Source organism: Variovorax sp. GW821-FHT09D04, from assembly GCF_059416405.1.
In genome coordinates, this window is sequence record NZ_JBWKPA010000011.1 from 108,866 (window position 1) to 223,032 (window position 114,167).

At 68.5% G+C, this 114,167-nt stretch carries 101 protein-coding genes (2 of these 101 running past the window's edge); 57 read left to right on the top strand and 44 right to left on the bottom strand.

Annotated features, from left to right (window positions below):
• Positions 1–256: the end of a DEAD/DEAH box helicase gene (locus tag AC07O4_RS26740; protein ID WP_495306109.1), read on the top strand. 1,022 nt of this gene lie to the left of the window's left edge; the window shows 256 of its 1,278 coding nt (coding positions 1,023–1,278); the start codon falls outside the window, past its left edge; its stop codon occupies positions 254–256.
• Between the two features lie 77 nt (positions 257–333).
• Here the strand turns inward: AC07O4_RS26740 and AC07O4_RS26745 are convergent, their stop codons facing one another.
• The 10 genes from AC07O4_RS26745 to argE form a co-directional block, all read right to left on the bottom strand.
• Positions 334–1,095, bottom strand: coding sequence for a slipin family protein (locus AC07O4_RS26745; protein ID WP_307636156.1), 762 nt, complete (start codon positions 1,093–1,095; stop codon positions 334–336).
• A gap of 95 nt (positions 1,096–1,190) precedes the next feature.
• On the bottom strand, positions 1,191–2,357 hold the full coding sequence (locus AC07O4_RS26750) for an acyl-CoA dehydrogenase family protein (RefSeq protein WP_495306110.1): 1,167 nt from the start codon (positions 2,355–2,357) through the stop codon (positions 1,191–1,193).
• 5 nt (positions 2,358–2,362) lie between these two features.
• On the bottom strand, positions 2,363–3,523 hold the full coding sequence (locus AC07O4_RS26755; protein WP_062472787.1) for an acyl-CoA dehydrogenase family protein: 1,161 nt from the start codon (positions 3,521–3,523) through the stop codon (positions 2,363–2,365).
• Positions 3,524–3,547: 24 nt separating this feature from the next.
• Positions 3,548–4,444: an SDR family oxidoreductase gene (locus AC07O4_RS26760; protein ID WP_495306111.1), complete on the bottom strand. Its 897-nt coding sequence runs from the start codon at positions 4,442–4,444 to the stop codon at positions 3,548–3,550.
• A gap of 31 nt (positions 4,445–4,475) precedes the next feature.
• A complete protein-coding gene (locus AC07O4_RS26765; RefSeq protein WP_495306112.1) occupies positions 4,476–6,425 on the bottom strand; it encodes an acetyl/propionyl/methylcrotonyl-CoA carboxylase subunit alpha in 1,950 nt (649 codons plus the stop codon).
• Positions 6,422–8,032, bottom strand: coding sequence for an acyl-CoA carboxylase subunit beta (locus tag AC07O4_RS26770; RefSeq protein ID WP_495306113.1), 1,611 nt, complete (start codon positions 8,030–8,032; stop codon positions 6,422–6,424). The genes AC07O4_RS26765 and AC07O4_RS26770 overlap by 4 nt, the downstream gene beginning before the upstream one ends.
• Before the next feature lie 73 nt (positions 8,033–8,105).
• The gene (locus AC07O4_RS26775) at positions 8,106–8,882 is read right to left on the bottom strand and encodes an MHYT domain-containing protein (RefSeq protein ID WP_062472795.1); all 777 of its coding nucleotides are present in this window, start codon (positions 8,880–8,882) and stop codon (positions 8,106–8,108) included.
• Positions 8,883–9,000: 118 nt separating this feature from the next.
• Positions 9,001–10,659: a Vgb family protein gene (locus tag AC07O4_RS26780; protein ID WP_495306114.1), complete on the bottom strand. Its 1,659-nt coding sequence runs from the start codon at positions 10,657–10,659 to the stop codon at positions 9,001–9,003.
• A gap of 142 nt (positions 10,660–10,801) precedes the next feature.
• On the bottom strand, positions 10,802–12,025 hold the full coding sequence (locus tag AC07O4_RS26785) for a DUF445 domain-containing protein (RefSeq protein ID WP_447740323.1): 1,224 nt from the start codon (positions 12,023–12,025) through the stop codon (positions 10,802–10,804).
• A gap of 28 nt (positions 12,026–12,053) precedes the next feature.
• The gene (gene argE, locus AC07O4_RS26790; RefSeq protein ID WP_495306115.1) at positions 12,054–13,220 is read right to left on the bottom strand and encodes an acetylornithine deacetylase; all 1,167 of its coding nucleotides are present in this window, start codon (positions 13,218–13,220) and stop codon (positions 12,054–12,056) included.
• Positions 13,221–13,330: 110 nt separating this feature from the next.
• On the opposite strand from argE, the gene AC07O4_RS26795 reads away from it, so the two are divergent.
• Genes AC07O4_RS26795 through AC07O4_RS26805 form a run of 3 tightly spaced genes read left to right on the top strand, consistent with a single transcriptional unit; the run spans position 13,331 to position 16,879 of the window.
• On the top strand, positions 13,331–14,524 hold the full coding sequence (locus AC07O4_RS26795) for a glycerophosphodiester phosphodiesterase (protein ID WP_139703937.1): 1,194 nt from the start codon (positions 13,331–13,333) through the stop codon (positions 14,522–14,524).
• Positions 14,525–14,579: 55 nt separating this feature from the next.
• Positions 14,580–15,788, top strand: a complete 1,209-nt coding sequence (locus tag AC07O4_RS26800; RefSeq protein ID WP_369645023.1) for a M20 aminoacylase family protein — start codon at positions 14,580–14,582, stop codon at positions 15,786–15,788.
• Positions 15,785–16,879 carry a M14 family metallopeptidase gene (locus AC07O4_RS26805; protein WP_495306116.1) on the top strand — a complete coding sequence of 365 codons (1,095 nt, stop codon included), beginning with the start codon at positions 15,785–15,787 and terminating at the stop codon, positions 16,877–16,879. Before AC07O4_RS26800 ends, AC07O4_RS26805 begins: the two co-directional genes overlap by 4 nt.
• 15 nt (positions 16,880–16,894) lie before the next feature.
• Here AC07O4_RS26805 and AC07O4_RS26810 read toward each other — a convergent pair whose 3' ends face one another.
• Positions 16,895–18,028, bottom strand: coding sequence for an ABC transporter substrate-binding protein (locus tag AC07O4_RS26810; RefSeq protein WP_082818036.1), 1,134 nt, complete (start codon positions 18,026–18,028; stop codon positions 16,895–16,897).
• A gap of 58 nt (positions 18,029–18,086) precedes the next feature.
• On the opposite strand from AC07O4_RS26810, the gene AC07O4_RS26815 reads away from it, so the two are divergent.
• The 3 genes from AC07O4_RS26815 to AC07O4_RS26825 are packed head-to-tail and all read left to right on the top strand — an operon-like array spanning position 18,087 to position 21,593.
• Positions 18,087–20,147 (top strand): molybdopterin-containing oxidoreductase family protein, encoded by a 2,061-nt coding sequence (locus AC07O4_RS26815; protein ID WP_495306117.1) that lies wholly within the window; start codon positions 18,087–18,089, stop codon positions 20,145–20,147.
• Positions 20,147–21,286, top strand: coding sequence for an aminopeptidase (locus tag AC07O4_RS26820; RefSeq protein WP_495273263.1), 1,140 nt, complete (start codon positions 20,147–20,149; stop codon positions 21,284–21,286). Before AC07O4_RS26815 ends, AC07O4_RS26820 begins: the two co-directional genes overlap by 1 nt.
• On the top strand, positions 21,279–21,593 hold the full coding sequence (locus AC07O4_RS26825) for a polyhydroxyalkanoic acid system family protein (RefSeq protein WP_095743253.1): 315 nt from the start codon (positions 21,279–21,281) through the stop codon (positions 21,591–21,593). Before AC07O4_RS26820 ends, AC07O4_RS26825 begins: the two co-directional genes overlap by 8 nt.
• 15 nt (positions 21,594–21,608) lie before the next feature.
• Here AC07O4_RS26825 and AC07O4_RS26830 read toward each other — a convergent pair whose 3' ends face one another.
• From AC07O4_RS26830 to AC07O4_RS26860, 7 genes are all read right to left on the bottom strand, one after another.
• Positions 21,609–22,346, bottom strand: coding sequence for an SDR family oxidoreductase (locus AC07O4_RS26830; RefSeq protein ID WP_495306118.1), 738 nt, complete (start codon positions 22,344–22,346; stop codon positions 21,609–21,611).
• A 296-nt stretch (positions 22,347–22,642) separates the two neighbouring features.
• The gene (locus AC07O4_RS26835) at positions 22,643–24,169 is read right to left on the bottom strand and encodes an FGGY-family carbohydrate kinase (protein WP_495306119.1); all 1,527 of its coding nucleotides are present in this window, start codon (positions 24,167–24,169) and stop codon (positions 22,643–22,645) included.
• Positions 24,166–25,311, bottom strand: a complete 1,146-nt coding sequence (locus tag AC07O4_RS26840) for an alcohol dehydrogenase catalytic domain-containing protein (RefSeq protein ID WP_390347212.1) — start codon at positions 25,309–25,311, stop codon at positions 24,166–24,168. The genes AC07O4_RS26835 and AC07O4_RS26840 overlap by 4 nt, the downstream gene beginning before the upstream one ends.
• A gap of 43 nt (positions 25,312–25,354) precedes the next feature.
• Positions 25,355–26,335, bottom strand: coding sequence for an ABC transporter permease (locus AC07O4_RS26845; protein ID WP_495306120.1), 981 nt, complete (start codon positions 26,333–26,335; stop codon positions 25,355–25,357).
• Positions 26,332–27,849 (bottom strand): sugar ABC transporter ATP-binding protein, encoded by a 1,518-nt coding sequence (locus tag AC07O4_RS26850; RefSeq protein WP_495306152.1) that lies wholly within the window; start codon positions 27,847–27,849, stop codon positions 26,332–26,334. Before AC07O4_RS26850 ends, AC07O4_RS26845 begins: the two co-directional genes overlap by 4 nt.
• Before the next feature lie 48 nt (positions 27,850–27,897).
• Complete coding sequence (locus tag AC07O4_RS26855) at positions 27,898–28,818, bottom strand: ABC transporter substrate-binding protein (protein ID WP_495306121.1); 921 nt, start codon at positions 28,816–28,818, stop codon at positions 27,898–27,900.
• Between the two features lie 121 nt (positions 28,819–28,939).
• On the bottom strand, positions 28,940–29,833 hold the full coding sequence (locus tag AC07O4_RS26860) for a helix-turn-helix domain-containing protein (RefSeq protein WP_062476111.1): 894 nt from the start codon (positions 29,831–29,833) through the stop codon (positions 28,940–28,942).
• 307 nt (positions 29,834–30,140) lie between these two features.
• Here AC07O4_RS26860 and AC07O4_RS26865 point away from each other — a divergent pair, with 307 nt between their 5' ends.
• Positions 30,141–31,379: a CaiB/BaiF CoA transferase family protein gene (locus AC07O4_RS26865; protein ID WP_492743134.1), complete on the top strand. Its 1,239-nt coding sequence runs from the start codon at positions 30,141–30,143 to the stop codon at positions 31,377–31,379.
• A gap of 13 nt (positions 31,380–31,392) precedes the next feature.
• Here the strand turns inward: AC07O4_RS26865 and AC07O4_RS26870 are convergent, their stop codons facing one another.
• A complete protein-coding gene (locus AC07O4_RS26870) occupies positions 31,393–31,650 on the bottom strand; it encodes an acyl-CoA-binding protein (RefSeq protein WP_070063442.1) in 258 nt (85 codons plus the stop codon).
• A 274-nt stretch (positions 31,651–31,924) separates the two neighbouring features.
• Here AC07O4_RS26870 and vgrG point away from each other — a divergent pair, with 274 nt between their 5' ends.
• Entirely contained in the window at positions 31,925–36,268 is a 4,344-nt protein-coding gene (gene vgrG / locus AC07O4_RS26875; protein WP_495306122.1) for a type VI secretion system tip protein VgrG, read from the top strand.
• A gap of 9 nt (positions 36,269–36,277) precedes the next feature.
• Positions 36,278–36,559, top strand: a complete 282-nt coding sequence (locus AC07O4_RS26880; RefSeq protein ID WP_495306123.1) for a hypothetical protein — start codon at positions 36,278–36,280, stop codon at positions 36,557–36,559.
• A 186-nt stretch (positions 36,560–36,745) separates the two neighbouring features.
• On the opposite strand, the gene AC07O4_RS26885 is transcribed toward AC07O4_RS26880, so the two are convergent.
• The 5 genes from AC07O4_RS26885 to AC07O4_RS26905 form a co-directional block, all read right to left on the bottom strand.
• Positions 36,746–37,594 (bottom strand): tetratricopeptide repeat protein, encoded by an 849-nt coding sequence (locus tag AC07O4_RS26885; RefSeq protein WP_307589798.1) that lies wholly within the window; start codon positions 37,592–37,594, stop codon positions 36,746–36,748.
• Positions 37,595–37,601: 7 nt separating this feature from the next.
• Positions 37,602–38,312, bottom strand: a complete 711-nt coding sequence (locus AC07O4_RS26890) for a TetR/AcrR family transcriptional regulator (protein WP_062476101.1) — start codon at positions 38,310–38,312, stop codon at positions 37,602–37,604.
• A 126-nt stretch (positions 38,313–38,438) separates the two neighbouring features.
• Complete coding sequence (locus AC07O4_RS26895) at positions 38,439–38,915, bottom strand: phasin family protein (protein WP_487848804.1); 477 nt, start codon at positions 38,913–38,915, stop codon at positions 38,439–38,441.
• Positions 38,916–39,003: 88 nt separating this feature from the next.
• On the bottom strand, positions 39,004–39,453 hold the full coding sequence (locus AC07O4_RS26900) for an acyl-CoA thioesterase (RefSeq protein ID WP_062476095.1): 450 nt from the start codon (positions 39,451–39,453) through the stop codon (positions 39,004–39,006).
• A gap of 74 nt (positions 39,454–39,527) precedes the next feature.
• A complete protein-coding gene (locus tag AC07O4_RS26905; protein ID WP_062476092.1) occupies positions 39,528–40,424 on the bottom strand; it encodes a LysR family transcriptional regulator in 897 nt (298 codons plus the stop codon).
• Between the two features lie 137 nt (positions 40,425–40,561).
• Here AC07O4_RS26905 and gtdA point away from each other — a divergent pair, with 137 nt between their 5' ends.
• The 12 genes from gtdA (at position 40,562) to AC07O4_RS26965 (ending at position 51,689) form a co-directional block, all read left to right on the top strand.
• Positions 40,562–41,644 carry a gentisate 1,2-dioxygenase gene (gene gtdA, locus AC07O4_RS26910; RefSeq protein WP_495306124.1) on the top strand — a complete coding sequence of 361 codons (1,083 nt, stop codon included), beginning with the start codon at positions 40,562–40,564 and terminating at the stop codon, positions 41,642–41,644.
• Positions 41,645–41,713: 69 nt separating this feature from the next.
• The gene (locus AC07O4_RS26915; RefSeq protein ID WP_492743139.1) at positions 41,714–42,418 is read left to right on the top strand and encodes a fumarylacetoacetate hydrolase family protein; all 705 of its coding nucleotides are present in this window, start codon (positions 41,714–41,716) and stop codon (positions 42,416–42,418) included.
• Positions 42,419–42,434: 16 nt separating this feature from the next.
• Positions 42,435–43,649, top strand: a complete 1,215-nt coding sequence (locus AC07O4_RS26920) for a 3-hydroxybenzoate 6-monooxygenase (RefSeq protein WP_495306125.1) — start codon at positions 42,435–42,437, stop codon at positions 43,647–43,649.
• A 55-nt stretch (positions 43,650–43,704) separates the two neighbouring features.
• A complete protein-coding gene (locus AC07O4_RS26925) occupies positions 43,705–44,685 on the top strand; it encodes a Bug family tripartite tricarboxylate transporter substrate binding protein (RefSeq protein WP_095743264.1) in 981 nt (326 codons plus the stop codon).
• Between the two features lie 85 nt (positions 44,686–44,770).
• Positions 44,771–45,748: a Bug family tripartite tricarboxylate transporter substrate binding protein gene (locus AC07O4_RS26930; RefSeq protein ID WP_095743265.1), complete on the top strand. Its 978-nt coding sequence runs from the start codon at positions 44,771–44,773 to the stop codon at positions 45,746–45,748.
• Positions 45,748–47,109: an FAD-dependent oxidoreductase gene (locus AC07O4_RS26935; RefSeq protein ID WP_495306126.1), complete on the top strand. Its 1,362-nt coding sequence runs from the start codon at positions 45,748–45,750 to the stop codon at positions 47,107–47,109. The genes AC07O4_RS26930 and AC07O4_RS26935 overlap by 1 nt, the downstream gene beginning before the upstream one ends.
• Before the next feature lie 215 nt (positions 47,110–47,324).
• Positions 47,325–48,020, top strand: a complete 696-nt coding sequence (locus tag AC07O4_RS26940; RefSeq protein WP_495306127.1) for a hypothetical protein — start codon at positions 47,325–47,327, stop codon at positions 48,018–48,020.
• 96 nt (positions 48,021–48,116) lie between these two features.
• Positions 48,117–49,031, top strand: coding sequence for an acyl-CoA thioesterase (locus AC07O4_RS26945; RefSeq protein ID WP_062476073.1), 915 nt, complete (start codon positions 48,117–48,119; stop codon positions 49,029–49,031).
• 43 nt (positions 49,032–49,074) lie between these two features.
• Entirely contained in the window at positions 49,075–49,683 is a 609-nt protein-coding gene (locus AC07O4_RS26950; protein WP_495306128.1) for a glutathione S-transferase, read from the top strand.
• Positions 49,684–49,686: 3 nt separating this feature from the next.
• Positions 49,687–50,325 carry an SMI1/KNR4 family protein gene (locus AC07O4_RS26955; protein WP_495306129.1) on the top strand — a complete coding sequence of 213 codons (639 nt, stop codon included), beginning with the start codon at positions 49,687–49,689 and terminating at the stop codon, positions 50,323–50,325.
• A gap of 33 nt (positions 50,326–50,358) precedes the next feature.
• Complete coding sequence (locus tag AC07O4_RS26960; protein WP_159278816.1) at positions 50,359–51,063, top strand: SDR family oxidoreductase; 705 nt, start codon at positions 50,359–50,361, stop codon at positions 51,061–51,063.
• 17 nt (positions 51,064–51,080) lie between these two features.
• Complete coding sequence (locus AC07O4_RS26965; protein WP_495306130.1) at positions 51,081–51,689, top strand: methyltransferase domain-containing protein; 609 nt, start codon at positions 51,081–51,083, stop codon at positions 51,687–51,689.
• Positions 51,690–51,711: 22 nt separating this feature from the next.
• Here AC07O4_RS26965 and AC07O4_RS26970 read toward each other — a convergent pair whose 3' ends face one another.
• From AC07O4_RS26970 to AC07O4_RS27025, 12 genes are all read right to left on the bottom strand, one after another.
• Positions 51,712–52,440 carry an ABC transporter ATP-binding protein gene (locus tag AC07O4_RS26970; RefSeq protein ID WP_062476058.1) on the bottom strand — a complete coding sequence of 243 codons (729 nt, stop codon included), beginning with the start codon at positions 52,438–52,440 and terminating at the stop codon, positions 51,712–51,714.
• Positions 52,437–53,192 (bottom strand): ABC transporter ATP-binding protein, encoded by a 756-nt coding sequence (locus AC07O4_RS26975; protein WP_062476055.1) that lies wholly within the window; start codon positions 53,190–53,192, stop codon positions 52,437–52,439. Before AC07O4_RS26975 ends, AC07O4_RS26970 begins: the two co-directional genes overlap by 4 nt.
• Positions 53,189–54,178 (bottom strand): branched-chain amino acid ABC transporter permease, encoded by a 990-nt coding sequence (locus AC07O4_RS26980; protein WP_495306131.1) that lies wholly within the window; start codon positions 54,176–54,178, stop codon positions 53,189–53,191. The genes AC07O4_RS26975 and AC07O4_RS26980 overlap by 4 nt, the downstream gene beginning before the upstream one ends.
• The gene (locus tag AC07O4_RS26985) at positions 54,175–55,095 is read right to left on the bottom strand and encodes a branched-chain amino acid ABC transporter permease (RefSeq protein ID WP_495306132.1); all 921 of its coding nucleotides are present in this window, start codon (positions 55,093–55,095) and stop codon (positions 54,175–54,177) included. Before AC07O4_RS26985 ends, AC07O4_RS26980 begins: the two co-directional genes overlap by 4 nt.
• A 16-nt stretch (positions 55,096–55,111) precedes the next feature.
• On the bottom strand, positions 55,112–56,317 hold the full coding sequence (locus AC07O4_RS26990) for an ABC transporter substrate-binding protein (RefSeq protein WP_307589826.1): 1,206 nt from the start codon (positions 56,315–56,317) through the stop codon (positions 55,112–55,114).
• 157 nt (positions 56,318–56,474) lie between these two features.
• A complete protein-coding gene (gene atpE / locus AC07O4_RS26995; protein ID WP_062476044.1) occupies positions 56,475–56,714 on the bottom strand; it encodes a F0F1 ATP synthase subunit C in 240 nt (79 codons plus the stop codon).
• A gap of 145 nt (positions 56,715–56,859) precedes the next feature.
• Positions 56,860–61,581, bottom strand: coding sequence for an Ig-like domain-containing protein (locus AC07O4_RS27000; RefSeq protein WP_495306133.1), 4,722 nt, complete (start codon positions 61,579–61,581; stop codon positions 56,860–56,862).
• 211 nt (positions 61,582–61,792) lie between these two features.
• Entirely contained in the window at positions 61,793–62,644 is an 852-nt protein-coding gene (locus tag AC07O4_RS27005; RefSeq protein WP_095950695.1) for a class I fructose-bisphosphate aldolase, read from the bottom strand.
• 50 nt (positions 62,645–62,694) lie between these two features.
• Complete coding sequence (locus AC07O4_RS27010) at positions 62,695–63,693, bottom strand: aldo/keto reductase (RefSeq protein ID WP_495306134.1); 999 nt, start codon at positions 63,691–63,693, stop codon at positions 62,695–62,697.
• Positions 63,690–64,730 (bottom strand): ABC transporter permease, encoded by a 1,041-nt coding sequence (locus AC07O4_RS27015; protein WP_070063424.1) that lies wholly within the window; start codon positions 64,728–64,730, stop codon positions 63,690–63,692. Before AC07O4_RS27015 ends, AC07O4_RS27010 begins: the two co-directional genes overlap by 4 nt.
• The gene (locus AC07O4_RS27020; protein WP_495306135.1) at positions 64,727–66,262 is read right to left on the bottom strand and encodes a sugar ABC transporter ATP-binding protein; all 1,536 of its coding nucleotides are present in this window, start codon (positions 66,260–66,262) and stop codon (positions 64,727–64,729) included. The genes AC07O4_RS27015 and AC07O4_RS27020 overlap by 4 nt, the downstream gene beginning before the upstream one ends.
• Entirely contained in the window at positions 66,259–67,305 is a 1,047-nt protein-coding gene (locus AC07O4_RS27025) for a substrate-binding domain-containing protein (protein ID WP_056584185.1), read from the bottom strand. Before AC07O4_RS27025 ends, AC07O4_RS27020 begins: the two co-directional genes overlap by 4 nt.
• 180 nt (positions 67,306–67,485) lie before the next feature.
• Between AC07O4_RS27025 and AC07O4_RS27030 the strand changes: the two genes are divergently transcribed.
• Genes AC07O4_RS27030 through AC07O4_RS27040 form a run of 3 tightly spaced genes read left to right on the top strand, consistent with a single transcriptional unit; the run spans position 67,486 to position 71,508 of the window.
• Positions 67,486–68,973 (top strand): FGGY family carbohydrate kinase, encoded by a 1,488-nt coding sequence (locus tag AC07O4_RS27030; protein ID WP_495306136.1) that lies wholly within the window; start codon positions 67,486–67,488, stop codon positions 68,971–68,973.
• A complete protein-coding gene (locus tag AC07O4_RS27035) occupies positions 68,970–70,739 on the top strand; it encodes a glycerol-3-phosphate dehydrogenase/oxidase (RefSeq protein WP_495306137.1) in 1,770 nt (589 codons plus the stop codon). Before AC07O4_RS27030 ends, AC07O4_RS27035 begins: the two co-directional genes overlap by 4 nt.
• A 1-nt stretch (position 70,740) precedes the next feature.
• The gene (locus AC07O4_RS27040; RefSeq protein ID WP_172438465.1) at positions 70,741–71,508 is read left to right on the top strand and encodes a GntR family transcriptional regulator; all 768 of its coding nucleotides are present in this window, start codon (positions 70,741–70,743) and stop codon (positions 71,506–71,508) included.
• Positions 71,509–71,510: 2 nt separating this feature from the next.
• Here the strand turns inward: AC07O4_RS27040 and AC07O4_RS27045 are convergent, their stop codons facing one another.
• Together AC07O4_RS27045 and uvrA are read right to left on the bottom strand one after the other, a co-directional pair.
• A complete protein-coding gene (locus AC07O4_RS27045) occupies positions 71,511–72,404 on the bottom strand; it encodes a DMT family transporter (RefSeq protein ID WP_369630973.1) in 894 nt (297 codons plus the stop codon).
• Positions 72,405–72,450: 46 nt separating this feature from the next.
• Positions 72,451–75,534 (bottom strand): excinuclease ABC subunit UvrA, encoded by a 3,084-nt coding sequence (uvrA, locus tag AC07O4_RS27050; protein ID WP_495262123.1) that lies wholly within the window; start codon positions 75,532–75,534, stop codon positions 72,451–72,453.
• 184 nt (positions 75,535–75,718) lie between these two features.
• Here uvrA and ssb point away from each other — a divergent pair, with 184 nt between their 5' ends.
• The 16 genes from ssb to AC07O4_RS27130 all read left to right on the top strand — a co-directional run bounded on the left by ssb (position 75,719) and on the right by AC07O4_RS27130 (position 91,581).
• A complete protein-coding gene (gene ssb / locus AC07O4_RS27055) occupies positions 75,719–76,273 on the top strand; it encodes a single-stranded DNA-binding protein (protein WP_139704285.1) in 555 nt (184 codons plus the stop codon).
• Positions 76,274–76,669: 396 nt separating this feature from the next.
• Complete coding sequence (locus AC07O4_RS27060) at positions 76,670–77,869, top strand: pyridoxal phosphate-dependent aminotransferase (protein WP_495306138.1); 1,200 nt, start codon at positions 76,670–76,672, stop codon at positions 77,867–77,869.
• A 7-nt stretch (positions 77,870–77,876) separates the two neighbouring features.
• The gene (locus AC07O4_RS27065; protein WP_307696898.1) at positions 77,877–78,647 is read left to right on the top strand and encodes a 2-keto-4-pentenoate hydratase; all 771 of its coding nucleotides are present in this window, start codon (positions 77,877–77,879) and stop codon (positions 78,645–78,647) included.
• 14 nt (positions 78,648–78,661) lie between these two features.
• On the top strand, positions 78,662–79,441 hold the full coding sequence (locus tag AC07O4_RS27070) for an SDR family oxidoreductase (protein WP_492698922.1): 780 nt from the start codon (positions 78,662–78,664) through the stop codon (positions 79,439–79,441).
• Between the two features lie 33 nt (positions 79,442–79,474).
• Positions 79,475–80,263 carry an ABC transporter ATP-binding protein gene (locus AC07O4_RS27075; protein WP_062480462.1) on the top strand — a complete coding sequence of 263 codons (789 nt, stop codon included), beginning with the start codon at positions 79,475–79,477 and terminating at the stop codon, positions 80,261–80,263.
• A 33-nt stretch (positions 80,264–80,296) separates the two neighbouring features.
• Positions 80,297–81,085: a transporter substrate-binding domain-containing protein gene (locus AC07O4_RS27080; protein ID WP_495273076.1), complete on the top strand. Its 789-nt coding sequence runs from the start codon at positions 80,297–80,299 to the stop codon at positions 81,083–81,085.
• A gap of 29 nt (positions 81,086–81,114) precedes the next feature.
• Complete coding sequence (locus AC07O4_RS27085; RefSeq protein ID WP_495306139.1) at positions 81,115–81,822, top strand: ABC transporter permease; 708 nt, start codon at positions 81,115–81,117, stop codon at positions 81,820–81,822.
• Positions 81,823–81,824: 2 nt separating this feature from the next.
• A complete protein-coding gene (locus AC07O4_RS27090) occupies positions 81,825–82,544 on the top strand; it encodes an ABC transporter permease (protein WP_495306140.1) in 720 nt (239 codons plus the stop codon).
• A 13-nt stretch (positions 82,545–82,557) separates the two neighbouring features.
• The gene (locus AC07O4_RS27095) at positions 82,558–83,358 is read left to right on the top strand and encodes an inositol monophosphatase family protein (RefSeq protein WP_206167823.1); all 801 of its coding nucleotides are present in this window, start codon (positions 82,558–82,560) and stop codon (positions 83,356–83,358) included.
• A 71-nt stretch (positions 83,359–83,429) separates the two neighbouring features.
• On the top strand, positions 83,430–84,914 hold the full coding sequence (gene pdxR / locus AC07O4_RS27100; protein ID WP_070063410.1) for a MocR-like pyridoxine biosynthesis transcription factor PdxR: 1,485 nt from the start codon (positions 83,430–83,432) through the stop codon (positions 84,912–84,914).
• A 246-nt stretch (positions 84,915–85,160) separates the two neighbouring features.
• Complete coding sequence (locus tag AC07O4_RS27105; RefSeq protein WP_062480474.1) at positions 85,161–85,541, top strand: hypothetical protein; 381 nt, start codon at positions 85,161–85,163, stop codon at positions 85,539–85,541.
• Between the two features lie 300 nt (positions 85,542–85,841).
• A complete protein-coding gene (locus AC07O4_RS27110; protein ID WP_495269832.1) occupies positions 85,842–86,447 on the top strand; it encodes a DUF6891 domain-containing protein in 606 nt (201 codons plus the stop codon).
• Positions 86,444–88,240, top strand: coding sequence for a VanW family protein (locus AC07O4_RS27115; protein ID WP_495306141.1), 1,797 nt, complete (start codon positions 86,444–86,446; stop codon positions 88,238–88,240). The genes AC07O4_RS27110 and AC07O4_RS27115 overlap by 4 nt, the downstream gene beginning before the upstream one ends.
• 16 nt (positions 88,241–88,256) lie before the next feature.
• Complete coding sequence (locus tag AC07O4_RS27120) at positions 88,257–88,862, top strand: hypothetical protein (protein ID WP_447740413.1); 606 nt, start codon at positions 88,257–88,259, stop codon at positions 88,860–88,862.
• Between the two features lie 17 nt (positions 88,863–88,879).
• Positions 88,880–90,544 (top strand): FxLYD domain-containing protein, encoded by a 1,665-nt coding sequence (locus tag AC07O4_RS27125; RefSeq protein WP_495306142.1) that lies wholly within the window; start codon positions 88,880–88,882, stop codon positions 90,542–90,544.
• A 44-nt stretch (positions 90,545–90,588) separates the two neighbouring features.
• Positions 90,589–91,581 carry an LLM class flavin-dependent oxidoreductase gene (locus AC07O4_RS27130; protein WP_159273577.1) on the top strand — a complete coding sequence of 331 codons (993 nt, stop codon included), beginning with the start codon at positions 90,589–90,591 and terminating at the stop codon, positions 91,579–91,581.
• Positions 91,582–91,584: 3 nt separating this feature from the next.
• On the opposite strand, the gene AC07O4_RS27135 is transcribed toward AC07O4_RS27130, so the two are convergent.
• On the bottom strand, positions 91,585–93,303 hold the full coding sequence (locus AC07O4_RS27135) for a long-chain-fatty-acid--CoA ligase (RefSeq protein ID WP_495306143.1): 1,719 nt from the start codon (positions 93,301–93,303) through the stop codon (positions 91,585–91,587).
• Positions 93,304–93,448: 145 nt separating this feature from the next.
• On the opposite strand from AC07O4_RS27135, the gene mnmA reads away from it, so the two are divergent.
• The gene (gene mnmA, locus AC07O4_RS27140) at positions 93,449–94,549 is read left to right on the top strand and encodes a tRNA 2-thiouridine(34) synthase MnmA (RefSeq protein ID WP_095949751.1); all 1,101 of its coding nucleotides are present in this window, start codon (positions 93,449–93,451) and stop codon (positions 94,547–94,549) included.
• 7 nt (positions 94,550–94,556) lie between these two features.
• Here the strand turns inward: mnmA and AC07O4_RS27145 are convergent, their stop codons facing one another.
• The 3 genes from AC07O4_RS27145 to AC07O4_RS27155 all read right to left on the bottom strand — a co-directional run bounded on the left by AC07O4_RS27145 (position 94,557) and on the right by AC07O4_RS27155 (position 96,293).
• Complete coding sequence (locus AC07O4_RS27145) at positions 94,557–95,030, bottom strand: NUDIX hydrolase (RefSeq protein ID WP_062481500.1); 474 nt, start codon at positions 95,028–95,030, stop codon at positions 94,557–94,559.
• 28 nt (positions 95,031–95,058) lie between these two features.
• Positions 95,059–95,487, bottom strand: coding sequence for a DUF4019 domain-containing protein (locus AC07O4_RS27150; protein ID WP_492698944.1), 429 nt, complete (start codon positions 95,485–95,487; stop codon positions 95,059–95,061).
• 83 nt (positions 95,488–95,570) lie between these two features.
• Positions 95,571–96,293, bottom strand: a complete 723-nt coding sequence (locus tag AC07O4_RS27155) for a response regulator transcription factor (protein ID WP_062481504.1) — start codon at positions 96,291–96,293, stop codon at positions 95,571–95,573.
• A gap of 402 nt (positions 96,294–96,695) precedes the next feature.
• On the opposite strand from AC07O4_RS27155, the gene AC07O4_RS27160 reads away from it, so the two are divergent.
• From AC07O4_RS27160 to AC07O4_RS27210, 11 genes are all read left to right on the top strand, one after another.
• Positions 96,696–97,826, top strand: a complete 1,131-nt coding sequence (locus AC07O4_RS27160; RefSeq protein WP_139702225.1) for a Re/Si-specific NAD(P)(+) transhydrogenase subunit alpha — start codon at positions 96,696–96,698, stop codon at positions 97,824–97,826.
• A 16-nt stretch (positions 97,827–97,842) separates the two neighbouring features.
• Positions 97,843–98,205 (top strand): aspartate 1-decarboxylase, encoded by a 363-nt coding sequence (panD, locus tag AC07O4_RS27165; protein WP_062481508.1) that lies wholly within the window; start codon positions 97,843–97,845, stop codon positions 98,203–98,205.
• A 37-nt stretch (positions 98,206–98,242) separates the two neighbouring features.
• Complete coding sequence (locus AC07O4_RS27170) at positions 98,243–98,572, top strand: NAD(P) transhydrogenase subunit alpha part 2 (protein WP_062481510.1); 330 nt, start codon at positions 98,243–98,245, stop codon at positions 98,570–98,572.
• The gene (locus tag AC07O4_RS27175) at positions 98,569–100,068 is read left to right on the top strand and encodes an NAD(P)(+) transhydrogenase (Re/Si-specific) subunit beta (protein WP_095949748.1); all 1,500 of its coding nucleotides are present in this window, start codon (positions 98,569–98,571) and stop codon (positions 100,066–100,068) included. The genes AC07O4_RS27170 and AC07O4_RS27175 overlap by 4 nt, the downstream gene beginning before the upstream one ends.
• 100 nt (positions 100,069–100,168) lie before the next feature.
• The gene (locus tag AC07O4_RS27180; RefSeq protein ID WP_070063399.1) at positions 100,169–101,848 is read left to right on the top strand and encodes a long-chain-fatty-acid--CoA ligase; all 1,680 of its coding nucleotides are present in this window, start codon (positions 100,169–100,171) and stop codon (positions 101,846–101,848) included.
• Between the two features lie 54 nt (positions 101,849–101,902).
• Positions 101,903–102,907, top strand: a complete 1,005-nt coding sequence (locus tag AC07O4_RS27185) for an ABC transporter permease subunit (protein ID WP_095743299.1) — start codon at positions 101,903–101,905, stop codon at positions 102,905–102,907.
• 4 nt (positions 102,908–102,911) lie between these two features.
• Complete coding sequence (locus AC07O4_RS27190) at positions 102,912–103,820, top strand: ABC transporter permease subunit (RefSeq protein WP_095949747.1); 909 nt, start codon at positions 102,912–102,914, stop codon at positions 103,818–103,820.
• Between the two features lie 17 nt (positions 103,821–103,837).
• Entirely contained in the window at positions 103,838–104,863 is a 1,026-nt protein-coding gene (locus AC07O4_RS27195; RefSeq protein ID WP_492733508.1) for an ABC transporter ATP-binding protein, read from the top strand.
• The gene (locus tag AC07O4_RS27200) at positions 104,860–105,882 is read left to right on the top strand and encodes a peptide ABC transporter ATP-binding protein (RefSeq protein WP_495306144.1); all 1,023 of its coding nucleotides are present in this window, start codon (positions 104,860–104,862) and stop codon (positions 105,880–105,882) included. The genes AC07O4_RS27195 and AC07O4_RS27200 overlap by 4 nt, the downstream gene beginning before the upstream one ends.
• 47 nt (positions 105,883–105,929) lie before the next feature.
• Positions 105,930–107,561, top strand: coding sequence for an ABC transporter substrate-binding protein (locus AC07O4_RS27205; protein WP_495306145.1), 1,632 nt, complete (start codon positions 105,930–105,932; stop codon positions 107,559–107,561).
• A 36-nt stretch (positions 107,562–107,597) separates the two neighbouring features.
• Positions 107,598–108,338, top strand: a complete 741-nt coding sequence (locus tag AC07O4_RS27210; protein ID WP_495306153.1) for a 5'-methylthioadenosine/adenosylhomocysteine nucleosidase — start codon at positions 107,598–107,600, stop codon at positions 108,336–108,338.
• A 9-nt stretch (positions 108,339–108,347) separates the two neighbouring features.
• Here AC07O4_RS27210 and AC07O4_RS27215 read toward each other — a convergent pair whose 3' ends face one another.
• A complete protein-coding gene (locus AC07O4_RS27215; protein ID WP_062481040.1) occupies positions 108,348–109,100 on the bottom strand; it encodes a YoaK family protein in 753 nt (250 codons plus the stop codon).
• Positions 109,101–109,156: 56 nt separating this feature from the next.
• Entirely contained in the window at positions 109,157–110,143 is a 987-nt protein-coding gene (gene corA / locus AC07O4_RS27220; RefSeq protein WP_056584267.1) for a magnesium/cobalt transporter CorA, read from the bottom strand.
• Between the two features lie 225 nt (positions 110,144–110,368).
• Here corA and AC07O4_RS27225 point away from each other — a divergent pair, with 225 nt between their 5' ends.
• From AC07O4_RS27225 to hprK, 4 genes are all read left to right on the top strand, one after another.
• A complete protein-coding gene (locus AC07O4_RS27225) occupies positions 110,369–112,486 on the top strand; it encodes an ATP-dependent helicase (protein ID WP_495306146.1) in 2,118 nt (705 codons plus the stop codon).
• Positions 112,487–112,808: 322 nt separating this feature from the next.
• Positions 112,809–113,138 (top strand): ribosome hibernation-promoting factor, HPF/YfiA family, encoded by a 330-nt coding sequence (gene hpf, locus AC07O4_RS27230; RefSeq protein ID WP_013538898.1) that lies wholly within the window; start codon positions 112,809–112,811, stop codon positions 113,136–113,138.
• A 191-nt stretch (positions 113,139–113,329) separates the two neighbouring features.
• The gene (locus tag AC07O4_RS27235; protein WP_042581318.1) at positions 113,330–113,797 is read left to right on the top strand and encodes a PTS sugar transporter subunit IIA; all 468 of its coding nucleotides are present in this window, start codon (positions 113,330–113,332) and stop codon (positions 113,795–113,797) included.
• 101 nt (positions 113,798–113,898) lie between these two features.
• Positions 113,899–114,167 carry the 5' end (the start) of an HPr(Ser) kinase/phosphatase gene (gene hprK / locus AC07O4_RS27240; RefSeq protein ID WP_062481041.1) on the top strand. The gene runs 691 nt beyond the window's last position, so only the first 269 of its 960 coding nucleotides appear in the window; its start codon is at positions 113,899–113,901; the stop codon falls past the right edge of the window.

Below are 114,167 nucleotides of genomic sequence, written 5' to 3' on the forward strand. Positions count from 1 at the left end.
CGCGGGCGCGAGCGGGCTGGCGATCAGCTTCGTGAGCCCCACCACCGAGGCGCACTTCCGCCTGATCGAGAAGCGCCAGGGCCAGCGCGTGCCGCGCGAGCGCATCGCGGGCTTCGAGCCGACCGAGGCGGCACCGGTGGTGGTCGACACCTCGGGCAATGGCGGCATCAAGGGCGCGCGACCGAGCAAGAAGGACAAGCTGCGCGCGGCGGCGGCGCTGGCCGCACAGGCGGGCGGTGGGGAAGACGCGGACTGACGCGCGTCAGGCGTCAGCCGGCATGCAAGGAGGCCGGCGGGTGCTTCGAACGGTTTTCCGCTTTCGTGCGTTGCGCGCTATGCGTGCTGCTTGCCGAGCAAGCTCGCCATCAGGTCCACCGGCAGCGGAAACACGATGGTCGTGTTCTTGTCCGCGCCGATCACCGTGAGCGTTTCCAGGTAGCGCAACTGGATGGCCTGCGGCTCCTGCGCCAGCACGCGCGCGGCCTGGAACAGCTTCTCGGACGCCTGCAGCTCGCCTTCGGCATGGATCACCTTGGCGCGGCGTTCGCGTTCCGCCTCGGCCTGCCGTGCGATGGCACGGATCATGGATTCGGTGAGGTCGATCTGCTTGATCTCGACGTTCGACACCTTGATGCCCCATGACGCCGTCTGCACGTCCAGCGATTCGCGCACATCCAGGTTGAGCTTTTCGCGCTCGGCCAGCATGTCGTCCAGCTGGTGCTTGCCGAGCACCGAGCGCAGCGTGGTCTGGGCCAGCTGGCTGGTGGCGTTGAAGAAGTCCTTGACCTCGATGATGGCCTTGGCCGCATCGACGATGCGGAAGTAGACGACCGCGCTGACCTTCACCGACACGTTGTCGCGCGAGATCACATCCTGCGTCGGCACTTCGAGCACCACGGTGCGCAGGTCGACGCGCACCACCTGCTGGATGGCCGGGATCACGAACACCAGTCCCGGCCCCGCTACCTTCGAGAAGCGCCCCAGGGTGAACACGATGCCGCGCTCGTACTCCCGGAAGATCCATATCGCCGAAAAGAGCAGCGCCGCCAGCAGGACCAGAACGACGGCGCCGATGCCATAAGTGAAAGAGAGCATGGTGATCTCCCGCGACTCAGCAAAGGTGCTGAACGGTTGGACACCCGCTGCGCAGCGGCGTTCCGGCCGGGCCGGAAGAAAGGTCGGCGCCGCCGCTACACCCACCCGAGTTGGCGCGCCGCCAGCTCCTTCATGATCTCCTCGGCCCCGCCGCCGATCATCATCACCTTGACCTCGCGGTAGACGCGCTCGCTCACCGTGCCACGCATGAAGCCCATGCCGCCGAGGATCTGCACCGCCTGGTCGGCGCAGAACTGCATGGTCTGCGTGGCGTGGTTCTTGAGCAGGCAGACTTGCGCCACCCACTCGGGCGCGTTGATGCGGCCCGCCGCCTCGTGCGCGTCGCCCTCGGCAGACACGGCCTCGAGCCAGGCCTCGGTCGAGGCGATGCGCATCTGCATGTCGACCAGCTTGTGGCGCACGGCCTGGTGTTCGATGAGCGCGGCGCCGAAGGTCTTGCGCTCGCGCGACCAGGCCCGCGCCTCGTCGAGACAGGCCTGCGCGAAGCCCAGCGCACCGGCCGCCAGCCCGACGCGCTCGCCGTTGAAGTTGCCCATGACCATGCGAAAACCCGCGCCCTCGTCGCCGAGCAGGTAGCGCGCGGGCACGCGCACGTTGTCGAAGTGCAGCGTGGCGGTGTCGGAGCACAGCCAGCCCATCTTCGCGAGCCGGATGCGCGAAAGGCCGGGCGCGTCGCCCGGCACCAGCAGCATCGAGAGCCCGCCCGCGCCGCGGCCTTCGCCGGTGCGCACGGCCACAGTGATCCAGTCGGCGCGCATGCCCGAGGTGATGAAGGTCTTCTCGCCGTTGAGCACGTAGTGGTCGCCGTCGCGCTTGGCCGTCGTGCGCACCGCGGCCACGTCGGAGCCGCCGCCGGGTTCGGTGATCGCGAGCGCGGCAATCTTTTCGCCGCGCAGCACGGCGGGCACGACCTCGTGGCGCACCGCGTCACTCGCGTGCAGCACCACGGGCGGCAGGCCGATGTTGTGCGAGAACAGACTCGCGAGCACGCCGCCGCTCTGGCCGTGGCGCGCGAGCGCGACCCACGCCGGCAGCTTCAGCGCATACGAGGCGGGCGTGCCGCCGAGTGCTTCCGGGTAGCCCAGGCCCAGCAGGCCCAGTTCGGCCGCGCGGGCGTACAGCGCGCGCGGGAATTCGCCGGCCTCGTCCCAGGCCTGCACGTTCGGTGCGATCTCGGTCTGGGCGAAGCGGCGCACCGTGTCGGCGAGCGCCGCACGGTCGGCCTGCAGTTCCGCGTCCATGTCGCTCAGCCGCGCGGCGGGCGCTTGGCGATGCCCATGGTCTTGGCGAGGATGCCGAGCATCACCTCGTCGGCGCCGCCGCCGATGGAGCCCAGGCGGCCGTCGCGGTACAGGCGCGAGACGCGGTTCTCCAGCGTGAAGCCCATGCCGCCCCAGAACTGCAGGCAGGTGTCGGCCACCTGGCGCGTGAGGCGGCCGGTCTTGAGCTTGGCCATCGAGGCGAGTTCGAGCACGTCCTCGCCCTTCACATGCAGGTCGCAGGCGCGGTAGGTGAGGGCGCGCAGCGCTTCCACCTCGGTCTTGAGCTCGGCCAGCTTGAACTGCACCCACTGCTGGTCGGCCAGCGTGGCGCCGAACATCTGGCGCTGCTGCGCCCATTCGATGGTCTGCGTGATGCAGTCGTCCATCGGCGCGAGCGAACTGGCCGCGCACCACAGGCGCTCTTCCTGGAACTGCTGCATCTGGTAGACGAAGCCCTGGCCTTCCTCGCCGATGCGGTAGCGCTGCGGCACGCGCACGTTGTCGAAGTAGATGAGGCCGGTGTCGCTCGAGTCCATGCCGATCTTGCGGATCTTCTTGGCCTTCTCGATGCCGGGCAGGTTCATCGGCACCATCACGAGCGACTTGTTGCGGTGCACCGGGCCTTCGCTGGTGTTGACCAGCATGCACATCCAGTCGGCCTGCAGGCTGTTGGTGATCCACATCTTCTGGCCGGTGATGAGGTAGTCGTCGCCGTCCTTCTTCGCGTAGGTCTTCAGGCCCGCCACGTCGCTGCCCGCGCCGGGTTCGCTCACGCCGATGCAGCCGACCGTGTCGCCCGCGATGGCGGGCACCAGGAACTCGCGGCGCAGTTCGTCGCTGCCGAAGCGCGCGAGCGCGGGCGTGCACATGTCGGTCTGCACGCCGATGGCCATCGGCACGCCGCCGCAGCTGATGTGGCCCAGCCCCTCGGCGAAGGCCATCGCAAACGAGTAGTCGAGCCCGGCGCCGCCGAAGGCCTCGGGCTTGTTCAGGCCCAGCAGGCCGAGGTTGCCGAGCTTCTTGAAGACCTCGTGCGCGGGAAAGATCTCGGCCTCTTCCCATTCGTCGACGCGGGGGTTGATCTCCTCGTCGATGAACCGGCGCAGGGTGTTCTGCATCTCGAGGTGTTCATGGGTGTACTGCATCACTGGTCTCCGTTCGTTCGCTCGTTACTTGTCCTGGAACACGCGCGGTGTCTGCGCGAGGTGAAAGCCGTCGTAGGGCCGCACCGCGGGGCGCTGCTGCGCCTGCGCGTCGGGCAGCGCCATCGGCCAGCCCATGCGCGCCTGCGGGCGCGCGCCGTCCACGCGCAGCACGGTGCCGCTGATGAAGGCGGCGGCCGGGCCCAGCAGGAAGGCGATGGCGGCGGAGGTCTCGGCCTCGTTGCCGAAGCGGCCGGCCGGCACGGTCTTGCGCATGGCGCGCAGCATGTCGCCGGCCTCGGGCGGGTAGTGGTCCATGCCGCTGGAGGCGATGTAGCCCGGCGCCACGGCGTTCACGCGCACGCCGCTCACGGCCCATTCGGCGGCGGCGGTCTCGGTGAAGCTCACCATGCCGGCGCGCGCGGCGCCGCTGTGGCCCATGTTCGGCATCGACCCCCAGATGTCGGCCACGATGTTGACGATGGCGCCGCCGTTCGCCAGCATGCTCTGCAGGTAGCACTCGCGCGCCACGAGGAAGCCGCCCGTGAGGTTGGTGTGGATCACCGCCTCCCAGCCCTTGGCCGAGATGGCGGACAGCGGCGTGATGTACTGGCCGCCCGCGTTGTTGACTAGCCCGTCGATGCGCCCGTGCGCCGCGACGATGGCCTTCACGGCCTCGCGCACGGCGTCTTCCTGGCGGATGTCGAAGGCCTGCGTGCTGGCGTTGCCGCCGGCGGCCTCGATCTCGGCGCGCACTGCGTCGAGCTTCTCGGGCTTGCGGCCGACCAGCACCACGTGGGCGCCGAGCGAGGCCAGTTCGTGCGCGGTGCAGCGGCCGATGCCCGAGCCGCCGCCGGTGACGACGATGCATTGCCCGGCGAACAGGCCGGGCGCGAAGACGGAGCGGTAGTGGGATGCGTTCATTCGACAGGTTCTCGAAAAAGGGGAGGGGCCTTCAGGCCTCGGCGATCTCGGCCACGATGTGGCGCGCGGCCACCTGCGTGCCCACGGCCACATGCAGCGCCGCGACGCGGCCCGCGCGCGGTGCGCAGTGCACGTGTTCCATCTTCATGGCTTCGAGCGTGACCAGTGGCTGGCCTGCCGAGACGGTGTCGCCCTCGGCGGCCAGCAGCGCGACCACGCGGCCGTTCATCGACGCGCGCAGCAGGCCGTCGCCGCCGCCCGCGTCGGCGCGCGGAACGGCCACGTGCGTGAGGTCGTCGAGGCGGTGGGCGCGGCCGTCGAAGTGGACGTCCGTGCGTTCGCCGCGCCGCACGACCCATGCCTGCGCGGCCACGCCGTTGCAGGCGAAGCGCACCGGGCCGTTGTCCGGCAACGCCAGCAGCGCGAGCGTGGCCGGCGCGGCGTCGTCCAGCACGACCTCGAAGTGCGCGGCGCCGCGCGGCGTCACGCGCGCCGTGTGCACGGCTCCGTCGAGCGCAAAGCGCAAGGCGTTGGGCAGCGTGTGCGCCAGCGGCGAGGGCCAGCCGCGCGCGCCGGTCTGCAGCAGCAGGGCCGCGAGCAGGGCGGTGCGTGTGTCGCTCGCGGTGTCGGCGGCCAGCAGCGCGTCGAGGTGGTCGCCGATGAAGGCGGTGGTCGCACCGCCGCCCGCGAACACCGGGTGCGCGAGCGCGCGCTGCAGCAATGCCTGGTTGGTCGGCAGGCCCAGTGCGACCGTGTCGCGCAGGCCCGCCAGCAGCCGCTGCCGAGCTTCGTCGCGCGTGCGGCCCGAGGCGATGAGCTTGGCGATCATCGAGTCGTAGAAGGGCGGCACTTCGGCGCCGTCGCGCAATGCGTGTTCGGTGCGCAGCGCGGGCGATGGGCGCCACGCCGTGAGCGTGCCGCTTTGCGGGAGGAATCCCTGCTGCGGGTCTTCGGCGCACAGGCGCACTTCGATCGCATGGCCGGTGATGCGCACGTCGTCCTGCGTCAGCGGCAGCGGCTCACCGGCCGCCACGCGCAGCTGCAACTCGACGAGGTCCAGGCCCGTCACCGCTTCGGTCACAGGGTGCTCCACCTGCAGCCGCGTGTTCATTTCCATGAACCAGTACTGGCCCTGCGCGTCGAGCAGAAACTCGAGCGTGCCCGCGCCTTCATAGGCGATGGCCTTGGCGGCGGCCACGGCGGTGGCGCCCATGCGCGCGCGCAGCGCGGCATCGACGGCGGGCGAGGGCGCTTCCTCGATCACCTTCTGGTGGCGCCGCTGCACCGAGCAGTCGCGCTCGCCGAGGTGGATCGCGTGGCCGTGGCGGTCGGCAAACACCTGGATCTCGATGTGGCGCGGCGCGACGATGGCGCGCTCCAGGATCACGGTGGCGTCGCCGAAGGCATGCAGCGCCTCGGACTGCGCGCTCTGCAATTGCTCGGCAAAGGCGCCGGCCGAGGCCACGAGCCGCATGCCGCGCCCGCCGCCGCCGGCCGTGGCCTTGATCATCACGGGCCAGCCGATGCGTTCGGCCTCGGCGGCCAGCATGGCGGTGCTTTGATCGTCGCCCTGGTAGCCGGGAATGCACGGCACGCCGGCCGCCTGCATCAGCCGCTTGGCGCCGGCCTTGTCGCCCATCGCGACGATGGCCTCGGGCGACGGACCGATGAAGACCAGCCCTGCGTCGCGGCAGGCCTGCGCGAAGGCCGCGTTCTCGGCCAGGAAGCCGTAGCCCGGATGCACCGCGTCGGCGCCGCTGGCGCGGGCCGCGGCAACGATCGCGTTGATGTTCAGATAGCTCTGCGCGGGCAGCGGCTCGCCGATGCACACGGCCTCGTCGGCCTGGCGCACGTGCTCGGCGTCTGCGTCGGCGCGCGAGTACACCGCGACCGTGCGGTAGCCCATGGCGCGCGCGGTGCGCATCACGCGCACGGCGATCTCGCCGCGGTTGGCGATCAGGATCTTGTGAAAGGTGCTCATGGCCGTGCCACCGAAAACTGCATGGGTTGCGGGGCGCGTGCCTCGGCGTCGCGGCAGATCGACAGCGCCTCGGCGAGCACAGCGCGCGTGTCGCGCGGGTCGATCACGCCGTCGTCCAGCAGCAGCGCGCTGGTGGTGAAGACGCTCATCTGGCGCTCGAAGCGCTCGACGATCTGGCGCTGCATCGCGTCGATCTTGTCGCGGTCGACAGCGCCCTTGCGGGCCATGCCGGCCTCCATCACGATGGCCATGGTCTGCGCGGCCTGCTCGCCGCCCATCACGGCGGTGCGTGCGTTGGGCCAGCTGAAGCAGAAGCGCGGCGCGAAGCCGCGCCCGCACATGCCGTAGTTGCCCGCGCCGTACGAGGCGCCGCAGTGCAGCGTGATCTGCGGCACGTTGGCGCTGGTCACGGCCTGGATCATCTTGGCGCCGTGCTTGATGATGCCGGCCTCCTCGTGCGCGCGGCCCACCATGTAGCCCGTGATGTTCTGCAGGTAGACGATGGGCGTGCGCGACTGGCAGCAGGCCTGGATGAAGTGCGTGGCCTTGGTGGCGCCGTCGGAATCGATGGGGCCGTTGTTGGTGATGATGCCCACCGCATGGCCTTCCAGGCGGATGTGGCCGCAGACGGTGGCGCTGCCGTAGTGCTCGCTGAAGGCCAGGAACTCGGAGCCGTCGGCGATGCGCGCGATGACCTCGCGCATGTCCACCGGCCGGCGGCCGTCGGCGGGCATCAGGCCCATCAGCTCCTCGGCGTCGTGGCGCGGCGGTGCGAAGGTGCGCGGCGCCTCGTCGCGCGCCCAGTCGATGCCGCCGAGGATGGCGCGCGCGATGCGCAGTGCGTCGCGGTCGTCCTCGGCCAGGTAGTCGCCCAGGCCCGAGATGTGGGTGTGCATGACGGCGCCGCCCAGTTCTTCCTCGGTGGCGATCTCTCCGGTGGCGGCCTTCAGCAGCGGCGGCCCGGCCAGGAAGGCCCGGGTGCGGTCGCGCACCATCACGATGTAGTCCGACAGGCCCGTCTGGTAGGCGCCGCCCGCGGTCGAGGAGCCGTGCGTCACCGTCACCACCGGCAGGCCCGCGGCCGAGAGCCGCGCGAGGTTGCGGAAGATGTTGCCGCCGCGCACGAAGTCCTGCACGCGGTACTGCATGAGGTTGGCGCCGGCGCTTTCCACCAACTGGATGAAGGGCAGCTTGTTCTCCAGCGCGATCTCGTGCAGGCGCAGCTGCTTGTCCAGGCCCATGGGCTGCAGCGCGCCGGCGTCGATGCCGGAGTCGGAGGCGCTGATCATGCAGCGCACGCCGGCCACGCGCCCGATGCCGGCGATCAGACCGCCGCCGGGCACGCTTTTCGAAAGGTCGGGGTTGTCCTGGCCCAGGCCCGCCAGCGTGGCCAGCGGCAGGAAGGGCGCGCCGGTGTCCAGCAGCAGCGCGAGGCGTTCGCGCGGCAGCAGCTGGCCGCGCTTGGCGAAGCGCTCGGCCGAGGCGCTGGAGGCGGCCACGGCGCGGGCTTCGTGGGACCGGACCTGCTCCAGCAGCGAGAGCATGCTGGCGCGGTTGGCCTGGTAGGCGTCTCCGGCGGTGTGCAGCCGGGATTCGAGGAAGGGCATGGGGGTCTGTGCGGTGCGCGCGTGTCGTTTCGCACAGACTTTAGGAGGCGGGCCCCCGGCCCGCTTGCGCCAACTAGCTGGGGCGCACGCGCCGTTGTGCGGCGGGGGCGGCGTCGAGGCTGCTGCCCGTGACCACCCAATAGATGAAGATCAGCACCGCGCCGGCCGTGCCGAACACCGTGAGGCCCATGTAGCTGCCGCCCAGCGAGAGCGCGTCGACCGGGGCGGCCGCCGTGCAGATCATGCTGGCCGCGCTCATGCCCACGTAGTGCATGGTGCACACGGCCACGCCCATCACGGCGGCGGCGGCCACCTGGTGGCTCAGCTTGCGCAGGTTGAAGGCCAGCCACAGCGCCGCGGCGGCGGCCGTGATGGCGATGACCACCGACAGCGCGACCATGCTGAAGTCGAAGCTCATCGTGGCCCGCATGTTCATCGCGAACATGCCCATGTAGTGCATCACGCACACGCCCAGGCCCGCCAGCAGGCTGCCGGCCAGCCAGCCCGAGCGGCTGAACTTGGCGCGCCCGCCCGCCAGGTACAGCGCAATGCCCGAGATCAGGATGGCCGCCACCAGCGACACGATGGTCAGCGGCATGTTGTACGCGATGCCGAAGGGCAGCCGGTAGGCCAGCATGCCGATGAAGTGCATCGACCAGATGCCGATGCCCCCCAGCGCCACCGCGGCGCAGGCCACGATGGCCAGGTTGGGTTTGCCGTCGGCACCGACCATGCGCCCGGCACAGATCAGGGCCACCAGCGAGCCGAAGAAGGAAATGACGAACGAAAGCGCGACCAGCCCCAGGGAGTATTCGGGCGATAGCACTTGGCCTACGACGAGTGGAGTCATGCGATGTCCCTTCGGAAAGAGCGCTTCGCAGACCCCGACTGCCCTATGCGATCGGAACGCTGCGACGCGTCCCGACCAGTTTGTAATATGTGTTTATAAAAGTAAACAGAAACTTGTACTAATTGTTACCTTGAATGACAGGCCGAATTCGATAGATCGAATTGTTCCTGTCGGCCGCCACGTAGACCGTGCCGTCGCGCCCCACGGCCACGCCCGTCACCACGTACGGCGGGGGCAGGCCGGGCCCGGCGGCCAGGCCGATGGGCAGGTTCTCGGCGACGGTGCGGCGGGTGCCGGTGGCCGGGTCGATCTCGACCAGCCGGCGCGCCGCGCTCTCGGCCACGATGAAGCTGCCCCACGGCGTCTGGGCCAGGCCCTCGGGCAGCGCCAGCCCGTCGGCCACGGTGCGCAGCGGCGCGCTGGCGTCCAGCGGAATGCGCAGCAGCTTGCCGGCCGCCTCGGTCACGTAGAGCGCACCGTCCTGGCCGACCACCAGTTGCACCGGGCCGTTCAGCCCGCTAGCCAGCACTGACTTCTCTGCAAACTTCGGTCCGCTGGCGCGCGTGATGCTGCCGGTGGCGAGTTCGGCGTAGATCACGCTGCCGTCGGGCATGGGCAGCGCGTCGAACGGGGCCTTCAGGCCGTGGATCGTTTCGACCGTCTTCAGGGTCTGTCGGTCGACCAGCTGCACCGAGCCCGTGAACCACGAGGTGAGCGCGAACAGCCTGGGCGACAGCCCGACCGCGAAGGGGTAGTCGAGCTCGGGGTCGCGCTGCATGCGGAACACGTCGCGCACCTCGCCGGTGCGCACGTCGACCTGCCGGAAGCCGAAGACGTCGGCCACCCACAGGTCGTTGCCGTCGATCTTCAGGCCCGCGGGCACCGCCACCTTGCCGCTGGTGAGCGTGCGCAGCTCGCCGGTGGCGGGGTTGAAGGCCTGCACCTCGTTGTTGGCCATGTTCGAGACGTAGATGGTCCCGTCCGGAGCGATGGCCAGGTTGTCGAGCGACGGGCGCAGCTGCTTGGCCACGGTCTTCTTGCCGCTCGCAAGATCGACCTTCACCAGTTCGCCGCTGCGCGCATCGACCACCCACAGGTTGCCCTTGCCGTCGAGGTTGGCGGCGGCGGGGATCTTGAAGCCGTCGGCGATCACGGTCAGATTGCCGTTCGCCGGGTCGATCTTCACGACCTGGCCCTTGAACCACAGCGGGCCGTAGAGCAGGCCGTCGGGCCCGACTTCGAAGCCGTTGAAACCGCCCATGTCCTTCTTGATGAGCCGGGGCGGCTGCTTGCCGTCGCGGTCGATTTCCCACAGCGCATCGCCCAGGAACACCTGCGAGGCGTAGAGCTTGCCGTTCTTGCGATCGAAATCGAGCGAGTTCAGGCCGGGCAGGTCCTTGGCGAGCACGCGCAGCGGCGCGCTGTCGTTCTCGCGGTAGCGCAGCATGCCCATGAGGTAGTTGGTCCAGGCCAGCTCGCCCTTCGGGCCGACCGCGATGTCGTCGGCCTGGCCTTCGGGCGCGTCGATCAGCACCTTGGCGGCGCCGGTCTGGCGGTCGACCTCCCACAGCGTGTTGCCGAGCACGGAGCCCGCCAGCAGCCGGCCCTTTGCATCGATGGCCAGGCCGTGCACGCCCGCGAAGGCCGACGGGGCCACGAGCACTTCGGGCGCGGCCCAGGCGGCGGGGCGCTTGGGCGGTGGCGACAGCGAACTGCAGGCGGCGAGCAGGGCGAGGGCGGCGGTCAGCGCGGCAGCGCGGATCGAGCGACGGGGCATAGCGATCTCCTCTGGGGTTGGCGTTGTGACGGATGCGGCAGTGCGCCCGCAGTCTAGGAGCCGGAGGAGGCCGCGCAGTCGCTCGCGGGACAAGACGCGGACTTTCGTCCGCTGCGGATAACCCGCAGCACCCGGTGATTGTTCAGCCGCGCAGCAGCTGCGTCGCCGTGTGGATCAGCAGCCCCACCAGCCCGCCTACCAGCGTGCCGTTGATGCGGATGAACTGCAGGTCGCGCCCGATGTGGCGCTCGAGCTCGTCGGTCATCTCGTGCGCGTTCCACTCGCCCACGCGCTCCTCGATGTAACGGCGGATGTCTTCCCGGTAGCGTTCGATGGCCGCCGGCGCGGCGGCTTCGAGCTGCTCGTTGATCCAGGCGCGGATGGCCGCGTCGTTCTGCAGCCGCTGACCCAGCGCGCCGGCCATGGTGGCGATGCGCTGGCGGATGGTCGAGTCGGGGCGCCCGAGGTCGTCGTGCAGCCAGCCCAGCAGCTCGCCCCACAGGCCGTGCAGGTAGTCGCCCAGCGCCGGGTGGGCGATGAGCTCGGCGCGGATCTGTTCGCCGCGCTGCTGGAACTCGGGGTCGAGCTTCAGGCGCACCACGAAGTCGTCCACGAAATGGTCGAAGCGCCGGCGCATCGGATGGTCGGGCTCGGCCGCCAGCTCGGCCAGCGTGCGCGCGATGGCGGCCACGATCTTGCGCGTGGCGAGCTTGGCCGCCACCTGGTCCAGGCCGACATAGCGCAGCGTCTTGATCTCGCGCGCGATGGCCTCGGTGATGTGCGCCTGCACCTCGTCGCCGTCGAGCAGCTCGGCCACCTGCTGTAGCACGTCGTCGAGCAGCGCCTGATGGCGCCCGTCGGCTGTGAGCGCATCGAGCGCCTGGCCGGTGAGGCGCGAGAGGTCGATCTTGGCCAGCCCGGCCGCCGCGGCGCGGCCCATGAAGTCGCGCACCCGTTCGTCGTCGAAGGCGGCCAGTCCGTAGCGCGTGGCGGCCACGCCCCATTCGCCGAGCCGCTCGCCGCTGGCGGGCCGGGCCAGCCATTCGGCGATGCGCCCCGCCGCATCGAACTGGCGCAGCTTGGCCAGCACCTGGGCGGTGCTCAGGAAGTTGTCGCAGATGAAGCCCGCGAGCTTGGCGCCGATGCGGTCCTTGTTGCTCGGGATGATCGCCGTGTGCGGGATCGGCAGGCCCAGCGGGTGGCGAAACAGCGCCACCACCGCGAACCAGTCGGCAATGGCGCCGACCATCGCGGCCTCGGCGAAGGCCGCCACGTAGCCCCAGGCCGGGTGCTGACCGTGCAGCGCGCTGGCCAGCGCATACAGCGCCGCCGCCGCGCACAGCAGGCCGAGCGCGACGCGTTTCATGCGTTGCAGTGCGCCGCTGCCGTGGTCTTCAGCCAATGGTGTGCGAGGTCGCGAGGCGCTCCATGAACAGCTCGCAGCGCGCGAGCTGCTCAAGACTCACGAACTCGTCGGGCTGGTGCGCCTGCTCGATGCTGCCGGGGCCGCACACCACGGTGGGGATGCCGGCGTTCTTGAACAGGCCCGCTTCGGTGCCGAAGGCCACCAGCGTGGTGCGGTCTTCGCTGGCCAGGCGCTGTGCGAGCAGCGTGACCGGGTCGCCGGCCGCGCCCAGGAAGCTCGGGATCTCGCAGATCGTTTCGAACTTGAAGCCGGCGTCGGGCGCCACCTTCTTCATGGCGGGCTCGATGCTCGCGGCGTACGCCAGCACGTCGGACTGCATGCGCCTGGCGTCGGCCGTGGGCAGGTCGCGGAATTCGTAGCGGAACTCGGCGTCGCGCGGCACCACGTTGTCGGCGATGCCGCCGTGGAACTGGCCCACGCTGGCGGTGCTGAAGGGCACGTCGAAGCCGTCGTAGCGCGGCTCGCTGCGCTCGAAGTCTTCGGCCATGTCGCGCACCTTGCCGATCACGCGCGCGGCCATCTCGATGGCGTTGACCGACTTCGGCGTGAGCGACGAATGCGCCTCCTTGCCGCGCACGCAGCACTTGTAGCGGTACACGCCCTTGTGCGCGATGGCCGGCACCATGCTGGTGGGCTCGCCCACGATGCAGGCCAGCGGCTTGATGCCGGCGTCGCGCATGTCGGCAATGAGTTCGCGCACGCCGAAGCAGCCGATCTCTTCTTCGTACGTGAAGGCGAAGTGCACGGCGAAGGGCGCGTCGCCCTCGAGTAAGCGCTGGGCATTGGCCAGCGCGATCGCGATGTAGCTCTTCATGTCGGCCGAGCCGCGGCCGTACAGGCGCTCGTTCTGCACCACGGCCGACAGCGGGTCGACGCTCCAGGCCTGGCCGTCCCAGGGCACCGTGTCGGTGTGGCCCGAGAGGATCACGCCGGCCGGCTTGCCCTCGCCCAGCGTGGCGAACAGGTTCGCCTTGGTGCGCTCGGCGTTGTAGGTGATGCGGCTCTTCACGCCGAGGGCCGCGAGGTGCGCCTGGGCGAAGTCGATCAGCTCGAGGTTGCTGTTTGCGCTCACCGTGTTCATGCGAACCAAGGTTTGCGCCATCAAGAGGCTCTGGGGAGAAAGCGTGTGCTGCATGCAACAGATTGTCCGGGAAGTTGAACGCCCGCGCAGATGGGTATCGGCGTTGTCACGCGCAGCGGGTAGCCTGCCTCCTCTTTTTTCTTTGTTTGGATGGAGAAGACAACATGCGCATGTCCCTGCAGATCACCCTGACCGCCGCGGCCGCCCTGAGCCTGGCCGCCTGTGGCACCACCGGCCCGGCGGCGAACAAGCTGCTCACGCTGGACGGCAACCCGCCGCTGGTCATCGCCCACCGCGGCGCCTCGGGCTACCTGCCGGAACAGACGCTGGAGTCGTACGCGCGCGCCATCGAACTGGGCGCCGACGTCATCGAGATGGACCTGGTCTCCACCAAGGACGGCGTGCTCATCGCCCGCCACGACCCCAACCTGGCGATCAGCACCGACGTGGCCAAGCACGCGCGTTTTGCCTCGCGCAAGAAGACCATTCAGGTCGACGGCGAGACCCAGACCGGCTGGTTCAGCAACGACTTCACGCTGGCCGAGATCAAGACCCTGGGCGGCATCTCGACCGACGCCGAGCGGCCGCAGGAATTCAACGGCAAGTTCAAGGTCGTGACCTTCCAGGAGATCATCGATTTCGCCAAGGCCAAGACGAAGGAAACCGGCCGCACCATCGCGATCTACCCGGAAACCAAGAACCCGACCTACTTCCGTGACCTGGGCATGCCCATGGAAGACAAGGTCATCGCCGCCATCAACGCCGCCGGCTGGAACAGCAAGACCGCGCCCATCTACGTGCAGTCGTTCGAGCCCGGCAGCCTCAAGTACATGAAGAGCAAGGGCCTGAACACCCGGCTCATCCAGCTGATCGACGGCGACGGCATCGACATGAAGACCGGCGCCATGACCTACGCCGTGCCGGTCGACCGCCCCTACGAGTGGACCAAGGCCGGCGACAAGCGCAACTTCGACGTCATGGTCACGCCCGCCGGGCTGGCCGAGATCAAGACCTACGCCGACGGCATCGGCCCCTGGAAGCGCTACATCGTGAGCGTCAAGGGCACCGTGGGCGCCGACGGCAAGGTGGTGGACGTCAACAAGGACGGCAAGATCAACGACGCCGACGCCACCTCGATGGCCCCCACCACGCTGATCGCCGACGCCCACAAGGCGGGCCTGTTCGTGCACCCCTTCACGTTCCGTAACGAGTCGCGCCGGCTCGCGTCCGACTACAACAAGGACGGCAAGAACGAATACGCGGTCTATTACAAGCTCGGCGTCGATGGCGTGTTCACCGACTTCACCGACACCGCGCTGGCCGCGCGCGCCGAGTACCTGAAGAGCATCGGCCGCTGAGGGTTTGCCCGGCACGGTCTTTGCGGCGCATTCCGCAAAGCCTAGACTGTGTCTTATGAAACTCATCGACTCGCTCGTCACGCAGGCGGCCGGCATCGCGGCCGTCCGGCGTGACCTTCATGCCCACCCTGAACTCTGTTTCGAAGAAGTCCGCACCGCCGACGTGGTGGCAGGCAAGCTCACCGAATGGGGCATTCCCATCCACCGCGGCCTGGGCACCACCGGCGTGGTCGGCATCGTCAAGAACGGCACCAGCAACCGCGCCGTCGGCCTGCGCGCCGACATGGACGCGCTGCCCGTCACCGAGCTCAACACCTTCGCCCATGCCAGCCAGCACCACGGCAAGATGCACGCCTGCGGCCACGACGGCCACACGGCGATGCTGCTCGCGGCGGCCCAGCACCTGGCCAAGCACCGCAACTTCGACGGCACCGTCTACCTGATCTTTCAGCCGGCCGAAGAGGGCGGCGGCGGCGCGCGCGAGATGATCAAGGAGGGCCTCTTCGAGCAGTTCCCCATGGACGCCGTCTTCGGCATGCACAACTGGCCCGGCATGAAGGCCGGCCAGTTCGCCGTGAGCCCCGGCCCGGTGATGGCCTCGGGCAACAAGTTCCATGTGAACGTGGTCGGCAAGGGCGGCCACGCGGCGCTGCCGCAGACCGGCATCGACCCGGTGCCGATCGCCTGCGAGATCGTGCAGGCCTTCCAGACCATCCTCACGCGCAAGATGAAGCCGACCGACTCGGCGGTGATCTCGGTCACCACCATCCACGCCGGCGAGACCAACAACGTGATCCCCGACAACTGCGAGCTGTCGGGCACCGTGCGCACCTTCTCGCTCGAGGTGCTCGACATGATCGAAGCCAAGATGAAGCAGATCAGCGAGCACATCTGCGCCGCGCACGACGCCACCTGCGAGTTCCGCTTCGAGCGCTACTACCCGCCGACCATCAACACCGAAGCCGAGGCCGACTTCGCGCGCCGCGTCATGGGTGGGATCGTCGGCCCCGAGAACGTGCTCAAGCAGGAGGCCGCCATGACCTCGGAAGACTTCGCCTTCATGCTGCAGGCCAAGCCCGGCGCCTACGCCTTCATCGGCAACGGCGACGGCTCGCACCGCGACGTGCACCACGGCGAAGGCCCGTGCACGCTGCACAACGCCAGCTACGACTTCAACGATGACCTCATTCCGCTGGGCGCGACCTGCTGGGTGCAGATCGCCGAGCAGTTCCTGAAGCCCGGCACCGGCGGCGCAGCGGCATGATCGGCATCGGCGAGGCCTTTTCGCCGCGCTACGCCCAGGCGCGCCAGAAGTTCCTGCAGGGCTGCGTCAGCGCCGGCCTCACGGTCGAGCCGCATGCGCACCCGCTCAAGGGCCGCGACGGCGAAGAGCTGTCGATGGACGTGGCGCTCGACGGCGACGCCAACGCCGAGCGGCTGCTGGTCGTCACCAGCGCCTGCCACGGCGTCGAAGGCCACTGCGGCAGCGGCGTGCAGGTGTTCGCGCTGCACGACGCCGAATGGCGCGAGAAGGCCAAGGCGCAGGGCGTGGCGGTGCTGTACGTGCATGCGCTGAACCCGCACGGCTTTTCGTACGGCCGCCGCGTGACGCACGAGAACGTCGACCTGAACCGCAACTTCCTCGACTTCTCGAAGCCCGTGCCGGTGAACGAGCCCTACGCGAAGCTGCACCCACTGCTGCTGCCCGACACCTGGCCGCCGACGCCGGACAACCAGGCCGCGATCGAGAAGTGGATCGACAAGCACGGCGCCACGGCCTATCAGGCGGCCGTGACCAGCGGCCAGTACCAGTTCGACGACGGCCTGTTCTTCGGCGGCAAGGCGCCCACCTGGAGCAACAAGACCATCCGCAGCGTGTTGCGCCGCCATGCGGGCCAAGCGAAGCGCCTGGCCTGGATCGACCTGCACACGGGCCTCGGCCCCAACGGCCTGGGCGAGCGCATCTTTGCCTGCCGCGACGACAAGGTCGCCTATGCCCGCGCCAACGCCTGGTGGGGCACGCCGGCGGCGCCCGTCACCTCGATCTACGACGGTTCCTCGACCTCGGCGCTGCTGCGCGGCCTGATGTGGGACGCCGTGTACGAAGAGTGCCCGCAGGCCGAGTACACCGGCATCGCGCTTGAATACGGCACGCTGCCGATGCTCGAAGTGACCGGTGCCCTGCGCGCCGACCACTGGCTGCACAAGCACCCGGACGCGCCGGCCGACCTGGCCGATGGCATCCGCGCGCGCATGGTGGAGGCGTTCTATACGGACTCCGACGCCTGGCGCGGCCAGATCGTGAGCCAGGCGCGGCAGGCGATGTTCCAGGCTGTGGACGGCCTTTCGGCCTGACAGCACCTCGGAAAACTACGTCCGCACCCGCCCATCCGCCGTCAGCATCGACAGCTCTACAAACTTCGAAGCCACGTGGCTCTTCGAAGAGAACGACACCTCGAAGCCGCCGAACTGCTGCCGCTCGATGCTTTCCAGCCCCGCGATCAGCCCGTCGCGCGTGCCCTTGCCGCCCGGTGCGCGGCGCAGGCCCTCGGTCAGCACCTTGGCGGCCAGGTAGCCTTCCATGCTCGAGAAATTGGCGCTCGCGCCGCCGCCCGCCTTACGCACCGCTTCGGTGAATTCACGGGCCAGCGCATTCGCCTGGTTGTAGGGCGAGGGCACCACCTGCGTGACCATCACGCCCGCCGCCTCCTTGCCCAGCTCGTCCGCCAGCGCCTGCGTGCCCACGAACGAGAGATTGAAGAACACGCCGCCGTAGCCCGCCTTGCGCATCTCGCGGATGAACGCCGCGCAGGCCTTGTAGGCACCGACCTGCACCACCGCCGCCGGCTGGCTCGCCATGATCGTCTTCACCGCCGCGGCCACGTCGGCCGAGTTGCGCTCCACCGTGGCCAGCGCCACGGGCTTGAGTTCCTGCTGGGCCAGCGCCAGCGTCACGCCGTCGAGGCCGGCCTTGCCGTAGGCGTCGTTCTGGTAGAAGACCGCGATCTTCTTCATGCCCAGGTGGGTGAGCTGTTTCACCATCAATGCCGTCTCGTCGTTGTACGAAGCGCGCAGATGAAACACGTTGCGGTGAAAAGGCTCGCGCAGCGACATCGCGCCCGTGAACGGCGCGATGAATGGCACCTTGTCCTTCACCGCCAGCGGCAGCGCGGCCAGGCTGGTCGGCGTGCCGATGTAGCCGAACAGCGCGAACACGTCCTCGCCGATCAGCTTCTGCGTGTTGGCCGCGCAGCGGTCGGGCTCGTAGCCGTCGTCCAGGTTCTTGATGACCACGTCGCGCTGGCCCGGCTGGGCGTTGTACTGGTCCAGGAACAGCTTGGCGCCCTGGTGGAACTGGATGCCCAGCTGCGCGGCCGGCCCCGTGAACGGCGCCGACTGGCCCAGCACCAGCGGCGTGTCGCCCTGCGCCCGGGCGATGCCGAAGCCGCCCAGCGTGGCGGCGGCCGCCGTGGCGATCGAAAAATGCCTGCGATTCAATTGCATCGTCATGGTGAAATCCTCCCTCTGCCCTGTGTGTTGATACTCAAATTAGACTTGTCCGATGGCCCACGCAACGGATTCCCTCCTCGACACGCCCGACGCCACCGCACCCTCCACGGTGCTGGGCGCCTGCCCGCACGATTGCCCCGACACCTGTGCGCTCGTCACCACCGTCAAGGACGGTGTGGCGGTGAAGCTGCAAGGCAACCCCGCCCACTCGCACACCGGCGGCGTGCTGTGCACCAAGGTGTCCCGGTACATCGAACGCAATGACCATGCCGAGCGGCTCGTGCAGCCCCTGAAACGCGTCGGTCCCAAGGGCAGCGGCCGCTTCGAGCCCGTCTCGTGGGAGACGGCATTGGACGATATCGCCGCGCATCTTCGGGGATTGCAGACTGAACCGGAAGCAATTCTCCCCTACAGCTATGCGGGCACCATGGGCTTGGTGCAGGGCGAATCGATGGACCGGCGCTTCTTCCACAAGCTGGGCGCCGCGCTGCTGGACCGCACCATCTGCTCCATGGCGGGCGGCGAAGCCATGGTCTACACGCTGGGCGCCAAGGTCGGCATGCGCATCGAGTTCTTTGCCGAGGCCAAGCTCATCCTCATCTGGGGCAGCAACTCCATCGCCAGCAACCTGCACTTCTGGCGCCACGCCCAGGCCGCCAAGCGCGCCGGCGCGCGGCTGGTGTGCATCGACCCGCGCAAGACCGAAACCGCCGACAAGTGCGACGAGCACATCGCGCTGCTGCCTGGCACCGACGCCGCCCTGGCGCTGGCGCTCATGCACGAACTCATCGTGCACGACTGGCTCGACCACGACTACATCGCCCACCACACGCTGGGCTGGGAGCAGCTGCGCGAGCGCGCGCTGCAGTGGCCGCCGTCGCGCGCGGCCGAGGTCTGCGGCATTCCCGAAGCACAGATCGTGGCGCTGGCCCAGGCCTACGGCACCACGAAGCCGGCCGCGATCCGCCTGAACTACGGCATGCAGCGCGTGCGCGGCGGCGGCAACGCGGCGCGCGCCATCGCCTGCCTGCCGTCGCTGGTCGGCGCCTGGCGCGACCGCGCGGGCGGCCTGCTGCTCAGCAGTTCGGGCCACTACCCGGTCGACCGCGCCGCGCTGCAGCGCCCCGACCTGCTGGCCGGGCGCAAGCCGCGCACCATCAACATGAGCACCATCGGCGACGCGCTGCTCGATACCGCCAAGCCCGTGAAAGCCGTCGTGGTCTACAACAGCAACCCGGTGGCGGTGGCGCCCGAGTCGGCCAAGGTGGTGGCGGGCTTCGCGCGCGAAGACCTCTTCACCGTGGTGCTGGAGCAGTTCCGCACCGACACCGCCGACTACGCCGATTACCTGCTGCCCGCCACCACGCAGCTCGAACACTGGGACATCCACTGCAGCTACGGTCACACCGACGTGCTGCTGAACCGCCCGGCCGTCGCGCCGCGCGGCGAGGCCCGCAGCAACGCCTGGGTGTTCCGCGAACTGGCGCACCGCCTGGGTTTCGACGAGCCCTGCTTTTCGGAGAGCGACGAGTCGCTGTGCCGCACCGCCTTCGCCGAGAAAGCGATCGACTTCGAGCAACTGCGCGCCCAAGGCTTCACCAGCCTGAAGCTGGCCGAGGCGCCGTTCGCCGAAGGCAGGTTCCCCACGCCTTCGGGCCGCTGCGAGTTCTTCAGCGAGCGCCTGCAGGCCATGGGCATGGACGGCCTGCCCAACCACGTGCCCAACTGGGAGCCGGCCGGCAGCTCGACCGAATTCCCGCTGGCCATGATCTCGCCGCCGGCGCGCAACTTCCTCAATTCGACTTTCGTCAACGTGACCAGCCTGCGCGCCATCGAGGTCGAGCCGCTGCTCGAGATCCACGCCGACGACGCCGCCGCGCGCGGCATCGAGGACGGCGCCACGGTGCGCGTGTTCAACCAGCGCGGCGAGCACCGCTGCCGCGCCGAGGTGTCGCGCCGCGCGCGCCAGGGCGTGGTGCACGGCATGGGCATCTGGTGGCGCAAGCTCGGCATGGACGGCACCAACGTCAACGAACTGACCAGCCAGCGCCTGACCGACATCGGCCGGGGCCCGACCTTCTACGACTGCCTGGTGCAGGTCGAAAAGGCGTGATGCGACGGCTGCGCGCGCCCGCGCTGGCATTGGCCGGCGCGCTTTTCCTAAGTGGCTGCGCCGACCTCGGCTACTACTGGCAATCGGCCAACGGCCACCTCGACATCCTGCGCGCGGCCAAGCCCGTGCCCGAATGGCTGGCCGATCCGGCCGTGGGGGCGCCGCTCAAGGCCAAGCTCGAGCTCGCCCAGCGCATCCGCCGTTTCGCGTCGAGCGAACTCGGCCTGCCCGACAACGCCAGCTACACCTCGTACGCCGACCTGCACCGTCCCGCCGCCGTGTGGAACGTGGTGGCCGCGCCGCCGTACTCGCTCACGCTCAAGAGTTGGTGCTTCCCGGTCGCGGGCTGCGTGGGCTACCGCGGCTACTACGACGAAGCCGCCGCGAAAACCGAGGCCGAGGCGCAGAAGACGAATGGCCTCGAAGTGGCCGTGTACCCCGTGCCGGCCTACTCCACACTGGGCTGGATGAACTGGGCCGGCGGCGATCCGCTGCTGTCCACCTTCATCGGCTACCCCGAGGGCGAGCTGGCGCGCCTCGTGTTCCACGAGCTGGCGCACCAGGTGCTCTATGTGCCGGGCGACACGGTGTTCAACGAGTCGTACGCCACGGCCGTCGAGCGCATCGGCGGCGCGATGTGGCTGCAGCGCGAGGCCGGTGAGGCGGCGCGCGCCGAGTACGCGCAGTTCAATGCACAGCGGCAGGACTTCCGTGCGCTGGCGCTCAACACGCGCCGCACGCTCACGCAGGTGTACGAGTCGCCCGAAGCCAAGGCGAAGGACTGGGCGAAGGTCGAGGCGCAGAAGCAGGCCGCCATGGCCGACTTCCGCGAGCGCTACACCGCGCTGAAGGCGGCATGGACCGGTCCGCGCCAGAACGCGTATGACGGCTGGGTGGCGCGCGCCAACAACGCGGCCTTCGGTGCGCAGGGCGCCTACGACGACCTGGTGCCGGGCTTCGAAGCGCTGTTCGAGCGCGAGGGCCGCGACTGGCCGCGCTTTTACACTGCGGTGCGGCGCATTGCCGCGCTGCCCACGACGGAAGAGCGCCGCAATGCGTTGCAGGCCGCCACGGGTATCCTGCACACCCACGCGCGCCAAGGCCGCACACACGACGACAACGGAGACCACGGTGCCTGACATCCAAATCGAACGCAACCACACGCTGGGCATTGCCGGCGCCCGCGAAGTCGCGCGCCAATGGGTGCATCAGGTCGAGCAGGACTACGGTCTCGAATGCACCTACACCGAGGGCACCGACTGCGACCGGGCCCAGTTCAGCCGCGCGGGCATCGACGGCACGGTGGAGGTCACGGCCGACACCTTCCGGCTCGAGGCGACGCTGGGTTTCCTGTTCAGCAGCTTCAGCGACCAGATCGAGCAGAAGATCTCGCGCAACCTCGACGCGCTGCTCGCCGAACCGCAGGGCGGCACCCGCTTCGCCTGAGGCGAAGGTTTTTCTTCAGGCGATGGTGTAGCCGCCATCGACCGGCAGCGCCACGCCGCTGACCATCGCCGCGCCGTCGGACAGCAGGAACAAGATTGGCGCGACCACTTCCTCGACCTGCGCGAAACGTCCCAGTGGAATGCTTTGGAGCGCCGCCGCGCTCTTGGCCGGGTCGGACCACGCCTGCTCGGCCATGGGCGTGAGCGTGACGGTCGGGTTCACGCTGTTCACGCGGATGCCGTGCGGCCCGAACTCGAGGCACAGCGCACGCGTGACGGCGTCCATCGCCGCCTTCGAGGCGCTGTAGCAAAGGTGCGCGTCGAGCGCGACCAGCGAGGCCTGGCTCGACACGTTGACGATGCTGCCGCGCACGCCGGCCGCGATCATGGCCCGGCCGCAGCGCGCGGCCACGAGCGCGGCGGCGCGTGCGTTGACGGCCATCACGGCGTCGAAGCTCCTGGCCTGCAGGTCGATGGCGCGCTCGATGCGTGTGGTGCCGGCGCAGTTCACTACGAGGTCGAACGCGGGCAGCGGGGCGAGCGCCTTTTCCAGTGCGGCGACGTCGGCCACGTCGAGTGCCAAGGGCGAGCAGCCGGACTCGGCCTGTAATGCTTCCAGCGCGTCGGCGTTGCGACCTACGGCTGTGACTTGTGCGCCTGAGTGGGCGAGCTGCGCTGCGACTGCGCGGCCGATGCCGCTGCTGGCGCCGGTCACGAGGGCGCGCTTGCCTGAAAAGTCGAAGGTAGGTGTCATGGTGTTCTGCTCATCAAAGGTTGTGGTTCAGGGCGCGTGCACAGGCCTCCGGGTACTTCCCTCCGCGAATGTCCCCCGGCCTGCGGCCTCCTCCTTGATTTCGCTGCGGGAAGCACCCAGTGTCCTGCGCACGGGAAGCGGCGCTGGTGTGCAGCTGCTCAACGACCGCACTGCCCACGCTCACGTCGATGCGGTGCCTTGCGCAGCGAAATCAAGGAGGAGGGGCGAAGCCCCGGGGGACATTCGCGGAGCAAGGTACCGCGTCGGCGGGAGCGTCGCCCTGAACGGCGAATGCGTCATCCCAACCGATGCATCGCATCACGCAACGCCGGGTACAGCGAGGTGTAGATCTCGAAGCGCTCCCGGTAGACCGCTTGTGCCGCAGGCTCGGGCCGCGCGCGTTCCACCAGCGTGACCCAGCCGCGTTCGGCGGTGGCCGCATCGACCAGCCCGGCGCCGAGCGCCGCGAGCATCGCCGCGCCGAGGGCGGCCTCGACCTCCTCCTCGATCGTGAACACGCGGTAGCCCGTGACGTCCGCCACGATCTGCATCCACAGATCGGAATGCGCGGCGCCGCCGACCACGATCAGGCGGTCGTCCAGCGGCTGGCCGCTGCGCCGGCCGGCCTCGATGTTGTGCTGCAGCGCGAAGCTCACGCCTTCGAGTACGGCGCGGTACAGGTGGGCGCGGCTGTGCGCGAGCGAGAGGCCGAGGAAGGCGCCCTTGGCCTGCGCGTCCCAGATCGGGCTGCGCTCGCCCATCAGGTAGGGCAGGAAGACGAGGCCGTCGGCGCCGGGCGGCACGTCGACCGCGCGGCGTTCGATGAGGGCGTGCGCGTCTTCGCCGGTGCGCGCGGCCTCGGCCATCTCGGCCTGGCAGAAGGTTTCGCGAAACCAGGTGACGGCCGCGCCGGCCGTGATCGCGCCGCCGAACACGTAGCTGCGGTCCGCGCCGCGGTACACGTGCGGCATGGTGATGAGCTGGTGGCGCGCGTCCACTGTCGGGCTCACGAAGCCCCAGCACATGCTGGTGCCGATCATCGCGACGTGGTCGCCGCTGCCGGTGACGCCCGCGCAGAAGGTGGCCACCGCCGCATCGACACCGCCAGCCATCAGCGGCATGCCTTCGCGCAAGCCCAGTTGCGCGGCCCACTCTGCAGTCAATGTGCCCACGACCTCGCTCGATTCGACGAGCCGCGGCGGCATCATGCGCGCCGGAATGCCGAGCATGTCGAGCGCCTGCGCCGACCAGCGCCGCCGCGCCGCGTCGTACACGCCGCCGATGTTGCCGGCCGAGCTGTGGTCGACCGCGAGCTGGCCCGTCAGCCGCCAGTTGATGTAGCTGTTGGGCGGCAGGAAGTGGTGCGTCTTCGCCCACACCTCGGGCCGGTGCTCGCGCAGCCACAGCATCTTGGTGAAGCCGTAGTAGCTGTCGACGCCGTTGCCCGTGATGGCCTGCAGCCGCGCCACGTCGACCGTTGCGTTCACCGCGTCGACCTCGGCGGTGGCGCGGCGGTCCATCCAGATGAGGCAGGGGTGCAGCGGGCGCATGGCCTCGTCGACCGGGATGCCCGCGCCGCCGTAGAGGCTGCTCACGCACATCGCGGCGATGTCTGTCGCGGCGATGCCGCTTTGCGCCACGCAGGCACGCACGCTCTCGCACACGGCGTCGAACCAGACCTCGCAGTCCTGCTGCGCCCACAGCGGCTTCGGCGTCTCGGGCTGGTAGGCCACGCTCGCCTGCGCGAGCACCTTGCCGTCGATGCCGACCAGCAGGCACTTGGTGCTCTGCGTGCCGATGTCGACGCCGATCACGTACGTCATGCCGCGCTGCCCGACGCCTGCGGTGCAGGCTTGAGCAGCACCTTGATCGAGTCGAGCGAGTTGGCCAGTGCGAAGGCGCGCTCCCATTCGGTCAGCGGGAAGTCGTGCGTCACGATGCCCTTCGAGGTGACGAGGCCGCGCGCCAGCAGGTCGATGGCGACCGGGTAGCAGTAGGGCCCCAGGTGCGCGCCGCGCACGTCGAGTTCCTTGCGGTCGCCGATGATCGACCAGTCGGCGCTCGTCTCCGAACCGAACACACTGAACTCGACGAAGCGGCCGAGCTTGCGGATCATGTCCAGGCCTTGCGTCACGCCGATGGGCGCGCCGGTGGTCTCGATGTACACGTCGCAGCCGTAGCCTTCGGTGAGGCCCTTGACGATGGCATCGGCGTTTTCGGTCTTCGGGTTGATGACGACGTCGGCGCCGTACTGCTTCGCGAGTGCCAGGCGCTCGGGCACGAGGTCGATCACGATCAGCTTCTTGGGCGTCTTGAGTGCTGCCACCTGCGTCATCATCAGGCCGAGTGGGCCGGCGCCGGCGATCACCACCACGTCGTCGAGCTGGAGTTCGCCGCGGTTCACCGTGTGGATCGCGCACGCCAGCGGCTCGATGATGGCCGCGTCTTCCAGTGAGATGCCGTCGGGGATCTTGTGCACGCGCGAGGTCGGCGGCAGGCGCATGTAGTCGGCCATGCCGCCATCGGCCACGACGCGCTGGAAGCCGAAGATGTGGTGCACTTCGCACATCCAGTACTTGCCGCTGGTGCAGAAGCGGCACTTGCCGCAGGGCACGATCTGCTCGGCGATCACGCGGTCGCCTTTCTCCACGCCGAAGTGCTCCGCCGCGCCTTCGCCCAGTGCCTCGACGTAGCCGAAGAATTCGTGGCCGGGAATGACCGGCGCCTTGACCCACGAGGGCTGGCCGTCGCCGCCCCAGAACATCTTCGCGCCCGAGTGGCACTTGCAGTCGGAGGCGCAGATGCCGCAGGCCGCGATGGAAATGAGCAGTTCGTTCGGGCCGATGGTGGGCATCGCGACGGTTTCGAGCCGGTAGTCCTTCGGGCCGTGGCACACGACGGCCTGCATGGCGGCGAGTTCGCCGATGGCGCCCGTGGCGCCGGGTTGGAGCTTTTGATACGACATGGATTCCTTGAGTCGAGGGAGGTACGGAGAAGTGGGGAAGAGATCAGCGACGGGCCTCACGGCTGATGAAGATGGCGAGCAAGACGATGCCGCCCTTGATGATCAGTTGCAGGTACGGCGACACGCCGATCATGTTGAGACCGTTGTTGAGCACGGCCAGCAGCAGCGCGCCGACCAGCGTGCCCACGATGGCGCCGCGGCCACCGGCGATGGACGTGCCGCCCATCACCACCGCCGCGATGGCGTCGAGCTCGAAGCCCACGCCCACGCCGGGCTGGCCGCTGGTGACGCGCGCGGCCTGCACGATGCCTGCGATGGCGGCCGTGAGGCCGCTGAGCACATACACCAGCAGCTTGTAGCGCGACACGCGCACGCCCGACAGCCGCGTGGCTTCCTCGTTGCCGCCGATGGCGTACACATAGCGGCCGAAGGGCGCCATGTTGAGCAGCACGTAGGCCACGAGGTAGGTCGCCAGCATGATGAGGATCGGCACCTTCAGGCCCGCGAGCGTGCCGCTGCCGAGGAAGGCGAACGACTCGGGCAGCCCGTCGATCGGGTAGCCGCCGGTGTAGATCAGGGCGATGCCGCGCGCGATGCCCATGGTGGCCAGCGTCACGATGATCGGCGGCATGCGCAGGTAGGCCACGCAGTAGCCGTTGAACAGGCCGATCACCGCACCCACGCCGAGCCCGAGCGGCACGGCGAGCACGGGCGGCAGGCCGAAGTGCACCATCAGCCCCGAGGCCAGCGTGCCCGACAGCGCCACCACCGCGCCCACCGAGAGGTCGATGCCGCCCGTGAGGATCGCGGCCGTCATGCCCACCGCGATGATCGCGTTGATGGACGACTGCAGCGCGATGTTCTGCAGGTTGCTCACCGAGAGAAAGTTGTCGGTCGCCACGATCATGAAGACCGAGATCGCGACCAGGCCGACCAGCGGCAGGAAGGCCGTCGAGCGGCGCAGCTGCGTGCAGAACCCGCCCGCGGGCACGGGCGGCGTGGGATGGGTGGTGGTGGCGGTCATGAGGGGCTCCCGGAGGAAGAGGGAAGGGAGGGAGAAGACGATGTCGCGTGGCGCATGATTTCGCCCGCGTTGATCGCGTCGCCCGTGAGCGTGGCCACGATGGCGCCGCCCGAGAACACCGCGACGCGGTCGCACAGGCCGACGATCTCGGGCAGCTCGCTGGAGATCATCAGGATCGACTTGCCCTGGCGCGTGAGTTCGCGCATCAGCTGGTAGATCTCGGCCTTGGCGCCCACGTCGATGCCGCGCGTGGGCTCGTCGAAGATCAGCACCTCGCAGTCGTGGCCGAGCCAGCGCGCGATCACCACCTTCTGCTGGTTGCCGCCCGACAGCGTGGCCACGCGGGTGTCGATGCCCGGTGCCTTCACGCCCACGCGGCGCGAGAGTTCGCCGGCTGTGCGCTTTTCAGAGGCCGTGTCGACCACGCCCGCGCGGCGGTGCCGCCCGAGGTTGTTCAACGAGATGTTGAAGCGGATCGTGAAGTCGGTGATCAGCCCTTCGACCTTGCGGCTTTCGGGCAGCAGGCCGATGCCGTGCGCGAGCGCCTGCGTCGGGTCGTCCAGGCGCACGCGCTGGCCGTTGCGCAGCACCGTCTTGCGGTGCGCGCGGTCGGCGCCCATCATGCCCAGCGCGAGTTCGGTGCGGCCCGACCCCACCAGCCCCGCGAAGCCGAGGATCTCGCCCGCGTGCAGGTCGAAGCGATTGACCGGGCCGTCCTTCACGAGCTGGATCTCGGGCACCTCGAGCACCTTGCGGCCGTTCGGTGCGGGCTGCGGCTTGGGCGGAAAGCTCTGTTCGATGCGCCGGCCCACCATCATCTCGACCAGCGCGTCCACGGTCGTGGCGGCCACGTCGGCGTGCCCGGCGTTGGCGCCGTCGCGCAGCACGCTGATGCGGTCGCAGACCTCGAAGATTTCATCGAGGTGGTGCGAGATGAAGATCATCGCCACGCCCTTGGCACGCAGCGCGCGCATCACCTTGAACAGGTGCTCGGCCTCGTTGGGCGTGAGCGTGGCGGTGGGTTCGTCGAGCACCAGCAGCCGTGCCTTCAGCGACAGCGCCTTGCCGATCTCGACGAACTGCTGCTGGGCCACCGAGAGCTGGCAGATCGGCACGCCGAGGTCGATCTGCACGCCCAGTTCGTCGAACACCGCGCGGGCCTCGCGCTGCATCGCCGCCTGGTCCATGAGGCCGAAGCGGTTCGTGCGGTAGCGGCCCAGGAAGATGTTCTCCACCGCGTTCAAGTACGGCACCAGGCTGAACTCCTGGAAGATGATGCCGATGCCCGCCGCGATGGCGTCGCCGTAGCCGGCGAAGTGGCACTCGGTGCCGTCGATGACGATGCGGCCCTCGTCGGCCTGGTGGATGCCGCCGAGGATCTTCATCAGCGTCGACTTGCCCGCGCCGTTCTCGCCGAGCAGCGCGTGCACCTCGCCCTGGCGCACCGAGAGGTCGATGTTCGACAGGGCCTTCACGCCCGGGAAGCGCTTGGACACGCCTTCCAGCCGCAGCATCTCCCGGGGTGGTTCGTACGTGACGGTCACGGGCGGTGCCTGTGGGGCTTACCAGCTGAAGGTCTTGGCGCCTTCGGCGTCGATGAGCTTCACGTCGACCGGCACGGCCGCGGGCACGTTGGCGCCCCACTTCTTCGCCAGTGCGATGCCGATGGCCAGGCGGATCTGGTCGCGCGGGTACTGCGCGGTGGTCGCGATGAACTTCGAGCCCGCCTTCTGCATCGCCTTGATGGCTTCGGGCGCGCCGTCCACGCTGGTGAGCTTCACGTCCTTGCCGCTGGCTTCGATGGCGGCGAGGGCGCCCATCGAGCCGCCGTCGTTCACGCTGAACACGCCCTTGAGGTTCTTGTTGGCCTGCAGGATGTTCTCGGTCACGGTGAGCGCGGTGGCGCGCTCCTGCTTGCCGTTCTGCGTGCTCACGACCTTGATGCCGGGGTACTTGGCCAGCGCTTCGCGGCAGCCCTTCACGCGCTCCAGGATCGGCACGACCGGGATGCCGTCGAGGATGGCCACGTCGCCTTTCTCGCCGATGTTCTTCGCGAGGTACTCGCAGGCCAGGCGGCCGGCGTCGAGGTTCTTGGAGCCCACGAAGGAATCGACCGGGCCCTGCGCGTTGGCATCGACCGCCACAACGATCACGCCGGCCTTCTTGGCCGAGCGCACCGCCGACTGCACGCCGGCCGAGTCGGTCGGGTTCAGCAGCAGGATGTCGATCTTCTTCTGGATCATGTCTTCCACGTCGCCGATCTGCTTGGCCACGTCGTGGCGCGCATCGGTGGTGACCACGGTGGCGCCGATGCTGGCGGCGGCTTCTTCCAGTGCCTGCTTCATCGTCACGAAGTAGGGGTTGTTCAGTTCCTGGAAGGTCATGCCGATGCGCAGCGGCTGCTTGGGCGCTTGTGCCAGTGCGGCGGTGGTGCTGCAGGCGAGGGCGGCGACGAGGGCGGTGGCTTTGAGAAGGCTCTTCATTGGGTTGTCTCCTTGAGGTTGGTTGTGTGACGGTCTGCAAAAAACGCGGGCAAAGGGGCGCCCTGCGCGGCGCGGAGTGCGCCGCGCCAGGAACGACGCGGGGAACACGGGGGGCGGCGCGCTACGGCGGGCTGTTGGCGGCGCGCGATGCAGCGAGCTGCATGCGATGGAAATGGCGGAACTTGGTCGGCGGCATGCGCTTGTGCAGCAGGAACTGCCGGTTGAAGTTCGACACGTTGTTGAAGCCCACGTCCATGCAGACGTCGAGCACGGGCTTGTCGCTGTTGGCGAGCAGTTCGCAGGCCCGGCCGATGCGCAGCCGGTTCACGTAGCGCACGAACGACTGGCCCGTGTGCTTGCGAAACGAGCGCGAGAACGCGCTCGGGCTCTGGCCCACCAGCTCGGCCAGCATCGGCTCGCGCAGCTCGTCGCCCAGGTTGGCGGCGATGTGGGCCAGCACGTTGTTGATCGCGTGCGACATGAAGGCCTTGGGGTCGGGCGTGAACGCGGGGCTGGCCAGCCGCTGGCGGTCGTCGCTGGCCACCAGCAGCTCGAACAGCGACAGCAGCAGCACCACGCGGCGCAGCCCGCGCGCCTCGAGCAGCGCTTCCATGATCGGCTTGGCCGCGGCGGCGGTGGCGGCCGAGAAGAGCAGGCCCGAGGCCGACTCGGCCAGCAGCGGCTCGATGCGGCGGAACTCGGGGAAGGTGGCCGCCATGTTGCGCACCAGTGCGGCGGGGAACTGGATCACGATGCCGCGGCGCTCGACGCTCTGGCCGGCGGGCACGTCGCTGATCCAGTTGTGCGGCAGGTCGGGGCCCATGAACACGAGGTTGCCCGGCTCGAAATGGCCGACGTGGTCGCCCACGAAGTACACGCCCTGGGTCTCGACGATCAGCTGGATCTCGTACTCGGGGTGGAAGTGCCAGCGCACCGTGCGATACGGATAGCCGTGCGCCCAGGCGGTGAACGATTCGTCACCTTGGACTTCGACGATTTCCAGATCGGGTTGCATGGCCGGCGGTCTTTCCTCTGTGTATGGCCCCCGGGTTGGGGGTGAGGCGGACTGTACGAATCGCTCCGGATGCCAACAACCAGCGTTGGCGCTCGCAACTGATACTTTTTTGAGTCTCGGTCCTGCCCGGTGGCGAGGGGTACGGCGACGCGCTGCGCTGCAGCAAACCCCTTTCTCCTCGGGGCGTGGCGCGTGCGGGAGTGCAATTGCTGCGGTGCAAAAGAGCCGCTTCGCGCCGTGTCAAGATTTCATAGGTGTTTTCCCGGCCCGATCCGGCATCCGGGGCGGCACGGCACACTCGCAAGCCATGACGCAAAGCTCTCTTTCCCCTCCGGCCGCGGGTCCGCTGGCCGGCCTCAAGGTCGTCGAACTCGGGCAACTGATCGCCGGCCCCTTCGCGGCGCGCACGCTGGCCGACTTCGGCGCCGACGTGGTCAAGATCGAGCCGCCCGGCGCGGGCGACCCGCTGCGCACCTGGCGGCTGCTGAAGGACGGCACTTCCGTCTGGTGGCAGGTGCAGTCGCGCAACAAGCGCTCGCTGGCGCTGGACCTGCGCCAGCCCGAGGCGCAGGCCATCGTGCGCCAGCTCGCGGCCGAGGCCGACGTGCTGGTCGAGAACTTCCGCCCCGGCGCGATGGAAGGCTGGGGCCTGGGGCCCGACGAGCTGCTGGCCGCCAACCCCGCGCTCGTCATGCTGCGCATCAGCGGCTACGGCCAGACCGGCCCCTACCGCGACCGCCCCGGCTTCGGCGTGGTGGCCGAGGCCATGGGCGGGCTGCGCCACCTCACGGGCGAACCGGGCCGCGTGCCGGTGCGCGTGGGCGTGTCGATCGGCGACACGCTGGCCTCGCTGCACGGCGTGATCGGCGTGCTGATGGCGATGCAGCACCGCCACGCCACTGTGAGCGCCGAATTTCCGAAGGGCCGGGGCCAGGTGGTCGACGTCGCGCTGTACGAGGCGGTCTTCAACTGCATGGAAAGCCTGCTGCCCGAGTACGCCGAATTCGGCGCGGTGCGCGAGGCCGCCGGCAGTGCGCTGCCGGGCATTGCGCCCACCAACGCCTACCGCTGCGCGGACGGCGGCTACGCCATCGTCGCGGGCAACGGCGACAGCATCTTCAAGCGGCTCATGGCCTGCATCGGCCGGCCGGACCTCGCGGCCGACCCGGCGCTGGCCGGCAACACGGGGCGCGTGGCGCAGGTCGGGATGCTCGACGCCGCCATCGGCGACTGGGCCGCGCAGCGCACGGTGACCGAGGTGCTGGCGGCGCTCGATGCGGCGCACGTGCCGGCCGGGCGCATCTACACCATCGCCGACATCGCAGCCGACCCGCACTACGCCGCGCGCGGCATGCTGCAGCAGGTGAAGATGCCGGACGGCAGCGCGCTCGCGGTGCCCGGCTTCGTGCCCAAGCTGTCGCTCACGCCGGCCGGCCACCGGCGCAATGCGCCGGCGCTGGGGGCGGACACGCAGGCGGTGCTGGAGGAGATCGGGCTGAGTGCCGAGCAGATCACCGCGCTGCAGGAACGCGGGATCGTCGGCTAGCCGGCGCGGCGGGTCAGGCCCGGAGGGATTCGATCAGGTCGATGTACTTCTGCTTCGCCTCGTCAGCCGTGGCGCCCTTCTGGGCGGTCCACGCGTCCCACTTGGCGCGCGCGACGATGTCGCTGAAGCTGGGCTTCTTGGCGGTGTTGTCGCCTTCGGTCGCCTGCTTGAACAGGGCGTAGATCTTCAGCAGCGTCGGGTTGTCGGGGCGCTCGGCCAGCAGCTTGGAGTTGGCCTGGGCGGCTTCGAATTGGGCGTTGAGGTCGGACATGGCAGTCGGGAAGAAGGTCGGAAACCGCGCATCTTAAATGGATTGGTACCAAGTGGTACCAATCGCGAGCATCCAAGCCCTTCAGTCCGTCAGGCCGGCGCGCGCCAGCTCCACGTCCAGTTGCTCGCGAGCGTCTTTCGCTTCGGCGTCGTGAATTTTTCGCGCTCCTTTGAGTTGCTTGGTGTGTCGACGTCGGATTGACCATTGTTTGCAACGGTGCGGCGCGGGTGTGCCACAGACTTTTTGGATCCCTGTTTTGCCAGAGGTCCACCACGTGTCTCACACCCTTGCGGTCACAAGCCCTGCACTGCCCGATGCCCTCGAACCCGTGCGCCTGTCGGGCCACGAAGGCCTCAATGCCTTGTTCGAATACGAGCTGCTGCTCAAGACTCCCGATGCGCTCAACTTCGGTTTCAGCCAGGCGGCAGACATCGACCTGGACGCCCTCATCGGCTGCGAGATCAGTTGCTCGATCGAGCTCGATGGCGCAGGAGAGTTTGCGGCAGGCGCCGTGGGCGGCAATGCAGGTGGGCTGGGCGCCGGCACACGGCAGATCAATGCGCTCATTGCCGGCGCGCAGCTGTGGGGCGAAGAAGGCCGCCACATTCAATACAAGCTCACGTTGCGTCCCTGGCTGCATCTGGCGACCCTGAGCACCGACTGCAAGATCTATCAGAACAAGACCGTCGTCGACATCCTGGACGAACTGTTCGCCGACTACTCCTTTCTCGTCGACAAGCACTTCGTCGAGACCTACCCGGCTCGGGACTACCAGACGCAGTTCAACGAGAGCGACTTCGCATTCTTCGAGCGCTTGTGTCAAGAGTGGGGAATTTCTTATCACTTCCGCCACAGCGACGGCAAGCACCGCCTCGTACTCACCGACAACATGGGCGCGCACCCGCCCATGGACAGCGCTGCCTATCAGCAGGTGGAATACCACCCCCCGGGCTGGAAGGTCGATGCCGAATACATCAGCAGCTTCGTTCCGCACCACCAGCTCACCAGCGGCCGCTACGTCAGCCGCGACTACGACTACACCCGGCCCAAGGCCGACCTGAGCACCGAGCAGGCCGCACCCCGCCCGACCGGACAGGCAGACCTGGAGGTCTACCAGTGGCACCACAGCCAGGCTGGCATCGTCAGCGGCCAGACGCATGTCAGCACCGCCCTTGATGAACAAGGCCGTATCCAGAGCCTGTGGCTGGTGCAGGAGGCCCAGGTCGTGCGCCAACTGGCCACCTACGTCTACCAGGACCACGCCGACGGCAGCAGCGACCTCGTCGTCGCGCACGACGAGAACCAGGACAGCTGGAATTACGACTATCTGCGCCACGCGGACAACAGCAGCACCCACCTCATCAGCCGCTACACCGATCGCACCGGTCGCGGCACGCACCTGCAGTGGATGCATGAAGACGGCTTTGCGGTTGCCCTTGACAGCACCAACAGCGAGCGAGCCAAGGCCTGGCACGAGCGCGCCGACGATGGCAGCTTCGACACCACCCTCATCTGGAACAAGCATGTCCGCCTGACCACCGCCGTTGACGCGCTGGGGGGAGAAACCCTCTACCACTACGACGAGCTCGGCTACATCTACCGCATCGTCTACCCCGGCATCACAGGCGCCGACGGCAAGATCATCGAGCACGAGGAGTGGTTCTTCCGCGATGCGCGCCGCAACATCACCTCCCACCTGCATCCTGACGGCACCCAGGACAACTACAGCTTCGACGCACACGGCAACCTCGCAAGCCACACCCAGGCCGACGGTAGCGTCATCCACTTCGCCTATGGCGAGATGGACAACCTCACCGGCATCCGGGATGCCGAAGGGCATGCATGGAAGCGCACCTACGACGGCACCCATCTGGTCGAAGAGATCGATCCGCTGGGTCACAAGACCGCGTACGCCTACAACGAGGCCGGTCTGCCGGTGGAAATCACCGACGCCAAGGGCGGCAAGAAGCAACTGGCCTATGACGCGGCCGGCCAGCTGACGGCCTACACCGATTGCTCCGGCAAGACCAGCAGTTGGACTTATGACGAGCGCGGCCGCCTGGTCAAAGAGAGCAATGCGGCAGGCGAGGCCACCCAGTACCACTATGCGCGCGGCCAGCTGGCAGGTGTCACCCATCCCGATGGCGCCCAGGAGCATTTCGATCACGATGCCGAAGGCCGCTTGCTCGCGCACCGCGATGCCTTGCAACGCGAGACCCGCTACCAGTACACCGTGGCCGGCCAGATCGCCCAGCGCATCGACGCCAACCACCACACGCTCGACTACCAGTGGGATCGCCTGGGCCGGCTGGTCACGCTGCGCAACGAGAACGGCAGAACCCACAGCCTGCGCTATGACCCCCTGGGCAAGCTGTTGGCCGAAGTTCACTTCGACAACGTCAAGACCAGCTACGGCTACACGGCATCGACGGGCGTGCTGCACCAGGTCAATGAAGGCGATGCGGTCACGCAGCTCGAATTCGACCCGATGGGGCGGCTCCTGCGGCGCAGCGCGGCGCTGTACATCGAGCCCATGGACAGCCAGGGCCAGCCGACCGGGCGCACCCTGGACCGCGAGCATGCCCAGGCCGACCACTACGCCTACGACGGCAACGGCCGGCTCGTCGATGCGAGGAACGCCGGCATCCAGTTGCAGTGGTTCTACGATGCCGCCGGCAACACGAGGACCGAACACCATCACTACCTGATCGACGACCAGGGCAAGCCGAGCAGCCAGCCGATGACGGCCGTCTGGCAGCACCGCTATGACGAACTGGGCAACCGCATCCAGACCACGCGCCCCGACGGGCACACCACCACCTGGTTGACCTACGGCTCAGGCCATGTGCACGGCCTGATGCTCGACGACATGGAGGCCCTGCAGATCGAGCGGGACGACCTGCACCGCGAGGTCAAGCGCACGCAAGCCAACGAGGTGGCACAGGAGCAGCAATACGACCCCGTGGGGCGGCTGAAGGCCCAGATTCTCAGCCGCGCCGAGCGGTTGGGCCAAAGTCGTGGTGCGCTGGCCTCCAACACCTCGGCGCTCGGCATCCGGCGCCAGTACACCTACGACCGGGCTGGCCAGCTCACCGACATCGGTGACAGCCGCCGCGATGGCCTGAGCTATCGCTACGACCCGGTGGGGCGGTTGCTGCAGGCGCAAAGCCGACTGGGCACCGAGACCTTCGCCTTCGATCCGGCCAGCAACATCCTGGACCCGATGACGCCGGTGGCCAAGGAGGCCGGGACGATCCACAACATCCCCGCCATCCTGAACAACCTGGTGAAGGACTACGCCGGCACGCACTTCACGTACGACGTCAGGGGCAACATGGTCGAGCGCCTGTACCAAGGCCAGCGCACGCGCTTCGCATGGGATGCCCTGGGACGCCTGAGAGAGGCGCGCACCCAGGACACCCGCACCTCATTCCTGTACGACCCGCTGGGTCGGCGCATTGCCAAGCGCAGTGAGCCGATCGTCATGAGCTCCGGGATGGACGGCAGCAACTACCACGCAGCCGAATACCAGCGCCAGATGCACGAACGTAAGCTGGGCACGGTGCTCTTCGGGTGGGATGGCAATCAGATGGCTTGGGAGTCGGACTCGGCACGGAACCGGACAGTGCACTACGTCTTCGAGCCCGATAGCTTCGTACCGGTGTTGCAGGCCAGCGCGCCGGGGGCGATCACGCAGAGCTTCCTGAAGCGACCCGCCAAGGCGACGAGCGCGTACACCAACCAGGAAGGCAACTACGACCTGGACCTGGACCCGCTCTACAACGGCGACTACGCGCCGGGCATTGGTGACGATGGGGAGCCGTCGAAGTCGCTGGAGAACATCCACTACTACCAGTGTGACCACCTCGGCACGCCGATGGAGCTGACAGATGAGGGCGGCAACATCGCGTGGGAGGCGAACTACAAGGCGTGGGGTGAGGCGAGGTTCACGATCAGTGAGGCGGGCAGGAAGGCGGGGCTGAAGAACCCGATTCGGTTCCAGGGGCAGTATTTGGATGAGGAAACCGGGCTGCACTACAACCGGTTCAGGTATTACGACCCCATGGTGGGGCGGTTTGTGTCGAAAGATCCTATTGGATTGCTGGGAGGAAGCAATACACATGCATTTGCACCGAATCCCGTGCAGTGGATCGATCCACTCGGACTTTCGAATAAAAAGACATCTGCGGCGCCCAGTTGCCCGCGATGCGATCCATGCGTCGGAAAGAACCCCGCAGCAGAGGCACAACTTTGGCAAGGGCCTAAGAATGCGCCATATACAGGGGTTGATGGGTATACCAATGGAGTTTTAAAAAAGGGGGCTGTAATTTATTCTCTTTTTCCAGGAAATGTGCCTGGGTTTGCAGTTCCGATTGGAACGCTGAATAAACATCGGACAAATCCAGACTCCTACCACGAAGCCCTCCAAGTAGAAAAGGACTCCTCCAGAGGTCCTATGCGCACTCAGGTACAAACTTATCGTGTAACAGAAGATATTTGCGTCGCAAAAGGCCGTGCTACAGCCAATGGAAAATTTGGGGGTGGTGGAGGCATGCAGTATTACATCCCCACGGCGGATCGAGGAAAATTAACGATTGGGAAGACATTGCCGATATAGGATTTATAAATGAAAAAGAGCATTGGTATTTGCAATGATTTGCAATATATAATAGAAAAAGAAATGGAATTGGGCAATGAGATTCTGAGTGGCCCGGAAATTATCGACTGGCCAGCAAGAGGGTCGGTATTTGCTGCGTTGAAAAACGATCTAAATCTATCGGCCTATGATTTGCCGGCAACGGTACGTCATGAGATTTGCACTGATCCACGTTTTGGTTGGCATGATGAGTGCAAAAGTGTTGGACATGCAGACTTGTTGGTCGCAGGCAATACTCATTTCCCAAAATGAGTATTGCCTCGCCGTCCAATCGTGTGGCCTCTGGCGCAAGGCAACCGGTGGTGTGGATGTGGAGCTCGTCGGCATGGCCGATAGCTACGCCCACGCGGGTGTGAATCTGAATTCCGGCCAGTCGCCACCTTCAGATTCAGGGGACTGCTCGACGCGATGAATCGAGAGCTGCCTGACGGCAACGCGTCAGTCCGTCAGGCCCGCCCGCGCCAGCTCCACATCCAGCCGCTCTCGCGCATCTGCTGGCGTCAGCGCCGCCGCCTTCTCGTACAGCCCGTTCGCCTCGCCAAGGCGCGACTCGCCGTGCAGCATCAGCAGCGCACGCGCGTACTCCATCATCCCGGCCGCCGACTGCGGGTGCAGCGTCAGCCCGCGCTCGAACAGTTCGATCGAGGTTTCGGCGCGCACGCCGTACGTCATGCGCCCGACCAGCGCGCCGACCTTGTCGATCACCTCGGCGTGGAAGGCTGCCAGCGCGAGGTGCGCGTCGCCGTGTTCCGGCTGCAGTTCGATCACGTGCTCCAGCGCGCCCTTGAGCTTGGTGCCCAGGCCCTGCGCCAGGGCGCGCGCCACGCTGATGCCCTGGCTATAGCGGCCCAGCGCGTAGGCCTGCCAGTACAGCGCCTGGCAGTTGTCGGGTTCGGCCGCGACCTGCGCGCCGGCGCGTTCGATCACCTGGCGGAACATGGCGAGCCGCACGGCCTCGCGCGGCTCCAGGTAGTTGGCGTAGATGGCGGTCGCCTGGTTGGCGAGCGCCAGGCCGTCGGGGCCGTGGCGCAGGCCGAGGGCGGCGGCGCGTTCGAACTCGCCGCTGTGGTACAGCGCCCAGCCTTCGGCCAGCGGCGCGTCGGGCGCGGGCGGCGGCAGTGCGTGGCCGGCGTGCAGGCGCTGCCAGTGGGCGAGCAGGCTGCGCGCGTCGTAGCGGGGCACGTCGGGGTAGGGAAGGGGCGTCCAGGGTTCGGTGCCGGCGGTGGCCGTGGCCGCGGCAGGGCCGGCGGACAGCAGCGAGAGCGGTTTGAAATCGGAGTGGGGCATGGATGTTCTAGGCCGCCATATCGACAGTCGGTGGCACGGGGCTGGGGTTGCTGTTGGCGGCGCTTTCGCCGTTGTAGGCATTGCTCAGCGCCAGCAGGTGGCGGCGCTGGTCGCGTGCGAGGTAGGGCGCGAGCAGGTGCAGCGTGTGGTGGCCGCCGCGCATCAGCGCGCCCTGCGCGTGCGCGGGCTCGAGCGCCTGGCGCGGGTTGCGCACGTACTCGTAGCTGAGCCAGTAGGTCAGCACCACGACCATGCTCTGGGCCAGCGTGTCGACCTCGTGCGCGTCGATGTCCAGGTGGCCGGCGCGGCTCAGGCCGGCGATCAGCTGGCGGATGGCGCGCGCCTTGTTCTTGAGCACGAGCTGGAACTGGGTCTCCAGGTGCCGGTTCTTGCTCAGCAGGTCGTTGAGGTCGCGGTACAGGAAGCGGTAGCGCCAGATCAGCTCGAAGAGGCTGTGCATGAAGAACCAGGCGTCCTCCACGTCGTGCACGCCTTCGCTGGCGTGCAGCAGCTCGTTGAGCTCGGCTTCGTAGCCTTCGTAGAGCTTGTTGATCAGCTCTTCCTTGGCGGGGTAGTGGTAGTAGAGATTGCCGGGGCTGATGTTCAGCTCGCCGGCCACCAGCGTGGTCGACACGTTCGGTTCCCCGAAGCGGTTGAACAAATCCAATGCAGCTTCGAGGATGCGTTGCGCAGTGCGGCGTGGCGCCTTCTTTGCCATGTCGGTGCCCCCGTGGTTTCTCTTGGTCTTGGGGGCACTCTAGCGCATGTGCGCTGCACCATGAACGGTGCGGGACATGTTTTGCGGCGCTGAATTTTTGTGCAGTGCCGCAATTACAGAACGATGTCAGCCGGCCTTGGTGCGGCGCAGGGTCTTCTTGGCGGCGGGGGCCGGCGCGGTCTTGCGCGAGGCGCGCACGGGCGAGGTCTTGGCATCGCGCTGCTTGAGTTGGGCCTCGAGCGCCTCGACGCGCGCCTGCAGTGCGGCCACGTCGGCGGCCGAGGGCACGCCGAGCTTTTCGAGCGCGCGCGCCACGCGGTCTTCGAAGATGTTCTCGAGCTTGCCCCACTGGCCGGCGGCCTTGGTGCCGAACTCGCTGGCGAAACCGGCCATGCGCTGCTGGGCCTGGGCCAGGGTTTCCTCGGCGGCCTGCTGGGTCTTCTTCTGCATGCCGGCGCCGTCCTTGACCAGCGCCTCGAAGGCCTTGCTGCCTTCCTGCTGCATCTTGGCGAAGGCGCCGAGGCCGGCCAGCCAGATCTGCTGGGCCGAGTCCTTGATGCGGTCGGTCTTGTCGTTGCTGTCGTCGTCTCGGGAGGTGGCCATGCGATGTGTTCCTTGGGATGCAATCGCACGACTCTAGCCGCCCGGGCGCCCCGTGGTTAGGGCGCGCCGCCTATCCCCGCGCCCGGGATCAGGGCGTGCCGCCGGCGGCGCGGCTGGCGTCCAGGTGCGCCTTGGCGCGCTCGGCCAGTGCCATTTCGCCGGGCGTGCCGGGAACGAAGGCTTCCACCGGCAGCGGCCGGCCGTGCGAGTCGACCGAGACGAACACGATCAGGCATTCGGTGGTCTTTTCCATCACGCCGCCCTTCATGTCGCCGCTGCGCACCTCGACCGAGATGTTCATGCTGGTCTTGCCGGTGTAGGCCAGGCGGGCCTCGACCTCGACCAGGTCGCCGATCATGATCGGCCGGTGAAAGCGGATGCTGCCGATGAAGGCGGTGACGCAGTAGCGCTTGGCCCAGCTGGTGGCGCAGGCGTAGCCGGCCTCGTCGATCCACTTCATGACCGTGCCGCCGTGGACCTTGCCGCCGAAGTTGACGGTGCTGGGTTCGGCCAGGAATCGGAGGGTGATGGAAGACATGGGGCGCCTTTTTTCTGTGGGCTGTGGGTGGGGAGCCGCGATTATGCGAGCGCCCGGGCGCCCTTTGGTGCCGTTCAGCTGCCGCTGAACAGCTGGGCCAGCGTGCGGCGCAGCCAGGCGTTGCCCGGGTCGGCATGAAAGCGCTCGTGCCAGTGCTGCTTGACCGCATAGGCCGGCAGCGTGAAGGGCGGCGCCAGCACCTTCACCGGCTCCTGCGTGGCCAGCACGTTGCCCAGGATGCGCGGCACCACCACGATCAGCTCGGTGTGGGCCACGATGCGCGCCACGCTCAGAAAGCTCGACAGCCGCACCACCACGTTGCGCTTGAGGCCCAGGCGCGCGATGGTGGTGTCGACGATGGCGTGCCCCGTGCCCGAGCTGGACACCACCGCGTGCGCCTCTTCCTCGAAGCGCTTGCGCGTGAGCTTGGCGCCGATGCGCGGATGGTTCTGCGCCGCCAGGCAGACGAAGTTCTGCATGAACAGCACCTGCTGGTAGAAGCCCGCGTCCAGCTGCGGCATGAAGCCCACGGCCAGGTCGACGTCGCCGTCCTGCAGCCGGCGGCCGCTGTGGGTGGAGATGATCTCGGTCTCGATGTGCACGCCCGGCGCCGCATGGCGCAGGTGGTCGAGCAGGCCGGGCAGCAGCACCACCTCGCTGATGTCGGTCATGCAGATGCGAAAGCGCCGCTGCGCGCGCGCCGGCTCGAAGCTGCTGCGGTTGCCCTGGGCCTGCGCCAGCTGCGCCAGCGCCTCGCGCAGGTTCGGGTAGATGCGCTCGGCGTGCGGCGTGGGCTGCATGCCCTGTGCGGTGCGGGTGAACAGGCGGTCGTCGAAGTGCGCGCGCAGCTTGTTCAGCGCCGTGCTGGCGGCCGCCTGCGCCATGCCCAGGCGCTCGGCGGCCTTGGTGACGTTGCCGGTCTTGTAGACCTCGTCGAACACGGCGAGCCATTCGAGATCGAGCTTGGACATGGGATGAGGCGGGGTGGAGCCCTGAAGGCGAAAGCGAAAGGCACCATTATCGAAATTTCGAATTCCGTGTATTGGCACGCGGTCTTGAGGAAATAGTGGTGCGGGTCAACAATGCCGCCAACGGAGACACCGACCCCATGAACCCCGCTTCTTCCCATGCCGCCAGCGCACCGGCCAACGCCGCCGAGCGCCGCGACTACTACGCCCGCATCCGCCCGCTGAACCTCTCGCCGCTGTGGGAGTCGCTGCACGCGCTGGTGCCGCGCGAGCCCAAAAGCCCCTGCGTGCCCGCGCTGTGGCGCTACGACGAGATCCGCCCGCTGCTCATGGAGTCGGCCGACCTCATCACCGCCGAAGAGGCCGTGCGCCGCGTGCTGGTGCTCGAGAACCCGGCGCTGCCCGGCAACGCGTCGATCACGCAGTCGATCTACGCCGGCCTGCAGCTCATCATGCCGGGCGAGGTGGCGCCGTCGCACCGCCATGTGCAGTCGGCGCTGCGCTTCATCGTGGACGGCAAGGGCGCCTACACCACCGTGGGCGGCGAGCGCACGACCATGCACCCCGGCGACTTCATCATCACGCCCTCGTGGGCCTGGCACGACCATGGCAACGAAGGCATCGAAGGCGTGACCGAGCCGGTGGTCTGGCTCGACGGCCTCGACATTCCGATGCTGCGTTTCTTCGACGCCGGCTTTGCCGAGAACGACGACGCCAAGGTGCAGCACGTGGCGCGCCCCGAAGGCCACAGCCTGGCGCGCTTCGGCCACAACATGGTGCCGGTGCGGCACGACCACACCTCGGCCACCTCGCCGATCTTCAACTACCCCTACCTGCGCAGCCGCGAGGCGCTGGCCCAGTTGCAGAAGCAGGAGGCGCCCGACGCCTGGCTGGGCCACAAGCTGCGCTACATCAACCCGCTGACGGGCGGCTCGCCGATGCCGACCATCTCGACCCAGCTGCAGCTGCTGCCCAAGGGCTTCGCAGGCCAGGCGCACCGCGCCACCGACGGCACCGTCTACAGCGTGGTCGAAGGCCACGGCACGGCCGAAATCGCCGGCCAGCGCTTCGACTTCGGCCCGCGCGACACCTTCGTCGTGCCCTCGTGGGCTCCGCTGCGCCTGTCGTCACCGAACGAAGACACCGTGCTCTTCAGTTTTTCCGACCGCCCCGTGCAGCAGGCCATGGGCATCCTGCGCGAAGCCTTTCTCGAAGACGCCTGAAAGCGCGACGACCTTCTTTCCTTCTCTTCTTGTTTGTCTGATGTGCCGTCCCACGCGGCAGGAGCTTCCATGTCCTTCGTCTTCACACCCCCTTCCATCGTCGGCTTGCCCATCGTCGGCTCCGACCGGCAGTTCCCCGTGCGCCGCGTCTACTGCGTGGGCCGCAACTACGCGGCGCATGCGCGCGAGATGGGCTTCGACCCCGACCGCGAACCGCCGTTCTTCTTCTGCAAGCCCAACGACGACGCCTCGGTCGTGCCCGTGGCCGAAGGTGCCACCGGCGCCGTGCCGTACCCCTCGCTCACGAGCAACTACCACTACGAAGCCGAGCTGGTGGTCGCCATCGGCAAGGGCGGCAAGGACATTCCTGTCGACCAGGCCGCCAGCCACATCCACAGCTACGCCGTGGGCCTGGACATGACGCGCCGCGACCTGCAGATGAAGATGCGCGAAGCTGGCCGCCCCTGGGAGATCGGCAAGGCCTTCGACTTCTCGGCCCCCATCGCGCCGCTGCGCACGCTGGCCGACGTGGGCGAGATCAACGCCGGCGCCATCACGCTCGAAGTGGACGGCCAGGTGCGCCAGAACAGCGACATCACGCACCTGATCTGGTCGGTGAACGAAGTCATCGCCAACCTCTCGACCTTGTTCGCGCTGCAGCCTGGCGACCTGATCTTCACGGGCACGCCCGAAGGCGTGGGCGCGGTGAAGCCGGGCCAGACGATCAAGGTCAGCATCGAACGCCTGCCGTCCCTGACTGTTCGCATCGACTGAGCGTCCCGGCCCGCGCATGACCCTCTCGAAGCATCCTCCCTCCGTGCTGCTCGTCGGCGGCGGCATCGGCGGCATGGCCGCTGCGCTGGCGCTCGCACGCCTGGGCGTGGCCATCGACCTGCTCGAACAGAGCGCCGTCATCGGCGAGATCGGCGCCGGCCTGCAGCTCGGCCCCAACGCCTTCGCGGCGCTCGACGCGCTGGGCGTGGGCGAGGCCGTGCGCCGCAGCTCGGTGTTCACCGACCGGCTCGTGATGATGGACGCGGTCGACTGCAGCGAAGTCGCCTCGGTGCCCGTCGGCGAGGCCTTCCGCGCACGCTTCGGCAATCCGTATGCCGTGAGCCACCGCGCCGACCTGCACGGCGCGATCCACGAGGCCGTGAAGCAGCATCCGCTGATCCGCTTCCACACCTCGGCGCAGGTCGAGGCGATCGACACCGGCGCGCATGGCGTCACGGCCGTCACGCGCGACGGCCGCCGCTTCCAGGCCGATGCCATCGTCGGTTGCGACGGCGTGAAGTCGGTGGTGCGCGCCAAGCTCATCGGCGACGCGCCGCGCGTGTCGGGCCACGTGGTCTACCGCGCCGTCGTGCCTGCGGCCGACATGCCCGCCGACCTGCAATGGAACGCGCCCGTGGTCTGGGCCGGCCCCAACTGCCACCTCGTGCACTACCCGCTGCGCCACGGCGAGCAGTACAACCTGGTCGTCACCTTCCACAGCCGCGATGCCGAAGAATGGGGCGTCACCGACGGCAGCAAAGAAGAGGTGCTGTCGTACTTCGAAGGCGTGCACGCCCGCCCGCGCCAGCTGCTCGACCGCCCGACCTCGTGGCGCCGCTGGAGCACTGCCGACCGCGACCCCGTCGAATGCTGGAGCGACGGCCCGGCCACGCTGCTGGGCGACGCGGCGCATCCCATGATGCAGTACCTCGCGCAGGGCGCCTGCATGGCACTCGAAGACGCCGTGACGCTCGGCGAGGCCGTGAAGGCCTGCGACTTCGACATGACCGCCGCCTTCCAGCGCTACGAACAGGCCCGCATCGCACGCTGCGCGCGCGTCGTGCTGTCGGTGCGCGAGATGGGGCGGCTGTACCACGCCCAGGGCGTGGAGCGCCTCGTGCGCAACAGCCTGTGGACCGGGCGCACGCCCGAACGCTTCTACGATGCGGTCGAATGGCTGTACGCCTGGCGGCCCGAGCATTGCCTGGGCGAGACGCCCGCGCCGCGCTGACACGGTTTTTTCACCCGATCCCTACCAACGAGGCCGAAGGCCCAGGAGACAACCCATGAACTTTCCGCGCGCATTGCTGACGACCGCCGTCCTGGCCCTGACCGCCGCCTCCGGCGCCTGGGCGCAGGGCAGCGACTACCCGAGCAAGCCAGTGACGCTGATCACCCCGTTCGCGGCCGGCAGCGGCCCCGACGCGGTGCTGCGCCTCGTGTCCGACAAGCTCTCGCGGCTGTGGAACCAGCGCGTGGTGGTCGACAACCGGCCCGGCGGCGGCGGCTTCATCGCCATCGACCAGGCGCGCCGCGCCGCGCCCGACGGCTACACGCTGCTGCAGCTGGACAGCGAGCACATCGCCGCGCTACCGCACCTGTACAAGTCGCGCAACTTCGTGACCTTGCAGCACTTCGACCCGGTCGCCTCGCTGTTCCGCACGCCCTTCTTCGTGGCCGTGGGCACCGAGTCGAAGTGGAAGACCATGGGCGACCTGATCGCCGCCGCCAAGGCCAACCCCGAAGGCATCGTCTACGGCTCGTGGGGCGTCGGCAGCCCGGGCCACCTGGGCGCGCAGCAGCTCGAGGCGCTCACGGGCATCCGCATGCGGCACGCGCCGTACCGCGAGGTGTCGCAGCTGTATTCCAACGTGGGCACCGGCGAGGTGCCGTGGGCCTTCGCGAGCATCCCGTCGAGCCAGGGCATCTACAAGGCCGGCAAGCTGCGCTACATCGCCGTGGCCGCGCCCAAGCGCATCCCGCAGATGCCCGATGTGCCCACCATGGCCGAGGCCGGCGGCCCGGCTTCGCTGGAGGTCAACTCCTTCGTGTCGCTGCTGGCACCCAAGGGCGTGTCGGCGGCCGTCAAGGCCAAGATCAACGCCGACGTGGCCAAGGTCATCGCCGACCCGGACATCCGCGCCCGCTTCGACACCTTCGCCTTCGAGCCGCTGGCCTGGTCGCCCGAGGAAATCGAGCGCAACGCCGAGGCCAAGTCGAAGGTGTATGGGGAGCTGGTGCGCCGGGGCAACATCAGCCTCGACTGACGAGGGTGCGCCTTGCCCAGGGCTCGGCGCGCCAGTTAAGCTGGCTCTCTTTGCATTTTTGTTTACCTTTTAACTGTCTTTTCCCATGCAAGCCACCAAGAGAGCCCTCCTGATCGCCTGCGGCCTGGCCGCCACCGCGGCGCTGCCGCTGTCCGCCAGCGCCGACACCCCCGCGTGGCCGACCAAGCCGATCCGCCTGCTGGTGGGTTTCCCGGGCGGCTCCACGCCCGACATCGCGGCGCGCACCATTGCCGAGCCGCTGTCCCGCGCGCTGGGCCAGCCGGTCGTGGTGGACAACAAGGCCGGCGCCTCGGGCAACATCGCGGCCGACCAGGTGGCCAAGGCCACCGACGACCACACGCTGGGCATCGTCATCAACGGCAACCTCACGTCGTCGAAGATGCTGTACCCCAAGCTGCCGTACGACCCGGCGAAGGACTTCACCTACCTCTCGCTCATCGCCACCGCGCCGCTGGTGCTCGTGGCGCAGAACAGCCTGCCCTCGGGCACCGCGTTCTTCGATGCCGCGCGCCAGGCCGGCGACAAGTGGAACTACGGCTCGGTGGGCGTGGGCTCGGTCGGCCACCTGGGCATGGAACTGCTCAAGAGCCGCGTGAACGGCTTCAAGCCCGAGCACGTGCCCTACCAGGGCAACCCGCAGGTCGTCACCGGCATGCTGGGCGACCAGGTGCAGATGGGCCTGATTCCGCCGGGCGTGGCCATGCCGCAGATCCGCGCCGGCAAGCTCAAGGCCGTCGGCCTCACGGGCGGGCGCAGCGCGCTGGTGCCCGAGATCGCCCCGCTGGCCGAAGCCGGCGTGAAAGACTTCAACCTCGAGGTGTGGGTGGCGCTGCTCGGCCCGGCCAGCCTGTCGAAGCCCGCGCAGGCGCGCATCAGCCGCGAGATCGAGATCGTCATGAAAGACCCCGACGTGCGCCGCAAGCTCTTCGAGCAAGGCTGGCAGGCCGTGGGGACCTCGCCCGACGGCATGCGCACGCGCGTGAAGGAAGAGGCGGCGATCATGAGCAAGATCATTTCGACCCGCGGCATCAAGCTCCAGTGATGGCGGCGACGCAGCAACCACACACCCTGACCGAACCGGCGCGCGCGCTGCCGGTGTTCGGCGACTTCGACGTGGTCGTGGTCGGCGGCGGCCCCGCCGGCATCGCTGCCGCGGTGAGCGCCGCGCGCCACGGCGCGCACACGCTGCTGGTGGAGCGCTACGGTTTTCTCGGCGGCATGGGCACCGCGGGCGGCGTGACCAACTTCGCGGGCCTGTACGGCAAGCGCCGCGGCGAGATGACGCAGCTGGTGCGCGGCGTGGTCGACGACCTCATCGACCGCATCGCCGGCTTCAACGGCATGAACGCGCCGCAGAACGGCATGGGCGGGCGCATCTGCGTGCGCTCGTACGACACCTCGGCCTACAAGCTGGCCGCCGACCAGCTGCTCGAAGCGGCCGGCGTGCAGATGCTGTTCCACGCGTATGCCGCTGCGGTGCTGCACGACGGCGCGCGCATCGGCGCGCTGGTGGTCGAAACGAAATCGGGCCGCCAGGCGATCCGCGCCAACGCCTTCATCGACGCCAGCGGCGACGCCGACGTGGCGGCCTTCGCGGGCGTGCCCTTCGAAGTGGGCGACGGCCACGGCAGCGGGCTGTTCCCGACCACCATGTTCCGCATCGGCCAGGTCGACGCACCGGCCGCGCTGGAAGCGGTGGGCGAGTTCTCGGCCATCAACGGCTTCATGGCGCGCGCCGAGCAGCAGCATCCGGGCAAGTACAGCTTTCCGCGCGAAGGCGCGATCCTGCGGCCCAACAAGGACCCGCGCGAGTGGCGCGCCAACGTCACGCAGATCCGCAACGCCGAAGGCCGCGCGATGAACGGCGTCGATGCGCGCGAACTCAGCGACGGCGAGCTCGAAGGCCGGCGCCAGATCGCGGCGTACTTCAAGTTCCTGCAAGCCGAGGTGCCGGGCTTCGCGCCGTCGGCCATCGTGGAGATCGCGCCGCAGGTCGGCATCCGCGAGACGCGGCGCATCCAGGGCCTGTACGCGCTGGGCCGCGAAGACATCCTCGGCTCGGCCACCTTCGACGACACCATCGGCCTGAACGCCTGGCCGATGGAAATGCACGCCGACGGCCGCATCGAGTGGGCCTTCCCGCGCGACGAAGCCAACGCCTACAACCACCTGCCGTGGCGCATGCTGGTGCCGCAGACGCTCGACAACCTGCTGGTGGCCGGGCGCTGCGCCTCGATGACGCACGAAGGCCAGTCGGCCGCGCGTGCCAGCGGCGGCTGCTTCGTCATGGGGCAGGCGGCGGGCACGGCGGCGGCCTCGCTGGGCAGCGGGCGCTTCGCGGCGATCGACGTGGCGGCGCTGCAGAAAAAGCTGGTGGCCGACGGCGTCGACCTGGACCATTGAGAAGGTGTGAACGAATCCGCCATGCCCGCTCATCCCGCCCAGACACGCCCCCTCTGCGTTGCAAATGCTCGCCATAGCCCGGCTATGGCTGCGCTTTGCGCCTTGAGGGGGCGCGCCTGGGCAGGCTGCTCGGCCACGCCGGATTCATTCACACCTTCTGAGCGCGGCGCGGCGCTAGAGTCCGGGGCTGGATGAACTCGAACCCCGGACACACCGTGCCTCTTTCTTCTTCGCTGTCGACCCCCGCGCGTCGCTTCTTCCTGGCGCTGGCCTGCGCCGCCTTCGGCCTGCTGCAGGTGGGCTGCGCCAGCACCCCCGAGGGCGACCCCGTCCACGGCAAGGACCGCGTGCTGAGCTTCGTCGCGGCCAAGGACGGCCGCAAGGTCGCCATCGCCGGCGACAAGTACCACTACGTGTTCGACGGCGACCCGTCCGTGGCCGCGCTGCTGCGCTGGGACGGCCGCACCAAGGTCACGCCCGCGCTCATCGGCGAACTGAAGGTGGCGCGCAACCAGAGCTTCGAAGGCCAGTACGTGCTGATGGCCTTCGACGCCGACCTGACGCCCGAAGACCGCAACTTCCTCGTCCAGACCGGCTTCGCGAAGGCCGAGGTGAAGTACGGCGACCGCACCGGGCCGGTGCTGCGCTACTTCGGCACGGTCTACGGCAAGCGCTACGCGGCGGTGGCGCTGAAGTCGGCCGACACGGTCGATTTCTCGCGGCGCCAGTACCTGAAGTACGTCGAGCAGGAAACGCTCAGCGGCCCCTTCAGCCAGGCCGCGCGTTCGCCGCTGGCGTACGGCGCCGACGGTGCGATGCTGCTGGGCGGCGTGCCGGTGCGCATGGTGGACGGCGGCACCGACCACGGCTGCAGCGTGCGCCTGATGCTGGACATCTGCTTCTTCAAGTAGGCGCCGCTGGGCGCTGCTGACCGGGCCGCGACAGCGCGCGGGCTCGGCCTTTGCTATCGTCGTGGATTGCTTTTCTGCGCCGAATCCCTTCCCCCGATGACCCCCGAACCCGTCCTTGCCGCCCGCCTCGTTGCCGACCTCGTCGCCCTCATGCAGCTCGAACCGCTGGGCGGCGACCGCTTCCTGGCCCAGAGCGAGGACATCGGCACGCCCGCCGTCTTCGGCGGCCAGGTGCTCGGCCAGTCGCTCATGGCTGCCAGCCTCACGGTGGGCGCCGAGCGCCCGGTGCATTCGATGCACGCCTACTTCCTGTTGCCCGGCGAGCACGCGCCCATCGAGTACAGCGTCGACCGCGTGCGCGACGGCCGCAGCTTCACCACGCGCCATGTGGTGGCGCGCCAGCAGGACCGCATCATTTTCGAGATGTCGGCCTCGTTCCAGACCGTGGACGAGGGCGTCGAGCACCAGTTCCCCATGCCCGCGGTCGAAGGCCCCGAGGGCCTGACCAGCGAACTCGACCAGCGCATCGCGCTCGGCGACCGCCTGCCCGAACCCTGGCGCTCCAAGGCCATCCAGCCGCACGGCATCGAGTACCGGCGCGTCGACCCCGAAGACCTGCTGCGGCCCGAGGTGCGCCCCACCGAGAACCAGAGCGCCATCTGGATGCGCGCCATCGCGCCGCTGCCCGACGACCTGACGGTGCACCGTGCGCTGCTGGCCTACGCCTCCGACCACGGCCTGCTGCGCGCCGCCATGCTGCCGCACGGCCTGAGCTTCATGAGCGGCCAGGTGCGTCCCGCCAGCCTGGACCACGCGATGTGGTTCCACCGCGATTTCCGTTTCGACGACTGGCTGCTCTACGTGGTCGACTCGCCCAGCGCGGGCGGCGCGCGCGGCCTGTGCCGCGGCAGCCTCTACACGCGCGACGGCCGCCTCGTGGCCTCGGCGGCGCAAGAGGGCATGCTGCGCATCCGCAAGCCGGGATCGCCGCGCACGCCGATCACGGGCTGAAAGTCCTGCCTCTTTTTTCAACATCCACTCGTTCACCCTGGCCATGAAGATCTTCTTCTCTCCCGCGTCTCCCTTCGTGCGCAAGTGCATGGTCGTGGCCCACGAGCTGGGCGTGGCCGACCGCATCGAGAAGCTGCCCAGCGCGGCTGGCCCGGTGAAGCGTGACGCCCGCATCCTGCCGACCAACCCGCTGGGCCAGGTGCCGACCTTCCTCACCGACGACGGCCAGGCGCTGTTCGACAGCCGCGTGATCTGCGAGTACCTCGACACCGCGTACGCCGGCGGTCTGTTCCCGGCCACCGGGCCCGCGCGCTGGGCGCGCCTGACCGAGCTGTCGCTGGCCGACGGCATGACCGGCGCCGCGCTGCTCGCGCGCTACGAGACCATGCTGCGCCCCGAGGCGCTGCGCTGGAGCGACTGGACCGACGGCCAGCTCGACAAGGTGCGCACCGGCCTCGAATGGCTCGAGGCGGCGGCGCCGTCGTTCGGCGATCGCGTCGACATCGGCACCATCGCCTTCGGCTGCGCGCTGGGCTACATGGACTTCCGCTTTCCCTCGGTGGACTGGCGCGCCCAGGCGCCGAACAGCGCGAAGTGGTTCGCTGCGTTCAACCATCGGCCGTCGATGCAGGCCACGTTGCCGACGGCCTGAACGATGACGTTCGACGATCTCTCGCGCCGCACCGGCATCGAAATTCCCCCGCTGCTGCAACAGCTCCTCGCCAGCGGGCCGCCCGATCTGGTCGGCTTCCCCGACTTCGAGTGGCTGGACGCCGAACAGGCGGCCAACGACCTCGATGAGTGGCTCGACGCCAAGTGGCAGGACGGCCGCCGCTTCCTGCCCTTTGCGCAATCGGGCGCGGGCGACGCCTACTGCCTCGTGCCGCTGGACGGCGGCGCCGTGGGCGTGGCCTTCGTGTGGCACGACGACGAGGAAAGCAGCGTCGGCCACGGCTCGTTCGCCGATTTCGTCTGCGCGAGGTTCCTGGAAGCCTTTGTCGACCTGAGCTACCTCGGCGACTGGGACCTGTCCGAGCCCGAGATGGCCGAGCGCATCGCGGCCGACGTGGCCACCGTCACGGCCTTCATGGACGACACGGAAACCGCCGCCTACCTGCGGGCGCTGAGCCGGCAGCCGCTGGTGTCGCGGCCTTTCAAGACGGGCCCGCGCGCCAGGCCCGAGCAGGTGCCCTCGCTGATGCCGCAGGCCGAGTTCGAGGAAGACCTGAAGCGCTTCACCCTGCAGGACAGCGCGCCTTTCCCCGTGAAAGCGCGCTGGGACATCGAGGGGTAGGCTACGGGGTTTCATCCGAAGGAGGAACCCACCATGTCAGATCAGAAAGTAGCCATCGTCACCGCCGGCGGCAGCGGCATGGGCGCCGCCGCGGCCCGCAAGCTCGCGGACGACGGTTTTCGCGTGGCCATCCTGTCCTCGTCGGGCAAGGGCGAAGCGCTGGCGCAGGAACTCGGCGGCATCGGCGTGACCGGCTCCAACCAGTCGAACGACGACATCCAGCGCCTCGTGGACAAGGTCATGGCCGAATGGGGCCGCATCGACGTGCTCGTGAACAGCGCCGGCCACGGCCCCCGCGCGCCGATCCTGGAGATCAGCGACGACGACTGGCACCGCGGCATGGACGTCTACTTCCTGAGCGCCGTGCGCCCCGCGCGCCTCGTGGCGCCGCACATGGTGAAGCAGGGCGGCGGCGCGATCATCAACATCTCGACCTTTGCCGCCTTCGAGCCCGACCCGGTGTTCCCGACCTCGGGCGTGTTCCGCGCCGGCCTCGCCGCCTTCACCAAGCTCTTCGCCGACCAGTACGCCAAGCACAACGTGCGCATGAACAACGTGCTGCCCGGCTTCATCGACAGCCTGCCCGAGAAAGAAGTGTTCCGCGAGCGCATCCCGATGGGCCGCTACGGCCGCAGCGCCGAGATCGCCGCCACCATCGGCTTCCTGGCCTCCGAGGGCGCGGGCTACATCACGGGGCAGAACCTGCGCGTGGACGGCGGCATCACGCGCTCGGTCTGAACCCGGCAAAGGCGCCCATGACCGTCCCCACCCCGGTGCACGAGCACATGGACCGCACCCTTGCGTCCTACGAAGCGTCCGCGCGCGACTACAACGCGATCGTCGCGGGCCACCGGCCGCCCGAGATCGAGGACGCGGTGCGCCGCATGATGCAGCGCGTGCCCGCCGGTGGCAGCGTGCTCGAGATCGGTTCCGGGTCGGGGCAGGACGCCGATCTCGTCGAATCCCTGGGCGGCGTCGTGAGGCGCACCGATGCGGTCCAGGCGTTTCTCGACCTGCAGGCCGAGCGCGGCAAGAAGGGCGAACTGCTCAATGTCGTCACGGATGCGCTGGGCGGTCCCTGCGACGCGGTCCTTGCGATGTGCGTGCTGATCCATGTCGATCGCGCGCAGATCGCGCCGGTGCTGCGCAAGGTGTTCGATGCGCTCGCGCCCGGCGGGGTCTTCCTCGCGGCCATGCGCATCGGCGAAGGCGAGACCCTCGGTGACTACCAGACCGTGTACTGGTCGAAAGACGCATTCGCCGACGCGCTGGCGACGGCGGGCCTTGACCTGCAATGGGACAGCCAGTGGATCGGCCGCGACGACGTGACGTGGGCCAACTTCCTGGCGTGCCGTCCGCGCTAGCAGCGAACGGACGAACGCCGACTCACACGCCCAGGTAGCGCGTCCACAGCGACCGGTCGGCGTCGAGCGCGGCCGAGTCGCCCTGCCACACCACGCGCCCGCGTTCGAGGATCACGTGGCGGTCGGCCAGCGGCAGCAGGCGCTGCACGTACTTGTCGACCACCAGGATCGCCTCGCCCTCCGACTTCAGCGTGGCGATGCAGTGCCAGATCTCCTCGCGGATCACCGGCGCCAGGCCTTCGGTGGCTTCGTCCAGGATCAGCAGGCGCGGGTGCGTCGACAGCGCGCGCGCAATGGCCAGCATCTGCTGCTCGCCACCCGAGAGCTGGTTGCCCGCGTTGGCCTTGCGCTCCGACAGGCGCGGAAAGAGCTTGTACAGCGCCTCCACGGTCCAGCGCGGCGCGCTGCCGGGCCGGGGCCGTGCGAAGGCGCGCAGGTGCTCGTCCACGCTGAGGTTGGGGAACACGTGGCGCCCCTCGGGCACGATGGCCATGCCGCGCCGCGCGATGGCGTCGGGCCGGTGGCCACCGATGGCCGCGCCGCAGAACTGCACGCCGCCGCGCATCGGCGCGATGGTGCCGGTCAGCACCTTCAGCAGCGTGCTCTTGCCCATGCCGTTGCGGCCCAGCAGCGCCATCACTTCGCCCGCACCGACGCGCACGTCGATGCCGAACAGCACCTGGCTGGCGCCGTAGCCGGCTTCGATGGCGGTGGCCTCGAGCAGGGTGGATGTCGTGGTCGTCGTGCTCATGCGTGTCCTTCCGCTTCGGTGCCGAGGTACACGGCTTGCACATCGGGGTGGCCCCGCACTTCGTCGGCCGTGCCGCTCATCAGCACCTTGCCCTGCACCAGCACCGTGAGCCGGTTGGCGAGGCGGAACACGGCGTCCATGTCGTGCTCGATGAGCAGGATGGCCATCGATTCGCGCAGCGATTCGATCAGATCGACCATGCGCGCCGACTCGTCGGGGCCCATGCCGGCCATCGGCTCGTCGAGCAGCAGCAGCTTGGGCTCGGCGGCCAGTGCCAGCGCCACGTCGAGCGCGCGCTGCGCGCCGTGCGGCAGCGTGCCCGCGATGCGGTGGCGTTCGCTGCCCAGGCCCACGCGGTCGGCCAGCGCGTGGGCGCGGTCGACCAGGTCGCGTTCGTTCGCACGCGGTGCCAGGAAACGCAGGCTGCTCCCTGCATGGGCCTGCGCCGCGAGCATCAGGTTGTCGTGCACCGTTTCCTTGGCGAACACGCGCGTCACCTGGAAGCAGCGCGACATGCCGGCGGCCACGCGCTGGTGGTCCTTGTAGGCCGTGATGTCCTGCCCGTCGAGCATCAGCCGGCCCGCGTCGGCCTCCAGCAGGCCGGTGATGAGGTTCACCAGCGTGGTCTTGCCCGCGCCGTTGGGACCGATCAGCGCATGCACTTCGCCGCGCTCCACCGTGAGGCTCACATGGTCGGTCGCCAGCAGGCCGCCGAAGCGCTTGACCAACCCTTCGATTCTGAAAAGGCTCATGGCTTGGCGCTCCCTGCGGCCGTTGCAGCGGAAGCCGCTGCTGCTGCGACCGTGCGGCGTTTCGTCGACAGCGCGGCCAGGCCGCGCGGGGCCCAGAGGGCGACGGCGATCAGCAGCAGGCCCAGCGGCATGTGCCAGTGCTCGGTGTGCTGCTTGAGCGCTTCCTCCAGCACCAGCCAGACCACGGCGCCCACCGGCCCGCCCCAGCTGCGACCTAGGCCACCGATGACGACCATCACCACCAGCGTGGCCGACTGCGTCCAGTGCATGGTCGCCGGGCTCACGAAGCCGTTGCCGCCGGCCAGCAGCGCGCCGGCCAGCCCGGCGATCGCGCCGGCGATGGCAAAGGCCACGAGCTGCAGCCGGAACACCGGGTAGCCCAGCGCGCGCATGCGCGTCTCGTTGTCGCGGATGCCCATCAGCGCGTGGCCGAAGCGCGCCTGCGTGGCGCGATGCAGCCACCACAGCGCGAGCGCCACCACCACGAGCACCACCCAGTAGAAGGTCGACTCGTTGCCCAGGTCCAGGCCCGGCAGCAGCGTGGGGCGCGACATCAGCGTGTAGCCGTCGTCGCCGCCGTACTTGCGCAGCGACACGACGACGAAGTACAGCATCTGCGCGAAGGCCAGCGTGGTCATGATGAAGTACACGCCGCGCGTGCGCAGCGCCACCGTGCCGATCAGCGCGGCCACCAGGCCCGCCACCAGCGCGGCCAGCGGCCACAGGAGCCAGGCCGACATCACGCCGGCGTCGCTGAGCGCCACCACCGTGTAGGCGCCCATGCCGATGAAACCTGCGTGCCCGAGCGCCACCATGCCGCCGAAGCCGAGGATGAAGTTCAGGCTCGCGGCGGCCAGCGCGACGATGAGCACGCGCCGCACGAAGCCGATGTAGAAGTCGAGCCCGAACAGCGGCGCGACCAGCGGAAAGGCCGCGAGCGCCACGAGGAGCAGCCCGAGACCGAAGGTGCGTGACGAGGGTTTCATGCGCGGGCCGAGAAAAGGCCGGAAGGCCGGAAGATCAGAACGACGACCATGAGCGCGTACATCGCCACCTCGGCGAACAGCGGCCCCAGGTCGGCCGCCGTGGCGGGCGGCAGCGTGGCGCGCAGCAACATCGGCACGAAGGCGCGGCCGATGGTGTCGACCACGCCGACCAGCAGCGCGGCCACGAAGGCGCCGCGCACCGAGCCGATGCCGCCGATCACCAGCACCACCAGCGCCGGGATCAGGATGGCTTCGCCCATGCCCACCTGCACCGCGACGATCGGGCCCATGAGCGCGCCGGCCAGTGCGGCCAGCGCCGCGCCGAGCAGGAACACGCCGTTGAAGATGCGGCCCACGCGCACGCCCATCAGCTCGGCCATCGGCCGGTCGGACGCCCCCGCGCGCACCCGCATGCCGATGCGCGTGTGGTTCACCAGCACGTACAGCGCCAGCGCCATCAGCAGGCCGCCCGCGAGCACCACGAGGCGGTACGAGGGGTAGGGCAGGCCGTCCATCAGCTCGACCGGGCCCGAGAGCGCGGCCGGCGTGGGCGCCATGATGGGCGAGGGGCCCCAGATCATCTTGACGATGTCGTCGGCCACCAGGATCACGCCGAAGGTGGCGAGCACCTGCGCCAGGTGGTCGCGCTTGTAGAGGCGGCGCATCAGCAGCACCTCGATGAGCAGCGCCACCACCACGGTGACGAGCACCGCGACGACGATGGCGGCGGCGAACGAGCCGGTGCGCGTGTGCGCCTCGGCCGCCACGTAGGCGCCGGCCATGAACAGCGAGCCGTGCGCCAGGTTCAGCACGTCCATGATGCCGAACACCAGCGTGAGGCCCGCCGCCAGAAGAAAGAGCATCAGGCCGTAGCCGATGCCGTTGAGCAATTGCTCGAGGACGAGGATGCCGCTCATGAAAAGACGAGCCGCATCACTTCATGTTGCACTTGGCGGCGTAGCTGTCTCCGTAGTTCGTGAGAACCGTGTTGATCAGCTTGTTCGTCACCTTGCCTTGCGCGTCCTTGCCGATCACGCGCAGGTAAAAGTTCTCGATGGGGAAGTGGTTATTCGCGTACTTGAAGGTGCCGCGCGTCGAGGCGTAGTTGGCCTTCTTCAGCGCGGCGACCACGGCTTCGCGGTTCTGCGCGTTGCCGCCCGATTGCTTCACGGCGGCGTCCATCGCGAGGATCGCGTCGTAGGCCTGCGCGGCGTACACCGACGGGTAGCGGCCGTTGTATTCCTTGCGGAACGCGGCCACGAAGGCCTTGTTGGCGGCGTTGTCCAGGTCGTGCGCCCAGTGCGAGGTGTTGAACAGGCCGAGCATCGGCTCGCCCACGGCACCGATCACGTCCTCGTCGGCCGAGAAGCCGCTGGTGACCAGCGTGATGTCCTTGGACAGGCCCGCGCCCACGAACTGCTTGATGAAGTTGATGCCCATCGCGCCGGGCAGGAAGAAGTAGATCGAGTCGGGCTTGGCCGCGCGCAGCTGCGCGAGTTCGGCGGCGTAGTCGATCTGGCCCAGCTTGGTGTACAGCTCGTCGGCCACCTGGCCCTTGAACTGGCGCTTGAAGCCGCCCAGCGCATCCTTGCCGGCCGGGTAGTTGGGGGCGATGAGCACGATCTTCTTGAACGCGCGGTCTTGTGCGAACTTGCCGGCGGCCTCGTGGAACTGGTCGTTCTGGTAGGCGGTGCCGAAGAAGTAGGGGCTGCACTGCGCACCGGCGAACTGGCTCGGGCCGGCGTTGGCCGACAGGTAGGGCACCTTGGCGTTGAACAGCGTCGGGCCCACGGCCAGCGCCACGTTGGAGCCGATGGGGCCGCTGAAGATGTCGATCTTGTCGCGCTGAATCATGCGGTCGACCAGCTGCTTGGCCTGGTCGGGGCTGCCGGCCATGTCGGCCTGCACGAACTCCACGTCCTGCCCGCCGAGCTTGCCGTTCAGCTGCTTGATGCCCAGCGCGAAGCCGTCACGCGCCTCGGCGCCCAGGGCCGCGAAAGGCCCCGAGATGTCAAGGGCCAAACCCACCTTGACCGGCGCGGCCACGGCCGACACCGAGGCCCCGAGGGCGGCGCCGCACAGCAGCAGCGAGATCAGGGTGCGCGGCAGCGCGGGCGATTTCAGGAACGTGGGGCGCATCGGGTTCTCCGGCTAGGGAAGGGTTGAGACAACTGAACTGTTGATAGTTAAATACTTTAGCCGTAAACAATTCGGTGTCAACGGTACTAGCACGAATGGTGCCAGTGAACCCCGTGACTTCCGGCACGCCGACCCCTCGCCAAAGGTTACGCAAACGTCAACCGAAGGGGCTGGCCGTCGCGAACCAGAGGCCGATGCCCGTTGCGATGATGAAGGCCCCGTCGGTCACGCCCGCGACCAGGAAGAACTTGGTCTGCAGCGTGTCGACCAGCTCGGGCTGGCGCGTCGTCCCTTCGAGGAACTTCTGGCCCACCAGCGCGATGCCGATGCACGAACCCAGTGCGGCAATGCCGATCAGCAGGGCGACGGCGAGCGGGAGGATGTTGAAGCCGGTCATGGTTTTTTCTCCTGGTTGATGAATCGATGGCCCCACTGTTCCAGAGCGGGTGCATCGAATCCATGACGCGGGAGGTCATGCGCCAGACGAAAAAAAGGCCGGCCGTCGAAACGGCCGGCCTGGGCTCAGGCGCGAAGCGAGGTGCTTACGGCAGCTGTGTCCAGTTCTGGTTGTTGCCGCCGTTGCAGGTCCAGGTGATCAGCGCCGTGTCCTGCGTGGTCGAGCCGTTCGGCACGTCCAGGCACGAGCCCGAGGCGCGGTTGCGCACCGTGCCGCCCACCAGGCTCCACTGCGCCGTGTTGCCCGTCGAGCAGGCCACCTGCACGACAGCCGCGTTCGTGGTCGCCGTGCCGTTCTGCGCCAGGCACAGGCCGCTGTGCTCGGCGATGAACTGCACGTAGCCGCCGGTGACGGGCGTCATCGTGAACTTCTCGTTGCCCGCGTTGCCGCACGGCCATTGCACCGCCGTCGCGCCGCTGGTCGTCGAGGCGCCCTTGATGTTCACGCACATCGTCGGGTTGAGGTCGGAGCGCAGCCGCGTGACCACCGCCGGGGCGGTGTCCTGCGAGCGCACGTACTCGCGCAGCGCCACCACGTCGTTCGCCGGCAGGCTGGAGGCGTTGCCGTGGCCGCCCGCGAGCAGGTCCTGCAGCGTGGCCGCCTGGCCGTTGTGGAAGAACGCGGTGGTGTTCCAGGTACCCGACAGGGTCGGCGTGTCGAAGCCCACGCCCGCCAGCGGCTGGTTGCTGCCCTTGCCCGACGAGGCCTGGATGGTCCCCACGTCGTGCCGCAGGCCGTCGCGGAAGGTGGCGCCCGTGTGGCAGGTGGCGCACTGGGCCGTGTTGAACACGGTCTGTCCGCGCACCGCGTCCACGCTCAGGCTGCCGTCCGCGGCGCGCGCCGGGCTGCGCATGTACTTGTTGAGCGAACCCAGGTACACGGCCAGGTCGTCCAGCTGCGCGCTCTTGCCGGCCTTCGGGGCGCCCAGCGGGGCCTGCGTGGCGGTCCAGTCGGCATTGCTCAGGAAGCCGGTGCCGCCGAACTCGTTGCGGATGTCGTTCTCGAAGTCCTGCACCTCGTCGAAGTTGGCCGTCCAGTGCAGCTTGCCGTGGCTGGTGCCGCGCCGCCCCTGCAGGCTGATGGTGCGGCGCAGGCCTTCGCCGCGCTGGGTGAAGTCCCACACCATGCCGTCGTCGCCGCCGTCCGCGTGGCAGCTGGCGCAGGAGATGTAGTTGTCCTTGCTCATGCGCCGGTCGGCCGCGTTGTAGAACACCTGCTTGCCGCGCAGCGCCGCGGCCGCCATCGGCTCCTGCGCCACGGTGGCCACGTTCTGCAGGAAGATCGCCGCGTTGGTCTCGGCCGACAGCACCTTCGCCACGTCGTGCACCGACACCGAGCGCGCCAGGAAGTTGTTCACGAACAACCGCTTGCGCGCCGCGTCCAGGTACAGGCCGTGCGGGGCGCTGCTGGCGTTGATCTCGCCGCGAATCGCGCGGGTGTAGCTGTCGACGATGGCGACACGGTTGCCTTCCATCTGCGCCACGAACAGGTAGTCGCCGGCGGGCGAGTACAGCGCGGCGCGCGCGGGGGCGCGGTCGTCGAAGTCGATCTGCTCGGAGAACACCTCGGCGGCGCTTTGCAGGTTCACCTGCGACAGGATGGAGCGCACCGTCTGGTCGTGCGGCAGGTCCTTGCCGTCGCGGAAGCGGCCGCGCACGATGTTGTCCTTCTTCGAAGGCAGCACGGCGCGCGAGCCGTCGGGCGAGATCACCACCTGGCTCAGGTAGTTGGCCACGCCGCGCGCGCGGCTCTCGGTGTCGACGGTCGTGGTGTCCACCGGCAGCGGGATGGTCTGCAGCGCGGTCAGCGACTGCAGGTTGACCTTGTGCAGCTGGCCGCCCGTCATCTTCGACTTGAAGCGCGTGACGTAGGCCACCTGCGAGTCGGCGCTCACGGCGATGCCGCGCACGCCGCCCTCGAGCGCCAGCGCACCGGTGGTGGCGCCGTTGCTGGGGTCGAAGCTCATGAGCACCGACTTGCTTTCCAGCGTGAGCAGGCCCTTGGCGCCGTTGGGCGTGAAGGCCACGCCGTAGGGGCCGCTGCCGTAGGCCAGCGGGATCGACACCGACTGCGAGCCGTCGGCGGCGTTGAGCGCCACCAGCTTGTCCTCGCCCTGCACCGCGACCCAGATGCGGCCGTCGGGGCCCACGGCCAGCGTCTTGGCCTCGTCGCCCACGCGCACTTCCCACAGCTTGGCGAGGGTCTGCGCGTCGATGGCGGCCACCGTGCCGCTGTCGGGGTTCACCGAGTACACCCGGCTGGCATCGCCCGCGATGTTGGTCGTGTGCGTGGGCGCGGTCGCGGTGACCGGCGCGATGACGGTCACGTTGTAGGTGTAGTAGGTCTCGCGGCCGCTGCTGTCCTTCACCGTCAGGGTCACCGTGTAGTGGCCGGGGGTGGTGTAGGTGTAGCTCGTGTTCGGCTGGTTCGAGAACGCCGTCTGCGTGCCGTTGCCGAAGTTCCAGCGGAACTGCACGCCGCTGGCGCCGAGCGTCGCGGGGTTGAAGCTCAGCTGGCCGTTGACCAGCTTGGGCCCGCCGCCCAGGCCCGGGTCGCCGATGATGGCCTGGCCGCGCAGCGTGTCCACCTCGGCCTGGCCGAGCACGCGGCCGTACACGCGCACCTCGGCCAGCGTGCCCTTGAAGAGCGCGGTGTTGCCCTGGATCTGGCCCATGACCTGGAACTTGGTCGACAGGCCCTTGGTGCCGGTCGGCCCGGTCGACGTGGTCTTCACGCCGTCGACGTACACCGCCTGCGCGCCCGAGGCCGCGTCGCGCGTGAGCACGACGTGGTGCCAGTTGCCGTCGTTCACGGCCGCGGTGGAGGTGGTGCCGCCGTCGTTGCCCACCGAGAGCTTGATGCGACCGCCGGTGTCCAGCCAGCCCCAGAACACGTCGTCGGTGCCGCCCGACTGGTCGCGACCGAAAATGCCGGGCGCGGTCCACGAGTTGGCAGCGCCGGCCTGCGTGGTCTTCATGTAGAAGCTCAGCGAGGCGGTGCCACCCAGCGCGCTGGCCACGGTGTCGTTCTTCAGCGGCACGCCGGCGGTGCGGTTCGCGAAGTTCAGGCCGATGCTCTCGAACGCGTCGCCGGTGGCGGGCGTGCCATTGTTGGCGCCGATCTGGTCGCCCAGGTTGCCCGTCAGCGGCCAGTGGTGCATCAGGTTGATGTCGCTGGCATTGCCGGTGTTGAAGGTGGAGCGGTAGTCGGCGCCGATGGCGTTGCCCGCATAGTCCTTCACGCCGTTGGCCGGCAGGAACACCTCATAGCTGGTGCCCGGCAGCAGCGGCTGCGCGGGATGGAAGTTGACGATGCCCAGCTGCACGCTGTAGGTGCCCGCCAGCGTGTTGCCGCCCACCGGACGCACGATGAAGGTGTTGCTGTTCACGCTCTCCGGCAGGATGTTGTCGGTCATGCCCAGGCCGATGCGCGAGCTGAGGGCCTGCTGCTTCGCACCGTTGGCGGGCGAGACCTGCTTCACTTCGGGCTTGGTGGTGTCGGGGTCTACCGCGTGCACGACGAAGCCGCTGCCCGAGCCGTGGTCGTTGCCCACGAAGACGAGGTTGCCGAACATCGCGACCTGGCCGTTGTCCGAGTGCGAGAAGTTCGGGTCGTCCTCGCGCAGGATGCTGCCGCGGCCCACCTCCACGTGGTTGAGCGGGTTGCTCACGTCCACCTTGTGGATGCGGGTCTGCGCGCCTTGAATGACGTAGTTGTCCTGCGTGGCGCAGTAGAGCTGCTCGTCGATGACGAGCCGGTTGTCCTCGGCCACGAAGCGCGAGCGGTCGCTCAGGTCGTAGCTGTACATCTTGGCGCCGCTGCCGCGCGCGGAGGCGTGCACGCTCTTGCCGTCGAAGCAGGTCGCGTAATAGAACGGCGTGGCGCCGGCGATCGAATCGAGCACCTTGGGGTTGAGCGGGTCGGAGATGTCCAGGCTCGCGAAACCGCCGTTGCTTTCCATCGCGGTCAGCACCATGTGGTTGCCCATCGTGAAGATCGGGCCGAGCCGGAAACCGCCGAGTTCGCCCGTGGGCACCGGGTTGGGCTTGCCGGCGCCGCGGTTGGCGACCACCGCGTTCGCGGGGTCCGTCGCGTCGACGATGAACATGCCCCGGCCGGCCGAGGCCACGTACAGGTAGGGCGCCTGCCACCACAGCTGCCAGGACACGTTCTCGTAGTCGCCCGAGTTGACGCCGGGCAACACCAGCTTCTTCACCTGCTTGATGTCGTTGATGTCGGTGAAGTCCCAGAACTCGACGCCATTGATGCTGGGCAGCACGACGTAGGTCTTGCCGCCGATCTTCGCGGTGCCGAAGGAGTGCGTTTCGCGGAATTCCTTGGTGCGGCCGCCTGTCGCGTCATCGGGCTCGTAGATCTTCTTGACGAGCCTGATCTGGCGCGGGTTCGACACGTCGTACAGCAGGAAGCCGCCGGGGCCGAGGCCGCTGTCCGGCGCGAAGGAGGTGAGGAAGTAGCCGTTGACCATGATGCCGGCGTTCATGCCGTAGTCCTTGCGGCCCGGGTACGTGGCGGGCACGTCGCGCGCCTCGTAGGCGTCGCTGTGCGCCGGGTCGAGCGGGTGCGCGGCGCTGGTGATCATCGACACCGGCTTGAACAGTTCCGCCGAGGTGTAGGTGAGGTTGCCCAGGCCCGGCCCCTGCAGCGGGAGCGGGTCGGCCACGACAGCGGCAGCCGCCGTGGCCATCTTGTTGAGGGTCGTCATCGGACTGACCCCGGTGATTGCCGCATGCGTCAGCAATGTGACGCACGGCACCAGGAACGCCATCAGGAAATACCGGATCTTCATCGTCGCCTCCAGGTTGTTTGAAGTTCGCAGGGAACCCTCTTGTCCTTGGTTCTCTCGAGTCACTCGGTCGCTTGCAGGGAAAGCGCACGCGCAGGCGCGCCCCCGGCGGGCAACGCATGCGTTGTCCGCCGTCCACTTCTTCTTCTGTCTTGCTCTCCCGCTGGTTGGCGCCGGCGCCTTCCGGGTGGAAGGCGTCAGCGCCTGGGCGCTGTTACTTCACGCCGCCCGATTCGTAGATAGCCCAGGCCGCTTCGGCGCTGGCACCGTCGTGGATCATGGCCATCAGTGCGCTCACCACCGCCGAGGGGTTGGCGTGCTGGTAGACGTTGCGGCCGTACACCATGCCGACGGCGCCCTGGTCCAGGAGCACGCGCGAACGCGCGAACACCTGCTGCAGGTCTTCGCGTCCGCCGCCGCGCACGAGCACGGGGCAGCGCGCGGCCTGCACCACGCGGTGGAAGTCGGTGGCGTCGGTGGTGGGATCGGCCTTGACGATGTCGGCGCCCATCTCGCGCGCCAGGCGCGTGAGCGTGACGATCTTCTCGGCGTCGCCATCGACCATGTAGCGGCTGGTGGCGGTGGGCGCCTGCATCACCAGCGGCTCGATCATGAGCGGCATGCCGTAGCGGTCGCAGTCGGCGCGCACGCGGGCGATGTTCTGCACGCACTGGCGGAACAGGTCGGGCTCGTCGGGCAGCATGAACAGGTTGACGACCACGCAGGCCGCGTCCCGCTGCACGGCAGGCAGCACCGGGTCGTCCTGGTTCTGCAGCACGGCCCACATCACGCGGTGGTGCACGGCGTTGTAGGGGTTGCCCATGTCCAGGCGCATCACCAGCGCGGGGCGATCGCGCCCGGGCCGGTCCTGCAGCAGGTCGGACTGCCCGTAGTTCAGCTGGATCGCGTCGGGCTTCGCAGCCACGAGCTTGTCGATCACGCCGGGCATGTCCTCCAGGCCGTCCAGGAAGGTGGGTTCGTTGCACACGCCGTGGTCCAGGGCGATGTCCAGGCAGCGGCCGTTGTGCAGCAGGCGGTTGAGCCGCGCGGTCTTGTCTTTCGACATGAAGGAAGAACTCCGTGTTGAGGAAAAAGGAAGGGAGGAAAAAGGCGCGCTCAGGCGAGCGCGTCCAGGTGGCGCTTGGCCGCAGCGTCGATGAGCTGCAGGGCTTCGCTGTCGAGCACGACCGCACCGGCGCCGGCGTTTTCAATGGCCTGCTGGCGCACGCGCGCGCCGCACAGCGCCACCGAGACGGTGCCGCGGGCCACGGTCCAGGCGATCATCATCTGGCCGAAGGAGCAGCCCAGGTGCGTGCGCAGCGGCTCCAGCGTGTCGAAGAAGGCCTTGAGCTTCGCGCGGTTGGCTTCGCTGAAACGCGGGTTGGTGGCGCGCTGGTCGTCGCCCTTGAACTCGCGCGCGGGGTCGATGGGGCCGGCCAGCAGGCCCAGCGCCAGCGACGAATAGCCCAGCACCGCCACGTTGTGCTCGGCGCACAGCGGCGCCAGCGTGGTCTCGATGCCGCGGTCGATGAGGCTGTAGAGCTCCTGCGCCGCATCGACCGGGCCGTGCTTCAGGTACTCCGAAAGAATCTCGGGCGTCGCGTTGCTCACGCCGATGGCGCGGATCTTTCCCTGCTTCTTGAGCGCCAGCAGCGCGTCCATGGTCTCGGCCACGGGCGTCGTGTGGTCCTGCCAGTGCGTGATGTACAGGTCGATGTAGTCGGTCTGCAGGCGCTTCAGGCTCTCTTCGCATTCGTGGAAGATCGAGTCGCGCCCGAGGTAGCGGTACACCGGGTGGCCGTCTTCCTCGAAGAAGTGCGTGCCCTGCTGCGTGTGCCACACCAGGCCGCACTTGGTGGCGATCACGGCCTCGTGGCGACGGCCCTTGAGCGCGGTGCCGACGATGCTCTCGGAGCGGCCCAGGCCGTAGGCCGGTGCGGTGTCGATCAGGTTCACGCCCGCATCGAGCGAGGCCTGGATGGCGATCACGGCGGCTGCGTTGTCGCCGCCGCCCCACATCCATCCGCCCATGGCCCAGGTGCCCAGGCCGATGGCCGAGCTTTCGATGCCCGAGGGGCCCAGGGTGGTCATCTTCATCTGCGTTGCGCTGCTCATCGCTTGGTCTTTCTCGTGTTCAGGATGTGGTCGATGGTCACGGCCGCGAGCAGGATCAAGCCCTTGATCACGTCCTGCCAGTAAGGCGATACGTCGAGCAGGATCAGCGAGCTGGTCACCACCGACAGCAGGGCCAGGCCGAGCACGGCGCCGAGCACGGTGCCCGAGCCGCCCTTGAGGCTGGCGCCGCCGATCACGGCCGCGGCAATCACGTTGAGTTCCATGCCCATGCCGAAGGTCGGCGTGGCGGCGCCGAAGCGCGCCGTGTAGATCACGCCGGCCAGGCCCGCCGAGGCGGAGCACAGCACCGTGACCCAGAACTTCACGCGGCCCACGCGGATGCCGGCGTACAGCGCGGCCTTCTCGTTGCTGCCGGTGTAGAACACGCGGCGCAGCAGGGTGGAGCGGCGCAGCACGAAGTCGCTCACGATCACGATGGCCAGGAAGATCAAGATGACAGCCGGCACGCCGAACAGCGTGCCCTGGCCGATGAACTTGAACTCGGCCGGCAGCGAGAACAGCGACTGCGGCGTGCCCTGCGTGAGCGCCAGGCACAGGCCGCGCACGATCACCATGAAGGCCAGCGAGGCGATGAAGTGGTTCAGCCCGATGCGCGTGACGCAGCCGCCGATCATGGCGCCGATGAGGCCGCTGGCGCCGATGGCCACCAGGCTCGCGAGCCATGGGTCCATGCCCATGAGAAAGAGCTTGCCGGTCACCACCATCGCGAAGCACACCACCGAGCCCACCGACAGGTCGATGCCGCCGACGATGAGCAGGATGGTCATGCCCACCACCACGATGCCTTCGATGGAGAAGGACAGCAGCATCGCGCGCACGTTGTCCCAGGTGAGGAAGTAGGGCGATGCGAAGCTCATCGCGACGCACAGCGCCACGATGATCAGCACCAGCCCGGCCTCGCGCATGCTCGTGAGCTTGTTGGCCTGCTTCACGGGGTCTCCTGTTCGGCGGGGTTGCAGGGAGCCGGCCGTGGCCGTGGCCGCGGCGCCTGCGTCGATTCTGGTCGGAAAGTTCATGCCATTGCCTCTTCGGGTTCGCAAAGTCCGGAGGCCAGCCGTAGCAGGGCTTCCTCCGTCATCTCGTCATGGGCCAGTTCGCCCGCCAATCGCCCTTCGCGGATCACCAGTGCGCGGTCGCACAGGCCGATGATCTCGGGCAGTTCGGAAGAGATCACCACCACGCCCACGCCCTGGTCGGCCAGGTCGCGCAGGATGTGGTGGATCTCGGATTTCGCGCCCACGTCCACGCCGCGCGTGGGCTCGTCCATCAGCAGCACCGCGGGCTGCGTGGCCAGCAGCTTGGCGATCGCCACCTTCTGCTGGTTGCCGCCCGACAGGCTGGACACCTCGATCGCCACGCCGTCCGACTTCAGGTTGAGCTTGGCGCCCAGCTGCACCGCGAGCCGGTGTTCGCTGGCGCGCTGCAGCAGGCCCAGGGCCGAGCTCACGCGGCGCAGCGCCATCGACGAGATGTTCTGCGCGATCGGCAGGTCGAGGAACACGCCGGCCGCCTTGCGGTCTTCGCTGAGGTAGGCAATGCCTTCGCGCAGCGCGTCGCTGTACTTGCGGATCGACAGCGTCTTGCCGTTCAGGCGCACGGCGCCGCGCCGCGCGGGGCGCAGGCCGCACACGGTCTCGGCCAGCTCGCTGCGCCCGGCGCCCATGAGCCCGGCGATGCCCAGGATCTCGCCGCGCTGGAGCGTGAAGGAGATGCCGTGCACGCGCTCGTCGTCGGCGATGCCGTCGACTTCGAGCACGGGGCCGGCGTTCGCATCGGTGGCAGCGGCGGATTGCTTGGGCGGGTAGTAGTTGCCCAGGTCGCGCCCGACCATGCGGCGCACCAGCTCGTCGGGCGTCATGCCTTCGAGCGGGCCGCTGTGCACGTTGCGCCCGTCGCGCAGCACGGTGGCGCGGTCGCAGTGTGTGAAGATCTCGGCCATGCGATGGCTGATGTAGATGATGCCGATGCCCTGCGCCTTGAGGTCGTGCAGCACCCGGAAGAGCGCGGCCGATTCGTTGTCGGTGAGGGCGGCGGTGGGCTCGTCGAGGATGAGCACCTTGCAGTCGAGCGTGAGCGCCTTGGCGATCTCCACCAGCTGCTGGCTCGAAATGCTCAGGTCGCGCACCAGCGCGGCCGGGTCGATGTCCTGGCCCAGGCGCGCCAGCACTGTCGCGGCGCGCGTGTTCAGCGCGGAGAAGTTCATCCACGCCTGTTTGCCGGCGTTGATTTCCGGCATGAAGATGTTCTCGGCCACGGTGGCGTCGGCGCACAGGGCGATCTCCTGGTGCACCAGGCCGATGCCCAGGCGCATGGCGTGGGCGGGGCCGTCGATGACGACCTTCTGGCCGCACAGCACGATCTCGCCTTCGTCGGGCTGGTGGATGCCGTCGATGATGTTCATCAGCGTCGACTTCCCCGCGCCGTTCTCGCCGCACAGGGCGTGGATCTCGCCGGCCTGCAGCGAGAAGTCCACGCCCGAGAGCGCGCGCGAAGCGCCGAAGCGCTTCGCGATGCCGCGCAGTTCAAGCAATGCGGCAGGGGTGCTCACTCGCCGATTCCCTTGGTGCCGCGGCGGGCAAGGTACTTGTCCCAGTAGAAGTCGTCGGCGTTGGCCTTGCTGACCACGGCCAGGCCGTTGTCCAGGAAGGGCACCGACATCGGGTTGGTGCCGTTGCGCTTGGCGTCGTTCATCGGGTCGATGAGGCCGGGGTTCTTGGCCAGGAACAGCATCATCATGCCCATGTAGCCCTGCATGCCCTGGTTCGGGTTGATGGCACCGAACACGTCGCCCGACTTGATCATGTCCAGGATCTTGGCGTTGACGTCGCAGCACATCACCTTGATGTTCTTCTTGGTCTCGACCTTGGCCTGCGCCGCGCCGAGCGCCGAGTTGGCCTCGGGCATGAACAGCGCGCCCAGGTTCGGGTTGGCCTGCGCCAGGCTCAGCACGGCCTGGTAGGCCTTGTTCGGGTCCTGGTTGCTGGCGGCGCGGCCGACCAGCTTCATGCCCGGGTGCTTGGCCTTCATGCGGTTGACGAAGGCGGCGATGCGGCGGTCGTGGTTGTCCTGGCCCGGGTTCTCGAGCACGGCGTACTCGCCCTTGCCGTTCAGCGAGGCGGCGATGGCGTCGGCGGCCTGGTTGCCTTCGCGGTCGTTGTCGGAGGTGATGAACGAGGTGCGCTTGGAGTTGGGCGAGTCGGCCGCGAAGGTCACGACCGGGATGCCCATCGCGGCGGCGCGGTTGATGGGTTCGATGAACGGGTCGGGGTTCATCGGGTGCAGCAGGATGCCGGCGGGCTTGCGCGCCAGTTCCTGTTCGAACGATGCGAGCTGCTTGTTCACGTCGTACTCCGGCGTGCCGGTGTAGCGGGTGCGAACGCCCAGCGTGCGGCCGAGCTGCTTCATCATTTCGTAGACCGGGAACCAGTACTCGACGCCCGAGACCATCACGTTCATCACGTAGACGTCGCTGGCATTGCCGCGCAGGCCGGCACCTGCCGCGGGGGCTGCGGCTTGCTGTTGCGCGAACGCGCTCGCACCGGCCAGGCCGATACCGGCAGCGGCCGCGGACTTCAGGAAATTACGCCTCATTCTTTGTCTCCTCACGTTGACTGGCAGAGCTTTCGGCCCGCCGTTGCGTGGCGGACCTGTGGACCGTGGTGTCACGACAGTTGTTATGACAGGATAGAATGTAATGGCGGGCCGTTTCTCCCGATAACTAGGGGAAACGCTACTGGTGACAGCCTTTTTTTCCGCCGAAGCTGTTATGACATGAAGACCAAAATACTGATCGGCATCGACATGGGCTCGAGCAGCCTGAAGGCGCTGGCCCTGGACGCGGGGAGCGGGCGCAGCCTGGCCGTGTCGCGCCTGCCCCTGCGGCATGCGCGGCTGCCCGGCGGCGGGTGCGAGGTGGGCGCGGCGGCGATCCGCGCGGGGCTGACCCACGTGCTCGGCGACGTGGCGCGCCAGCTCGGCCCGCGCGCGGCGGACGTGTGCGCCATCGGCTGCACCGGCCACGGGGCGGGCCTGTACGCGCTCGATGCACACAACGAACTCGTCGGCGGCCGCGCCGTCGCCTCCACCGACCAGCGCGCCGATGCGCGCGCACTCGCCCTCTCGGCACGCCACGGCGACCGGCTGTTCGCGGACGTGGGCTGCCGCCCCTGGCCCGGGCAGCCCACCGTGATCGCGGCCGAGCTGCTCGGCGCCGACGCCGTGCAGCGCGGCGAACTGCACCGCCTGCTGTTCGCCAAGGACTACCTCGGCTTCCTGCTGACCGGCGAGATCGCCACCGACGCGAGCGATGCCAGCACCGCCGGCCTGCTCTCACTGGCCACCGGCGACTGGTCGAGCCTCGCCTTCGAGCTCGCGGGCATCGACGGCCTCGGGCCGCGCGCCTTCGGCCCGCTGGTGCCCAGCGGCCAGACCATGGGCCGGCTGCGCGCGGCCGAGGCTGCGCTGTGCGGCCTGCCCGTGGGCATCCCGGTGGCGATGGGCGCCATCGACCTGCTCGCCTCGATGACCGCCATCGGCGCCGAAGACCGCGGCCGCGCCGTGTCGGTGCTGGGCACCTGGTGCGTCAACGCCGTCATCGGCCCGGTGATCGACCCGCAGCCCGAGGTCGCCGCGCTCGTCAACTTCGGCCGCACGCGCGAACGCCTGTACATGGAGAACAGCCCCTCGTCGATGGCCAACATCGCGTGGCTGGCCGGCGCGCTCGGCCTGCCCGATGCGCGCGCCGTGGTCGACCTGGCCATGGGCGTGCCGCTGGGCGCGAACGGGCTGCGCTTCTTGCCCTTCATCAACGGCGGGGGCGGCATCACGGCCGGCTTCGTCGGGCTCAAGAGCCACCACACGCCTGCCGACATGGCGCGCGCCGTGGTCGATGCCGTGGCCGCGCTGCATGCGCGCCACACCGCGCGCTTGGCGTCGCAGGGCCTGCCGGTGTCGGCCTCCAGCGTGCTGGGCGGCGGTGCCAGCGATGCGCGCCTGGTGCGCCTGCTCGCGGCGCTGCTGGGCCACCCGGTCGAGCGCTGCGCCGACGACGAAACCGGCGCGCGCGGCGCGGCCCTCTATGCCGCGATGTCGCAGGACCTCGACGACGCGGGCCCCGCCAGCCCGCTGCGCGCGCCCTGCGAACTCATCGAACCCGACGCGCGCGACGCGCGGGCCCATGCCGATTTCAACGCCGAATTCAACGAACTGATCGATCGCATGTCTCCTGTCTTCAACCATCTCGCGGGCGGTGCGTCATGAGCGCGTGGCAACTGCCTTTCGTCCGCCCAGCCTCGCTGGAGGGCCGCCACTTTTCGACGGTGATCGTCGGCGCCGGCATCAACGGCGTGGGCGTGTTCCGCGACCTGTCGCTGCAGCGCGTCGATTGCCTCATCGTCGACAAGGGCGACTTCGGCGCCGGCGCCAGCAGCGCGCCCTCGCGCATGATCCACGGCGGCCTGCGCTACCTGGAAAACGGCAGCTTCTCGCTGGTGGCCGAGGCCACGCGCGAGCGCAACCTGCTGCTGCGCAACGCGCCGCACCTGGTGCAGCCGCTGAAGACCGTGGTGCCGCTGTCGAGCTTCTTCGGCGGGCTGATGAGCAGCGCGCTCAAGTTCTTCGGACGCACGCCGCCGCAGCGCACGCGCGGCCTGCTGGCCGTGGCCGCGGGCCTGCGCCTGTACGACCTGCTGGGCCGCCGCCAGCGCGTGATGCCGGGCCACCGCATCAGCCGCGTGCCCACCAACGACCGCCGCCTGTTCCGCGCCGCCATCCGCTGGACCGCCACCTTCTTCGACGCCTGGATCAGCCATCCCGAGTGGCTGATCCTCGAGCTCATCGGCGACGCCTGCCGCGACCAGCCGCGCTCGGCCGCCGCCAACTACTGCCGCGTGACGGGCTGCGCGGGCAACATCCTCACGCTGCGCGACGAGATCACCGGCGCGCTGGTGCGCGTCACGGCCGACACCGTGGTGAACGCCACCGGCGCCTGGCTCGACCGCAGCGCGGCCGTGCTCGGCGGCGCCGGCCCGCGCGTGATGGGCACCAAGGGCTCGCACCTCGTGCTCGACCACCCGGCGCTGCGCGATGCGCTCGAGGGCCGCATGGCCTACTTCGAGGCGGTGGACGGGCGCGTGTGCATCGTCTATCCGTTTCTCGACCGCGTGCTGGTGGGCTCCACCGACATCCCGGTGGAAGACCCTGACCAGATCGTCACCGAGCCGGCCGAGATCGACTACCTGATCGACGTGCTGCGCGAGGTGTTCCCCAACATGGCCTTCGACCGCCAGCACGTGATCTACACCTACGTCGGCGTGCGCCCGCTCGCGCGCTCCGACGCCGACAAGCCGGGCCAGATCTCGCGCGACCACTCGGTGGTGGTCGATCCGCCGAGCGCCACGCGCGACGTGCCCATCGTCGGCCTCGTGGGCGGCAAGTGGACCACCTTCCGTGCCTTGGCCGAAGAAGCCACCGACCACGTGCTGCGCCACCTGGGCCGCTCGCGCACCGCCTCGACCGAGTCGCTGCCCATCGGCGGCGGCGCCGAGCTGCCGGCCGACGCGGCCGCCACCGAACGCTTCATCGACAAGATGACGGCGGGCTCGGGCCTGGGCCGCGCGCGCGCGCTGGGCCTGCTGCGCCGCTACGGCTCGAAGGCGCTGCCGCTGGCGCAGCGCCTCGCGGCCTCGGGCGATACGCCGCTGCGCCACGCGCCCGAGTACTCGGCGGCCGAACTCTCGTACCTGTGCATGGAGACCGGCGTCGCGCACCTGGACGACCTCGTGATCCGCCGCACGCTGCTGGCCATCCGTGGGCTGGTCACCGACGACGCGCTCGCCGAGATCGCCGGCGTGGCCGCCGAAGCCCTCGGCTGGGACGCGGCCCGTGCGCACCAGGAACTCAGCACCTGCGCCGCCGCCCTGCGCGAACGGCACGGCGTGCGCCTGCAGCCGGTGGCGGCCAATGAGCCGGCGCCTTCCGCTTTCGATGCATCATTGATGGCCAGCCCCGTCCTCGGCCCGACCTAACGTGACCCTTTCCACCGCCCCCGACACCGTGTCGACGACCTCGCTCGACCGCAACTCCGAATCGCCGCTGTGGGCGCAGTTCCGCGACGCCATCCGGCTGCAGATCCTGCAGGGCGTGCTGCCCATCGGCGCCAAGCTGCCGTCCGAGGCCGAGCTGGGCGAGCAGTTCGGCATCTCGCGCATCGTGGTGCGCGAGGCGCTCGCCGACCTGGTGCGCAACAACCTCATCTACAAGATCAAGGGCCGCGGCGCCTTCGTGTCGGCGCGCGAGCGCGACGAAGACTTCGTCTCCACCGTGCTGGGCTTTTCCGACGAGATGGAACGCAAGGGCCGCTCGGTGCGCACGCAGATCCTCGTGCAGGAGCTGCGCGCCGCCACCGCGCAGGAGGCCGCCGCATTGGGCCTCACCGAAGACGCGCAGGTGGTCGGCCTCAAGCGCCTGCGCAGTGTCGACGGCGAACTGCGCCTGCTGGTCGAGACGGCCGTGCCGGCCGACCTGGCGCCGGGCCTGCACCGCACGCGGCTGGACGACCGCTCGCTGTACGACGTGCTGCGCCGCCAGTACGGCGTGCGGCTGGTGCGCGCCGAACGCTGGATCGATGCCGTGCTGCCCGACGCCGAGACCTGCCGCCTGCTCGACCTGCCGCAGCCCGAGCCGCTGCTGCGCATCGAATCGATCGCCTACGGTGCCAACGGCCGGCCGCTGGAGCACTACCGCGCGCTGCACCGCTGCAAGACCAGCCGCCTGCACGTGCAGACGACGACCTGAGCTCAGGCCTTCGCGCTGCTGCTGCGTGAAGGCAAGAGCACCGAGGCGATGGCGACCATCATCAGCGCCACCGCCACCCAGTCCTGCCAGTGCACGACCTCGCCGAGCCACACGGCGCCGCTGAACACGCCGAGCACGGGAATGAACATCACGCTCAGGGTCGAGGCCACCGGCGGCAGGCCGCGCGCCAGGTAGAACCAGGCCGCGTGCGCGAAGCCGAAGATCAGCACCGCGTTGTAGGCGATCGATCCCCAGGTCACGGCGCCCGGCGAGCGCCACTGGTCGCGCTCGAAGAGGAGCGACAGCACCGTCATCACCACGGCCGTCATGGCCGTCATCCAGAACGAGAGCGTGAGCGTGGGCAGGCCGATGCGCGTGTGGCGCAGCAGCTGCGTGCCCAGCGCCCAGGTGGCGGCGGCCACCAGCGCCAGTGCCACGTAGCCGGGGCGGCCGGCGAAGTCGGTGAGCTCGTGCCACAGCAGCAGCCCGACGCCGATGGCGCAGGCGCCCACGCCGGTCCAGGCGCGGCGCGTGAGCACGGCCGAGAACAGCAGCGCGCCGATGACCGCGGAGAACACCGGCATCGTGTAGCCCAGGATCGCGGCGCGCCCGCCCGACAGCGCCTTCACCGCGAGGATGATGCAGGCGTGCCAGACGAACATGTTGGTCGCGCCCAGCCACACCAGCTCGGGCCAGGCGCTGCGCGGCACGCGGAACGGCACCTTCATCACCACCAGCGCGATCGCCAGCACGGGCACGCCCAGCCAGATCGAAATCGCGCGGAAGGCCAGCGGCGGGTAGTCGGCCACGCCGAGCTTCATCACCGGCCAGTTGAAACCCCACGCGAGGGTGAGGAGCACAAGAAGAACGAACTGGCGCGGCGTGAAGGAAGGCATGGGCCGCGATTGTGGCGCGGCCCGTGCATTCGTGCTGGCGGGGCGGCTACAGCAGGCGCTTCAGGTAGCGCCCCGTGTGGCTCGCCTCGTTCGCCGCGATGTCTTCGGGCGTGCCTTCGCCCACCACCGTGCCGCCGCCGGCACCGCCCTCGGGGCCCATGTCGATGAGCCAGTCGGCGGTCTTGATGACGTCCAGGTTGTGCTCGATGACGACGATGGTGTTGCCTGCGTCGCGCAGCTGGTGCAGCACCTTGAGCAGCAGTTCGATGTCCGCGAAGTGCAGGCCGGTGGTCGGCTCGTCGAGGATGTAGAGCGTGCGGCCCGTGTCGCGCTTGCTCAGTTCGAGCGCGAGCTTCACGCGCTGCGCCTCGCCGCCCGACAGCGTGGTGGCCGACTGGCCGAGCTTGATGTAGCTCAGGCCCACGTCCAGCAGCGTGCGCAGCTTGCGCTCGATGGTCGGCACGGCCTTGAGGAACTCGTGCGCCACCTCGACCGTCATCTCGAGGATCTGCGCGATGTTCTTGCCCTTGTACTGGACCTCGAGCGTCTCGCGGTTGTAGCGCTGGCCGTGGCAGACCTCGCAGGGCACGTAGACGTCGGGCAGGAAGTGCATCTCGACCTTCACCACGCCGTCGCCCTGGCAGGCCTCGCAGCGGCCACCGGCCACGTTGAAGCTGAAGCGGCCCGGGCCGTAGCCGCGCTCGCGCGCGGTGTTGGTCTCGGCCATCAGCTCGCGGATGGGCGTGAACAGGCCCGTGTAGGTGGCCGGGTTGCTGCGCGGCGTGCGCCCGATGGGCGACTGGTCGACATTGATGACCTTGTCGAAGTACTCGATGCCTTCCACCGACTCGTGCGCGGCCGGCTCTTCGTGCGCTCGGTACAGCGTGCGCGCCACGGCGGTGTAGAGCGTGTCGTTCACCAGCGTCGACTTGCCCGAGCCCGAGACGCCGGTCACGCAGGTCAAGAGGCCCACGGGGAAGGCCACGCTCACGTTCTTCAGGTTGTTGCCGGTGGCGCCGACGACGCGAATTTCTTGCAGGTCGGTCTGCGAGGCCAGGTGCGCGGCCTCGCGCGCCGCGCGGCGTTCGGCCGCGGGGCTCTGTGGAAAGCGCGAGGGCTTCTTGCCTTCGTTGAAGGCCGGCTTCTTCACGGCCGGCAGCCACGCGGTGCGGTGCTTGGGCACCTCGATCTTCTTCACGCCCGAGAGGTACTGGCCGGTGAGCGACTCGGGGTTGGCCGACACCTGGGCGTAGGTGCCCTGGGCCATCACGCGCCCGCCGTGCACGCCGGCACCGGGGCCCATGTCGATCACGTGGTCGGCGGCGTGGATCATGTCCTCGTCGTGCTCGACCACGATCACGCTGTTGCCGATGTCGCGCAGATGCTTCAGCGTGCCGATGAGGCGGTCGTTGTCGCGCTGGTGCAGGCCGATGCTGGGCTCGTCGAGCACGTACATCACGCCCGTGAGGCCCGAGCCGATCTGCGAGGCCAGGCGGATGCGCTGCGCCTCGCCGCCCGAGAGCGTCTCGGCGCTGCGGTCCAGGCTCAGGTAGTTCAGGCCCACGTCGTTCAGGAATTTCAGGCGCAGGCCGATCTCGCGCACCACCTTGTCGGCGATGTCGGCCTTGGCGCCGCGCAGCTTGAGCGTGCTGAACCAGGCGTAGGCGTCGCGCAGCGTGAGGTGGCTCAATTCAAAGATGGCCATGCGCGGCGGCTCGCCGCCGTTCGCACCCACGTGCCCGGCATCGTCCACCAGGAACACGTTGCGCGCTTCGCGCCGCAGCCGCGAGCCACCGCAGTCGGGGCAGGGCTGCTGGTTGCGAAAGCGCGCGAGGTCTTCGCGCACCATCACCGAGTCGGTCTCGCGGTAGCGCCGCGTCATGTTCGGGATGATCCCCTCGAAGGGGTGCTTCTTCGTGAGCTTCTTGCCCGCGAAGTTGCCCGACTCCATGGTGTAGTTGAACTTGATCTCTTCGCCGCCCGAGCCGTGCAGCAGCGTCTGCTGCACCGAGGCCGGCAGCGACTCGAAGGGCGCGTCGACGTCGAACTTGTAGTGCTTGGCGACGCTCTCGACCATGCTGAAGTAGTAGCCGTTGCGGCGGTCCCAGCCCTTGATGGCGCCGCTGGCGATCGACAGCGACGGAAACGCCACCACGCGCACCGGGTCGAACACCTCGCGGTGGCCCAGGCCGTCGCAGCTCGGGCAGGCGCCCACGGGCGAGTTGAACGAGAACAGGCGCGGTTCGAGCTCCGACAGCGAGTAGTGGCAGATCGGGCAGGCGAACTTGGCGTTGAACAGGTGCTCCTTGTCGGGCGCTCCCGCAGCGCCATCGGCACTGCCTTCCGGCTTTGCACCCAGCTCCAGCGCAATGGCGCGGCCCTCCGCCAGGCGCAGCGCGGCCTCGAAGCTCTCGGCCAGGCGCTGCTGCATGTCAGGGCGCGCGCGCAGGCGGTCGATGACCACGTCGATGTCGTGCTTCTCGGTCTTCTTGAGCTTGGGCAGGTCGTTGTATTCGTAGGTCTGCCCGTCGACGCGAAAGCGCACGTAGCCGGCCGCCTGCATCTCGGTGAAGAGCTCGAGGAACTCGCCCTTCTTCTCGCGCGCCACCGGCGCCAGGATCATCAGCCGGGGCTCGTCGGGCAGGGCCAGCACCGCGTCAACCATCTGCGACACCGTCTGCGCCTGCAGCGGCAGATGGTGGTCGGGGCAGAAGGGCGTGCCGGCGCGGGCGTACAGCAGGCGCAGGTAGTCGTGGATCTCGGTCACCGTGCCCACGGTCGAGCGCGGGTTGTGGCTGGTGGCCTTCTGCTCGATGCTGATGGCGGGCGACAGGCCCTCGATCACGTCGACGTCGGGCTTGTCCATGAGCTGCAGGAACTGCCGCGCATAGGCCGAGAGGCTTTCCACGTAGCGCCGCTGCCCTTCGGCATACAGCGTGTCGAACGCCAGGCTCGACTTGCCCGAGCCCGACAGGCCGGTGATCACCACCAGCTTGTTGCGCGGGATGTCGAGATCGACGTTCTTCAGGTTGTGGGTGCGCGCGCCGCGGATGCTGATGCGCTGCTGGGCGAGCAGGGCGCCAAGGTAGGCGTCACGCTCCGGGGTGTCTTCAGTGGTGGGTGAATTCAAGGGGTGCGGTCGTCCGAGGGCAACCGGACATGATAGAGGCGCCGGCTCCGCCTGTCATGACCAGGGGATGGACGGCGCTGGACGCCCCCGCCCAGGCCGGCCAGCGCCGGGCCGATTTCGGCTCAGGCAGAATGGAGGGTTCCTCTCAACCTCCTCCTTCATCTACTTATCAGGGGCAGTGCATATGGCATCGGTCAATAAAGTCATCGTCGTCGGCAACCTGGGGCGCGACCCCGAAATGCGGACCTTCCCGAGTGGCGATCAGGTCGCAAACGTCACCGTGGCCACCACCGATCGCTGGAAAGACAAGCAAAGCGGTGAGATGCGCGAAGCCACCGAATGGCACCGCATCGTGTTCAACGGCCGCCTGGCCGAAATCGCCGGCCAGTACCTGCGCAAGGGCTCGCAGGTGTACGTTGAAGGTTCGCTGCGCACGCGCAAGTGGACCGACAAGGACGGCATCGAAAAGTACACCACCGAAATCCGCGCCGACCAGATGCAGATGCTGGGCAGCCGCCAGGGCCAGGGCGGCCCGTCGGGTCCGAGCGACGACGACGGCGGCTACTCGCAAGGCGGGGGCGGCGGCGGCGGTTACTCGCAAGGTGGTGGTGGCGGCGGTGGCGGTTACGCCCCGCGTGCTCCCGCAGCCGCACCGCGTGCCCCGGCACCGGCGCCGCGCCAGGCGCCGGCCAAGTCGTCGTCGGGCTTCGACGACATGGACGACGACATTCCGTTCTGAAACCGGCTCCTCGAGCTTTTCAATGAAGGCCTGCCTTTTCGAAGGCAGGCCTTTTTTTTGCCCTTTTTATTTCGAATTCTCTCCATGGGCGGTCGCGCCCGGGAAAGTGCTGTTTTGCCAAGGAAGTGCAGCCTCTGTGTTCGTCTGGCCGTTGAGCGCAGGGGAAGCGTTTGACGTGAGGCCCTTTTCGACGGCAATGACTGTGTTCAGAGGGGCAATTCCCGGCGGCAATCAACCCATTGGCTCCGGCCGTTCTGCTGAATAGCGCCGTGCAGCAGCGCATCGCCGTCGGCCGGTTCGCCGCGATTGGTCCGCTTCGGCGCACGGAATTGGTCCTTGTCCCGCACCGTGCGGCGTCGGAGCATGCAGGCCATAGAACACCGAGACAAGCACGACATGCAGAGCGCCGCCTCCCACTGCCCGCCATCGACCGTCGCACGCGCCGAAGTCCAGGCCCTGCGGTCCTCGAAGATCCGCGAGGTCGCCAATGCGGGCATGGACCGCAAGGACATCCTGCCTTTCTGGTTCGGCGAGCCCGACGAGGAGACGCCGGACGAGATCTGCGGCGCTGCGATCGCCGCGCTCGAGAACAGGCGCACCTTCTATGTCCAGACGCTGGGCGAGCCCGCGTTGCGCGAGGAGATCGCCCGGTACCTGTCGCGCTGGCATGGCCCGATCGGCGTCGAACGGGTGGCGGTGACGAGTTCGGGCACGCATGCGCTGATGCTGGCCCTGCAGGCGCTGCTGAACCCCGGCGACCGCGTCGTGGCCGTGACGCCGTTGTGGCCCAACCTGGTCGAGATGCCCAAGGTGCTGGGCGCGCACGTCGAGACCGTCGCGTTGCAGTTCACCGCGGCCGGCTGGGTGCTCGACGAGCAGCGCCTTCTGGAAGCGCTTCGGCCGGGCACCCGCGCGCTGCTGCTGAACGCGCCCAACAACCCGACGGGCTGGACCCTCTCGCGCGAGGCGCAGGAAGCCATCCTCGCGCACTGCCGGCGCCTGGGCATCTGGATCGTCAGCGACGATGTCTACCAGCGCATCAGCTTCGATGCGCCGTGCGCGCCGTCCTTCCTGGACATCGCGACGCCCGAGGACCGGGTCATCAGCTGCAACTCCTTTTCCAAGGCCTGGCGCATGACCGGATGGCGGCTGGGCTGGATCGTGGTGCCGCCGGCGATGCTGGGCGACATCGGCAAGCTGATCGAGTACAGCAGCACCTGCGCGCCGCCCTTCGTCCAGGCGGCGGGGGTGGTCGCCCTGTCGCGCGGGGAAGATGCCATTGCCCGCACCGTCGAGCGGCTGCGCCAGGGCAGGGACCACCTGGCGGCGCGCCTGGGGAGCGTGCCGGGGGTCGAGCTCGCCGCGCCCGCGCGGGGCGCGATGTACACCTTCTTCCGTGTCGAAGGCGTGACGGACAGCCTCGGGTTCTGCAAGCAGCTCGTGGCCGAGGCCGGGCTGGGGCTGGCGCCCGGCGTGGCCTTCGGCCCCGAGGGCGAAGGCTACCTGCGCTGGTGCTACGCGAGCGGCACGCCGCGCCTGGACGACGGCGTTCGCCGCCTGGCCGCCTACCTGGAACACCACCCAACCACACGATGAGGATGCGATGAACACCCAAGACATTGCGGGCGCCCTTTGGCAAGCCATGGAGGACGGACGCCACATGCCGTCGGAATGGGCCGGGAAGTTCTCCCTGCAGCAGGGCTACGAGGTGCAGCTGGCCCTGTTGCACAAGCGCCTGGCCAGGGGCGAGCGGCAGACGGGCTGGAAGGTCGGCCTCACCGCCGAGGCCATGCGCGTGCAGCAGCAGGTGCACGAACCCTGCTTCGGCTATCTGCTGGAAAGCGGCCGGCATGCGAGCGGCCAGGCCTATCGCTTTTCCGAGCTGATCGCGCCGGGCTTCGAGAACGAGCTGTGCCTGACCATCGGCAAGACGCTGCGCGGACCCGGCGTGAGCCTGGAGGAGGTTGCTGCCGCCGTGACGCATGCGGCGCCGGCCCTGGAGATCGTGGAGGTCCGCGGTCCGTTCGCCGGCAACCTGGCGCTGGCCATGGCGGACAACGCGCAGCAAAAGGCCTATGTGACGGGGGCGGCCGTGCCGCTGACGGCAGACAACCGCGACCTGGCCGGCGCCAACGTGACGGTGCAGGTCGATGGCGCCGTCAGCGAGACGGCCTCCGGCTCGGCGGTCATGCAGGGCGGCGGGCTGCTCTCGGTGCTGTGGCTGGCGAACAAGCTGGCCGAATTCGGGCTGGCGCTGGAGGCCGGAATGCAGGTGATGTCCGGCTCCTTCACGCGGCAGTACCGCGCCTCGCAGGGCATGCGGGTGCATTCCTCGTTCGACCGCTTCGGCACGGTCGCCGCGAACTTCATCTGAGGCAAGAGGTCGCCATGGATCTGGGAATCAAGGGCAAGACGGCGCTGGTGTGCGCCGCGAGCAAGGGGCTGGGCCGGGCGTGCGCGTTCGCGCTGGCGGAAGACGGCGCATCGCTCACCATCGTGGCGCGCGGCGCACAAGCGCTCGAGGCCACCGCTGACGAAATTCGCGAGGCCACCGGCGTGCACGTGCGCACGGTGGCCGCCGACGTCACCACGGTGCAGGGGCGGGCGCTCGTCCTCGAGGCCTGCCCCGCGCCGGACATCCTGGTGACCAATGCCGCAGGCCCCAAGCCGGGCGACTTCCGCCAATGGACGTGCGACGACTGGATGGTGGCGCTCAACGCCAACATGCTGACACCCATCGAGCTGATCAAGGCAACGGTGGACGGCATGATGGATCGCGGTTTCGGCCGCATCGTCAACATCACCTCGTCCTCGGTGAAGGCGCCCATCGACATCCTGGGCCTGTCCAACGGCGCGCGCAGCGGGCTCACCGGTTTCGTGGCGGGCCTGGCGCGGCGCACGGCGCACCGCAACGTCACCATCAACAACCTGCTGCCCGGCTCGTTCGCCACCGACCGCCTGCGCGCCACGGTGGAGGCTGCCGCGGCCGGGTCGGGTCGCTCGTTCGAGGCCGAGCAGGCCGAGTGGCAGGGCCGCAGCCCGGCTGCGCGCTTCGGCGATCCGATGGAGTTCGGCCGTGCCTGCGCCTTCCTGTGCAGCGCCCATGCCGGCTACATCAACGCACAGAATCTGCTGCTCGACGGCGGGGCCTATCCCGGGACCTTCTAGGCGAAGCGCCAGCACCGTTCAAAAGGAACTCACTTGAGCGACCCCCAACGACAACAAGGCAGGCAGATCGTGTCTGCCACCGGCATCGAGAAACGCTTCGGCGCGCTGGACGTGCTGCGCGGCATCGACCTGTGCGCGCACGAGCACGACGTGGTCACGCTGATCGGTGCCAGCGGCTCGGGCAAGAGCACCTTCCTGCGCTGCCTCAACCTGCTCGAAGTGCCCGACGCCGGCACCGTCGCCATCGATGGCGAGGAGATCCGCATGCGCCGGTCGTCGGCAGGGCAGTCGAGCCCCGCCAGCAAGAGCCAGGTGAATCGGTTGCGCGCGGGCATCGGCATGGTGTTCCAGAACTTCAACCTGTGGAGCCACATGACCGTGCTGGAGAACGTGGCCATGCCGCCCATGAAGGTGCTGGGGCTGTCGCGCCGCGAAGCGACGGAGCGGGCCGAAGCGCTGCTGGCGAAGGTCGGGCTCGGCGACCGGCTTCGGCACTATCCGGCCCACATCTCCGGCGGCCAGCAGCAGCGCTGCGCGATCGCCCGCGCGCTGGCCATGGAGCCCAAGCTGCTGCTGTTCGACGAGCCCACGTCCGCGCTCGACCCCGAGCTCGTGGGCGAGGTGCTGAAGGTGATCCGCCTGCTGGCCGAGGAGGGGCGCACCATGGTGATGGTCACCCACGAGATGGCGTTCGCACGCGAGGTCTCGACCGAGGTCGCCTTCCTGCACAAGGGAAAGATCGAGGAACGCGGGGCACCGGCCGACGTGTTCGGCAATCCGCGCAGCGAGCGTTGCCGCAAGTTCCTCGACAGCGTTCTGTAGCCACGACATCACGAACCAAGAACTGGAGACGAAATGAAGAAATGGTTGTTCGCAGGCCTGCTGGCCGCGTGCTCCGTCGCCGCCATGGGCCGCGAGATCAAGGCCGGGGTGCAGTGCACCTATCCGCCCTTCAACTACCGCGATGCGTCGGGCGAGCTGAAGGGCTTCGAGATCGACATCGCCCGCGAGATCGGGCGGCGGATGAACGCCAACGTGCAGTTCGTCTGCCTGGGGTTCGACGGGCTGATTCCCGCGCTGCTTTCCAGGAAGATCGACGTCGTCACGTCGAGCCTGTCGATCACCGAGGCGCGCAAGAAGAGCATCGACTTCTCCGTTCCCTACCGGGCCTCCACGGCGCGCTTCGTGGGCCGCAAGAACGGGGGGCTGCTCCCGATGAAGCCCGACAACACGCCCAACGCGGGCGCGCTCAAGGGCAAGGTGGTGGGCGTGCAGCGGGCCACCACCAACGACAGCTACCTTGCGGGCGAGTTCTCCGGCGTCGAGATCACGCGCTACGACTCGGCCGAGAACATGCTGCTGGACCTCGTGGCCGGCCGCATCGACCTCATGCTCGTGAGTCCCATGAAGGTTCGCACCGACTTCCTGGAGAAGCCGGAAGGGCGCAACTACGAGTTCGTCAGTCCCGAGATCGAGGCGCCCAAGTACCTGGGCGAAGGCGTGGCCGTCGGCTTGCCCAAGGGGGCCACGGCGCTGCGCGACGAGATCAACGCGGCGCTCAAGGGCATGTTTGCCGACGGGACCTTCAAGGCGATCAACCAGAAGTACTGGAGCTTCAGTGTGCTGCCCGCGGTCTGGCACTGACGCCGTCGCGCCGACGAATCCGCTCATCGATGGCTGACGACACCATGGACATGTTCAACGGCTGGGGGCCGACCATCGCGCAGGGCGCCTGGACCACCGTGGAGGTGGCGCTGGTGTCGTCGGTCTTCGGCATCGCGCTGGGGCTGCTGGGCGCGGCGGCCTGCCTGTCCCGCTTCAAGGCGGTGCGCTGGCTGGCCGAGGCCTACATCACGGCGATACGGGGCATCCCGCAACTGCTGCTGATCCTGATGGTGTACTTCGGCAGCACGGTGGTCTTGAGCCGCCTGCTCGCGCTGGTCAGGCCCGACGCGGGCATGGTCGAGATCCCGCCCTATCCGGCGGGTGTGTTTGCACTGGCATTGATCTTCGGCGGCTACGCCTCGGAGGTGTTCCGCGGTGCGCTCACGGCCATTCCCCGCGGGCAGGTGGAGGCCGGCATGGCCGTGGGCATGGGCACCCTGCAGATCTTCTTCGTGATCCAGTGCCCGCAGATGCTGCGGCTGGCGCTGCCGGGCCTGGGCAACATCTGGATCTCGACGCTCAAGGACACCTCGCTGATCTCCATCGTGGGGCTGAGCGAGCTGATGAAGGCCTCCGAACTGGCCACCAGCGACACGCGCCGCGCCCTGTTCTTCTACCTCAGTGCCGGCGCCATCTACCTCACGCTGACCGTGCTGAGTTCGCTCGTGCTGCATCAGCTCGAGCGCCGCGGCGCCCGTGGCGAAAGGACGGCCTGACCATGGATGTCGAACTCATTGTCGAGAGCCTTCCGGTGCTCTGGCAGGGCGCGCTGCTCACGCTGGAACTCTTCGCGATCACGATGGTGCTCGCGACGCTGCTGGCGGTGCCGCTGGCCATCGTGCGCGTCCAGAAGGCCTGGTGGCTGCGCTGGCCCGTCGAGGTGTTCTCGCAGGTCTTCCGGGGAACGCCGCTGCTGGTGCAGATCTTCATCGTGTACTACGGCATTGCCCAGATCGATGCGGTGCGCGACAGCTGGGCCTGGCCCTACCTGCGCAAGCCGTACTGGTGCGCCGTCATCACCTTCGTGCTGAACACGACGGCCTACGCCGTGCACATCTTCCGCGGGGCGATCCAGGCGGTGCCGCACGGCGAGGTCGAGGCCGGCCAGGCCTTCGGACTGTCGTTCGGTGCGCTGTACCGCCACATCATCCTGCCACGGGCGATGCTGCTGGCGCTGCCGGCCTACGGCAACGAGGTGATCAAGACGATCAAGCGCACCTCGCTGGCCAGCGCCATCACGCTGTCGGAGCTGACGGGCGTGGCCAACACCCTGGTGGCGCGCACCTTCGCACCCTACGAGATCTTCATTGCGGCCGGGTTGATCTACCTTGCCTTCGCGTTCGCCGCCAACCACCTGGTGCGGCGGCTGGAGCACCGCATGTCTCGCCATCTTCGCCACTTGCCGGCGCAGCACGGCACCGGGCCCATGCCCACTTGATCCAGGAGACCGCGTGTCCACTTCTTCCGTTCCAGAGTCGGCGATGGCCGAATTCCTCGCCTTCGCCCATGGCCTGGCCGATGCCAGCGGCGCCATCCTGCGCGAGAACCTGTACAGCCGCAGGGGCTTCGAGTCCAAGGAGGACGACAGCCCCGTCACCGTCGTGGACAAGCATGTCGAGCAGACGCTGCGCACGCTGATCCGCCACCGCTATCCCTCGCACGGCATCCTCGGCGAGGAGTTCGAAGGCCAGGACCTCGATGCCGAGTACGTCTGGGTGCTCGACCCGATCGACGGCACCAAGGCCTTCATCACGGGCATTCCCATCTACGGGACGCTGATTTCGCTGGCGCGCCACGGCACGCCGATCATCGGCGTGATCGACCATCCGATCACTAACGACCGATGGGCCGGGGCGCAGGGCCAGCCGTCCACCTTCAATGGCCAGCGCATCCGCAGCCGCGAGTGCCCGTCGCTGGCCGATGCGCTGGTGTCGTGCAGCAACCCGGAGCCCTTCGGGCCGCGCGAGCGCGAGGCGTTCGAGACGCTGCGCAGCGCCGCCAAATGGTGCGTGTACGGATCGAGCTGCTATGCGTACGGCTGCATCGCCAACGGAACGATCGACATCGGCATCGACTGCGGCCGCCATCGCGAGGTCGACTACTGCGCGCTGGTGCCGGTGATCGAGGGCGCCGGCGGCGTCATCACCGATTGGGAGGGGCGTCCGCTCACGATCTACTCCGGCAACCGGCTGGTCGCATCGGGCAACCCCCGCCGCCACGAGGAGGTCCTGCGCATGCTTGCGGGCGCCTAGCGCGGGCGACCGGGCCGTATATTCGAAGGCCGCCGCAGCCCTGTCCGGCATGGGCGGCATGGAGATCTCGTATGCCGCGGCACTTCAACTACCCGACCTGGAGTTCGCTCTCGCTGGACCGCAGCGGGTCCGATCCGCTGCACGTGCAGGTGTTCGAGCAGATCCGCCAGGCCATCGTGCAGGGCCGGATCTCCAAGAACTCGCGGCTGCCGCCCACCCGCCAGCTGGCCGCGGAACTCGGCGTGTCGCGCAACACCGTGGTCCTGGTCTACGAACGGCTGCTGGCCGAGGGCTATGTCAGCGGCCGCGTCGGGGCGGGCACCTACATTGCCGCCGTGCTGCCCGAGGAGCGCAGCGCGCCGGCCGGGGCGCCGTCGAACGCCCCCGTCGCCGCGCCGGCACCCCGGCACATCTCGCGGCGTGCGCAGGCAATGTCCGAGCTGGCGCTGCCGCCCGAACGCAATGCCACGTTCGACCTCAGCCCGACCGTGCCCGCGCTCGACCAGCTGCCCTTCGAGCAGTTCGCCAAGGTCTCGTCGCAGTACTGGCGCTCGGCGCCGGCCGCGGAGCTGGGCTACGGCTCGCCGATGGGGCTGCCCGAACTGCGCCAGCAGATCGCGGACTATGTGGGCGAGGCACACGGCATTTCCTGCCTGCCGGACCAGGTGCTCGTGGTCGACGGCACGACGCAGGGCTTCGTGCTGGCAGGCCAGGTGCTGACCGATCACGGCGATCGCATCATCGTGGAAGACCCGGGCTACATCACCCGGCTTGCCGCCTTGATGGGCTTCGGTGCGGACCTGGTGCCCGTGCCCATCGACCTGCAGGGCCTGGACAGCAGCCGGTTCGACAGCCATGCGCCCGACGCGCGGCTGATCGTGGCGTCGCCCACCAATCAGTTCCCCTTCGGCAGCACGATGCCGCTGGAGCGGCGCCTCTCGCTCCTGCAGTGGGCGCACGAGCGCAATGCCTGGGTGATCGAGTACGACTTCAACAACGCCTTCCATTTCCGCGGCAGGCCGCTGCCTCCGCTGGCGGCGCTGGACCACGGGGGGCGGGTGATCTACATCGGGAACTTCAACCGTTCCATCTCGCCCGCGCTCAACCTGGCCTATCTGGTGGTCCCGCCCGACCTGGCGGACGCCTTCGCCTGCGCCACGCAGATCTTCTCGTTCAAGGCCTCCATGCCGACCCAGGGCGTGGTGGCGGACTTCATGGCGAGCGGGCAGCTGGCGGCCCACATCCGGCGCATGGGCGTGCGCTATCGCGAACGCGCGCAGCTCATGGAGCACTGCTTCAGGACGCTGGTGGGGCGCGATTTCGAGCTGTCGACCACGGGCTCGGGGCTGCACCTGTCGGCCATCTCGCGCACGCCGATCGACGATGCGGCGGTCTCCCAGGCGCTGCTGGCGCACCGCATCGACGTGCCCGCGATCTCCGCCTATTGCCTGAGCGAGCAGGTCCGCACGGGCTTCGTCTTCGGCTTCGGCAACACGCCCGCCGAGCGGATCGCCCCGGCGTTGGCGCTCTTTGGCAGTGCGGTCGCGAACGCCTGAGGCGCGCCCACGGCCTTCAATTGTTTCGAATCCGTGAACACCGCGGTTCGTTTTGCTACGGGTTTTTACCTAGATCGAGGCGCACAATTCATCTCACGGACCAGCCCTCAAAGCTGATCTGGGTGAACAGGGCCCCGAGCGAGGTGGCCGCCCTCCGAAAAAGAACAGAGGGGCGGTGACCCACCCAAGACCGGTTCGACATCCGAAGCAAGAACTTGAACTGAATTGAAGAAGGAAGAAATCCAAATGACCGCCTCGAAGATCCTCTCCGCCGTTGCTGTTGCCCTGATGGCCGTTGCCGGCGCCGCCCATGCCGAAAGCTATGAAGGCGTGCATCAACTGACCTCGGCCGCCAGCCGCGCCGACGTCGCCGCCCAAGCCGTCGTGGCCGCGCACAGCGCCAACCCCTACGCCACCGGCGCCAACGCAGGCCCCGCGCAAGTGATCGTGTCGACTGCCAGCCGCGCCGCCGTGCGTGCCGACGCTGTCGCCGCCGCACACAGCGCCGACCCGTACGCCGAAGGCGCTTCGTCGGGCGTGGCCCCGATCGTCGCCAGCACCGTCGACCGCGCCGCGGTTCGCGCCGCAGCCCGCGCTGCCGCCCACGGCGACGCACTGCCGCTGTAAGCAACAGCCCGAATGCTTCGCCGACGGGATCGGCGAACGTTCCAGGTCTTCATGAAAGCCGGCCCTGCTAACGCAGGGCCGGCTTTTTTCATGGGCCATGACCGTGAATTCTTGGCCGAAAGTCACATTGCCTTGGCCTTGCGCATCCCTCATGATTTGGGCGCGGGAGGGATGGTCGCCAGAGCGCATGCTTTCGCATTAACGCATCGCCGTGGTGCGGACACGCGAGAATCGAGCGTCGTTCCGACCGCGAAAAAATGAAAGCACATCCGTCGCCGACCAAGCGACGACCCACTACGCATGGCCCTCACTCTCGACCCCGAAGACACGCGCGGACGCATCCACGACCTGGTGTGGAGCGGCTTCCATGCCGATGCCGACATCGGCTGGATGATCACCGACGAGTACCTCGATCCGGATGAGCTCACGCCCGAGGACCGCGCCTGGATCAAGGCCGAAACCACGCGCGCCTGCGCCGCCAAGCGCGCCGCCGAGGCGCAGTGGCCCGCGCAGACCGAGTACGACCGGCTCGAGGCGGTGTTCGCGCAGCTGCGCAGCGAAAAGATCATCGCCCTGCACCGCGCCGGCAACACGCTGTCCGACGGGCACGATGACGTGCGCGAGCAGTGGCGTGCGGCGGGCCGGCTCGAGTCCGGCATCCGCGGCTGCTGCTTCTATCACGCACAGGACCTGGACGGCGCCGTGCGCTCCGGCCGCCTGTTCCTCGCCTTCAGCGGCGGCATGATCCCCGAGATCGCGCAGCGCGAAGCCAACACCGTCGTGGTCGGTCGCCGCATCGTCGAGCTGCTGCGCGACGCCGGCTTCGGCGCGCAATGGAGCGGCAACATCAACGAGCGCATCGAAGCCGACCTCGGCCAATGGCGCAAGCGAGGCCCCGCCGCGTGAGTGCGCAGGCCTGGCAGCCGCCGCGCCGCATCGACGCGATCGACTTCTGGCTGCGCTCGCGGCTGCTCGCCACGGCCCACGCCCTGCGCGAAACCCTGCGGCCCTCGGCCCGGCGCTGGCCCGGCGGCGCGCACGCACTGGCCGATGCGCCGGTGCTCGCGCAATACCGAACCCCCCTGTGGTCCGACGGCCGGGCCGACGAATTCCCGCTGGTCGCCGGCAAGGTGCACAACCTGCGCGTGGCGCGGCCGGCCTTCGACGCCATCGAGGTGCCGGCCGGCGAGGTGCTGAGCTTCTGGCGCCAGCTGGGGCGACCGGGTGCCGGGCGCGGCTTCGTGGTCGGGCGCGAGGTGCGCGGCGGTTGCGTGGTGCCGACGCTGGCCGGCGGGCTGTGCCAGCTGTCGAACGCACTGGCCACGGTGGCCGTGCGCGCGGGCTTCGAGCTGGTCGAGCGCCACGGCCACACGGCACGCATCGAGCAGGCCGACACGCCGGACAGCGACGCCGTCGATGCGACGGTGTTCTGGAACTACGTCGACGTCAAGCTGCGCGCCCGGCACGCCTGGCGGCTCGAAGTGGCGCTGACCGACACCGAGCTCGTGGTGCGCATCCGCGCGCGCACGCCGCTGGCGGTGCCGGTCGAGCCCGTCATGCTGCGGCGCACGAACGACGACGTACCCACCGCGTTGCCGCTGGCGCGCGGCTGCCTGAGCTGCGACCAGACGGCGTGCTTTCGCCACCGTCCGCCGGTCGATGTCGGCGCCGAAGGGCGCACCGCCGTGCTCGTCGATGGCTGGACGCCGGAGTTCGCACGCCACCTGCGCGAGGCGCATTCGCAGGCGCAGCGCATGCAGCCCGTGCCGCTGCGGCTCGCGTTCTGGCGCGTGCCTTCCGTTGGTTGGCATCGCGAGCCTGCGACGAACGCAGCGGTGACCACAGCGTGGGCCGCGAGCCTGCGCCGCGCCGTCTGGCAGCGGCTCTGGGCGCGGCAGGCGGGTCGGCGCCAGGCCAGCCTGATCGACGGCCAGCGCTGGCTCGCGCAGACCTTTGCCGCGCGGCTGGCGCCTGCGCACACGCACCTGGTGGTCGAGCAGTCGCTGCTGCCGCACCTGCAGCGCCTCGGTGCGCTCGACGGGCGCCGCCTCACCGCGCTGGCCAGTGCCTTGCCGATGGCCGACATTGAAAAGAAGCTCGATGCCGCATCGCAGCGCTGGCCCGGCGACGCCACCTTGCGCGACTTCCGCGCCGATGCATCGCTGGTGCGCGACGAGGCCCTGGCGCTCGCGCGTGCGGCGGTCGTCGTCACGCCGCATGCAGGGGTGGCACAGGCCATGGCGACGTACGCGCCGCAGGCCACGCTGCAGCGGCTCGACTGGGCGTTGCCGCAGATGAAGGTCGCGCACAGCAAGCGCGAAGAACCACCGCTCGTCGTGTTCGCCGCCAGCGCACTGGCGCGCAAGGGCGCGCGTGAACTTGCTGCCGCGCTGCAAGGCTGGCCGTGCCGCCTGCGCGTGCTGGGCGCACCCTCGGACGACGCGCGGCTCTGGCAGGGCATCGAACACATTCAACACATGAACTGGCAAGGCGACTGGCTGGCCGGTGCGAGCGTTGTCGTGCTGCCCGCGCACGTCGAGCACGCCCCGCGCGCATTGCTGCGCGCCGTGGCGGCCGGCGTGCCCGTGGTGGCATCGACGGCCTGCGGCCTGGCCGGTGTGCCAGGTGTGCACGAGGTCGCACCCGGCGACATCGACGCACTGCGCACCGCCTTGCAGCAGGCCGTCCGCCTGACCTGAACGGAGAACAACCCCCGTGGCATCGATCGAACAGGCCCGCGCGGCCCTGGCTTCCCATGGCGCGCTGGCGCCGCAATCCGCCGCCGAGCACTGGCACGGCGAGCTGGCGCTGCCCGCCGCCCTCGCCACCTTCTACGAACAGGTCGGCCCGCTCGGCGAGTGGGTCAACGAGCGCGTGGGCTACGCGGGCCTCACGGTGCCGACCACCGGCAACCCGTTCAGCATTCCCGCGCTCTCGCGCCTGTGGCAGTTGCAGGCCGGCTACCGCTGGCACGGCATCACCGGCGAGCGCATTGCCGACTGGCCCGACCATTGGCTGGTGGTGGCCGACCAGGGCGCCGATCCGTTCATCTTCGACCTGCGCACCGGCGCGATCCAGTTCGCGATGCACGGCACGGGCGCCTGGGAGGAAGACGAACCGCTCTTTGCCGACATCTTCGAGATGGCCGCCTGCCTGGGCACCATCGGCCAGGTGTGGGACGAAGCGGGCGACGCCATCTTCACCGACGAGGACGACTGCGAGGTCGACCCGGTGCACCGCGCGCGCCTGGTCGAGCGCCTCGTGCCGCTGCTGGGGAGCGCCGCGGCGGCCGAAGGCATCGTCGACGTGTTCGGCTGGTAAGGGACAAAAGAAAAGACATGAGCATCGACCTGCAGACCCTCAAATGCGGCGAGTGCGGCAGCAGCGCGCTGCGCCGCACCGGCCTGAACGAATACACCTGTTCGCACTGCGGCTCGATGTCGCTGGTGGAAGACGACGTGTCCGACCGCCTCGAGCGCGTGCTGCAGCAGGTCAAGCACCACGCCGGCCAGCAGATCGCGGCCGAACAGGCGCTGCGCCAGAAGCAGATGCTGCGCACGGTCGGCTTCGTCGTGATCGGCTTTCTCGGCGTGGCGGTGGCCGTCCAGGTCGCGATGCTGCTGTTCGGTTCGGGCCAACGCAGCGATACGCCTTCGGTGGCGCGCGCGATCGTCGATCGCACCATCGCGACCGACGGCCTGAAGCTCTCCGAGCCGCGCCAGGTGCTGGTCGGCGAGCGGCCGAAGCTGTTGGTGCTGGCGCGCAACGAGACCGGCCGGCCGCTCGAGCGGCCCAGCCTGAAGGTGGTGTTCCACGACGGCGACACGCGGCTGAACGAGCGCAGCGAATCCCTGCCGATCGATGTGCTGATGCCCGGCGAGTCCGCGCCCGTGCTGGTCGACCTGCCCTCGGGCCAGAACGTCACGCGGCAGGACGTGACGGTCGAGAAGCTGTCCGAACCCCGCAGCGCTGCCGAAGGGCCGCGCCTGGCGTTCTCGCGCGTGCGGCTGGTGCAGCAGGGCGAGCGCGTGCGCCTGGTCGGGCGCCTCGTGCATGCGGGCGCCGCGGGTGCGCCGGCGTTCGGCAGCATCGAGGCGCTGGTCACGCTGTACGACGACGCGGGCCAGGTGATCGGCGTCGGGCGCGGCCATGCGCCGGGGTCCGAGCTGGCGCCCGGCGCACGCACGGCGATCGATGTCGATCTCAGCCGCTTCGGCCGCGGCGCCGCCATCGCGGCCTGGGACTACCGCATCGGCTACCGCACCGTCACGCCCTCGGGCGCGCGCACCACGGTGCTGAGCGTCGACCGCGTGATCCGCACGACCGGCGCGCCGGAGGCCTTCCACCCCGACCTGCGGCTGGGCACCGAAGACCTGCTGGCCGACGACAGCGAGCGCTTCGACCCGCGGCAGCTCGAACTGCTGCCGCTGGTGGCGGGGCGCAGCACGATCCAGCGGCCGCTGTTCATGACCGAGCTGGTGAACCGCAGCGCCGACGCCATCGTCATTGCGCCCGGCGCCGTGATCTCGCGCTTCGGCGGCAGCACGGCCGACGGCACCACGCGCCTCGATGCGCTGGCCTCCCTGTACCCGGGCGAGCGCTTTCCGATCCTGCTGGAGCCCAAGGCCGTGGACCGCATCACGCAGACCCGCGCCGAGTGGAAGCCGATGCGCCGCGCCGCGCTGCCCGGCCCGCGCAAGCCGCTGGAGGTGCAGGTGACGGGCACCCAGGCCGGCACCGGCAGCGTGCTGCTCAACTTCAGCCAGCGCTTCACCTACAAGAGCGTGGAGGTCACGGGCACGGTGAAGAACCCCGGCACGGCCATCGCGGCCAAGGTGCGGCTGTGGGTCAGCCTGCGCGACCGCAACGACCAGCTGACCGGCTTCAAGCTGATCGAGAACCTGCCGGCCATCGCGCCGGGCGAGAGCGTGCCCTTCCAGGTCCACGTGACGCAGCACGGGCGCGATTTCGCGAGCGTCGCGACGCTATACCAAACCGAATAGCCCCGCGCGTGACGGCATCGGGCGGTTCGCGCCATGATCGCGCCATGATTCCGCTTTCGATCCTCGACCTTTCCCCGATCACCGAAGGCAGCGATGCCGCGCAGTCGTTCCGCAACTCGCTGTCGCTGGCGCAGCACGGCGAGAAGCTGGGCTACACGCGCTACTGGCTGGCCGAGCACCACGGCATGCCGGGCATCGCGAGCGCGGCCACGGCCGTGCTGCTGTCGCACGTGGGCGCGGGCACCTCCACCATCCGCATCGGCGCCGGCGGCGTGATGCTGCCCAACCACTCGCCGCTGGTGATCGCCGAGCAGTTCGGTACGCTGGAGTCGCTGTACCCGGGGCGCATCGATCTGGGCCTGGGCCGCGCGCCCGGCTCCGACCAGCGCACCGCGCGCGCCCTGCGGCGCAACCTGGAGTCGGACGCCGACCAGTTCCCGCAGGACGTGATGGAGCTCATGGACTTCATGTCGAAGAACCCGCAGCAGGCCGTGCGCGCCGTGCCCGGCGCGGGGCTCGAGGTGCCGGTGTGGATCCTGGGCTCGAGCACCTTCGGCGCGCAGCTGGCGGCGCACCTGGGCCTGCCGTATGCCTTTGCCTCGCACTTCGCGCCGCAGCAGATCATGCAGGCCATCCAGATCTACCGCGAGACCTTCAAGCCCTCGGCGCAGCTGAGCAAGCCCTACGTGATGCTGGGCTTCAACGTGTTCGCGGCCGACACCGACGCCGAGGCCGAGTTCCGCGCCACCTCGTGGCAGCAGGCCTTCGTGAACCTGCGCAGCGGCCGCCCGGGACGCCTGCCGCCTCCGGTGGAGAACTACCGCCAGAAGGTCGGCCCGGCCGAGAACGCGCTGCTCGACTCGGTGCTGTCGTGCTCCGCGGTGGGTTCGGTCGAGACCGTGAAGCAGGGCGTGGAAGCGTTCGTGGCGCGCACCGGCGCCGACGAACTCATGATCACCTCGCAGGTGTTCGACCACGCGGCCCGGCTGCGCTCGTACGAGCTGCTGGCCGAGGCCTTCGGCCAGAAGAAGCCGTAAAGCCTAGGCCCGCTTGCGGGCTTCCTCGTCCACGAGGTCCTTCTTCGAGAGCTTGCCCACGGCGGTCTTGGGCAACTCGGCGCGGATTTCGAGCGCGCCGATCATCTCGTGCTTGCCTAGGCGGTTCTTCAGGAAGCTTTTGAGCGCGTCGAGCGTGAGTTCGTCCGCGCCGTCCTTCAGTTTCACGAAGGCCTTCGGCGACTGGCCGCGGTACTCGTCGGGCACGCCGATCACGCAGACCTCGGCCACCGACGGGTGTTCGTACACCGCCTCCTCGAGCACGCGCGGGTACACGTTGTAGCCGCCACACAGCAGCATGTCCTTGGTGCGGTCGACGATGTACAGGTAGCCGTCGGCATCCATCTTCGCGACGTCGCCGCTGCGGAAATAGCCGTCGGCCGTCATTGATTCGGCGGTGGCCTTTGGGTTGTTCCAGTAGCCCTTCATGACGTTCGGGCCCTGCACGCACAGCTCGCCGGGCTCGCCGAACGCGGTCACGTCTTTCGTCGGATCGTCCAGGCTCACGAGCTTGATGCGCACGCGCGGCAGCGGCATGCCGCACGAGCCGGCCTTGCGCACGCCGCGCGCGGGCGTGAAGGTGCCCACGGGCGAGGTCTCGGTCATTCCCCAGCCTTCGTTGAGGTGGCAGCCGGTGAGTTCGAAGAAGCGTTGTTCCACTTCCACCGGCAGCGGCGCGCCGCCCGAGCCGCAGAACTTCAGCGAGCGCAGGTCCATCTCTTTGGCCTTGGGGTGCGAAAGGATGGCGGTGTACATGGTCGGCACGCCGGGGAACACGCTGATCTTGCTGGCCGCGAGTTCGTTCATCACCGCGTCGACATCGAAGCGCGTGTGCAGCACCAGCGCCGCGCCCAGGCGCACGCCCAGCAGCATCGCGGCGCTGAGCGCGAAGATGTGGAACAGCGGCAGCACGACCAGGAAACGCTCCTTGCCTTCGTCGAGGATCGGCGGCTCGCCGCGCGTCGACTCGTAGTACTGCGCCGAGGCCGACGTGAGGTTGGCGTGCGTGAGCATCGCGCCCTTGGGCAGGCCGGTGGTGCCGCCGGTGTACTGCAGCACGACGATCTCTTCGGCGAGGTCGCCCAGCGGGTAGGTCTGGTGCGTGCCTTCGCTCTGGAGCAGATCGGTGAAGCGCACGTGGCGGTCGTCGGTGGGCACCGGTGCGATCTGGCCGGCGGCCTGCAGCTGCGCCTGCACCTTGTCGCCCGCCGCGCCGTAGTCGCCGAGGCTGCCGACCACCAGCGTCTTCAGGCGCGAGCTGTCGAGCAGGCGCGCCATCAGCGGGTAGAGGTTCACGAGGTCAAGCGTGACGAGGATGTCGGTGCGGCTGTCCTCGATCTTGTGGGCCAGCACGCGCTCGGCGTCCAGCGGCGAGTAGTTCACCACCGTGCCGCCGGCCTTGAGCACGGCGAAGAATGCGATGGGGTAGTGCGGCGTGTTCGGCAGGTAGAGGCCGACATGCACGCCCGGCTTCACGCCCAGGTCCTGCAGGCCCTTGGCGGCGCGGTCGACCGCCGCGCCGAGCTGGGCGTAGGTGAGGACCTGGCCCATGAACTCCACGGCCGAATGGCCGGGCCAGCGCGCGACCGCTTCGTCGAGCATCTGCTGCACAGGCTTGACCGGCAGGTCGGCGTCCCAGCGCATGCCGGGCGGGTAGTTGCGCGTCCAGGGGGTGGGGTCGCCAGAGAGGGAAGGGGTCGCCATGCGTGTTGTCTCCGCTGTGTTTCGGGGCACTGTAGCGCCGGCCTTTCGCATCGTGGAGTGGCGGCTGACAAGCCGGCGACACGGGTTTTCCCGATTTCCCACACGCCGGATGCCCCTGTCGCCGGGCTGGGACAATGGCGGGCTTATGGCAAAACAACGGATCGTGGTCGGGCTGAGCGGCGGGGTGGACTCCGCGGTCACCGCGCACCTGCTCAAGCAGCAGGGGCACGAGGTGGTCGGCATCTTCATGAAGAACTGGGAAGACGACGACGACAGCGAATACTGCTCGTCGAACATCGACTTCATCGACGCCGCCAGCGTGGCCGACGTGCTGGGCATCGAGATCGAGCACGTCAACTTCGCCGCCGACTACAAGGACCGCGTCTTCGCCGAGTTCCTGCGCGAGTACAAGGCCGGCCGCACGCCCAATCCCGACGTGCTGTGCAACGCCGAGATCAAGTTCAAGGCCTTTCTCGACCACGCCATGCGGCTGGGCGCCGAGAAGATCGCCACCGGCCACTATGCGCGCGTGCGCCTGAACGAGGCCACGGGCCGGCACGAACTGCTCAAGGGGCTCGACAACTCGAAGGACCAGAGCTACTTCCTGCACCGCCTGAACCAGGCGCAGCTGTCGAAGACGCTGTTCCCGGTCGGCGAGCTGCACAAGACCGAGGTGCGCCGCATCGCGGAAGAAATCGGCCTGCCCAACGCGAAGAAGAAGGACTCGACCGGCATCTGCTTCATCGGCGAGCGGCCGTTCCGCGACTTCCTGAACCGCTACATCTCCAAGGAGCCGGGCCCGATCAAGGACGACCGCGGCCGCAAGCTCGGCGAGCACCAGGGCCTGAGCTTCTACACGCTGGGCCAGCGCCAGGGGCTGGGCATCGGCGGCGTGAAGGAGAAGGGCGCACAGCGCGGCGCGGGCGACCATTCGCCCTGGTTCGTCGCGCGCAAGGACGTCGAGAAGAACACGCTGTGGGTGGTGCAGGGGCACGACCATCCGTGGCTGCTGTCGTCCGAACTGAAGGCCGACGACGCGAGCTGGGTCGCCGGCGAGGCGCCCACCGCGGGCGCCTACGGTTCGAAGGCGCGCTACCGGCAGGCCGATGCGGCCTGCGAACTGGGCGAGGGTGCCAACGGCGCCTTCAGCCTGCGCTTCGGTGCGCCGCAATGGGCGGTCACGCCGGGGCAGTCGGCCGTGCTGTACGACGGCGAACGCTGCCTCGGGGGCGGCGTCATCGTCTGAACAGGCCTCAGCGGGGCTGCCGCACGCTGTCTTCGGTGTGGATCAGCGCGAGCGGGTGGCGCTTGCCGGCGAGGTAGTCCTCGACGCAGCGCAGCAGCAGCGGGCTGCGATGGCGCGCCACGCTGGCGCGGATCTCGTCCACGCTCATCCACAGCGTGCGCACGATGCCTTCGTCGAGCGCACGACCTTCCTCGCGCGCGCCCAGTTCGCCGGTGAAGGCAAAGCGCATGTAGGTCACGTCGGGTTGCTCGGCCGAGCGCGCCATGTACACGCCGAGCAGCGCGGTCGGCGTGAAGGCGTGGGCCGTTTCCTCGAGCGTTTCGCGGATGCAGCCGTCCTCGGGCGACTCGCCGGGGTCGAGGTGGCCGGCGGGGTTGTTGAGCTTCAGGCCGTCGTCGGTCTGCTCTTCGACGAGCAGGAAGCGGCCGTCTTGCTCGATCACCGCGGCCACGGTGACATTGGGTTTCCAGCGTGTGGGCATTGTGGGCGCGAGTCTATCGGCATCTCGGCTATCGCACGACATAGCCGCTGAAGCGCCAGATGCGGTCGGCGTCGAGCCGGAAGCTCACCCGTTCGCGCAACGTGCGCTCGGGCGTGTTGCCGAAGCGGGTCTCGTACTCGACGCTGACGTACTGGCCGGCCGCATCGGCGTCCGGGTCGGTCACGACCTGCCGGTGCACGGCCACCCAGGTGCGCTGCTGCGGCCCGCCGAGCGGGGCGCGGCTCTTGGCCACCTTGCTGGCGAAGTCGGTGCGGGTGATGCGCTTGCGGGTGGCGGGCGTGGCGCCGTCCCACAGCTCGCCGGCCTGGTCGCGGTCGATCATCTGGATCGCCTGCAGGCCGCCGCGCACCATGTCGCTGGCCTCGACGTCTTCAGCGAGGGCGGGGAACAGACCGCTGCACAGCAGGAGCAGCGCGGCCAGGAGGAGCCGGGGCATGGGGAAGGGCACTTGTTCGGACGGAACAAGTTGGAGGCCGACGGGGAGGAGGGGTTCCCCGCCCGGCCTGCCGGGGCGTGCGCTCAGCGAGCGTTGGAAGCTGCAGCGGCGGGCCGTGTGTCGACCTCGATGGTTTCCAGCCGGTAGCCCAGGCCGTACACCGCCAGCAGCAGGAAGCCGTTCGACGGACGCAACTCGAGCTTGGTGCGCAGGCGCGACACGTGGGTGTCGAGCGAACGCGACAGCGCCTCGACCCCCAGCCCCCAGACCGCCTCGTGCAGATGCTCGCGCGAGAGCAGGCGCCCCAGGTTCTGGAACAGGAAGAGCGCGAGTTCGTATTCGCGGTTCTTCAGTTCGACCAGCTCGCCGTGGACCCGGATGGTGCGCGAGGGCGGAAAGAAGTGGTACGGGCCGAACACCATTTCGGGTTCGTTGCGCGAGGGGTAGGCGCGGCGCAGCAGCGCATTGATGCGGGCTTCGAACTCGATCGGGCGCAGCGGCTTGGCCATGAAGTCGTCGGCACCGACATTGAGGCCTTCGACCATGTCGCTGTCGTCGTGGTGCTCGGTCACGAACAGGATCGGCATGCGGCTCTTGTAGTCCTGCCGGATCGTCTTGACGACGTCCGGGCCGTTCATGTCCGGCAGGCGCCAGTCGAGGACCAGCAGGTCGAAGGTCTCGCGGCGCATGGCGTGCAGCAGCGCCTTGCCGGCGGCGTACGTGTGGCACTCGTGACCGAGGCTCGCCATGGATTGGTTGATCAACCGGAGTTGGTCCGGCTCGGTGTCGAGTACTGCAATGCGCATTCCATTCCCTTGTTCCGCCCTGTGTGGACCTCTATGTGTCCGCAATATGAATCGAAGTGTATCTATCTGCGTCTGAAATCATTGCTGTGAATTGCTATTAATTCACGCAAATTGATTTTATGTATGTGGTTCAATTGCTAATTGAATCCAATTGGTGTTAGTTGATTGCAATCTAGAACCAGAGCGAGCGAAGGCGCCACAAGCGCTTCTGCGGCGGTCACCCGTGTTTCCCCCGGGGTCGGACCGGCCGCCAATTTGCTATCAATTAAATAGCTACATGTGCAGTGCCTGCGGGCGTTGAGCAGCAAAAAGAACGCGGCATTCTGGCGACAGGTGCGCTTGTAATCTTGCTGTAAGCTCTGCCCGCAATCCGTGCTGCCCCTTCCCCCTGAGGAGAACTCTATGTTGATAGGCGTGCCTGCCGAGACAGCGGCTGGCGAAACCCGAGTGGCCGTTACACCCGAAACGGTGAAGAAACTGGTGGCCTCCGGGCATACCGTGCGTGTGCAGGCCGGTGCCGGCATTGCAGCCAGCGTCACCGACGCGGCGTACCAGACGGCAGGCGCCGAGATCACCGATGCGGCCGGGGCGCTCTCCGCCGACATGGTGCTCAAGGTGCGCACGCCCAGCGACGCCGAGGCGGCGCAGCTGAAGGCCGGCGCGGTCGTCATCGGCATGCTCAATCCTTTCGACGCGGCCGGCCTGCAGCGCCTGGCCGCCGCGGGCGTCACGGGCTTCGCGCTCGAAGCCGCGCCGCGCACCACGCGCGCCCAGAGCATGGATGTGCTCAGCTCGCAGGCCAACATCGCCGGCTACAAGGCCGTGATGATCGCGGCCGACAGGTACCAGCGCTTCTTCCCCATGCTGATGACCGCCGCCGGCACCGTGAAGGCCGCGCGCGTCGTCATCCTGGGCGTCGGCGTGGCCGGCCTGCAGGCCATTGCCACGGCCAAGCGCCTGGGCGCCGTGATCGAGGCCTCGGACGTGCGTCCGAGCGTCAAGGAACAGATCGAGTCGCTGGGCGGCAAGTTCATCGACGTGCCTTACGAGACGCAGGAAGAGAAAGACGCGGCCGAAGGCGTCGGCGGCTACGCCCGCCCGATGCCCGCCAGCTGGCTCACGCGCCAGCAGGCCGAGGTCGCCAAGCGCGTCGCGCTGGCCGACGTGGTCATCAGCACCGCGCTCATCCCGGGCCGCGCCGCGCCCACCCTCGTCACCGAGGACATGGTCAAGTCGATGAAGCCGGGCTCGGTGATCGTCGACATCGCGGCCGGCAAGGGCGCCGACGGCATCGGCGGCAACTGCCCGCTGTCGGAGGCCGACAAGACCGTGGTCAAGCATGGCGTGACCATCGTCGGCGAGACCAACCTCGCGGCGCTGGTGGCCGCCGACGCGTCGGCGCTCTATGCGCGCAACGTGCTCGACTTCCTCAAGCTCGTCGTCACGAAGGAAGGCGCGCTCAAGATCGACCTCGAGGACGACATCGTCGCTGCCTGCCGCGTCACGCAGGACGGCCAGGTCACGCGCAAGTAAGAGCAGGCTGCCTTCCATGAACCGCACCATGCTCCGCGCGAAGCTGCATCGCGCCACCGTGACCGAAGCCGACCTGCACTACGAAGGCTCGTGCGGCATCGACGAGGACCTGCTCGACGCGGCCGACATGCGCGAGTACGAAAAGATCGAGCTGTACAACGTCAACAACGGCGAGCGCTTCTCGACCTACATCATCAAGGCGGCGCGCGGTTCGGGCGCCATCTCGCTCAACGGCGCGGCGGCGCGCAAGGCGCATGTGGGCGACCTGCTCATCATCTGCACCTACGCCCCCATGACCGAGGCCGAAGCCGCCGACTACAAGCCCAAGGTGGTGCTGCTTGGCGATGCCAACCGCATCAACGAAGTCAAGAAGCTCTGACAGGGCACGAAAGACCGAACGAGGAGAACACAACACCATGGAAATCGTTTCGCACACCGTCATCAACCTGACCATCTTCGTGCTGGCCATCTACGTCGGCTACCACGTGGTCTGGACCGTCACGCCCGCGCTGCACACGCCGCTCATGGCGGTGACCAACGCCATCTCGGCCATCGTGATCGTGGGCGCCATGCTGGCCGCCGCGCTCACCACCACGCCGCTGGGCAAGACCATGGGCGTGCTCGCCGTGGCGCTGGCCGCGGTGAACGTCTTCGGCGGCTTCCTGGTCACGCGCCGGATGCTCGAGATGTTCAAGAAGAAGGACAAGAAGGCCGCCCCGAAGGCTGCAGAGGGAGCCGCCAAGTGAGCATGAACCTCGTCACGCTGCTGTACCTCGTTGCCAGCGTCTGCTTCATCCAGGCCCTGAAGGGCCTGTCCCATCCCACCACCTCGATCCGCGGCAACATCTTCGGCATGACCGGCATGGCGATCGCCGTGCTGACCACCATCGCACTCGTCCACGGACAGGCGCGCGCCCTCAACGTCGACTTCACCACCGGCATCGCCTGGGTGCTGGCCGCCGTCGTGGTCGGTGGCGGCCTGGGCGCGTTCATGGCCAACAAGGTCGAGATGACCAAGATGCCCGAGCTGGTCGCCTTCATGCACAGCATGATCGGCCTGGCCGCGGTGTTCATCGGCGTGGCCGCGGTGGCCGAGCCCTGGGCCTTCGGCATCACCGCTGCGCCCGTGGCGGCGGTCGTCGGTGCGCGCACGCCCGATGGCGCGGTCCTCTTCGAGGGCTTCGTGCGTCATGCCATTCCCTACGGCAACCGGCTCGAGCTGTTCCTGGGTGCGGCCATCGGCGCCATCACCTTCAGCGGCTCGGTCATCGCCTTCGGCAAGCTCTCGGGCAAGTACAAGTTCCGTCTGTTCCAGGGCGCGCCGGTGCAGTTCTCGGGCCAGCACATGCTGAACCTGGTGCTGGGCCTGGCGACCATCGCCCTGGGCCTGGTGTTCGTGGCCACCGAAAGCTGGCCGGCGTTCTTCGCGATGCTGGCGCTGGCCTTCGTGATGGGCGTGCTCATCATCATCCCGATCGGCGGCGCCGACATGCCGGTGGTGGTGTCGATGCTCAACAGCTACTCGGGCTGGGCGGCGGCCGGCATCGGCTTCAGCCTGAACAACGCGATGCTGATCGTGGCCGGTTCGCTGGTGGGCTCTTCGGGTGCGATCCTGAGCTACATCATGTGCAAGGCCATGAACCGCTCGTTCTTCAACGTGATCCTGGGCGGCTTCGGCGGCGAGGCAACCACCGCCACCGATGGCGCGAAGGAACAGCGCCCCGTGAAGAGCGGCAGCGCCGACGACGCGGCCTACATGCTGTCCAACGCCGAGACGGTGATCATCGTGCCGGGCTACGGCCTGGCCGTGGCGCGCGCCCAGCACGCCGTGAACGAACTGGCCGAGAAGCTCACGCACAAGGGCGTCAAGGTGAAGTACGCCATCCACCCCGTGGCCGGCCGCATGCCGGGCCACATGAACGTGCTGCTGGCCGAGGCCGAGGTGCCCTACGACCAGGTGTTCGAGATGGAGGACATCAATGGCGAGTTCGCGCAGGCCGACGTGGCGATCATCCTGGGTGCCAACGACGTGGTGAATCCGGCCGCGCTCACCAAGGGCACGCCGATCTACGGCATGCCGATCCTGGAAGCCTACAAGGCCAAGACCGTCATCGTGAACAAGCGCTCCATGGCCGCCGGTTACGCGGGCCTGGACAACGAGCTCTTCTACATGGACAAGACCATGATGGTCTTTGGCGATGCGAAAAAAGTAGTGGAAGATATGGGCAAGGCCATCGAATAGGCCGAAGGTCCGTGCCCGCGATGCGGGCCTGATCGTCGCGGCGCCTCACGTGCGCCGTTTTCGTTTTTAAAAACTCATCCGACTCCGAGGAGACACATCCATGACCGAACGCCCCTGGCTCAGCAGCTACCCGCAAGGCGTGCCCGCCGACATCGACGCGTCGCACTACCCGTCGCTGGTGGCGCTCATGGAGGAGAGCTTCACCAAGTACGCCGACCGCACGGCCTACAGCTTCATGGGCAAGGACGTGAGCTACGGCGAGACCGACAAGCTCAGCAAGGCCTTCGCGGCCTACCTGCAGGGCCTGGGCCTCGTGAAGGGCGACCGCGTCGCCGCGATGATGCCCAACTGCCCGCAGTACCCGATCGCGGTGGCGGCCATCCTGCGTGCCGGCCTGATCCTGGTGAACGTGAACCCGCTGTACACGCCGCGCGAACTCGAGCACCAGCTCAAGGACTCGGGCGCCAAGGCGATCGTCATCATGGAGAACTTCGGCACCACGCTGCAGCAGTGCATCGCGAGCACGCCGATCAAGCACATCGTGCTGGCCTCCATGGGCGACCGGCTCGGCTTCCTGAAGGGCGCGCTGGTCAACTACGTGGTGCGCAACGTCAAGAAGCTGGTGCCGCACTTCAGCCTGCCGGGCGCGGTGCGCTTCAACGACGCGCTCGACAAGGGCGCGGGCGGTTCGCTCAAGCCCGTGGCCACCGGCCCCGACGACGTGGCCGTGCTGCAGTACACCGGTGGCACCACCGGCGTGTCCAAGGGCGCGGTGCTGCTGCATCGCAACGTGATCGCCAACGTGCTGCAGTCCGAAGCCTGGAACGAGCCCGTTATGGCCAAGGTGCCGGCCAACGAGCAGCCCACCAGCGTGTGCGCGCTGCCGCTGTATCACATCTTCGCGTTCACGGTCGGCATGATGCTGAGCATGCGCACGGGCGGCAAGCTGATCCTGATCCCGAACCCGCGCGACATTCCCGGCGTGCTCAAGGAACTGTCCAAGCACACCATCCACAGCTTCCCGGCCGTCAACACGCTGTTCAACGGGCTGGCGAACCACCCCGACTTCAACACCGTCAACTGGAAGAACCTGAAGGTCTCGGTCGGCGGCGGCATGGCGGTGCAGGCCGCGGTGGCCAAGCTCTGGCTCGAGAAAACCGGCTGCCCCATCTGCGAAGGCTACGGCCTCTCGGAAACCTCGCCCTCGACCACCTGCAACCCGACCAACAGCACGGCCTACACCGGCACCATCGGCCTGCCGCTGCCGAGCACCTGGCTCAAGCTGCTGGACGACGACGGCAACGAAGTGCCCACCGGCGAGCGCGGCGAGATCGCCATCAAGGGCCCGCAGGTCATGGCCGGCTACTGGCAGCGCCCCGACGAGACCGCCAAGGTCATGACGCCCGACGGCTACTTCAAGAGCGGCGACATCGGCGTGGTCGACGAGCGCGGCTACTTCAAGGTGGTCGACCGCAAGAAGGACATGATCCTGGTGTCGGGCTTCAACGTGTACCCGAACGAGATCGAGGACGTGGTGGCGATGCTGCCCGGCGTGCTCGAATGCGCTGCGGTGGGCGTGCCCGACGACAAGACCGGCGAGGCCGTGAAGCTCGTCATCGTCAAGAAGGACGAGTCGCTCACCGAAGCGCAGGTGCGCGAGTACTGCCGCGCCAACCTCACGGGCTACAAGCAGCCGCGCGTGATCGAGTTCCGCACCGACATGCCCAAGACCCCGGTGGGCAAGATCCTGCGGCGCGAACTGCGGGATAGCAAGAAGTAGTAAGGGTTCCGCCCGGGTGGGGCCGGGGCATCGATCTTGCATATTCGCGGGTCGATGCTCAGATTCATCTATGTCCGCCTAGGCTTGCTCGTGCCGACCTTCATCGGCATGACGCTGCTGGCCTTCTTTCTCATCCGGCTGGTGCCGGGTGACCCCATCGAGACGATGGCCGGCGAGCGCGGGATCGACCCCGCGCGCCATGCCGAGCTGCGCACCGCCATGGGCCTGGACAAGCCCCTGCTCGTGCAATACGGCATCTACATTGGCCGCGTGCTGCAGGGCGACCTGGGCAAGTCGCTCATCACGCAGGACACGGTGATGAGCGAGTTCCTCGCGCTCTTTCCGGCCACCGTCGAGCTCGGCGTGTGCGCGATTCTCTTCGCGCTGCTGCTCGGGCTGCCGGCCGGCATCCTCGCGGCGGTGCGGCGCAACTCCATCTTCGACCACGGCGTGATGGCCACGTCGCTCACCGGCTACTCGATGCCGATCTTCTGGTGGGGCCTGCTGCTCATCCTGTTCTTCTCGGTGCAGCTGGGATGGACGCCGGTGTCGGGCCGCATCTCGGTGCAGTACTTCGTCGAGCCGCAGACCGGCTTCCTGCTGATCGACGCGCTGCGCGCCGGCGAGACCGAGGCCTTCTGGTCGGCGCTGCACCACCTCATTCTTCCGGCCATCGTGCTGGGCACCGTGCCGCTGGCCGTCATTGCGCGCATGACGCGCTCGGCCATGCTCGAGGTGCTGGGCGAGGACTACATCCGCACCGCGCGCGCCAAGGGCCTGTCGCGCTTTCGCGTGGTGGGCCTGCATGCGCTGCGCAACGCGCTGATCCCGGTCGTCACGGTGATCGGCCTGCAGATCGGCGTGCTCTTCACCGGCGCGATCCTCACCGAGACCATCTTCTCGTGGCCCGGTGTCGGCAAGTGGCTCATCGAGGCCATCGGCCGGCGCGACTACCCGGTGCTGCAGGGCGGCATGCTGCTGCTGGGCGGCATCGTGATGCTGCTCAACCTGCTGGTGGACATCGCCTACGGCGTCATCAACCCGCGGATCAGGCACTGAGTCGATGACGAGCAACACCCACGCAGTTCCCCCCGGCTCGCAGGCCTCGGCGCCTCCCGGTCCCTGGCGCGAGTTCTGGACCGCCTTCTCGGCGAACCGGGGCGCGGTCATCGGCCTCGTCACCATCGTGGTGCTGCTGCTGGTGGCGCTGTTCGCGCCGTGGATCGCGCCGCATGCGCCGAACGAAACGAACGCCGCCGCGTTCCTCAAGCCGCCGGCCTGGCAGGAGGGCGGCTCGTGGACCTACCTGCTGGGCACGGACGCCATCGGGCGCGACATCCTGTCGCGGCTCATGCACGGCGCGCGGCTGTCGCTGTCGATCGGCGTCGCGGTGGTGGCGCTGTCGGTGGTGGTGGGCGTGGTGCTCGGGCTCGTCGCCGGATTCTTCCGCGGCGCGCTGGAGATCGCGATCATGCGGATGATGGACATCATCCTCACGATGCCCAGCCTGCTGATGGCCATCGTGATCGTCGCGATCCTCGGGCCGGGGCTCGTCAACGCCATGCTCGCGGTGGCCATCGTGGTGCTGCCGCACTACGTGCGCATCACGCGCGCCACGGTCATCGCCGAGGTCTCGCGCGACTACGTGACCGCGGCGCGCGTGAGCGGCGCCAGCACGCTGCGCCTGATGTTCCGCGAGGTGCTGCCCAACTGTTCGGCGCCGCTGATCGTGCAGGCCTCGCTGGGCGTCTCGACCGCCATCCTCGACGCGGCGGCGCTCGGCTTCATCGGCTTGGGCGCACAGCCGCCGTCGCCTGAATGGGGAACGATGCTGGCCGACGCGCGCGAGTTCGTGCTGCGCGCGTGGTGGGTCGTGACCTTTCCAGGGCTCGCCATCCTTGCGGCCGTGCTGGCCTTCAACCTGCTGGGCGACGGGCTGCGCGATGCGCTCGACCCGAAGCTCAAACGCTGAAGCAAAGGAGAGCACAGATGCCTTTGCTGGACATCAAGGACCTGCACGTCGAGTTCCCCACGCAGGGCGGCGTGCTGCACGCCGTCGACGGCGTGAGCCTCACGCTCGAAGAGGGCGAGGTGCTCGGCATCGTCGGCGAGTCGGGCTCGGGCAAGAGCGTCACGATGATGGCGCTCATGGGACTCGTCGGCTTTCCGGGCCGCGTGCGCGCGGACCACATGCGCTTTGCGGGCAAGGACTTGCTCGGCATCTCCGACAAGGCGCGCCGCACGCTGGTCGGCAAGGAGGTCGCGATGATCTTCCAGGAGCCGACCACCAGCCTCAACCCCTGCTTCACCATCGGTTTCCAGCTGATGGAGACGCTGCGCCTGCACCTGAAGCTCGACAAGCGCGAAGCGAAGAAACGCGCCACCGAGCTGCTCGAGCAGGTGGGCATCCCCGCCGCCTCGTCGCGCCTGGGCAGCTATCCGCACCAGCTCTCGGGCGGCATGAACCAGCGCGTGATGATCGCGATGGCCATCGCCTGCAACCCGCGCCTGTTGATCGCCGACGAGCCGACCACCGCGCTCGACGTGACCATCCAGGCGCAGATCCTCGACCTGCTGCGCGACCTGCAGAAGGAGCGCGGCATGGCGCTGGTGCTCATCACGCACAACATGGGCGTGGTCAGCGAGATGGCGCAGCGCATCGCCGTGATGTACGCGGGGCAGGTGATGGAGCACCAGCGCGTCGACCGCCTGTTCGCATCGCCGCAGCATCCCTACACCGAGGCGCTGCTCGCGGCGCTGCCCGAGCGCGCCGCGCCCGAGGGCCGGCTCGCCACCATCAGCGGCGTGGTGCCCGGCGTGCACGACCGGCCCGCGGGCTGCCTGTTCGCGCCGCGCTGTGGCTACGTCACCGAGCGCGCCTGCCAGGTGCGACCGGCGCTGCGTGCGTGGCAGGGCGCCGAGGTGCGCTGCCACTTTCCGCTCGGCGAGCCGGGTCGCGCCGAAGCCATCGCGCACGACCCGCCGCGCGCGGCCATCGCGGAGGTGCTGCCATGAGCGACGCCTCGCCGCCGGAGATCGTCGCCGAAGCGCGCAACCTGCAGCGCACCTACGCCGTGCGGCGCGGGCTGTTCCGCGCGCCGGCGCAGCTGCGCGCCGTGGGCGACATCTCGTTCCGCCTCGAACGCGGCCGCACGCTCGCGGTGGTGGGCGAATCGGGCTGCGGCAAGTCGACGCTCGCGCGCATGGTCGCGCTGATCGAGAAACCCACCGCCGGGCAGCTGACGCTGATCGGCGCCGATGCCGTGAGCCCGCCGCATGAACGCAAGCGCGAGCTGCGCCAGGCGGTGCAGCTGGTGTTCCAGAACCCGTACGGCTCGCTCAACCCGCGCAAGAAGATTTCGGCGGTGCTCGAAGACCCGCTGGCCATCAACACCACGCTGAGCAAGCCGGAGCGCGCCGAGCGCGCGCGCGAGATGCTGGCCCGCGTCGGCCTGCGCCCCGAATACGCCAACCGCTACCCGCACATGTTCTCCGGCGGCCAGCGCCAGCGCATCGCCATCGCGCGTGCGCTCATGCTGTCGCCGCGCCTGCTGGTGGCCGACGAGCCGGTGTCGGCGCTCGACGTGTCGATCCAGGCGCAGGTGCTGAACCTGCTGGCCGACCTGCAGGCCGAGCTGGGCCTGGCCTACCTCTTCATCTCGCACGACCTGGGCGTGGTGCGCCACATCGCGCACGACGTGCTCGTGATGTACCTGGGCCACGCGGTGGAGCAGGGCCCCAAGTCGCGCATCTTCGCGCGGCCGCTGCATCCCTACACGCAGGCGCTGCTGGCCTCGACGCCGGGCCTGAGCAGCCAGCGCATCGTGCTCAAGGGCGAGCTGCCGTCGCCGCTGGACCCGCCTTCGGGCTGCGTCTTCAGCACGCGCTGCCCGCACGTGCAGCCGCGCTGCCGCGAGGAGCGCCCCGCGCTGCGCGCGCTCGACGAGCGGCTGGTGGCCTGCCACTACGCCGAGCAGTTTCTCGATGGCGCGCCGGCCGTGCGCGCCGATGGTCCCGTGCTCGCCGCGTCCTGAAGAAGAGTGGAGTGGCGATTTTTTCAACCCTGTCTCGAGGAGTCCCCATGAAGACCCAGTCCTCCGTTTCGCGCCGCTCACAAAAGCTGGCGCTCCTGGCACCGGCAGCGCTCACGGCCCTTACCCTGGCCTGCGGCGCCGTGTCAGCCAAGACGTTGGTGTACTGCTCCGAAGGAAGCCCGGAAAACTTCTATCCGGGCATGAACACCACCGGCACGTCGTTCGACGTGACCACGCAGGTCTACAACACCATCGTCGAGTTCGAGCGCGGCGGCACCAAGGTGATGCCGGGCCTCGCTGAAAAATGGGACATCTCGGCCGACGGCACCGTGTACACCTTCCACCTGCGCAAGGGCGTGAAGTGGCACTCCACGAGCAAGAGCTTCAAGCCCACGCGCGACTTCAACGCCGACGACTTCATCTTCATGCTCGAGCGCCAATGGAAGGAGAGCGACCCCTTCTTCAAGGTCACGAGCCAGAACCACTCCTACTTCAACGACATGGGCATGCCCAAGCTGCTGAAGTCAGTGGACCGCATCGACGACCACACGGTGAAGATCACGCTCAACCAGGCCGAGGCGCCGTTCCTGGCCAACCTGGCGATGCAGTACGCGGGCATCCAGTCGAAGGAATACGCCATCGCGATGCTGAAGGCCGGCACGCCCGAGAAGGTCGATCAGGACCCGGTCGGCACCGGGCCGTTCTACCTCGTGCAGTACCAGAAGGACGCGATCATCCGCTTCAAGGCCTTCCCGCAGTACTGGGGCGGCAAGGCCAAGATCGACGACCTCGTGTTTGCGATCACGCCCGATGCCTCGGTGCGCTGGGCCAAGCTGCAAAAGGGCGAGTGCCACGTCATGCCGTACCCGAACCCGGCCGACCTCGATGCGATCCGCAAGGACCCGAACGTGCAGGTGCTGGAGCAGCCGGGCCTGAACGTGGGCTACCTCTCGTACAACACGACGAAGAAGCCCTTCGACGACGTGCGCGTGCGCAAGGCCATCAACATGGCGATCAACAAGAAGGCCATCATCGACGGCGTGTACCTCACGACCGGCGTGGCCGCGAAGAACCCGATCCCGCCCACGCTGTGGTCCTACAACGATGCCGTGAAGGACGACCCGTACGACCCCGAGGCCGCCAAGAAGCTGCTGGCGCAGGCCGGTTTCCCCGACGGCTTCAGCACCGACCTGTGGGCCATGCCGGTGCAGCGCCCGTACAACCCGAATGCCAAGCGCATCGCCGAGCTGATGCAGGCCGACCTGGCCAAGATCAACGTCAAGGCCGAGATCAAGAGCTTCGAGTGGGGCGAGTACCGCAAGCGCCTGCAGGCCGGCGAGCACCAGATGGGCATGCTGGGCTGGACCGGCGACAACGGCGACCCGGACAACTTCATGTACACGCTGCTGGGCTGCGCCTCGGCCAAGTCGGCCAGCGGCAGCAACATCTCGAAGTTCTGCTACCAGCCGTATGAAGACCTCGTGGTGAAGGCCAAGAGCGCGACCAAGCAGTCGGAGCGCGACGCGCTCTACAAGAAGGCGCAGGTCATCTTCAAGGAGCAGGCGCCGTGGTTCACCATCGCGCACGCGGTGCAGCTGAAGCCGGTGCGCAAGGAAGTGGTCGACTTCAAATTGAGTCCGTTCGGCCGCCACACCTTCTACGGCGTGGATATCAAGTAAGCCGTGGTCGCTGCGCCCATCGCCATCGTCGCGGCCATGCACGAGGAGCTCAGTGCGCTCCTCGCGCGCATGCCCGACGAGCAGCGCGTGCGCGTGGCCGGCCGCGACTTCTGGGTCGGCCACCTGCAGGGCCAGCCCGTGGTCGCGGTGCTGTCGCGCATCGGCAAGGTCGCGGCGGCGGTCACGGCCACGGTGCTGCTCGAGCGCTTCGGCGTGCGGGCGATCGTGTTCACGGGCGTGGCGGGCGGGCTGGCACCGGGCGTGAATGTCGGCGACGTGGTCGTGGCGACCGAGCTGCTGCAGCACGACATGGACGCCTCGCCGATCTTTCCGAAATACGAGGTGCCGCTGATGGGGCGTTCGCGCTTCGCGGCCGATGCGGCCATCGGCGATGCGCTGGCGGCGGTGGCCGAGGGCACGCTGCGCGATCCGGTGGGCCTGGTGGGGCAGAAGGCTGTCGATGAATTCCATCTGCGTGCACCGAGGGTGCATCGCGGCCTGCTGATCAGCGGCGACCGCTTCGTGTCGACCACCGCGGAGTGCGGGGCCCTGCAGCGTTCGCTGCCCGACGCACTCGCCGTCGAGATGGAAGGCGCTGCGATGGCGCAGGCTTGCCACGACTACGGCGTGCCCTTCGCGGCGCTGCGGACCATCTCGGACCGCGCCGACGATGCCGCGCACGGCGACTTCACGCGCTTCGTGGCCGAGGTGGCGAGCCGCTACAGCCTCGCGCTCGTCGACGCCTGGCTCGCCTCCCTGCCGCGCGACGCGGCCTGAAGAACCTGCCTACGGCGCGAGCCGGCGCAGCTGCGGCAGGTCGCGCAGCAGCGGCGGGATCGACAGCGCCAGCAGCAGCGCGGCCAGCGGCACGACGCAGATGAATCCCACGTGCTTGAAGCCCAGCGCGCCCACGGCGCCGCCGAGCACGAACATGGCGACCAGGCCGCCGCAGCGGCGCAGCCGGCTGCGGTCGTGGCGCACCGGCAGCGGCGTGGACGGCGCGCGCCGGTTCCAGTAGAGCATCTTTCCCAGCTCGATCCCCACGTCGGTGATGTTGCCGGTCATGTGGGTGGTGCGCGTGCTGCCGCCCGAGGTCTTCGACGCCACGGCGTTCTGCAGCCCCATGATGAACGACAGCAGCAGCACCGTGAGCGGCACCGCGAACGGCGTGGCCCAGGTCAGCGTGATGGCGCCGGCGAGCCCGAAGGGGAACATCAGCGCGGCCTCCAGCAGCAGCGGCAGCGCGTATACGCCATGCAGCCGGTGCTGCCGCGCCCAGTTCACCAGCACCGCGCAGACCGCCGCGCCGCTCACGAACGCCAGGATCGCGCCCAGCGCGTTCAGCAGCAGCGTGAGGTTGCCCAGCACCATGCCGTCCGCCAGCTGCGAGGCGAAGCCGGTCATGTGCGAGGTGTACATGTGCAGCACGAGGAAGCCGCCCGCATTGATGGCGCCGGCGTTGAAGGCCAGCAGCAGTCCGAGCGCGGTGTTCGTCGACGGCGCGCGGTGGCGGTTGGTGAGGAAACGAAGTCTGCGCACGGGGCTCTCCAGGTCAGCTGCCTGCCGACAGCCACTCTAGCACCCAGTGTGAAGAGCTACTTGAGCCAGCCGCGCCGGCGGAAGTACCACATCGGCACCAGCGCGCTCGCGGCCATCAGCGCGATGGCGTAGGGGTAGCCCATGGCCCAGTCGAGCTCGGGCATGAACTTGAAGTTCATACCGTAGATGCTCGCGATCAGCGTGGGCGGCAGCAGCGCGACGCTGGCCACCGAGAAGATCTTGATGGTCTTGTTCTGGTTGATGTTGATGAAACCGACGGTCGCATCCATCAGGAAGTTGATCTTGTCGAAGAGGAACGCCGTGTGGTTGTCCAGCGACTCGATGTCGCGCAGGATCTGTCGTGCCTCCTCGAACTGCTCGGCGTTGAGCATCTTGCTGCGCATCATGAAGCTCACGGCGCGGCGCGTGTCCATCACGTTGCGGCGGATGCGGCCGTTCAAGTCTTCCTGCCGCGCGATGGCGCCGAGCACCTCGCCGGCCAGCTCGTCGCTGACGTTGCCCGACAGCACCTTCTTGCCCGCCACCTCGAGCTCGTCGTAGATGTTCTCCAGCGTGTCGGCCGAGTACTCGGCGTCGGCGTCGAAGAGCTTGAGCATCACTTCCTTGGCGTCTTCGATCAGCCCCGGCGCGCGGCGTGCGCGCATGCGCAGCAGGCGGAACACGGGCACGTCTTCGTCGTGGATCGAGAACAGCACGCCGCGGCTGCGCAGGTCGGTGTTGTGCTGGTTCAGGATGAAGGCGACGCGCACCGTGCGCGGGTCTTCGTCGTCGTCGATCAAGAAGTCGGAGCGGATGTGCAGTTCGCCGTTGTCTTCCTCGTAGAAGCGGGCCGATTCCTCGATGTCCTCGTCCATCGCGTCTTCGGGAATCGAGAGGCCGTAGTACTGCTTGATCCAGCGCTTTTCCTCGAGCGTGGGCGACTCGAGGTCGACCCAGATCGGCTGGAACTTGGAGAGCTCTTCGAGCGACTCGATCTCTTCCTGGACGAGGCGGCCGTTGGCGAGCGTAAAGATGTTGAGCATGGGCTCACTCCCGGGGATGACTGAACGATGGGCGAGGGCGGGGCGCTTTCAATTCCCGCGGACCCGGCGTCAGTACATCACGCGCAGCGTCGCCAGGGAGTTGAAAGCTGCCGAGACGGGGCGGTTTCCAAGGGGAGTCTCCGGTTGCAGCGAGGCGCGATTATGTCACCGGCCACAGGGCGACAAGGCACTCGAACTGGACGGACATACAGTAAAGTCGTGCCCATGCAGACCCCTGCGTCCCCCGTTCTTTCCACCCCCCCGAAGACGCAAGCCGAGCGCCTGGCCGCGGCGCTCGCCGCGCTCAACGACGACCAGCGCGCGGCGGTCGAGCACGGCGTGGGCGCGGCGGTCGGCGCCGACCACCGGCCGCTGCTCGTGATCGCCGGTGCCGGCTCGGGCAAGACCAGCACGCTGGCGCACCGCGTGGCACACCTGATCGCGGACGGGGTCGATCCGCAGCGCCTGCTGTTGCTCACCTTCTCGCGCCGCGCCGCGCAGGAAATGGAGCGCCGCGCGGGCCAGGTGCTGGCACGCGTGCTGGGCCTGAAGTCGGAGCGCCCGCCCGCGCTGCCCTGGGCCGGCACCTTCCACGGCATCGGCGCGCGGCTGCTGCGCGAGTACGCCGCGCAGATCGGGCTGGACGAGAACTTCACCATCCACGACCGCGGCGACGCCGAAGACCTCATGGGGCTGGTGCGGCACGAGCTGGGTTTGTCGTCCACGGTCAACCGCTTTCCGCGCAAGGGCACCTGCCTGTCGATCTACTCGCGCTGCGTGAACACGCGCGCGCCGCTGGCCGCCGTGCTGAAGGACAGCTTTCCCTGGTGCGCCGAGTGGGAGGCACAGCTCAAGACGCTGTTCGGCGCCTACGTCGAGGCCAAGCAGCAGCAGAACGTGCTCGACTACGACGACCTCTTGCTCTACTGGGCCGAGATGGTCGCCGAGCCCGCGCTGGCCGCGCACGTCGGCGCGCGCTTCGACCACGTGCTGGTCGACGAGTACCAGGACACCAACCTGCTGCAGGCCGAGATCCTGCGCGCGATGAAGCCCGACGGGCGCGGCGTGACGGTGGTGGGCGACGACGCGCAGTCGATCTACTCGTTCCGCGGCGCCACGGTGCGCAACATCCTCGACTTTCCCTCGCAGTTCTCGCAAGAGGCGCGCATCGTCACGCTGGAGCGCAACTACCGCTCGACGCAGCCGATCCTCGACGTGTCGAACCGCGTCATCGCGCAGGCCGCCGAGCGGCACGCCAAGACGCTGTGGACCGACAAGCCCTCGGCCGGCAAGCCGGTGCTGGTGCTCGTGCCCGACGAGGCCGGGCAGGCGCGCTGGGTGGCCGACAAGATCCTGGCGCACCGCGAAGGCGGGCTGGCGCTGAAGTCGCAGGCGGTGCTGTTTCGCACCTCGTCGCACAGCGCGGCGCTCGAGCTGGAGCTGGCGCGGCGCAACATCCCGTTCGTGAAGTTCGGCGGGCTCAAGTTCCTCGAGGCCTCGCACGTGAAGGACCTGCTCGCGGTGCTGCGTTTCGCGCAGAACCCGCGTGGGCGCATGGCGGGTTTCCGGGTCACGCAGCTCATTCCCGGCGTGGGCCCGGCCACCGGCACGCGCCTGCTCGACGCGATGGACCAGGCGGCCGACCCGGCCGCGGCCGTGCGCGACTTCGTGCCGCCGTCGGCCGCGCGCGAACAGTGGGCCGACTTCGCCCAGGCCTACGCCGCCTTGCGCGCGCCGTCACTGCAGTGGCCGGCCGACGTCGAGGTGGCCATGCAGTGGTACCAGCCGCACCTGGAGCGGCTGTACGAAGACACCTCGGGCGTGCGTCGTGCCGACGTCGAGCAACTGGCGCGGCTGGCGGCCGGCTATGGCTCACGCGAGCGCTTTCTCACCGAGCTCACGCTCGACCCGCCCGAGGCCACGAGCGACCGGCCTGGCCCGCCCTCGCTCGACGAGGACTACCTGATCCTGTCGACCATCCATTCGGCCAAGGGGCAGGAGTGGAATTCGGTGCATGTCATCAACGTGGTCGACGGCTGCATGCCGGCCGACGTGGCGCAGGGCGCGCATGAACTCGAGGAAGAGCGGCGCCTGCTCTACGTGGCGATGACGCGGGCCCGCGACCACCTGCACCTGGTGATGCCGCAGCGCTTCCACATCACGCAGCAGGCGGCGCGCGGCGACCGGCACCTGTACGCCAACCGCACCCGCTTCATCACCGAGTCCGATCTGGCGGGCTTCGAGCTGCAGACCTGGCCGCCGCCGCCGGTGCTGCCGCCCGCGGTGCCGCCGCCGGCCGCGGTGATCGACCTGCGCAACCGCATGCGCGCCGCCTGGCGCTGAACGGGCCGGCCCTTCGGGCGGGAGGGGCACTGCGCGCTGCACATGGAAACACTTGCTTCCAATGTGCCGCAACGGCATGCCACTGCACGGGGGCAGCTATGGAATCAATAGCGGATTAGGGCATGCAATACACCGGCCCGTCACTCGGGCAAGCCCCGGTATTGCAATACCGTGACAGCTTGGGCATAGTGAATCCGACCGCCCCCTTTCTTCATCTCCCTTCCTCTTCTCTCCCTCTCTCCCAACCTCACCTGTTTCGCCGGCCACGCTTCATCCCGGAGCGCGGTCATTTCCCCAACCGTCAATTCTCAGGAGGTCATTCATGAATTTGACGATCAGCGGTCATCACCTCGACGTCACACCTGCCTTGCGCACCTACGTCACGAGCAAGCTGGACCGGATCACGCGACATTTCGACCAGGTGGTCGATGTCAAGGTGATCCTCACGGTGGAAAAGCAGAAGGAAAAGGAACGCCGCCAAAGGGCGGAGTGCAACATTCACGTCAAGGGCAATGACATGTTCGCGGAATCGAGCCACGCTGATCTGTACGCCGCGGTCGATGAGTTGGTCGACAAGCTCGACCGCCAGGTGGTCCGCCACAAGGATCGCCTGCAGGACCACCATCACGTGGCGCCCAAGCGCGTGATGTAAACGCCGGGCCCCGCGCCCCGCATCTCAGGCCGCCTTCGGGCGGCCTTTTGTTTGTCCGACCACATTGGTGGGGCTTTGCAAGGGCCTCCAGAGGAAGCGACGCCTCACGGCAACACATGTAGACGAAAGTAATTAGGGGGACTGGGGGTTTTTACCGAGGAGGTGCATAATCGCCCCGCTCTGACCCCACCATGAATCGCCTCGCGTCCATCCTGCCGCCCGCTCAAGTGCTCGTGAGCGTTGACGCCACCAGCAAGAAACGTGCTTTCGAAGAAGCCGGCCTGCTGTTCGAGAGCCTTCACGGTCTGGGCCGTGCCCTCATCACCGACAGCCTGTTTGCGCGCGAGCGCCTCGGCTCCACCGGTCTGGGCCACGGCGTCGCCATTCCCCATGGCCGCATCAAGGGCCTCAAGGCGCCGATGGCCGCGGTGTTCCAGCTGGCGAATCCCATCGGCTTCGACGCTCCCGACGAGCAGCCCGTGGCGCTGCTGATCTTCCTGCTGGTACCCGAAGCGGCCACGCAGAAGCACCTCGAAATCCTGTCCGAAATTGCCGAGCTGCTGAGCGACGCCGGCCTGCGCGAGCAGATCAAGTCCAGCACCGACGCCGCCGCGCTGCACGGCCTCATTGCCGGCTGGCAGTCGACCCAGGTCGCCTGAGCGCCCGTGCCGGGCCTGCCGCTGCTGATAAGCTGCGGCGACGCTTTTCTCTCCCTCCATCCTGACCAGAATGCCGGCGTTTTGCGCCGGCCGCCGCACGCATGAAGCCGACCGTCATCAGCGCCGATGCCATGTTCGAGGAGTTCCGCGGGTCGCTCCGCTGGGAATGGCTCGCGGGCCTGGGCGCCTCGGAGCGCCAGTTCGACCCCGACGTCATCAGCCGCGCGCAGTCGGCCGCCGACCTGGTCGGCTACCTGAACTACATCCACCCGTACCGCGTGCAGATCCTCGGCGCGCGCGAGGTGGCCTACCTCACGCGCGGCAGCAAGGAAGACTGCGTGCGCCGCATCGGGCGCATCGTCACGCTGGA

Bases quoted from the DNA above. Each gene is read 5' to 3' on its own strand.
- AC07O4_RS26860 (WP_062476111.1), bottom strand. From the start codon at position 29,833: ATGCAACCCGATCTGGAAATCGTCGAAGTCCAAGGTGACGAATCGTTC.
- AC07O4_RS26900 (WP_062476095.1), bottom strand. From the start codon at position 39,453: ATGTCTTCCATCACCCTCCGATTCCTGGCCGAACCCAGCACCGTCAAC.
- AC07O4_RS26850 (WP_495306152.1), bottom strand. From the start codon at position 27,849: ATGCTGCGGCTGGAAGGCGTGTCCAAGCGCTTCCCGGGCGTGAAGGCC.
- AC07O4_RS26905 (WP_062476092.1), bottom strand. From the start codon at position 40,424: ATGTCCAAGCTCGATCTCGAATGGCTCGCCGTGTTCGACGAGGTCTAC.
- AC07O4_RS26880 (WP_495306123.1), top strand. From the start codon at position 36,278: ATGAAAAAGAGCATTGGTATTTGCAATGATTTGCAATATATAATAGAA.
- AC07O4_RS27235 (WP_042581318.1), top strand. From the start codon at position 113,330: ATGAATCGCCTCGCGTCCATCCTGCCGCCCGCTCAAGTGCTCGTGAGC.
- AC07O4_RS26765 (WP_495306112.1), bottom strand. From the start codon at position 6,425: ATGAGCACCTTTCACAAGATCCTGATCGCCAACCGCGGCGAGATCGCC.
- AC07O4_RS27205 (WP_495306145.1), top strand. From the start codon at position 105,930: ATGAAGACCCAGTCCTCCGTTTCGCGCCGCTCACAAAAGCTGGCGCTC.
- AC07O4_RS26945 (WP_062476073.1), top strand. From the start codon at position 48,117: ATGACCCCCGAACCCGTCCTTGCCGCCCGCCTCGTTGCCGACCTCGTC.
- AC07O4_RS26745 (WP_307636156.1), bottom strand. From the start codon at position 1,095: ATGCTCTCTTTCACTTATGGCATCGGCGCCGTCGTTCTGGTCCTGCTG.
- AC07O4_RS27180 (WP_070063399.1), top strand. From the start codon at position 100,169: ATGACCGAACGCCCCTGGCTCAGCAGCTACCCGCAAGGCGTGCCCGCC.
- AC07O4_RS27145 (WP_062481500.1), bottom strand. From the start codon at position 95,030: ATGCCCACACGCTGGAAACCCAATGTCACCGTGGCCGCGGTGATCGAG.
- AC07O4_RS27065 (WP_307696898.1), top strand. From the start codon at position 77,877: ATGAACACCCAAGACATTGCGGGCGCCCTTTGGCAAGCCATGGAGGAC.
- AC07O4_RS26815 (WP_495306117.1), top strand. From the start codon at position 18,087: ATGGCCCACGCAACGGATTCCCTCCTCGACACGCCCGACGCCACCGCA.
- AC07O4_RS26845 (WP_495306120.1), bottom strand. From the start codon at position 26,335: ATGACCGCCACCACCACCCATCCCACGCCGCCCGTGCCCGCGGGCGGG.
- AC07O4_RS26960 (WP_159278816.1), top strand. From the start codon at position 50,359: ATGTCAGATCAGAAAGTAGCCATCGTCACCGCCGGCGGCAGCGGCATG.
- AC07O4_RS26830 (WP_495306118.1), bottom strand. From the start codon at position 22,346: ATGACACCTACCTTCGACTTTTCAGGCAAGCGCGCCCTCGTGACCGGC.
- AC07O4_RS27185 (WP_095743299.1), top strand. From the start codon at position 101,903: ATGCTCAGATTCATCTATGTCCGCCTAGGCTTGCTCGTGCCGACCTTC.
- AC07O4_RS27090 (WP_495306140.1), top strand. From the start codon at position 81,825: ATGGATGTCGAACTCATTGTCGAGAGCCTTCCGGTGCTCTGGCAGGGC.
- AC07O4_RS27125 (WP_495306142.1), top strand. From the start codon at position 88,880: ATGAGCATCGACCTGCAGACCCTCAAATGCGGCGAGTGCGGCAGCAGC.
- AC07O4_RS27105 (WP_062480474.1), top strand. From the start codon at position 85,161: ATGACCGCCTCGAAGATCCTCTCCGCCGTTGCTGTTGCCCTGATGGCC.
- AC07O4_RS26770 (WP_495306113.1), bottom strand. From the start codon at position 8,032: ATGCCCTTCCTCGAATCCCGGCTGCACACCGCCGGAGACGCCTACCAG.
- AC07O4_RS26920 (WP_495306125.1), top strand. From the start codon at position 42,435: ATGACCCTCTCGAAGCATCCTCCCTCCGTGCTGCTCGTCGGCGGCGGC.
- AC07O4_RS27190 (WP_095949747.1), top strand. From the start codon at position 102,912: ATGACGAGCAACACCCACGCAGTTCCCCCCGGCTCGCAGGCCTCGGCG.
- AC07O4_RS26840 (WP_390347212.1), bottom strand. From the start codon at position 25,311: ATGTCGTATCAAAAGCTCCAACCCGGCGCCACGGGCGCCATCGGCGAA.
- AC07O4_RS26780 (WP_495306114.1), bottom strand. From the start codon at position 10,659: ATGCCCCGTCGCTCGATCCGCGCTGCCGCGCTGACCGCCGCCCTCGCC.
- AC07O4_RS27070 (WP_492698922.1), top strand. From the start codon at position 78,662: ATGGATCTGGGAATCAAGGGCAAGACGGCGCTGGTGTGCGCCGCGAGC.
- mnmA (WP_095949751.1), top strand. From the start codon at position 93,449: ATGGCAAAACAACGGATCGTGGTCGGGCTGAGCGGCGGGGTGGACTCC.
- hpf (WP_013538898.1), top strand. From the start codon at position 112,809: ATGAATTTGACGATCAGCGGTCATCACCTCGACGTCACACCTGCCTTG.
- AC07O4_RS26990 (WP_307589826.1), bottom strand. From the start codon at position 56,317: ATGCGCCCCACGTTCCTGAAATCGCCCGCGCTGCCGCGCACCCTGATC.
- AC07O4_RS27195 (WP_492733508.1), top strand. From the start codon at position 103,838: ATGCCTTTGCTGGACATCAAGGACCTGCACGTCGAGTTCCCCACGCAG.
- AC07O4_RS26895 (WP_487848804.1), bottom strand. From the start codon at position 38,915: ATGGCCACCTCCCGAGACGACGACAGCAACGACAAGACCGACCGCATC.
- AC07O4_RS26975 (WP_062476055.1), bottom strand. From the start codon at position 53,192: ATGAGCCTTTTCAGAATCGAAGGGTTGGTCAAGCGCTTCGGCGGCCTG.
- AC07O4_RS26775 (WP_062472795.1), bottom strand. From the start codon at position 8,882: ATGACTCCACTCGTCGTAGGCCAAGTGCTATCGCCCGAATACTCCCTG.
- pdxR (WP_070063410.1), top strand. From the start codon at position 83,430: ATGCCGCGGCACTTCAACTACCCGACCTGGAGTTCGCTCTCGCTGGAC.
- AC07O4_RS26760 (WP_495306111.1), bottom strand. From the start codon at position 4,444: ATGAACGCATCCCACTACCGCTCCGTCTTCGCGCCCGGCCTGTTCGCC.
- gtdA (WP_495306124.1), top strand. From the start codon at position 40,562: ATGAACCCCGCTTCTTCCCATGCCGCCAGCGCACCGGCCAACGCCGCC.
- AC07O4_RS27170 (WP_062481510.1), top strand. From the start codon at position 98,243: ATGGAAATCGTTTCGCACACCGTCATCAACCTGACCATCTTCGTGCTG.
- AC07O4_RS27225 (WP_495306146.1), top strand. From the start codon at position 110,369: ATGCAGACCCCTGCGTCCCCCGTTCTTTCCACCCCCCCGAAGACGCAA.
- AC07O4_RS27030 (WP_495306136.1), top strand. From the start codon at position 67,486: ATGAAGACCAAAATACTGATCGGCATCGACATGGGCTCGAGCAGCCTG.
- AC07O4_RS27110 (WP_495269832.1), top strand. From the start codon at position 85,842: ATGGCCCTCACTCTCGACCCCGAAGACACGCGCGGACGCATCCACGAC.
- AC07O4_RS26915 (WP_492743139.1), top strand. From the start codon at position 41,714: ATGTCCTTCGTCTTCACACCCCCTTCCATCGTCGGCTTGCCCATCGTC.
- AC07O4_RS26950 (WP_495306128.1), top strand. From the start codon at position 49,075: ATGAAGATCTTCTTCTCTCCCGCGTCTCCCTTCGTGCGCAAGTGCATG.
- AC07O4_RS26970 (WP_062476058.1), bottom strand. From the start codon at position 52,440: ATGAGCACGACGACCACGACATCCACCCTGCTCGAGGCCACCGCCATC.
- AC07O4_RS27200 (WP_495306144.1), top strand. From the start codon at position 104,860: ATGAGCGACGCCTCGCCGCCGGAGATCGTCGCCGAAGCGCGCAACCTG.
- AC07O4_RS27150 (WP_492698944.1), bottom strand. From the start codon at position 95,487: ATGCCCCGGCTCCTCCTGGCCGCGCTGCTCCTGCTGTGCAGCGGTCTG.
- AC07O4_RS27060 (WP_495306138.1), top strand. From the start codon at position 76,670: ATGCAGAGCGCCGCCTCCCACTGCCCGCCATCGACCGTCGCACGCGCC.
- AC07O4_RS26930 (WP_095743265.1), top strand. From the start codon at position 44,771: ATGCAAGCCACCAAGAGAGCCCTCCTGATCGCCTGCGGCCTGGCCGCC.
- AC07O4_RS26855 (WP_495306121.1), bottom strand. From the start codon at position 28,818: ATGAAGAGCCTTCTCAAAGCCACCGCCCTCGTCGCCGCCCTCGCCTGC.
- AC07O4_RS26965 (WP_495306130.1), top strand. From the start codon at position 51,081: ATGACCGTCCCCACCCCGGTGCACGAGCACATGGACCGCACCCTTGCG.
- AC07O4_RS26835 (WP_495306119.1), bottom strand. From the start codon at position 24,169: ATGACGTACGTGATCGGCGTCGACATCGGCACGCAGAGCACCAAGTGC.
- AC07O4_RS26810 (WP_082818036.1), bottom strand. From the start codon at position 18,028: ATGCAATTGAATCGCAGGCATTTTTCGATCGCCACGGCGGCCGCCGCC.
- AC07O4_RS26925 (WP_095743264.1), top strand. From the start codon at position 43,705: ATGAACTTTCCGCGCGCATTGCTGACGACCGCCGTCCTGGCCCTGACC.
- AC07O4_RS26870 (WP_070063442.1), bottom strand. From the start codon at position 31,650: ATGTCCGACCTCAACGCCCAATTCGAAGCCGCCCAGGCCAACTCCAAG.
- AC07O4_RS27045 (WP_369630973.1), bottom strand. From the start codon at position 72,404: ATGCCTTCCTTCACGCCGCGCCAGTTCGTTCTTCTTGTGCTCCTCACC.
- AC07O4_RS27080 (WP_495273076.1), top strand. From the start codon at position 80,297: ATGAAGAAATGGTTGTTCGCAGGCCTGCTGGCCGCGTGCTCCGTCGCC.
- AC07O4_RS26750 (WP_495306110.1), bottom strand. From the start codon at position 2,357: ATGGACGCGGAACTGCAGGCCGACCGTGCGGCGCTCGCCGACACGGTG.
- AC07O4_RS27130 (WP_159273577.1), top strand. From the start codon at position 90,589: ATGATTCCGCTTTCGATCCTCGACCTTTCCCCGATCACCGAAGGCAGC.
- AC07O4_RS27000 (WP_495306133.1), bottom strand. From the start codon at position 61,581: ATGAAGATCCGGTATTTCCTGATGGCGTTCCTGGTGCCGTGCGTCACA.
- AC07O4_RS26820 (WP_495273263.1), top strand. From the start codon at position 20,147: ATGCGACGGCTGCGCGCGCCCGCGCTGGCATTGGCCGGCGCGCTTTTC.
- AC07O4_RS26955 (WP_495306129.1), top strand. From the start codon at position 49,687: ATGACGTTCGACGATCTCTCGCGCCGCACCGGCATCGAAATTCCCCCG.
- AC07O4_RS26985 (WP_495306132.1), bottom strand. From the start codon at position 55,095: ATGAGCGGCATCCTCGTCCTCGAGCAATTGCTCAACGGCATCGGCTAC.
- AC07O4_RS26865 (WP_492743134.1), top strand. From the start codon at position 30,141: ATGACGCAAAGCTCTCTTTCCCCTCCGGCCGCGGGTCCGCTGGCCGGC.
- corA (WP_056584267.1), bottom strand. From the start codon at position 110,143: ATGCTCAACATCTTTACGCTCGCCAACGGCCGCCTCGTCCAGGAAGAG.
- AC07O4_RS27135 (WP_495306143.1), bottom strand. From the start codon at position 93,303: ATGGCGACCCCTTCCCTCTCTGGCGACCCCACCCCCTGGACGCGCAAC.
- AC07O4_RS27035 (WP_495306137.1), top strand. From the start codon at position 68,970: ATGAGCGCGTGGCAACTGCCTTTCGTCCGCCCAGCCTCGCTGGAGGGC.
- AC07O4_RS26805 (WP_495306116.1), top strand. From the start codon at position 15,785: ATGATCGGCATCGGCGAGGCCTTTTCGCCGCGCTACGCCCAGGCGCGC.
- AC07O4_RS27005 (WP_095950695.1), bottom strand. From the start codon at position 62,644: ATGTCGAAAGACAAGACCGCGCGGCTCAACCGCCTGCTGCACAACGGC.
- AC07O4_RS27085 (WP_495306139.1), top strand. From the start codon at position 81,115: ATGGCTGACGACACCATGGACATGTTCAACGGCTGGGGGCCGACCATC.
- AC07O4_RS26935 (WP_495306126.1), top strand. From the start codon at position 45,748: ATGGCGGCGACGCAGCAACCACACACCCTGACCGAACCGGCGCGCGCG.
- AC07O4_RS27015 (WP_070063424.1), bottom strand. From the start codon at position 64,730: ATGAACTTTCCGACCAGAATCGACGCAGGCGCCGCGGCCACGGCCACG.
- atpE (WP_062476044.1), bottom strand. From the start codon at position 56,714: ATGACCGGCTTCAACATCCTCCCGCTCGCCGTCGCCCTGCTGATCGGC.
- AC07O4_RS26795 (WP_139703937.1), top strand. From the start codon at position 13,331: ATGCGCATGTCCCTGCAGATCACCCTGACCGCCGCGGCCGCCCTGAGC.
- panD (WP_062481508.1), top strand. From the start codon at position 97,843: ATGAACCGCACCATGCTCCGCGCGAAGCTGCATCGCGCCACCGTGACC.
- AC07O4_RS26755 (WP_062472787.1), bottom strand. From the start codon at position 3,523: ATGCAGTACACCCATGAACACCTCGAGATGCAGAACACCCTGCGCCGG.
- AC07O4_RS27010 (WP_495306134.1), bottom strand. From the start codon at position 63,693: ATGAGCAGCGCAACGCAGATGAAGATGACCACCCTGGGCCCCTCGGGC.
- AC07O4_RS27210 (WP_495306153.1), top strand. From the start codon at position 107,598: ATGCACGAGGAGCTCAGTGCGCTCCTCGCGCGCATGCCCGACGAGCAG.
- AC07O4_RS27160 (WP_139702225.1), top strand. From the start codon at position 96,696: ATGTTGATAGGCGTGCCTGCCGAGACAGCGGCTGGCGAAACCCGAGTG.
- AC07O4_RS26785 (WP_447740323.1), bottom strand. From the start codon at position 12,025: ATGAAACGCGTCGCGCTCGGCCTGCTGTGCGCGGCGGCGGCGCTGTAT.
- AC07O4_RS27155 (WP_062481504.1), bottom strand. From the start codon at position 96,293: ATGCGCATTGCAGTACTCGACACCGAGCCGGACCAACTCCGGTTGATC.
- AC07O4_RS26800 (WP_369645023.1), top strand. From the start codon at position 14,580: ATGAAACTCATCGACTCGCTCGTCACGCAGGCGGCCGGCATCGCGGCC.
- ssb (WP_139704285.1), top strand. From the start codon at position 75,719: ATGGCATCGGTCAATAAAGTCATCGTCGTCGGCAACCTGGGGCGCGAC.
- AC07O4_RS26885 (WP_307589798.1), bottom strand. From the start codon at position 37,594: ATGCCCCACTCCGATTTCAAACCGCTCTCGCTGCTGTCCGCCGGCCCT.
- AC07O4_RS26890 (WP_062476101.1), bottom strand. From the start codon at position 38,312: ATGGCAAAGAAGGCGCCACGCCGCACTGCGCAACGCATCCTCGAAGCT.
- argE (WP_495306115.1), bottom strand. From the start codon at position 13,220: ATGCAGCACACGCTTTCTCCCCAGAGCCTCTTGATGGCGCAAACCTTG.
- AC07O4_RS26980 (WP_495306131.1), bottom strand. From the start codon at position 54,178: ATGAAACCCTCGTCACGCACCTTCGGTCTCGGGCTGCTCCTCGTGGCG.
- AC07O4_RS27025 (WP_056584185.1), bottom strand. From the start codon at position 67,305: ATGAGGCGTAATTTCCTGAAGTCCGCGGCCGCTGCCGGTATCGGCCTG.